96 protein-coding genes (2 of these 96 only partly in view) are annotated in these 115,343 nt (G+C 65.9%); 41 read left to right on the top strand and 55 right to left on the bottom strand.

Annotated features, from left to right (window positions below; translation table 11 throughout):
- From NDI89_RS16650 to rio1, 6 genes are all read right to left on the bottom strand, one after another.
- Positions 1-162: the beginning of an ornithine cyclodeaminase family protein gene (locus NDI89_RS16650; RefSeq protein ID WP_277523079.1), read on the bottom strand. It extends 834 nt beyond the left edge of the window; the window shows 162 of its 996 coding nt (coding positions 1-162); the start codon lies at positions 160-162; its stop codon lies beyond the left edge, outside the window.
- 68 nt (positions 163-230) lie between these two features.
- A complete protein-coding gene (locus NDI89_RS16655) occupies positions 231-1,004 on the bottom strand; it encodes a class I SAM-dependent methyltransferase (protein ID WP_277523080.1) in 774 nt (257 codons plus the stop codon).
- A 344-nt stretch (positions 1,005-1,348) separates the two neighbouring features.
- The gene (gene thsA / locus NDI89_RS16660; RefSeq protein WP_277523374.1) at positions 1,349-3,013 is read right to left on the bottom strand and encodes a thermosome subunit alpha; all 1,665 of its coding nucleotides are present in this window, start codon (positions 3,011-3,013) and stop codon (positions 1,349-1,351) included.
- A 267-nt stretch (positions 3,014-3,280) separates the two neighbouring features.
- Positions 3,281-3,829: a KH domain-containing protein gene (locus NDI89_RS16665; protein WP_277523081.1), complete on the bottom strand. Its 549-nt coding sequence runs from the start codon at positions 3,827-3,829 to the stop codon at positions 3,281-3,283.
- A 103-nt stretch (positions 3,830-3,932) separates the two neighbouring features.
- Entirely contained in the window at positions 3,933-4,433 is a 501-nt protein-coding gene (locus NDI89_RS16670) for a metallophosphoesterase (RefSeq protein ID WP_277523082.1), read from the bottom strand.
- 59 nt (positions 4,434-4,492) lie between these two features.
- The gene (gene rio1, locus NDI89_RS16675; protein ID WP_277523083.1) at positions 4,493-5,368 is read right to left on the bottom strand and encodes a serine/threonine-protein kinase Rio1; all 876 of its coding nucleotides are present in this window, start codon (positions 5,366-5,368) and stop codon (positions 4,493-4,495) included.
- Between the two features lie 129 nt (positions 5,369-5,497).
- Between rio1 and NDI89_RS16680 the strand changes: the two genes are divergently transcribed.
- The 4 genes from NDI89_RS16680 to ligA all read left to right on the top strand — a co-directional run bounded on the left by NDI89_RS16680 (position 5,498) and on the right by ligA (position 9,923).
- A complete protein-coding gene (locus NDI89_RS16680; protein WP_277523084.1) occupies positions 5,498-5,887 on the top strand; it encodes a 2Fe-2S iron-sulfur cluster-binding protein in 390 nt (129 codons plus the stop codon).
- Positions 5,888-5,954: 67 nt separating this feature from the next.
- Entirely contained in the window at positions 5,955-7,352 is a 1,398-nt protein-coding gene (locus NDI89_RS16685) for a selenium-binding protein SBP56-related protein (protein WP_277523085.1), read from the top strand.
- Positions 7,349-7,747: a 2Fe-2S iron-sulfur cluster-binding protein gene (locus tag NDI89_RS16690; RefSeq protein ID WP_277523086.1), complete on the top strand. Its 399-nt coding sequence runs from the start codon at positions 7,349-7,351 to the stop codon at positions 7,745-7,747. Before NDI89_RS16685 ends, NDI89_RS16690 begins: the two co-directional genes overlap by 4 nt.
- 94 nt (positions 7,748-7,841) lie before the next feature.
- Positions 7,842-9,923, top strand: a complete 2,082-nt coding sequence (gene ligA, locus NDI89_RS16695; RefSeq protein ID WP_277523087.1) for an NAD-dependent DNA ligase LigA — start codon at positions 7,842-7,844, stop codon at positions 9,921-9,923.
- A gap of 405 nt (positions 9,924-10,328) precedes the next feature.
- Here the strand turns inward: ligA and NDI89_RS16700 are convergent, their stop codons facing one another.
- The 6 genes from NDI89_RS16700 to NDI89_RS16725 all read right to left on the bottom strand — a co-directional run bounded on the left by NDI89_RS16700 (position 10,329) and on the right by NDI89_RS16725 (position 14,348).
- Positions 10,329-10,517 carry a multidrug transporter gene (locus NDI89_RS16700; RefSeq protein WP_277523088.1) on the bottom strand — a complete coding sequence of 63 codons (189 nt, stop codon included), beginning with the start codon at positions 10,515-10,517 and terminating at the stop codon, positions 10,329-10,331.
- Between the two features lie 62 nt (positions 10,518-10,579).
- The gene (locus tag NDI89_RS16705) at positions 10,580-11,566 is read right to left on the bottom strand and encodes an ArsA family ATPase (RefSeq protein WP_277523089.1); all 987 of its coding nucleotides are present in this window, start codon (positions 11,564-11,566) and stop codon (positions 10,580-10,582) included.
- 93 nt (positions 11,567-11,659) lie between these two features.
- A complete protein-coding gene (locus NDI89_RS16710; RefSeq protein WP_277523090.1) occupies positions 11,660-12,628 on the bottom strand; it encodes an ABC transporter permease in 969 nt (322 codons plus the stop codon).
- Positions 12,625-13,551: an ABC transporter ATP-binding protein gene (locus NDI89_RS16715; RefSeq protein ID WP_277523091.1), complete on the bottom strand. Its 927-nt coding sequence runs from the start codon at positions 13,549-13,551 to the stop codon at positions 12,625-12,627. Before NDI89_RS16715 ends, NDI89_RS16710 begins: the two co-directional genes overlap by 4 nt.
- A 130-nt stretch (positions 13,552-13,681) precedes the next feature.
- A complete protein-coding gene (locus NDI89_RS16720) occupies positions 13,682-13,951 on the bottom strand; it encodes a DUF7967 family protein (protein WP_277523092.1) in 270 nt (89 codons plus the stop codon).
- Positions 13,952-14,078: 127 nt separating this feature from the next.
- The gene (locus NDI89_RS16725) at positions 14,079-14,348 is read right to left on the bottom strand and encodes a hypothetical protein (protein ID WP_277523093.1); all 270 of its coding nucleotides are present in this window, start codon (positions 14,346-14,348) and stop codon (positions 14,079-14,081) included.
- A 310-nt stretch (positions 14,349-14,658) separates the two neighbouring features.
- Between NDI89_RS16725 and NDI89_RS16730 the strand changes: the two genes are divergently transcribed.
- Entirely contained in the window at positions 14,659-15,363 is a 705-nt protein-coding gene (locus NDI89_RS16730; RefSeq protein ID WP_277523094.1) for a hypothetical protein, read from the top strand.
- Between the two features lie 26 nt (positions 15,364-15,389).
- A complete protein-coding gene (locus tag NDI89_RS16735) occupies positions 15,390-17,147 on the top strand; it encodes an excinuclease ABC subunit C (RefSeq protein ID WP_277523095.1) in 1,758 nt (585 codons plus the stop codon).
- 4 nt (positions 17,148-17,151) lie between these two features.
- Here the strand turns inward: NDI89_RS16735 and NDI89_RS16740 are convergent, their stop codons facing one another.
- Entirely contained in the window at positions 17,152-17,871 is a 720-nt protein-coding gene (locus tag NDI89_RS16740; protein WP_277523096.1) for a HalOD1 output domain-containing protein, read from the bottom strand.
- A gap of 223 nt (positions 17,872-18,094) precedes the next feature.
- Here NDI89_RS16740 and NDI89_RS16745 point away from each other — a divergent pair, with 223 nt between their 5' ends.
- The 5 genes from NDI89_RS16745 (at position 18,095) to NDI89_RS16765 (ending at position 22,647) form a co-directional block, all read left to right on the top strand.
- Complete coding sequence (locus tag NDI89_RS16745) at positions 18,095-18,394, top strand: SUI1 family translation initiation factor (RefSeq protein ID WP_277523097.1); 300 nt, start codon at positions 18,095-18,097, stop codon at positions 18,392-18,394.
- 115 nt (positions 18,395-18,509) lie between these two features.
- Positions 18,510-18,986, top strand: coding sequence for a GNAT family N-acetyltransferase (locus NDI89_RS16750; RefSeq protein WP_277523098.1), 477 nt, complete (start codon positions 18,510-18,512; stop codon positions 18,984-18,986).
- 159 nt (positions 18,987-19,145) lie between these two features.
- On the top strand, positions 19,146-19,628 hold the full coding sequence (locus tag NDI89_RS16755; protein WP_277523099.1) for a GNAT family N-acetyltransferase: 483 nt from the start codon (positions 19,146-19,148) through the stop codon (positions 19,626-19,628).
- A gap of 200 nt (positions 19,629-19,828) precedes the next feature.
- Complete coding sequence (gene nrfD, locus NDI89_RS16760) at positions 19,829-21,157, top strand: NrfD/PsrC family molybdoenzyme membrane anchor subunit (protein ID WP_277523100.1); 1,329 nt, start codon at positions 19,829-19,831, stop codon at positions 21,155-21,157.
- Between the two features lie 263 nt (positions 21,158-21,420).
- Positions 21,421-22,647: a putative manganese transporter gene (locus tag NDI89_RS16765; RefSeq protein ID WP_277523101.1), complete on the top strand. Its 1,227-nt coding sequence runs from the start codon at positions 21,421-21,423 to the stop codon at positions 22,645-22,647.
- A 1,305-nt stretch (positions 22,648-23,952) separates the two neighbouring features.
- On the opposite strand, the gene uvrB is transcribed toward NDI89_RS16765, so the two are convergent.
- On the bottom strand, positions 23,953-26,007 hold the full coding sequence (gene uvrB / locus NDI89_RS16770) for an excinuclease ABC subunit UvrB (protein WP_277523102.1): 2,055 nt from the start codon (positions 26,005-26,007) through the stop codon (positions 23,953-23,955).
- Positions 26,008-26,203: 196 nt separating this feature from the next.
- Positions 26,204-26,935: a DUF4397 domain-containing protein gene (locus NDI89_RS16775; protein WP_277523377.1), complete on the bottom strand. Its 732-nt coding sequence runs from the start codon at positions 26,933-26,935 to the stop codon at positions 26,204-26,206.
- A gap of 281 nt (positions 26,936-27,216) precedes the next feature.
- On the opposite strand from NDI89_RS16775, the gene NDI89_RS16780 reads away from it, so the two are divergent.
- Both NDI89_RS16780 and NDI89_RS16785 read left to right on the top strand, forming a co-directional pair.
- Positions 27,217-27,486, top strand: a complete 270-nt coding sequence (locus NDI89_RS16780; protein WP_277523103.1) for a DUF7553 family protein — start codon at positions 27,217-27,219, stop codon at positions 27,484-27,486.
- Between the two features lie 235 nt (positions 27,487-27,721).
- Positions 27,722-29,785: an SLC13 family permease gene (locus NDI89_RS16785; protein ID WP_277523104.1), complete on the top strand. Its 2,064-nt coding sequence runs from the start codon at positions 27,722-27,724 to the stop codon at positions 29,783-29,785.
- A 35-nt stretch (positions 29,786-29,820) separates the two neighbouring features.
- Here NDI89_RS16785 and NDI89_RS16790 read toward each other — a convergent pair whose 3' ends face one another.
- From NDI89_RS16790 to NDI89_RS16800, 3 genes are all read right to left on the bottom strand, one after another.
- Positions 29,821-30,951: an ORC1-type DNA replication protein gene (locus NDI89_RS16790; protein WP_277523105.1), complete on the bottom strand. Its 1,131-nt coding sequence runs from the start codon at positions 30,949-30,951 to the stop codon at positions 29,821-29,823.
- 228 nt (positions 30,952-31,179) lie between these two features.
- A complete protein-coding gene (locus NDI89_RS16795) occupies positions 31,180-31,347 on the bottom strand; it encodes a DUF1059 domain-containing protein (protein WP_277523106.1) in 168 nt (55 codons plus the stop codon).
- Positions 31,348-31,439: 92 nt separating this feature from the next.
- Entirely contained in the window at positions 31,440-33,488 is a 2,049-nt protein-coding gene (locus NDI89_RS16800) for a MutS-related protein (RefSeq protein ID WP_277523107.1), read from the bottom strand.
- Between the two features lie 79 nt (positions 33,489-33,567).
- Between NDI89_RS16800 and NDI89_RS16805 the strand changes: the two genes are divergently transcribed.
- Positions 33,568-35,133, top strand: coding sequence for a SagB/ThcOx family dehydrogenase (locus NDI89_RS16805; RefSeq protein ID WP_277523108.1), 1,566 nt, complete (start codon positions 33,568-33,570; stop codon positions 35,131-35,133).
- 198 nt (positions 35,134-35,331) lie between these two features.
- The gene (locus NDI89_RS16810) at positions 35,332-36,291 is read left to right on the top strand and encodes a DUF368 domain-containing protein (RefSeq protein ID WP_277523110.1); all 960 of its coding nucleotides are present in this window, start codon (positions 35,332-35,334) and stop codon (positions 36,289-36,291) included.
- 275 nt (positions 36,292-36,566) lie between these two features.
- Here NDI89_RS16810 and NDI89_RS16815 read toward each other — a convergent pair whose 3' ends face one another.
- The 3 genes from NDI89_RS16815 to NDI89_RS16825 all read right to left on the bottom strand — a co-directional run bounded on the left by NDI89_RS16815 (position 36,567) and on the right by NDI89_RS16825 (position 38,662).
- A complete protein-coding gene (locus NDI89_RS16815; RefSeq protein ID WP_277523112.1) occupies positions 36,567-36,908 on the bottom strand; it encodes a hypothetical protein in 342 nt (113 codons plus the stop codon).
- Between the two features lie 121 nt (positions 36,909-37,029).
- Positions 37,030-38,019: an aldo/keto reductase gene (locus NDI89_RS16820; RefSeq protein ID WP_277523114.1), complete on the bottom strand. Its 990-nt coding sequence runs from the start codon at positions 38,017-38,019 to the stop codon at positions 37,030-37,032.
- A gap of 73 nt (positions 38,020-38,092) precedes the next feature.
- Positions 38,093-38,662, bottom strand: a complete 570-nt coding sequence (locus NDI89_RS16825) for a DUF6789 family protein (RefSeq protein ID WP_277523116.1) — start codon at positions 38,660-38,662, stop codon at positions 38,093-38,095.
- Positions 38,663-38,842: 180 nt separating this feature from the next.
- Between NDI89_RS16825 and NDI89_RS16830 the strand changes: the two genes are divergently transcribed.
- The 3 genes from NDI89_RS16830 to NDI89_RS16840 all read left to right on the top strand — a co-directional run bounded on the left by NDI89_RS16830 (position 38,843) and on the right by NDI89_RS16840 (position 41,602).
- Complete coding sequence (locus tag NDI89_RS16830) at positions 38,843-39,811, top strand: Gfo/Idh/MocA family protein (protein WP_277523117.1); 969 nt, start codon at positions 38,843-38,845, stop codon at positions 39,809-39,811.
- A gap of 62 nt (positions 39,812-39,873) precedes the next feature.
- Positions 39,874-40,719 (top strand): ATP-dependent sacrificial sulfur transferase LarE, encoded by an 846-nt coding sequence (gene larE, locus NDI89_RS16835; RefSeq protein ID WP_277523119.1) that lies wholly within the window; start codon positions 39,874-39,876, stop codon positions 40,717-40,719.
- Between the two features lie 526 nt (positions 40,720-41,245).
- Positions 41,246-41,602 carry a hypothetical protein gene (locus NDI89_RS16840; RefSeq protein WP_226004686.1) on the top strand — a complete coding sequence of 119 codons (357 nt, stop codon included), beginning with the start codon at positions 41,246-41,248 and terminating at the stop codon, positions 41,600-41,602.
- 63 nt (positions 41,603-41,665) lie between these two features.
- On the opposite strand, the gene NDI89_RS16845 is transcribed toward NDI89_RS16840, so the two are convergent.
- The 5 genes from NDI89_RS16845 to tatC form a co-directional block, all read right to left on the bottom strand.
- Entirely contained in the window at positions 41,666-41,950 is a 285-nt protein-coding gene (locus NDI89_RS16845) for an amphi-Trp domain-containing protein (RefSeq protein WP_277523121.1), read from the bottom strand.
- Between the two features lie 80 nt (positions 41,951-42,030).
- Complete coding sequence (locus NDI89_RS16850; RefSeq protein WP_277523122.1) at positions 42,031-43,800, bottom strand: nitrite/sulfite reductase; 1,770 nt, start codon at positions 43,798-43,800, stop codon at positions 42,031-42,033.
- Positions 43,801-44,204: 404 nt separating this feature from the next.
- Positions 44,205-45,554 (bottom strand): MFS transporter, encoded by a 1,350-nt coding sequence (locus NDI89_RS16855; RefSeq protein WP_277523123.1) that lies wholly within the window; start codon positions 45,552-45,554, stop codon positions 44,205-44,207.
- A 6-nt stretch (positions 45,555-45,560) separates the two neighbouring features.
- Positions 45,561-47,687: an assimilatory nitrate reductase NasA gene (gene nasA, locus NDI89_RS16860; RefSeq protein WP_277523381.1), complete on the bottom strand. Its 2,127-nt coding sequence runs from the start codon at positions 47,685-47,687 to the stop codon at positions 45,561-45,563.
- 354 nt (positions 47,688-48,041) lie between these two features.
- Positions 48,042-49,013, bottom strand: a complete 972-nt coding sequence (tatC, locus tag NDI89_RS16865; RefSeq protein WP_277523124.1) for a twin-arginine translocase subunit TatC — start codon at positions 49,011-49,013, stop codon at positions 48,042-48,044.
- Positions 49,014-49,153: 140 nt separating this feature from the next.
- On the opposite strand from tatC, the gene NDI89_RS16870 reads away from it, so the two are divergent.
- Together NDI89_RS16870 and NDI89_RS16875 are read left to right on the top strand one after the other, a co-directional pair.
- Complete coding sequence (locus tag NDI89_RS16870; RefSeq protein WP_277523125.1) at positions 49,154-51,499, top strand: twin-arginine translocase subunit TatC; 2,346 nt, start codon at positions 49,154-49,156, stop codon at positions 51,497-51,499.
- A gap of 59 nt (positions 51,500-51,558) precedes the next feature.
- Positions 51,559-51,735 (top strand): hypothetical protein, encoded by a 177-nt coding sequence (locus NDI89_RS16875; RefSeq protein WP_007109894.1) that lies wholly within the window; start codon positions 51,559-51,561, stop codon positions 51,733-51,735.
- A gap of 3 nt (positions 51,736-51,738) precedes the next feature.
- Here the strand turns inward: NDI89_RS16875 and NDI89_RS16880 are convergent, their stop codons facing one another.
- A complete protein-coding gene (locus tag NDI89_RS16880; RefSeq protein WP_277523126.1) occupies positions 51,739-52,515 on the bottom strand; it encodes a 23S rRNA (uridine(2552)-2'-O)-methyltransferase in 777 nt (258 codons plus the stop codon).
- 245 nt (positions 52,516-52,760) lie between these two features.
- Between NDI89_RS16880 and NDI89_RS16885 the strand changes: the two genes are divergently transcribed.
- From NDI89_RS16885 to NDI89_RS16900, 4 genes are all read left to right on the top strand, one after another.
- Positions 52,761-53,504 carry a DNA polymerase sliding clamp gene (locus NDI89_RS16885; RefSeq protein ID WP_277523127.1) on the top strand — a complete coding sequence of 248 codons (744 nt, stop codon included), beginning with the start codon at positions 52,761-52,763 and terminating at the stop codon, positions 53,502-53,504.
- A gap of 479 nt (positions 53,505-53,983) precedes the next feature.
- On the top strand, positions 53,984-57,844 hold the full coding sequence (locus NDI89_RS16890) for a S8 family serine peptidase (protein ID WP_277523128.1): 3,861 nt from the start codon (positions 53,984-53,986) through the stop codon (positions 57,842-57,844).
- Between the two features lie 35 nt (positions 57,845-57,879).
- Entirely contained in the window at positions 57,880-59,010 is a 1,131-nt protein-coding gene (locus NDI89_RS16895; RefSeq protein WP_277523129.1) for a CARDB domain-containing protein, read from the top strand.
- A 248-nt stretch (positions 59,011-59,258) separates the two neighbouring features.
- On the top strand, positions 59,259-59,564 hold the full coding sequence (locus NDI89_RS16900) for a HalOD1 output domain-containing protein (RefSeq protein ID WP_277523130.1): 306 nt from the start codon (positions 59,259-59,261) through the stop codon (positions 59,562-59,564).
- Between the two features lie 8 nt (positions 59,565-59,572).
- Here the strand turns inward: NDI89_RS16900 and NDI89_RS16905 are convergent, their stop codons facing one another.
- Positions 59,573-60,442, bottom strand: a complete 870-nt coding sequence (locus tag NDI89_RS16905) for an alpha/beta fold hydrolase (RefSeq protein WP_277523131.1) — start codon at positions 60,440-60,442, stop codon at positions 59,573-59,575.
- 243 nt (positions 60,443-60,685) lie between these two features.
- Here NDI89_RS16905 and priL point away from each other — a divergent pair, with 243 nt between their 5' ends.
- Positions 60,686-61,774, top strand: a complete 1,089-nt coding sequence (gene priL, locus NDI89_RS16910; RefSeq protein WP_277523132.1) for a DNA primase regulatory subunit PriL — start codon at positions 60,686-60,688, stop codon at positions 61,772-61,774.
- A 148-nt stretch (positions 61,775-61,922) separates the two neighbouring features.
- Here priL and NDI89_RS16915 read toward each other — a convergent pair whose 3' ends face one another.
- Complete coding sequence (locus NDI89_RS16915; protein WP_277523133.1) at positions 61,923-62,195, bottom strand: DUF7472 family protein; 273 nt, start codon at positions 62,193-62,195, stop codon at positions 61,923-61,925.
- Between the two features lie 194 nt (positions 62,196-62,389).
- Here NDI89_RS16915 and NDI89_RS16920 point away from each other — a divergent pair, with 194 nt between their 5' ends.
- Positions 62,390-63,013 carry an SWIM zinc finger family protein gene (locus NDI89_RS16920; RefSeq protein WP_277523134.1) on the top strand — a complete coding sequence of 208 codons (624 nt, stop codon included), beginning with the start codon at positions 62,390-62,392 and terminating at the stop codon, positions 63,011-63,013.
- Positions 63,014-63,023: 10 nt separating this feature from the next.
- Here NDI89_RS16920 and hjc read toward each other — a convergent pair whose 3' ends face one another.
- The 3 genes from hjc to NDI89_RS16935 all read right to left on the bottom strand — a co-directional run bounded on the left by hjc (position 63,024) and on the right by NDI89_RS16935 (position 69,788).
- Positions 63,024-63,545: a Holliday junction resolvase Hjc gene (gene hjc, locus NDI89_RS16925; protein ID WP_277523135.1), complete on the bottom strand. Its 522-nt coding sequence runs from the start codon at positions 63,543-63,545 to the stop codon at positions 63,024-63,026.
- Between the two features lie 70 nt (positions 63,546-63,615).
- Complete coding sequence (locus NDI89_RS16930) at positions 63,616-64,428, bottom strand: CPBP family intramembrane glutamic endopeptidase (protein ID WP_277523136.1); 813 nt, start codon at positions 64,426-64,428, stop codon at positions 63,616-63,618.
- 86 nt (positions 64,429-64,514) lie between these two features.
- On the bottom strand, positions 64,515-69,788 hold the full coding sequence (locus tag NDI89_RS16935; RefSeq protein ID WP_277523137.1) for a PAS domain S-box protein: 5,274 nt from the start codon (positions 69,786-69,788) through the stop codon (positions 64,515-64,517).
- 277 nt (positions 69,789-70,065) lie between these two features.
- Between NDI89_RS16935 and ddfA the strand changes: the two genes are divergently transcribed.
- Positions 70,066-70,323 carry a DdfA family disk-determining factor gene (gene ddfA, locus NDI89_RS16940; protein ID WP_277523138.1) on the top strand — a complete coding sequence of 86 codons (258 nt, stop codon included), beginning with the start codon at positions 70,066-70,068 and terminating at the stop codon, positions 70,321-70,323.
- Between the two features lie 45 nt (positions 70,324-70,368).
- Positions 70,369-71,196 (top strand): PAS domain-containing protein, encoded by an 828-nt coding sequence (locus NDI89_RS16945; protein ID WP_277523139.1) that lies wholly within the window; start codon positions 70,369-70,371, stop codon positions 71,194-71,196.
- 260 nt (positions 71,197-71,456) lie between these two features.
- Here NDI89_RS16945 and NDI89_RS16950 read toward each other — a convergent pair whose 3' ends face one another.
- From NDI89_RS16950 to NDI89_RS16960, 3 genes are all read right to left on the bottom strand, one after another.
- Entirely contained in the window at positions 71,457-72,746 is a 1,290-nt protein-coding gene (locus NDI89_RS16950) for an adenosylhomocysteinase (protein ID WP_277523140.1), read from the bottom strand.
- A gap of 279 nt (positions 72,747-73,025) precedes the next feature.
- Positions 73,026-73,670: a hypothetical protein gene (locus tag NDI89_RS16955; RefSeq protein WP_277523141.1), complete on the bottom strand. Its 645-nt coding sequence runs from the start codon at positions 73,668-73,670 to the stop codon at positions 73,026-73,028.
- A gap of 128 nt (positions 73,671-73,798) precedes the next feature.
- Complete coding sequence (locus NDI89_RS16960; protein ID WP_277523142.1) at positions 73,799-75,094, bottom strand: amidohydrolase; 1,296 nt, start codon at positions 75,092-75,094, stop codon at positions 73,799-73,801.
- 101 nt (positions 75,095-75,195) lie between these two features.
- On the opposite strand from NDI89_RS16960, the gene NDI89_RS16965 reads away from it, so the two are divergent.
- Both NDI89_RS16965 and NDI89_RS16970 read left to right on the top strand, forming a co-directional pair.
- Positions 75,196-75,873 carry a stage II sporulation protein M gene (locus NDI89_RS16965; RefSeq protein WP_277523143.1) on the top strand — a complete coding sequence of 226 codons (678 nt, stop codon included), beginning with the start codon at positions 75,196-75,198 and terminating at the stop codon, positions 75,871-75,873.
- Positions 75,874-75,986: 113 nt separating this feature from the next.
- Complete coding sequence (locus NDI89_RS16970; protein WP_277523144.1) at positions 75,987-77,000, top strand: DUF4382 domain-containing protein; 1,014 nt, start codon at positions 75,987-75,989, stop codon at positions 76,998-77,000.
- 83 nt (positions 77,001-77,083) lie between these two features.
- Here NDI89_RS16970 and NDI89_RS16975 read toward each other — a convergent pair whose 3' ends face one another.
- Positions 77,084-79,675, bottom strand: a complete 2,592-nt coding sequence (locus NDI89_RS16975) for a heavy metal translocating P-type ATPase (RefSeq protein WP_277523145.1) — start codon at positions 79,673-79,675, stop codon at positions 77,084-77,086.
- 107 nt (positions 79,676-79,782) lie between these two features.
- Positions 79,783-80,373 (bottom strand): winged helix-turn-helix transcriptional regulator, encoded by a 591-nt coding sequence (locus NDI89_RS16980; protein ID WP_277523146.1) that lies wholly within the window; start codon positions 80,371-80,373, stop codon positions 79,783-79,785.
- A 127-nt stretch (positions 80,374-80,500) separates the two neighbouring features.
- Here NDI89_RS16980 and NDI89_RS16985 point away from each other — a divergent pair, with 127 nt between their 5' ends.
- Positions 80,501-80,698 carry a CopZ family metallochaperone gene (locus NDI89_RS16985; RefSeq protein WP_277523147.1) on the top strand — a complete coding sequence of 66 codons (198 nt, stop codon included), beginning with the start codon at positions 80,501-80,503 and terminating at the stop codon, positions 80,696-80,698.
- Between the two features lie 100 nt (positions 80,699-80,798).
- On the opposite strand, the gene NDI89_RS16990 is transcribed toward NDI89_RS16985, so the two are convergent.
- Entirely contained in the window at positions 80,799-82,196 is a 1,398-nt protein-coding gene (locus NDI89_RS16990; protein ID WP_277523148.1) for a permease, read from the bottom strand.
- Positions 82,197-82,663: 467 nt separating this feature from the next.
- On the opposite strand from NDI89_RS16990, the gene NDI89_RS16995 reads away from it, so the two are divergent.
- Together NDI89_RS16995 and NDI89_RS17000 are read left to right on the top strand one after the other, a co-directional pair.
- Positions 82,664-83,032 carry an SHOCT domain-containing protein gene (locus tag NDI89_RS16995; RefSeq protein WP_277523149.1) on the top strand — a complete coding sequence of 123 codons (369 nt, stop codon included), beginning with the start codon at positions 82,664-82,666 and terminating at the stop codon, positions 83,030-83,032.
- A gap of 40 nt (positions 83,033-83,072) precedes the next feature.
- Positions 83,073-83,738, top strand: coding sequence for a hypothetical protein (locus NDI89_RS17000; RefSeq protein ID WP_277523150.1), 666 nt, complete (start codon positions 83,073-83,075; stop codon positions 83,736-83,738).
- Positions 83,739-83,756: 18 nt separating this feature from the next.
- Here the strand turns inward: NDI89_RS17000 and NDI89_RS17005 are convergent, their stop codons facing one another.
- Positions 83,757-86,024, bottom strand: a complete 2,268-nt coding sequence (locus NDI89_RS17005; protein WP_345781975.1) for a copper-translocating P-type ATPase — start codon at positions 86,022-86,024, stop codon at positions 83,757-83,759.
- A 146-nt stretch (positions 86,025-86,170) separates the two neighbouring features.
- On the opposite strand from NDI89_RS17005, the gene hisG reads away from it, so the two are divergent.
- Positions 86,171-87,031: an ATP phosphoribosyltransferase gene (gene hisG / locus NDI89_RS17010; RefSeq protein ID WP_277523151.1), complete on the top strand. Its 861-nt coding sequence runs from the start codon at positions 86,171-86,173 to the stop codon at positions 87,029-87,031.
- Between the two features lie 43 nt (positions 87,032-87,074).
- Here the strand turns inward: hisG and NDI89_RS17015 are convergent, their stop codons facing one another.
- Both NDI89_RS17015 and NDI89_RS17020 read right to left on the bottom strand, forming a co-directional pair.
- Positions 87,075-87,494: a DUF7344 domain-containing protein gene (locus tag NDI89_RS17015; RefSeq protein ID WP_277523152.1), complete on the bottom strand. Its 420-nt coding sequence runs from the start codon at positions 87,492-87,494 to the stop codon at positions 87,075-87,077.
- A gap of 361 nt (positions 87,495-87,855) precedes the next feature.
- The gene (locus tag NDI89_RS17020) at positions 87,856-88,416 is read right to left on the bottom strand and encodes a TATA-box-binding protein (RefSeq protein WP_007109921.1); all 561 of its coding nucleotides are present in this window, start codon (positions 88,414-88,416) and stop codon (positions 87,856-87,858) included.
- Positions 88,417-88,620: 204 nt separating this feature from the next.
- Here NDI89_RS17020 and NDI89_RS17025 point away from each other — a divergent pair, with 204 nt between their 5' ends.
- From NDI89_RS17025 to NDI89_RS17035, 3 genes are all read left to right on the top strand, one after another.
- On the top strand, positions 88,621-89,724 hold the full coding sequence (locus NDI89_RS17025) for a methyltransferase domain-containing protein (RefSeq protein WP_277523153.1): 1,104 nt from the start codon (positions 88,621-88,623) through the stop codon (positions 89,722-89,724).
- A gap of 289 nt (positions 89,725-90,013) precedes the next feature.
- Entirely contained in the window at positions 90,014-90,268 is a 255-nt protein-coding gene (locus NDI89_RS17030; RefSeq protein ID WP_277523154.1) for an AbrB/MazE/SpoVT family DNA-binding domain-containing protein, read from the top strand.
- 1 nt (position 90,269) lies between these two features.
- A complete protein-coding gene (locus NDI89_RS17035) occupies positions 90,270-90,734 on the top strand; it encodes a type II toxin-antitoxin system VapC family toxin (RefSeq protein ID WP_277523155.1) in 465 nt (154 codons plus the stop codon).
- A 61-nt stretch (positions 90,735-90,795) separates the two neighbouring features.
- Here NDI89_RS17035 and NDI89_RS17040 read toward each other — a convergent pair whose 3' ends face one another.
- Positions 90,796-91,233: an acyl-CoA thioesterase gene (locus NDI89_RS17040; RefSeq protein WP_277523156.1), complete on the bottom strand. Its 438-nt coding sequence runs from the start codon at positions 91,231-91,233 to the stop codon at positions 90,796-90,798.
- A gap of 95 nt (positions 91,234-91,328) precedes the next feature.
- On the opposite strand from NDI89_RS17040, the gene NDI89_RS17045 reads away from it, so the two are divergent.
- Positions 91,329-91,844 (top strand): DUF21 domain-containing protein, encoded by a 516-nt coding sequence (locus tag NDI89_RS17045; protein ID WP_277523157.1) that lies wholly within the window; start codon positions 91,329-91,331, stop codon positions 91,842-91,844.
- A 31-nt stretch (positions 91,845-91,875) separates the two neighbouring features.
- Here the strand turns inward: NDI89_RS17045 and NDI89_RS17050 are convergent, their stop codons facing one another.
- Together NDI89_RS17050 and NDI89_RS17055 are read right to left on the bottom strand one after the other, a co-directional pair.
- Complete coding sequence (locus NDI89_RS17050) at positions 91,876-92,880, bottom strand: AAA family ATPase (protein WP_277523158.1); 1,005 nt, start codon at positions 92,878-92,880, stop codon at positions 91,876-91,878.
- 54 nt (positions 92,881-92,934) lie between these two features.
- Positions 92,935-94,056, bottom strand: a complete 1,122-nt coding sequence (locus tag NDI89_RS17055) for a DUF7282 domain-containing protein (RefSeq protein ID WP_277523159.1) — start codon at positions 94,054-94,056, stop codon at positions 92,935-92,937.
- A gap of 302 nt (positions 94,057-94,358) precedes the next feature.
- On the opposite strand from NDI89_RS17055, the gene rnz reads away from it, so the two are divergent.
- Positions 94,359-95,285: a ribonuclease Z gene (gene rnz, locus NDI89_RS17060; RefSeq protein ID WP_277523160.1), complete on the top strand. Its 927-nt coding sequence runs from the start codon at positions 94,359-94,361 to the stop codon at positions 95,283-95,285.
- Between the two features lie 49 nt (positions 95,286-95,334).
- Here the strand turns inward: rnz and NDI89_RS17065 are convergent, their stop codons facing one another.
- The 8 genes from NDI89_RS17065 to NDI89_RS17100 form a co-directional block, all read right to left on the bottom strand.
- Positions 95,335-96,813 carry a glycoside hydrolase 5 family protein gene (locus NDI89_RS17065; protein ID WP_277523162.1) on the bottom strand — a complete coding sequence of 493 codons (1,479 nt, stop codon included), beginning with the start codon at positions 96,811-96,813 and terminating at the stop codon, positions 95,335-95,337.
- A 234-nt stretch (positions 96,814-97,047) separates the two neighbouring features.
- Positions 97,048-98,550 carry a glycoside hydrolase family 5 protein gene (locus NDI89_RS17070; protein ID WP_277523164.1) on the bottom strand — a complete coding sequence of 501 codons (1,503 nt, stop codon included), beginning with the start codon at positions 98,548-98,550 and terminating at the stop codon, positions 97,048-97,050.
- 158 nt (positions 98,551-98,708) lie between these two features.
- A complete protein-coding gene (locus NDI89_RS17075) occupies positions 98,709-100,181 on the bottom strand; it encodes a glycoside hydrolase family 5 protein (protein WP_277523166.1) in 1,473 nt (490 codons plus the stop codon).
- A 55-nt stretch (positions 100,182-100,236) separates the two neighbouring features.
- A complete protein-coding gene (locus NDI89_RS17080) occupies positions 100,237-102,309 on the bottom strand; it encodes an RICIN domain-containing protein (protein WP_277523168.1) in 2,073 nt (690 codons plus the stop codon).
- 176 nt (positions 102,310-102,485) lie between these two features.
- Positions 102,486-104,558: a cellulase family glycosylhydrolase gene (locus NDI89_RS17085; protein WP_277523170.1), complete on the bottom strand. Its 2,073-nt coding sequence runs from the start codon at positions 104,556-104,558 to the stop codon at positions 102,486-102,488.
- Positions 104,559-104,998: 440 nt separating this feature from the next.
- Positions 104,999-105,715 carry a hypothetical protein gene (locus NDI89_RS17090; protein WP_277523173.1) on the bottom strand — a complete coding sequence of 239 codons (717 nt, stop codon included), beginning with the start codon at positions 105,713-105,715 and terminating at the stop codon, positions 104,999-105,001.
- 175 nt (positions 105,716-105,890) lie between these two features.
- Positions 105,891-108,404, bottom strand: coding sequence for a fibronectin type III domain-containing protein (locus NDI89_RS17095; protein ID WP_277523175.1), 2,514 nt, complete (start codon positions 108,402-108,404; stop codon positions 105,891-105,893).
- A gap of 42 nt (positions 108,405-108,446) precedes the next feature.
- The gene (locus NDI89_RS17100; protein WP_277523177.1) at positions 108,447-110,336 is read right to left on the bottom strand and encodes a cellulase family glycosylhydrolase; all 1,890 of its coding nucleotides are present in this window, start codon (positions 110,334-110,336) and stop codon (positions 108,447-108,449) included.
- 624 nt (positions 110,337-110,960) lie between these two features.
- On the opposite strand from NDI89_RS17100, the gene NDI89_RS17105 reads away from it, so the two are divergent.
- Positions 110,961-112,937 (top strand): DUF460 domain-containing protein, encoded by a 1,977-nt coding sequence (locus NDI89_RS17105; protein WP_277523178.1) that lies wholly within the window; start codon positions 110,961-110,963, stop codon positions 112,935-112,937.
- Positions 112,938-112,943: 6 nt separating this feature from the next.
- Here NDI89_RS17105 and NDI89_RS17110 read toward each other — a convergent pair whose 3' ends face one another.
- Positions 112,944-113,204 carry a DUF8015 family protein gene (locus NDI89_RS17110; RefSeq protein ID WP_226004737.1) on the bottom strand — a complete coding sequence of 87 codons (261 nt, stop codon included), beginning with the start codon at positions 113,202-113,204 and terminating at the stop codon, positions 112,944-112,946.
- Between the two features lie 65 nt (positions 113,205-113,269).
- Complete coding sequence (locus NDI89_RS17115) at positions 113,270-113,449, bottom strand: DUF7470 family protein (protein WP_226004738.1); 180 nt, start codon at positions 113,447-113,449, stop codon at positions 113,270-113,272.
- Between the two features lie 130 nt (positions 113,450-113,579).
- Between NDI89_RS17115 and eif1A the strand changes: the two genes are divergently transcribed.
- On the top strand, positions 113,580-113,870 hold the full coding sequence (eif1A, locus tag NDI89_RS17120) for a translation initiation factor eIF-1A (protein WP_226004739.1): 291 nt from the start codon (positions 113,580-113,582) through the stop codon (positions 113,868-113,870).
- Between the two features lie 365 nt (positions 113,871-114,235).
- Here the strand turns inward: eif1A and NDI89_RS17125 are convergent, their stop codons facing one another.
- Positions 114,236-115,343, bottom strand: partial view of a pyridoxal-phosphate-dependent aminotransferase family protein gene (locus NDI89_RS17125; protein WP_277523180.1) — the 3' portion only. Its footprint extends 5 nt past the window's final position; 1,108 of the gene's 1,113 nt are visible here — the last part of the coding sequence; its start codon lies beyond the right edge, outside the window; it ends in the stop codon at positions 114,236-114,238.

A 115,343-nucleotide genomic window follows, 5' to 3' on the forward strand; every position in this document is an offset into this window, starting at 1 on the left:
CCGGAAGTCGCCGTTATACTGCGGGAGGTCGATGTACGATTTGGCGGGCATCTGGGTGGTTCCGCGCTCGAAGGCCGCGAACGCCTGCTCGACGGCATCGATGACGTCGGCCAGAGTGGCGTGCTCGTCGACGTCGTCGCTATCCAATAGAAGCGTGTTCATAGGCGCGAATATTGCGGGAACCTACTTAATTCGTCACCATTCGATGCCGAGGGTGAGACCGCCAGCCATCAGGCGGTCGCCCGATACAGGACGACGCCCGTCCGATATGACGTCAATCGAGTCTCCTCCCCGCCGAGTTCGTATTGAAAATCGAACGCGTCCTCGAGTTCCGCCGGTGCGTCCGCCAGCAACGACCTGATCCGCTGGCGATCGTCGTCCGGCACGTCCATTCGATCGAGCCAGGCGTCGACCTCGAGTCGCCGGCTCGTCTCGCGGACGTCCTCGGCGGTCAGTCCCGTCTCCGCGAGCCAGTCCAGCCACTGCCGCCGAGAGTAGCTCTCGACGTGACTCGAGTCCCGAAGTCGTTCGAGCCGATTCACGTACTCCGCCAGCCCGGGATCGTCCGGCACGCAGAGATCTTCGAACGCGAGGACGCCGCCCGGCGCGAGCACGCGCTCGACCTCCGCGAGGAACGCCTCGGGGGCGGGAAAGTGGTGGGCCGCGAACCGACAGGTGACCGCGTCGAAGCGGTCCGTCGCGAAGGGGAGTCCCTCGGCGTCGACCACGGCCCCCTCGAGCCCGCCGTACTCCGTCGTCGCCGTCGCGACCATCTCGGGGGAGAGGTCAGCCGCGACGGCCCTCGAGACGCCCGTCTCCGCGAGCGCACCGGCGACGTGTCCCGCACCGGTCGCCACGTCGAGCACACAGCTCGCGTCCCGGCACCAGTCGACGAGCTGCTCGAGGTCCCCGCCTCGTTTGAGCACGTCCCCCTCGAGATAGCCGTCCGCGGCACCACCGAAGGCGGTCGCGACGTCTCGCTTTCTATCGGTGTCGTTCGTCACGACCTCCGATTGTGATTAAACAGACATGAACGTTGCGTAGGGACGGGTCACGAGGGAGCGAAGACGGACTACGAGATGCGAAAATAGCGACGAAACAGCAGATACGATGGGCCGACTCGAGTGGGTGGCTCGAGCGGTGTCGTGCACTACCTCCCACCGCGAGGGCCGAAGGCCCGAGCGGGCCGACGACCGATGTGGAGAGCGCGGCGCGTAGCGCCGCGAATAGGCGAACGGCAACGCCGTGAGCCGAGAGCGCGAAGCGCTCGGAACGGAGGGAGGAGTGCTTTTATACTAAATTTTGCCGAGGGCGCGGCTTCGCCGCGCCCGCAGAGCAAAATTTAGTCTCACATCATGCCGCCCATGCCGCCGCCCATACCGCCCATGCCGCCGCCCATGCCACCGGGGCCACCGGCGGGCATGTCTTCGTCGTCATCGTCGTGGGAGACGGCGAGGTCGCCCGCGGCGATGACGTCGTCGATGCGAAGCAGCATGACGGCCGCCTCGGTGGCGGACTCGATGGCCTGGGTCTTCACGCGGAGCGGCTCGTAGACGCCCTCCTCGGCCATGTCGATGGTGTCACCGGTGTAGGCGTCCAGTCCGGCGGCCGTGTTGCCGCCGTCGTGGGCGCTGCGGAGTTCGACCAGCGAGTCGATGGGATCGAGTCCCGCGTTCTCGGCCAGCGTGCGCGGGATGACCTCGAGCGCGTCCGCGAAGGCCTCGACGGCCAGCTGTTCGCGGCCCCCGACGGAGTCGGCGTAGTCGCGCAGGGCGAGCGAGAGTTCGACCTCGGGCGCGCCGCCGCCGGCGAGCACCTTGCCGTCCTCGATGGTCGTGCGGACGACGCCAAGCGAGTCCTCGACGGCGCGGTCGATCTCGTCGATGACGTGCTCGGTGCCACCGCGGAGGATCAGGGTGACGGCGCGCGCGTCGTCGACGTCCTCGACGAAGATGCGCTGGTCGCCGGCGATCTCCTTCTGGGCGACGCTGCCCGCGGCACCGAGGTCGTCCTCGGTCAGGTCGTCGACGCTCGAGACGGGCGTCGCGCCGGTCGCGCGGGCGAGCTGGGCCTGATCGCTGGACTTGACGCGACGGACGGCGATGATGTCCTCCTGTGCGAGGTAGTGCTGGGCCATGTCGTCGATGCCGCCGTCGACGAAGACGACGTCAGCGCCGACGTCGGCGACTTGCTCGGCCATCTCGCGCAGCTGGGCCTCTTCCTGCTCGAGGAACTGTTCGAGCTGGTCGGGGTCGGTGACGTTGACTTCGGCGTCGATTTCGGTCTCCTTGATCTCGAGGTCGCCGTTGACGATCGCGACGTCGGCGTCCTCGGCGAAGTACGGCATGTTCTCGGAGACGCGCTCCTTGTCGACGATGACGCCTTCGACGAGCTCGGAGTTCTCGACGGAGCCGCCGACGACCTTCTCGACTTTGACGTTGTCCGTGTCGACGCCGTCGTCGTCGGCGACCGCGCGAACGGCCTCGACGATGAGCTCGGAGAGCAGGTCCTTGGCGTTCTCCGCGCCCTTGCCGGTCATCGCCGTCGCGGCGATCTGCTCGAGGATCTCCGTGTCGTCCTCGTCGACGTCGATGGCGATCTCCTCGAGGGCCGCGGTGGCTTCCTCGGCGGCCTCTCGGTACCCCTGTGCGAGGGTGGTCGCGTGGATGTCCTGGTCGAGGAGGTCCTCGGCCTGGCTGAGGAGCTCACCGGCGACGACGACGGCGCTCGTGGTGCCGTCACCGACTTCCTCTTCCTGCGTCTCGGCGACTTCGACGATCATGTCGGCCGCGGGGTGATCGATCTCCATCTCCGAGAGCAGGGTGACGCCGTCGTTCGTGACGATGACGTTGCCCGACGAGTCGACGAGCATCTTGTCCATCCCCTTCGGGCCGAGCGTCGTCCGAACCGACTCGGCGACGGCCTTCCCGGCCTGTACGTTCATCGACTGCGCGTCCTCCCCGGAGGTGCGCTGGCTGTCCTCCGAGAGTACGATAAGGGGCTGGTTGCCCATCTGCTGTTGAGCCATAGTCAAGAGAACGATTGATTGTTATTCTATATAAGCGTTTCGCTTATTGTCCACTCGACCCCCGTTCCGTACGGGAGTTTTTCACATGGCGTCGACTCCGAACCGGGCGCTGCCGTGACCGCCGTCGGCCGCAGATCTCCTCCAGCAGTGGGCCTCGCGATCGCACGGACGAAGGGAGAATCCGAACGTCGATCGAGAACAGGTCGCCGTTCGCAAACGGTTGTGGGGAGTGATCGATGTCGGGGGTCGCGATCAGCCGGAGAACCGGTGGTACTCCATCCCCTTGTGTTTCATCTCGTTGTGTTTCTCCTCGAGGAAGGAGTAGACCGCGCCGTGTGGCGCGCCGTCGAGGAGCATTTCGGCGGCGCTGCGGACCGCGTCGACCTCCTGTGGTGCGCCGATGATGCCGAGCGTCGAGCCGTAGATGACGACGTCGGCGCCGGTCAGCTCCTCCATCAGTTCGCGGGTCCGGCCGCCCTCGCCGATGAGCCGGCCCTTCTTGCGTTTCATGTCGTTCTTGTTCCGCGCGGCGGCGTCGATGTCGACGACGTCGAACAACATCATGTCGTCCTCGAGCAGCCGCAGGGCGTCCTCGGGCGCGAATCCGCGGCCGATGGCGCGAACGATCTCGGGGCCTTTGAGCCCGAGCACGGGATCGCCGACGGTGTCGACGGCGACGGAGCCGTTCTCCGAGTCGATGTCGAGTCGTACCTCGGCTTCCGCCTCGATCTCGCGCATCGTCTCGCCGCCTTCGCCGATGAGAACGCCGATGCGGTCCTGCGGAATCTTCACGTGCTGCATACAGTCAGGTACTGGCTGGGCGAGGTTAAGCGCTTGGTCCGCGAGTACCGGGTGGGTCGTGGCACCCACGCACGCGGTCGTTCGCCGCCGGTCGACGCCGTCGCTACTCGAGAACCGAGCGAAACTGGACCGACTCCGTGCGCGTATCGACGACGGCGACCGTACGGTCCTCGTCGGCCGCCAGCACGTGCGCGCCGGGGTTGAGCACCGTCGTTCGTCCCTCCTCCGACAGTTCCCGCTCGTGGTGGTGGCCGTAGCAGACGAAATCGTAGGTCTCGCCGGCCGCGATCGCCTCGACCTCCTCGAGATGCTCGCCGTGGAGCACCGCGAACGAGAGGCCGTCGAACTCGAGGCTTGCGAACCGGCCGTGGAGTTCGCTCTCGCCGCCGAGCGAGTCGAACGCGGCCCGGAGATTCGCCACGTCGCCGTCGTTGTTCCCGAGGACGCCGTGGAGTTCGAACTCGTCGAAGTAGTCGACCATCAGCGGGGCGACGAAGTCGCCGCAGTGGACGACGAGCTCGACGCCCTCCTCGGCGAAGATCTCGGTCGCCCGCTCGATCGCCGCGACGTTGTCGTGCGTGTCGGAGATAATGCCGATGTTCATACGCGTTCCCGCGATGGCGATCCACTAAGGCGTTCGGGACGGGGTCCGTACCGCGACAATCAGTTCCGCGAGGGATCCGGCTCCGGACTCGTGACGAACTCGAGGAGGTCGTCCGCCGTCACTTCGAGTCCCTGCCGCGAAAAGAACCCCGCGACGTTCCGGCAGTCCCGCTCGAGGAACTCGCGGCTATTGGGGTGGTGGACCGTCACGGCCTGGCCGAGGTCGATGAGCACGAGTTGGCCCTCGTTCTCGTCGAAGACGACGTTGTACTCGCTCAAGTCGCCGTGAATGAGGCCCGCCGAGTAGAGCCGGCGCATGTACTCGCGCATGACCTCGTAGGCGGTTTGGGGGTTCTCGATCTGGACCTCGCCGAGGCGCTTCGCGCGGCCGTCCTCGTTCCCGATGTACTCCATGACCAGCACGTTACGCTCGGTCGCGATCGGCTCCGGGACTCGCACGCCGGCGGCTTTCGCCCGCCGGAGGTTCGCCAGTTCCTTTTTGGTCCACGCGAGGACGACGTCTTTCTTCTTGCCGCCCAGGCCCTCGAATCGGGGGTCGCCCTCGAGGTAGTCGCGCATCTGGTTGAAGTTCGAGGCGTTGATCCGGTAGATCTTGACCGCGACCTCGCGGTCGTCGCCCAGCGCGTGGTAGACGTTGGCCTCCTTGCCCGTCGAGAGCGGCCCGCCGAAGGCCTCGACGTGGCCGTCCTGGACGAGCTTGTACAGCGCCGCGAAGGTCGCGTCGTCGAACACCGACTGCTCGACCTTGAACTGGTCGGCGTCCTTGATGCGCTCCTCGAACTGCTCGAACTCGCGGTCGCGCTTGCGCGCGATCCGATCCGCTTCGGTGTCCGAGACGTCGATCTCCTCCCACTCGTCGCCCGGCGTCTCCGCTTCCTCGAGGTCGACCAGTCCGAACTCCGTTCCCTGTCCCATCTGTTCGACGCTACGGGTCGCGCGTGGGTAAAGACTGGGACTCGCTCGAGCGGCCACACTTTTTGCGCCGTCCGCGGTAGTACCCCTCGTGAGTAACTCGACCGAGCGCCGCCCCGCGGGGATCGAGCGATGACGAGCTACGACGTGACGCTCGAGCGGACCGACGGCCCGAATCGGACGATCGAGGTCGCCGACGACGAGACGGTGCTCGACGCGGCCCAGCGGGCCGGCATCCGGTTGCCCTACGACTGCCGAAAGGGGACCTGTATCACCTGCGTCGGTCGGTTGCTGGGGCTCGAGGACGACAGTGGCGAGAGCGACGAGTCCGCCGACGCCGAGTCGAATCGATCGCTCGACGCCGCCGACGCGGTCGCCTACCGTCGGGAGCCACGGGCGCTGACCGACGACGAACGAGCGGACGGCTACGTTCTGCTGTGTATCGCGCACCCGCGAACCGACTGCCGCATCGAGGTCGGTCCGCGGGTCCGCGCCGAAGTCGGCGACAGTCCCTGGTCGTAGCTCCCGTCCGGCCCTCCGTCACGGTCCCCGGATAGACTTATTTACGTGTTCGTGGTCGGGAACTCCCATGAGTGATGCGAGCACGGGCGGCGACGTCGAACCGGACCACGACCACGAACACCACCACGAGGGACCCGGCTACGCGACGCCACAGGCCGCCATCGAGGAGGGCGAACGAGAGAAACTGGCCTACGTGATGAGCCTCTACGTCGGGACGGACGTCGACGCACCCGACTTCGTCGCGGTCGTCGACCTCGATCCCGACTCGGACACCTACTGCGAGATCGTCGACCGGATCGAGATGCCCGAACGCGGCGACGAACTCCACCACTTCGGGTGGAACGCCTGCTCGTCGTCGTGTCACGTGGAGGGCTTGGAGCGGCGACACCTGATCGTCCCCGGCCAGCGCTCGTCGCGGCTCCACGTGATCGACGCGAAAGACCGGCGGAACCCCGAACTCGAGACGGTGATCGAACCCGAGGAGGTCTTCGAGTACGACCTCTCGGCACCGCACACCGTCCACTGCATCCCGGACGGCGAGATCCTGATCAGCATGCTGGGCGACGCCGACGGCGAGCTGCCGGGCGGGTTCCTCGAGCTGAACGACGACTTCGAGATCGAAGGCCGGTGGGAGCCGCCGGGCGAGATCGAGATGAACTACGACTACTGGTACCAGCCCCGCCAGAACGTGATGGTGTCAAGCGAGTGGGCCGCCCCCAAAACGTACTATCCGGGGTTCGACCTCGACGACGTCGAGGCGGGCAACTACGGCCGGAAGCTCCACTTCTGGGACTGGGAGAACGGAACCGTGGAGCAGACGATCGACCTCGGCGAGGAAGGGCAGATCCCGCTCGAGGTGCGATTCCTCCACACCCCCGAATCGACCCACGGGTTCGTCGGGACCGCGCTCTCGTCGAACATCTTCCACTTCTGGCGCGACGACACGGGCGAGTACCGCGCCGAGAAGGCCATCGACTTCGAGAGCCGCGACCACGAGGACTGGGACATGCCCGTCCCGGGTCTGACGACCGACATCCTGATCTCGATGGACGATCGGTACCTGTTCGGCTCGAACTGGCTCCACGGCGAGGTCTGGATGTACGACGTCTCGGACCCGTCGAACCCGCGGCGGGCCGACTCGCTGTCGGTCGGCGGGACCTTCGGCGACGTCCAGGAAGTCCAGGGCCGTGAACTGAACGCCGGCCCGCAGATGATTCAACTCTCGCTCGACGGCGAGCGCCTCTACTGGACGACGTCGCTGTTCTCCTCGTGGGACGAGCAGTTCTACCCCGAGGAGGGCGAACGGGGATCGGTGATGCTGAAAGCCGACGTCGACCCCCGGAACGGCACCCTCGAGCTCGACGAGGATTTCCTCGTCGACTGGGGGGAGTGTCCCGAGGGACCGGCCCGCGCCCACGAGATCCGGTGGCCCGACGGCGACTGCACGAGCGACGTCTGGCAGTGAGCGGCGGATCGAACGGCCGTTCGCGGGCCTACGACGCCACCCTCGAGTGGCCCGACGGCCGGACGCGGACGCTCGCAGTTCGCGACGACGAGACGGTCCTCGAGGCCGCCGAGCGGGCCGGCATCGCGCTGCCCTACGGCTGTCTGACCGGTGCCTGCGGGACCTGTACGGGTCGGCTGCTCGCGGCCGACGAAGGAGGGACGGACGGTGATGAGGAACCGGAAGCGCTCGAGGTCGACGACGCGTTCTCGTACCGCCGTCGACCGCTGGCCCTGAAGGATCGCCACCGGGCGGACGGCTACGTGTTGCTGTGCATCGCCTCGCCGCGGGTCGACTGCCGGATCGCGGTCGGCTCGAGCGTGCAGTCGGAACTGGTCGAGAACCCGTGGAAATAGCGCGTCTCGAGCCGATTCGAACCGAGAACGGCGCGAGGCGATCGAACCACAGTCAGTAACGTTTACTGGTGCGAACGGCTACCCTCGAGCAAGAATGCCAGTCGCCGACGAAGACGCGGACGAGGACAACCCGTATCTCCGGAATCCGCCGACTGATTTCGAGCCTGTCGAAGCCCTCACGGAGGCCGAGGCCGAGCGACAGGTCGACCAGCTGCGCGCGGCCGTCCGCGAGCACGACCGCCGGTACTACGTCGAGAGCGAGCCCGTCATCGCCGACCGGACCTACGACGCGCTCTTCGCCCGGCTGCGCGACCTCGAGGAGGAATTCGATCTCTCCCATCCGGATAGCCCCACGCGGAGCGTCGGCGGCGAGCCGATCGAAGAGTTCGAGACGGTCGAACACGTCGCGCCGATGCTCTCGATCGATCAGAGCGGCGATGTCGAGGACGTCCGCGAATTCGCCGGCCGCGTGCAGCGAGAAGTCGGCGACGTCCGGTACGTCTGCGAACCCAAGTTCGACGGCGTCTCCATGGAGTTCGTCTACGACGAGGGCAGCTTAGAGCGCGCGGTCACCCGCGGGGACGGCCGCGAGGGCGACGACGTGACGCGCAACGCGCGCACGATCGGGTCCGTCCCGCAGCACCTCCACGGCGATCACCCGGACTTCCTCGCGGTGCGGGGCGAGGTCTACATGCCCAAAGACGCCTTTCAGGAACACAACCGCGAGCGCATCGAGCGCGGCGAGGATCCCTTCGCCAATCCGCGGAACGCGACAGCCGGGACCATCCGTCAGCTCGACCCCTCGATCGTGGCCGACCGCCCGCTCGCCGTCTTCTACTTCGACGTCCTCGAGGCCAGCGAACTCGAAGACACCCACCGGGAGGAGCTCGAGCGCTTCCCCGAGTTCGGGCTTCGGGTGAACGATCGCGTTGAGGTCGTCGACGATATCGACGACGCGATCGACTACCGCGACCGCCTGCTCGAGGCCCGCGACGATCTGGACTACGAGATCGACGGCGTCGTGATCAAGGTCGACGACCGCGACGCGCGCGAGGAACTCGGGCAGACGGCGCGCCACGACCGCTGGGCGTTCGCCTACAAGTTCCCCGCCCGCGCGGAGGTGACCCCGATCGCCGACGTCGCGGTGCAGGTCGGCCGGACGGGGCGATTGACGCCCGTCGCCCTGCTCGAGCCGGTCGACGTCGGCGGCGTCACCGTCTCGCGGGCGAGCCTGCACAATCCCGAGGAGATCGCGGCGAAGAACGTCAATATCGGCGACACGGTCCGCGTCCAGCGCGCGGGCGACGTGATCCCCTACGTCGAGGAGGTCGTCGAGAAGGGCAGCGAAGGCCACTACGAGATGCCCGACACGTGCCCCGTCTGCGACAGTCCCGTCGAGCGCGACGGCCCGATGGCCTTCTGCACCGGCGGGCTGGGCTGTGACGCCCAGCTCCGGCGGTCGATCGAGTACTACGCGGGCGACGACGGCCTCGATCTCGAGGGGCTGGGCGAGAAGAGCGTCCGCCAGCTCGTCGACGCCGGTCTGCTCGACTCCGTCGCCGACCTCTACGAACTCGCGTACGAGGACCTCACCGAGCTCGATGGGTGGGGGGAGACCAGCGCCGAGAACCTGCTCGCGGAGATCGAGGCGAGTCGCGAGCCGCCCCTGCCCGATTTCGTCTCCGCACTGGGGATCCCCCGGGTCGGTCCGACGACCGCCCGGGAACTCGCCCGCGAGTTCGGCACCTTCGAGGCGCTCCGCGAGGCCGCCGAAGACGACCCCGACCGACTCGAGGGCGTCGACGACGTCGGCGACACCGTGGCCGAGACGATTCACGAGTTCTTCACGAGCGAGGCCAACGCCGAGGTAGTCGACGACGTGCTCGAACACGTCTCACCGCAGGCCGTCGAGATCGACACCGGCGACGAACTCGCGGGGCTCACCTTCGTCTTCACCGGCTCGCTCGAAGGAATGACTAGAGGCGAGGCACAGGACCTCGTCGAGACCCGCGGCGCGAACGCGACGGGTAGCGTCTCGGGCAACACGGACTACCTCGTCGCCGGCGAGAATCCCGGCCGGACGAAACGCGACGATGCGGAAGCCGACGACGTGCCGATCCTCGACGAGGACGAGTTCCGGGCGCTGCTCGAGGAGCGAGGGATCGACCTCGAGTAATCGGTGCCGTTCCAGTCGCCGGAATCGAACGCCGAATCGGACCGGGCGAAGTCAGTTATTTAATTCGAACGAGTCGCTCGTTCCAACATTCCCGACAGGTCGTATTGCTGGTCTCGTACGTACACCCGCAGTTCGAACACTGGTAGATTCGCTGCTCAGGTTTCGGCCGATACAACCGTCTCAGGTACTTCTCGAGGAGTTTCACGTGGATCAGTAGCGTGCCAGCTACAGCGTCCAGCAGTCAGTAATCGGGTATAAGCTTCGTGGCTAGTATACGTGATACGACAATAGTTCCGGGACTGTTATCCGGAGCGCTGCTCGAGTGCTATCGAGAGAGCAATGCAAAGCGGTAGCCGAGCTGACGGTCGATCCGAGGAGACGCTCGGGCCGGCTCAACGGCCAGGCTCATTCCCGGCGACTGAGGAACACGAAAACTGCGACGACTGCAGCGACGACGCCGATAATCGTCGGAACGAGCTGACCAGACCCCCACTCCCAGCCGAGGAACTGCGTTCCGACGATCGCCACGAGTGCAACGGTCACTCCGATCGCCGTGACGAGCGGGGACGAGTTTCGACCGAGTGAGAGCGCCATAGAGTAATAGTGCGTTTTCCCACATTTTCAATCTAGTGGTGCCAGCCGCTCGAGCGAGTCCATCACCGGGGGAGCCGCTCGGCGATCGCCGCGAGCGACTCGCGACCCTGTCCCTCGCCCTCGAGGTCGGGCAGCGTCACGACCTCGAGGGTCGGAAACGTCGACCGGACCTCAGCGAGTCGCTCCTCGTGACGGTCCTGCCGAGATTTACAGCGCGGGCAGCCCTCGTGAGGGTCCTCGAGGACCCGGTTCACCACCAGCCGTTCGACCGGGACGCCGGCCTCGCGGAGTCGCTCGACGAGCCGCTCGGTCTCCGCGATCGCCATCGATTCCGGAACGAGTACCACGCGAAACTCGGTCCGCTCCGGGTCGACGAGTACCTCGCGAGCGCGCTCGAGGCGGGCCTGGAACACCGCGAGACTCTCTTCCTCGTCGTCGCCGTTCCCGGTCATCATCGACATCGGCCCGAACACCGCCGTCTTGGCCGCGTTCCCGATGCGCCTCGCCTGCCCGCGGAGCGATTGGGCGGTCTCGAGGGCCATCCCCATCACGTCCGGCATATCGAAGAGCCGCAGGGTGTGGCCCGTCGGCGCGGTGTCGAAGACCACGGTGTCCCACTCGCCCGAGTCGACGTACTCGACCAGCAGATCCAGCGCCGCGATCTCGTCGCTGCCCGCCGGCGCACCCGTCGCGAAGAGCCGTTCGACCTCCTCGTTCGAGAGGCTGACCCCGGCGCTACGGAGGTCCGACGCCAGCGCCTGCGCTAATTTCTCGTAGCGCTCCCGCTGGGTTTCCGGATCGATCTCGACGGCCCACAGATTCCCGTCCTGAGCTGGGCCGTCCGCGAGCGCATCGGCGGACTCCGACGGCTCGATTTCGGTCGGTTCCGGGCCGATATCCGCCTCGAGCGAGTCGGCGAGCGAGTGGGCCGGATCCGTCGAGACGACGAGCGTCTCCCGACCCGAAGCGGCCAGCGAGAGTCCCGTCGCGGCCGCACAGGTCGTCTTGCCGACGCCGCCTTTGCCGCCGTAGAAGATGCAGTCGGTCACGGCCGCGGCTACCACGGCATGCGGTGTAAACGAATCGCCCGGGCGAGAACGAGTCGAACGTGGCGGTGGAACAGGAACGGACGACGGAGGCGATCAGATATCGACGCGATCGAACTGGTAGAGCGCGACGACCATCGGGACGGCGATCCAGAACAGCAGGATCAGGAAGGAAAACCAGTCCTGCAGGAATATCGGGAACTCGCCGCCGAACATCTGTGCGTTGATCGTGGCCTGATTTTCGAGCGCGTCGACGTCGGTAAGCAGAGTCAGACCGTTCGTATAGGCCTGGCCCGGGTCGAGATTCAGCACGAAATAGACCCAGTCCTGGAGCCGCTCCGCCTCGAATTCTTGGCCCTGGACCGTCGCCGTATACGTGACCGTATCGAAGAAGAGGAATTCCCGCTGGGCAAGTAGGCGGAACGCTCCCTCGAGGCCGTTCCAGACGCCGTAGAACATGACGAAGATGCCGGCCATCGCGGCCCCGGCCATCGTCGTCGAGCGCGTGAGTGACGAGAGGGCGACGGCGATGCTCGTGTAGGCGACGCCGTAAACGATCGACATCACGAGCAGCCCGGCGTAGTCGACGACGTCGAAGCCGCCGAGCAACGCGGCGACGACGATGGCGGCGAGTCCGAACCCGACGGTCAGCGACAGCGACAGGACGGCCGAACGGCCGAGCAGCTTACCGAGCAGGACGTCCTTCCGGGAGTTGGGAAGTGAGAGGAGAATTTTGATGCTCCCGGACTCGCGTTCGCCCGCGATCGACTTCCAGCCGAGTACCAGTGCGATCAGCGGGACCACGAGCTTCGTGATCTGACTAACAAACAGCACGAGCATTCCGGTCGTCGCCCCCTGCGCCGCGATATCCTCACCGAAGTACGAGAGGACCCCCGTCACGATGACCAGAAGCGCGAAGAAGAACGCACTCAGTCCCCAGAACAGCCACGATCGGACCGAATCCTGAAAGTCCTTCTTCGCGATCGCGCGGACGCTTTCGGGGTTGACCGAACTCGAGGCCGCGCCGCCCGACCCCGCCGTGGCGGAGCCCGTTTCGGCGCTCATCGCGCGTGCACCTCCGTCTCCGTCGTGTACGAGCGGAAGACGTCGTCGAGCGACGCCTCGCTCGTCGAGAAGTCCTGCACCTCGATGCCGCGGTCCTCGAGCGTCGAGAGGACGGCGGTCTTCGAGCCGTCGACGTCGACGATGAGCGTCGGCGGCGTTCCGTCTTCGACGGTCGCGCTGCCGACGTCGGGGAGCGAGCGGACCGCCTGCAGGGCGTCGTCGTCGATCCGATCGACGGTGACCCGCAGCGTCGTCCCGCCCTCGACGGAGTCGCGAAGGCCCTCGACGGAGTCGACGGCGACCATCTCGCCGTCGCGCAGGATGCCGACGCGGTCACAGACCGCCTCGACCTGCTCCATGATGTGACTCGAGAAGAAGACGGTCGCGCCCCGTTCGTTCTCCTCGCGGACGATGTCGCGCATCTCGCGGGCACCGTTGGGGTCGAGCCCGGTCGAGGGCTCGTCCAGGATGAGGAGGTCGGGTTCGCCGACCAGCGCCATCGCGAGCATGAGCCGCTGGGACATCCCCTTCGAGTAGCCGCCGGCTTTCTTGTCGATCGCGTCGACCAGGCCGACGCGCTCGAGCAGGGCTTCGGGCTCGTCGGTCGCGTTTTTCGACTCGATCGCGAACTCGAGGTGCTGGCGGGCGGTCAGGCGATCGTACGTTTCGACGCCTTCGGGCAGGACGCCGGTCCGCCGCCGGATGTCCCGGCTGTGTTGCTGGGCGTCCATTCCGAGGACGGTGACCTCGCCCGCGGTCGGGCGGGCGAAGTCGAGTACGATATTGATCGTCGTCGACTTGCCGGCACCGTTGGGACCGAGGAAGCCGAACACCTCGCCCTCCTCGACCTGGAAGGAGAGATCGTCGAGTGCGAGGGTCTGACCGAAGGATTTGGTCAGATTGTCGACTGTGATAGCTGGCATGCCTGTGTGCTCGTAGCGTTCCCAAAAAAGGTTTGTGACATCCGTGCTAAAGCTGAAAACATCGATCTCAGCGTTTTGGAGGTGTCGTTCGCCGTTATTTCCCGATTGGGAAGGCTGAAGAAATGCGCGCCTAGATCGGATCGTCGGGATCGTACCGCTCGGCGGTGCGGTCGACCTCGTCGGCGTACCGTTCGCGCGTCTCCTCGTCGGGAACCGGCTCGAGTTCGGCTTCGGGAATATCGGTCGCTGCGGTCACTTCGGGACCCGTTCGCAGGGCCGTCGACGATCGCTGCCGTTGCTGGTAGCGCGAACCGTCCGGCGTCGCGTAGACGAGCGTGACGAAGTCGCGATCGCCGACTTCCCGTTCGACGAGCCAGCACTGTACCGTCGAGTCACTCATACTCGGGCGTTCGAATCCGATCACCGAGAATGTACCGAGTCGACTCTGTCGAGAGGGGCGGTCGATTCGATACGGCGGCCGAACGGTGTCGTGGGTCGTCTGCATCCCCCTTGGTCGAGAATGGTATTTAGCGTCGCCAGAATAGGAGGACGACGCCGACAACGAGACACGTGATCGTTACCGCGTCGATCGCACTGTCCATCGTTCCGGATACCGTCACGAATCGACCCGGAACCAGTTCCGAGAGAACGTAGGCGATGACGACGAGGAAGGCGCCAATGCGTCGGCGATGCGTATCGTTTTTGCCGAGCTCGTCTCTCAGTACGGTCTGGATCACCCCCAGAACCGCCAAGAGACCAGCCACCAAAACGGCGTAGTCGAAGAATAGGTCGAGCATATTTTCGGTTTCGTCGCGGATGACCCGCATTGGCAGCGGTCGATCGTCAGGTTCCCAGTAGTATTCGAATGCTTAAATTCTGACGAGAACTGGTCAGGGCGATCGTACTGGTCACTCCCTCCGCAGATTATCGTCGCGTCTCCCCGTCGAGTACTGTCCCCAGTTCGACCTCGAGCGATCGATTTTCCGGCCACCGCGGAGTCCGTTCGCGACTCCTCGGTCCGTCGAATCGATCGGGAAGGCGACCCCTACCCGCGTGAACGAGCCCCGGCGTACTTGACGGCCGGCGTGGGACCAGTGACGACCACCGATGGCCAGGACCCGGACCGAACGCATCGACCAGTGGCGCGACCACGTCGACGAACTGTGCCACGACGGGGAAACCGTCCGGCACCGCGCCGACCTCGAGGGCGCGACGATCGCCGTCACGAACCAGCGCGTGCTGGCGTTCACGCCCCACCGGGACGAGCCGAAGTTCCGCCACGTCGACCGGCCCGACGTCGGGACCGTGTCCGTCGAGACGGACACGCCGCTGCGGCAGCTCTGTCTGGGAGGCCTCACCGCGGTCGTCGGCGTCGGGCTGCTCGAGCTCGCAAGGGGCAGCGATTTCGCGACGGCGGCTCCGACCGTCGATCTCGAGGGAATCCGGTCGATGCCGGGGGGGACGCAGCTCACGCGCGTCGTCGAGGCGACGCTCGAAGCCATCGAGACGGCCCTCGCGGTGCTCGAGGGGGGGGTGCTCCTGCTCGGTGTCGCCGCTCTCGTCGTCGCCACCGTCTTCGTCGCCGCCGTCCTCCGATCGCGCTCGAGACGACTCGTGATCCGCGTCAGCGGCGGCACCGACATCGAGGTTCCCGTCAGCGACGCCGCCGTCGCGGCCGGAACGGTCGAGGACCTCGAGCGGGCGATTCGGCCGGGATCAGGAACGGGGTCGGCGCCGGCGCTCGAAGAGCGCCGAGACGACGAGGGAGGGCGGCCGACTGGCGAGAACATCGGTGCCGAGGAGTCAGGCTGAAACCTCCTGACTCCGTAGGGCCGCCGATGAACGCCGACGGGGTTCGCGAGCGGGCCGGATCGCTGCCGCGAGAGCCGGGCGTCTATCAGTTCCGCGAGGGGGAGACGACACTCTACGTCGGAAAGGCCGTCGACCTGCGGGATCGAGTGCGGTCCTACGCCGATCCGCGCAGCGCGCGGATCCGCCGAATGGTCGACCGCGCCGACGACATCGAGATCGCGGTCACCGACACCGAGACGCAGGCGCTGTTGCTCGAGGCGAACCTGATCAAGCGCCACCAGCCCCGCTACAACGTCCGGCTCAAGGACGACAAGTCGTATCCGATGGTCCAGCTGACGGCCCACGACGCCCCGCGGATCGAGATCACCCGCGATCCCGCCGAGTCGGCGACCGTCTTCGGACCCTACACCAGCAAGGTCCAGGTCGAGACCGTCGTGAAGGCGCTCCGAGAGACGTACGGCGTCCGGGGCTGCTCGGACCACAAGTACGCGGGCCGCGACCGGCCCTGTCTGGACTACGAGATGGGGCTCTGTACCGCCCCCTGCACCCGCGAGATCGACCTCGAGAGCTATCAGGAGGACGTCACCGCGGTCGAGCGCTTCCTCGAGGGCGAGACCGGGATCCTCGCCGATCCGCTGCGCCGGGAGATGGAGGCCGCCGCACAGGAACAGAATTTCGAGCGCGCGGCGAACCTGCGGGACCGCCTCGAGACCGTCGAGGCGTTCCACGGCGAGGGCGGCGAGGCGGTCCAGTCGGTCGGCGACGAGCAGGGCGTCGACGTCCTCGGCGTCGCCATCGAGGGCGAGGACGCGACCGTCGCGCGCCTGCGCGCAGAGAGCGGCAAACTGGTCGATCGGGATCGGCACACGCTCGAGGCGCCCGGCGCGACCGGAGACGGCGTCGCCGGCGAGACCGACGGCGTCCCCGCCGTCCTCGCCGCCTTCATCGTCCAGTACTACGCCGAGCGCGAACTCCCCGACGCCCTGCTCCTGCCCGAGCGCCACGGCGACGACGAGGTCGCCGCCTGGCTCGAGGCCGCGGGCGTCTCGGTCCGCGTCCCGGGTGCGGGCCGGGAAGCGAAACTCGTCGAACTCGCGCTGAAGAACGCCCGGCGGAACGTGGGCCGGCGCGACGAGTGCGGCATGCTCGCGGACGCCCTCGAGATCGACTCGGCCCGGCGGATCGAGGGGTTCGACGTGAGCCACGCCCAGGGGAAGGCGGCGGTCGGGAGCGACGTCACCTTCGTCGACGGCAGCGCCGAAAAGAGCGACTATCGACGGAAGAAGCTGACCGACCAGAACGACGACTACGATAACATGCGCGCCCTGCTCGAGTGGCGCGCCAGCCGTGCCGTCGAAGGACGAGACGATCGGCCCGACCCGGATTTACTGTTGATCGACGGCGGGGAGGGACAGCTCGAGGCGGCCCGCGACGCGCTCGCGGCGGTCGGCTGGGACGTGCCGGCGGTCGCGCTGGCGAAGGCCGAGGAGCGCGTGGTGACGCCCCACCGGACGTTCTCGTGGCCGAGCGACGCGCCGCACTTGCACCTCCTCCAACGCGTGCGCGACGAGGCCCACCGCTTCGCCGTGCAGTACCACCAGACGGTGCGGGACGAAGTGAAGACGGTGCTCGACGACGTGCAGGGAGTCGGCCCCGAGACCCGAAAGCGGCTGCTCGGTCGCTTCGGCAGCGTCGAGAACGTCCGCGAGGCGAGCCTCGAGGACCTCCGGAGCGTGGAGGGAATCGGCGAGAAGACGGCGGCGACGATCAAATCGCGGCTCTGAGCGATCAGTTCGCGGACGTCGGTGGCGATCGATCGTCCGGCGGCTCGAGGCTGTAGACGGTGACCGTCCCGTGACTGTTCACGCGCACCTCGTACTCGTCCGCGTAGAAGAGCAGTTGCCAGTGGGAATCGTCCTGCGCCTGTAATCCGTCGAAGACCGCCGGGTCGATCGAGTCGTAGAGCGGGCCGAGTTCGTGGGGATCGACGTCCTCGAGCTCCGCCAGCGACTCCACGACCGCCTCGAGGATCGAACTCGGCTCGGCGGGGGTCGTCCAGCTGGTCTCGGCGACGACGCGGGCCCGATCAGCGTCCGCATCGGGCCGGTGACCGGTCCCGGCCGATCGGCCCAGGAAGACGCCGACGGCCAGCCCCCCGCTCAGAACGGTGAGTATCTTGTCCGGCAACACGTCGATCGGCAGGCCGTAGTAGAGGTGCAGTCCCATCCAGAAGGCGCCGATAGCGCCGGACACGAGCGCGCCGGCCCACACGTACGTCACCATCGGATCCGAGCGCTCCGTCGGCCGATTTCGTCGCTGCAGCCGGACGGTATACAGACTGAGGGCGATCGAAATCCCCAGCGGGACGATCACTTCGGGAATCTCGAAGAATTCCGGCCCGGGCGTCGCCGGAACGAAGACCACGCAGACGAGAGCGACGAGACCACTGAGGACGAGCAGGTGACACTCCCCGCAATCGAACCCCGGCCGAGACCCCTCGTAGTTCATTAAATGAGGATTGCGGACAGAGACACATAAGTACGACCCTCCGTGCCGAATCGTCAGTGATCGGGGTGTTAACCGCGTATTCACCGGACGAAGCGTCGACGGCGCAACTTACTCGAGAGTCCGACGGGCCGCGATCGATCGACACCGCGCGCCGGCGTCGCCGGTCGTCGACCGTTGCGACGGCAAGGACAGGGCTATCCCCGATCCCGAACCATGTGACGATATGGCAGACAACGACGACGAGCTCGACGACCTCCTCGACGAACTCGACAGTCAGGGCGACCTCGAGACGTCCCAGCAGCTGCTGTCGATCCGGACCGAGAGCCGTCGCTACGACAAGCCGGTGACGATCATCGAGGGGTTCGATCTCACGAAGTCGGAGATCGAATCGACCGCCTCCGACCTGAAGAGTTCGCTGGGGACGGGCGGAACCGTCGACGACGGTCGCATCGAACTACAGGGCGATCACCGTGATCGCGTCCCGGAGCTCCTTCGCGATCGAGGGTTCGATGTGCGAGAGTAGCACGATCCGGATCGATCGGCCGGCTTCGCGCCCCGACCCGCTCGAGTAGTGTCGCCGGGCGGAGCGCTCGTCTCGTGTCAGCGAGTTATTTAAGTCTCACGTTCGATGATGAGGTATGAACGTCCGAGCCGCGACACCAGGCGATTTCGAGGCGATTACCGCCGTCGCTCGCGATACCTGGCACGACACCTACGACGAACTCGAGCCCGAGATGATAGACCGGACCGTCGACGACTGGTACACCGACGACTCGATGCCGCTCGAGGCCCCCGGGACGGTCGTCCTCGTCGTCGAACGAGACGGCCGACTCGTCGGCTTCACCCACGCGGTCGCCCAGGGCGACAAGGCCGACATCCTCCGGATGTACGTCCACCCGGACCACCAGGGCGACGGGATCGGTTCGACGCTCCACGAGCGACTGATCGCGGAGCTCGAATCGTACGACGTCGACCGAGTACGATCGATCGACTTCGCGTTCAACGAGACCAGCCGCGCGTTCTACGAGGGGCTGGGCTTCGAACAGACCGATACGGGCGAGGTCGAGATCGACGGGGAGTTCTACGACGAAGCGGTCTACACGCTCGAACTGTGACCGGCGCCGCCGGTCGCTCAGGAGGGACCCGTTCCGACGATACGATCAGGACGGACCTTCCGAGAAAAGTAATCCCCGACGGGTTTCGAATCCAGTCCGTCCCCGACACCTAACTGTGAGGGACCAATCACTTTGATACTCCCCGTCGTAGGATGCCACATGGATATCAGACCGGCTACCCTCGACGACCGCGACCGGATCAGGAGCGTCGCCCGCGAAACCTGGCACGAAACGTACGACGAACTCGAGCCCGAGACCATCGACGAGACGATCGACGAGTGGTACGGCGACGAGGCGCTCGAGACGGCGCTCTCGAAGCCCGGAACGGCTTTTCTCGTCGCCGAACGGAACGGCGACGTCGTCGGCTTCACGCACGGCGTCGTCACGGAGGACGAAGGCGACGTCCTTCGGATGTCCGTCCATCCGGACCATCAGGGGGAGGGGATCGGGACGGCACTGTACGAACGTCTCCGAGCGGACCTGCAGGACTTCAATATGGAGCGGATGCGAGCGATCGATCTCGCCTCGAACGACGGCGGCCGGGAGTTCTACGAGGAGCACGGGTTCGAGCCGACCGGCGAGGACGACGTCGAGATCGGCGGCGAAAAGCGACGGGAAGTGGTCTACACGCTCGAACTGTGAGCGGCGCGGAGAACCGTCTCGAGCCGCGATTCGATCCCGACGTCAGCTCCGGTCGCCGATCTCGCCCGTTCGAGGAACCGGGTTCGGCGCGACGAGACCCGTCGGTTCGGTCTCGAGGGCGTACACGGTCGACGATCGCCGACCTTGCAAATTCATAGCACGGACGCAAGTGCGACGCCGGTGAGGTCCACCGTAGCACGATGGCGACGAAAACGCCGAGCGAGCGGGACATCTTGCGGCCGATCGGAAGCGTCTCGACAACGTACTTCGTACTGGTCGGCATTGCGGGGCTGGCGTTCGTCGCCTTCCTGATCGGGTGGGCGTACCAGTTAGAGGAGGGGCTGATCGTCACCGCCCTCGGCGATTGGGGAAGCGGCGGCGGCGTGACGTGGGGTATCTACATCGGCGCGTTCATCTGGTGGGTCGGCATCGCTCACGGCGGTATCATCCTCTCGGCCGCGGTCAGACTCCTCGGGATGGACCGCTACATGCCCGTCGCGCGACTCGCCGAGTTGCTGACCATCGCCGGGCTCTCTGCGGCCGGGTTCTACATCATCGTCCACCTCGGCCGTCCCGACCGAATGGTCACGAGCGTCATCGGCCACTACCACATCACGGTCCACGCCTCACCGCTCGTGTGGGACGTGACCGTCATCACGGCCTACTTCGTGTTGACGGCGACCTACCTCGCGCTCACCCTGCGCTACGACGTCAGCCGCCTCCGCGATCAGCTGCCGGACCGGCTCGATCCGATTTACGCGCTCGTGACGATGGGCTACACCGAGCGGGAAGACGCGGTCGTCCAGCGAATGGTCTGGTGGCTCGCGCTCGCGATCATCATCATGGCCCCGCTCTTGCTCCACGGCGGCGTCATTCCGTGGCTGTTCGCCGTGATCCCGACGATGCCGACCTGGTTCGGCGGCGTCCAGGGACCGCAGTTCCTCACCATCGCGCTCACCTCCGCGATCAGCGGCGTGATCATCCTCGCCTTTTCGTTCCGCCACGCCTACGACTGGGATCACATCTTCACCGACGATATCTTCCGCGGGTTACTCCTCTGGCTCGGCTTCTTCTGTCTCCTCTTCCTCTGGCTGCAGCTCCAACAGAACATCACCGGCCTGTTCCAGGCGCCGGTCGATCTGACCATCGCCGCGCGCGCCAGAGCCACGAATCCGATCTACCTCACCTCGATGTCGCTCGTTTTCCTCACCCTGACCTACATCTTCGCCCAGTCGATCCGACCGACCCTGTTCACCAAGGAGCGGGCCGTCGTCTCCGGCCTCGCCGTCCTCACAGCGACGATCATGGAGAAAGTGCTGTTCGTCGTCGAAGGGTTCCTCCACCCGACGTTCGACATCTACGCGGCCGTTCCGGGCGTCTACGTTCCGAGCCTGATCGAGATCGCGTCGATACTCGGAACGATCGGCATGGTCTCGCTGATATTCCTCACCGTCGCCAAGATCTTCCCCGTCGTCGAACTCCACGCGATCGAACACCTCCGAGACGAGCACGAAGGCGACCGCGAATAGCGACGGCCCGCCGTCGCGACGCGTCCGAGGGCCGACCAACCGATCGAGTCCCGGTCCGTCGGCCGCAGACCCCTCTCATCGGTCCCGGCCAGCTGCCGGCTCGAGGATCGACTGCAGATCCGCTCTCTTCCTCGAGCGGCCAGCGGGCACCCCGACCGGAGCCTTCTACCGCCACCAGCAGGTATTTACCCTACGATGCTAAACCTATTTTTAGAGATGTCTAATCTTTCGCTCGATTCCCCCCGGACCGGCGGTGGGTTCCCGTGAACGAACTCCTGGAGGTCTTCCTCGTGTCGCTTCGTGACGGCTACGTCCAGGTGAGCGCGTTCGTCGCGGCGACGGTGTTAGCGTTCGGACTGCTCCAGTACTGGACCGGCGGGGCCGTGATCAGCGCTGTCGAGGACAACGAGCGACTACAGGTGCTGTTCGGCGGTCTGCTGGGACTGACACCCGGCTGCGGCGGTGCGATCGTCGTGATGCCGCTGTACGTCCGCGGAACCGTCAGTTTCGGCACCGTGGTCGCGACGCTCGGCGCGACCGCGGGCGATTCGGCGTTCGTGATCCTCGCGCTCGCGCCGGAGGCCGCGCTGTACGCCTACGCCATCGCGTTCGTCGCGTCCGTCGCGACCGGCTATCTCGTCGACGAGGTCGGACTGGGCGTCTCTCGCGTCGACGCCGCCGTCGCACAGCTCTCGCCCGCCGCGACGCCCGACGGCGGGACGGTCGTCAACAGTAGCGTCGGCCCGAACCCCGCCCACGACTACGGCGGCCCGGCCCCGACGCACGCACACGAGACCGGCCCCGATCGGCACTCTCGAGTGCTCACTCCGTTCTCCCATTTCGCACACGTCCTGTGGTGGGTCACCGCCGTCGCGGGGCTCGTCTTCGGGACGCTCTACCTGCTCCGGGGCGGCCCCGAGGTCGCGCTGGTCGCCGACCTCGGCTTCGACGGCCTCTTCACCGTCACCGGCATCGCCGGCGCGCTCCTGTCGCTGTACCTCTACCTGGTCGGCCGCCACTACGTCGGCGAGGGGGAGATCGCCCGCGCTCGAGACTCCTTCGGGTCGATCTACGACACGCTCACCCACGCGGCGATGGAGACCAGTTTCGTCACCGTCTGGGTGCTCGTGGCCTTCCTCGCGTACGAATACTTCGTCCTCTTCAGCGGCGCGAACGTCGCAACCCTCGCGGCGACGGCGGGGATCCTCGCCCCGATCGGCGGCGCGGTCGTCGGCCTGATCCCCGGCTGTGGGCCCCAGATTCTGCTGGCGAGCGTCTACGCCGAGGGCGGGCTGCCCTTTTCGGCACTGAGCGCCAACGCGATCGCCCAGGACGGCGACGCCCTGTTCCCGCTGCTGGCCGTCGACGCCAAGGCCGCGATCGTCGCCACGATCTACAACTTCCTGCCCGCCGTCGTCGTCGGCGTCGCGCTCCACTTCCTGTGGGGTCCGGTCTTCGGGATGGCGGAGTTCGGGTTCGGCGTACTGTGACCGCCTGTGAGAAACGGCAGGTCACCGATGTTCTCCGTACTACTCCAGACGAAGGAGCCGGCAAGCGGTGGCGCGCGCTGCCGGCTGGCTGAGCGCCAGCGAAGACAGCCGACGACACTGCGCGAGGGATGAGTGAGCGAACGGGGAGGAACGACCCGGAAGCGAACGAATCGGTTGGGGAGGGTGTGGAAATCCCGCGTTGTCGCGATAGCAGAGCGTTCACCGCAGCTCCCGGAATTTCCCCGATAATGGTTGGCAATATGCTTTCTTTATCTAGAAAATAATGATAAATTTAAACGTTTGATTCGGCAACTGCAGATGCTTACTGACCAGCGACCGTTCTATCAGGTTCGAGTGAGGGACGTTGCATCGTACTGGATACTGGGCGCGAATATATAATATAATATATTTATTATTTGCTATACAATACCATGTACTCTTCTACCAGTGTGAAGAAATTAGCGATGGGGGTTAGTCTGAACTTTCGAACGTGACTCGAGCAATAGGATGCTGGCTCGTACTACCATCAACTTGGGTGACGACGCCATCCCCACATCCCGTAACGACTTCCGTGAACACGGATTCGACACCAGTGTTGAGGTTGCGCCGGGGATTTACGAATAGTCCTGCACCGTGATCATGGCCTTCCTTCCTGATTCGGTAAGAGACAAACTCCTTTTCGGCGCCTCCACGACAGGCGGCGGTTGCTTCTAAAGATATGTTTTCTCGTTCCTCAATGGTGAACGTGGTGCCAACCGACCCGTGTGAGGTAATTCCGGCACCTGCAAGATACCCTGTCCCGCCAGCTCCGTCACCGTCGGCCATAACAGATCCAATTAGGCCGGAGGAACCGAGGGTTCCGCTAATCGCGATTGTTTTTAGCATTGTTCGCCGGTGAAATGGCTGTTTTTCGGGATTCATTGCTTACCTAACTCTCCTGTGGAAGGCGCCTGTGTACTACACCAACCAAATATAAATAGCTATTTTAACCAAAACAAGATAGTGTAAAATAGTATCTAAACATATATTGAACATTCATTCAGATAATGTGAACGAGGACTCTCTTTGTGACGAATGGACACCATTTCTGTAGCCCTCTTTTGGTAGATTCTGGAGAAATCGATAACCACTCTGGAAACAGTTTCATCTATACTTATCAGGTGTTCCACGAAATGTTCTGAAGGAAGAAACTACGATACTATCTACTGCTAACGCGAGCAACTCGAGGTTGGGAGCAACGCCACAGGCCCTAAGTCCCACAGTTACGCGCACCGACTCGACGACCGTCCGCCGACCGATTTTCGTTCAGAACTCCTCGGTCGGCGGCGCGATCCCCTCGTCGCTGCCCTCGAGTTCGAACTCCTCGCGCACCTTCCGGATCCGGTCCCGAATGTCGGCCGCGAGCTCGAACTCGAGGTTGGTCGCGGCCTCCTGCATCTGGTCCTCGAGTTCGTCGATATAGCGGGCGGCGTCGTCCTCGTCCTCGAGCTCCCGGCCGGAGACCTCGCTGGTGTCGGTCTTGCTGCCCGGCAGGTTCGTTTCGCCGATCTCCTTCTGGATCGTCGTGGGCTCGAGGTCGTGTTCCTCGTTGTACGCCTGTTGAATCTCGCGGCGGCGCTGGGTTTCCTCGATGGCGGACTCCATGGCGTTCGAGGGCTCGTCGGCGTAGAGCACGACTTCGCCGTTGACGTTCCGGGCCGCTCGGCCCATCGTCTGGACGAGCGTCGTCTCCGAGCGGAGGAACCCTTCCTGATCCGCGTCCAGAATCGCTACCAGCGAGACTTCGGGGATGTCCAGGCCCTCCCGCAGGAGGTTGATTCCGACGAGGACGTCGATCTCGCCCAGCCGGAGCGAGCGGATGATCTCGTGGCGTTCCAAGGTGTCCGTCTCGTCGTGCATGTAGGCGACGTCGACGCCGGCCTCCTCGAGGTACTCGGTCAGGTCCTCCGCCATGCGCTTCGTGAGCGTGGTGACGAGGGTGCGCTCCTCGCGCTCGATCCGCTTGTCGATGCGATCGAGGAGGTCGTCGACCTGACCTGTGGCGTCGGACACCTCGATCGCCGGGTCGACGAGGTGGGTCGGCCGAACGATCTGTTCGACGATTTGACCGCTCTCCTCGCGCTCGTAATCGCTCGGCGTGGCGCTGACGTACAGCGTCTGGTCGGTCTTCTCCTCGAACTCCTCGAAGGTGAGCGGCCGGTTGTCGTAGGCGGTCGGCAGTCGGAACCCGTTCTCGACCAGCGAGTCCTTCCGGGACTTGTCGCCGGCGTACTGGCCGCGGATCTGGGGCAACGTGACGTGGGACTCGTCGACCACGGTCAGGAAGTCGTCGGGGAAGTAGTCCAGCAGGGTGTAGGGCGCTTCGCCCGACTCGCGATCCGAGAGGTAGACCGAGTAGTTCTCGATCCCCGAACAGTAGCCCGTCTCCTGCATCATCTCGAGGTCGAACGTGGTCCGCTCCTCGATGCGCTGCGCGGCGATCATGTCGCCCTGCCGCTCGAAGTACGAGATTCGGGAGTCCAGATCGTCGCGGATCTCGTCCATCGCGTTCTCGAGGGTGTTCTCCGGGATCGAGTAGTGCTCCGCGGGGTGGACGAGTACCGCCTGCTGGTCGCCCTGCGTCGTGCCCTCGAGCGGGTCGACCTTGACCATGCGGTCGATCTCGTCGCCCCAGAGCTCGACCCGGACGGCGTAGCGGCCGTACATCGGGTAGATCTCGACGGTGTCGCCGCGGACGCGGAAGGTGCCCTGCGTGAAGTCGACGTCGTTGCGCTCGTAGTTCAGGTCCACGAGTTGCGCGAGCAGTTCGTCGCGACCGATCTCCTCGCCGACCTCGAGCCGCAGCGACATGTCGATGTAGTTGCGCGGGTCGCCCAGCCCGTAGATCGCGGAGACGGAAGCGACGACGATCACGTCCTCGCGGGTCAGCAGCGACCGCGTGGCCGAGTGGCGCAGGCGGTCGATCTCGTCGTTGACCGAGGCGTCCTTGTCGATGTAGGTGTCGCTCTGTTCGACGTAGGCCTCGGGCTGGTAGTAGTCGTAGTAGGAGACGAAGTACTCGACGGCGTTGTCCGGGAAGAGGGTCCGGAACTCCTCGTAGAGCTGGGCCGCCAGCGTCTTGTTGTGGGCGATGACCAGCGTCGGCTTCTGGATCTCCTCGGCGACCCACGAGACGGTGTTGGTCTTCCCCGACCCGGTCACGCCGAGCAGGGTCTGCTTGTCCATCCCCGACCGGAAGCCGTCGACTAACTGTTCGATCGCCTCGGGCTGGTCGCCCGCGGGTTCGAAGGGGGCGTCGACCCGAAACGGACGGTCGACGTCCGGGCGGTCCGGTTGGAGGGGGCCTTGCGCGTCACTCATTATCGGAGTCAGGGGTTCGAGCCACTTTACGCGCTCGCATACGGACCGCGACGTCGAGGCGCCGGACGGACCGTCCGATAGGGGTCGCAACCGACTCCGTCGACGCGTCACTCGGACCGGCGGCCCCCGAAATAGCCACTGAAGATCATTGCACACCTGCTCGCCCGACCGTGTCGCGAGCAGTGTGTCCCTCGTTTCAGTGACTACCGTGTTCGCCGCCGTCGTCGGCCATCGGGCCGTCGACGGTCACCTCGACGGTGAACTCGCGGTCCGTCGCGTCCGTCGGCGGCTCGAGGTAGCCGATCGCGTACCCGGTGTAGGCGGTACCTCGCTCGAGCGTCGCGTCGAACGACGCCACGGCCTCCGTCCCGCCGGCCGGCCTGACCGAGAGGGTGTACTGGCCGGCCGGAACCGGGACGTAGTCGGTCGAATCGGTGAACGAGACGTCCTCGAAGAGCAGGGTGTCGTCGGCGTAGACGTCCACGGCGGGCGCGTCGGGTGCGGCGTGGACGAGGCGGGCGAGCGCCGATCCGGCGTCCACCAGCACCGCCGGCTGGAACGTCTCGGCACCGAGCTCGCCGATCGCTGCGACGGTGTAGAACGCGGCGCCGAACGTGACGTCGCCCTCGAACGCGACCGTCTCCGGATCGCCGGCGGCCGTGATCGTCACCGCGTACGTCCCCGGTTCGATCTCGAGGTACGGCGTGACGTCGCCGTAGGCGACATCCGCGAGCACTCGATTATCGTCGACGTAGACGTCGACGTTCGGTGCGTCCGGAGAGAAGTGCGCGACCCGGACGGCCGCCCCTGAGACGGCCGAGTCCCCGTCGGCCGACTTCTCGTCTTCGGTCGGTCGCTCGTCGTGTTCGTGTTCGCCGCCGGCGAGAACGGTTCCGCTCGCCGCGGTCAGTCCGCTCGCGATACCCATCGTCTTCAGCGCACGTCGTCGTGATACTGGCATGATGCACCCGAGTCGGAGGACCATGCTCGAAAAAAGGCGGCAGTTCGTCTCGGGAGTACCGCCGACGTTTCCGGGTCACGACGCTGACGTATCCATTACCTGTCACCGGAAGGGGGAGCGTATTTCGGCGTGAGCAGGCCGTAGCGTCGGCCTACACCCATCGACCAGCAATGGCACGTCGATTCACCGCGACGGACGTGGCCACTGCTCGCCCAACCGTTATGCACCGACCCGTGGTCGACCGGAGTATGACGGAGCAACTCCAGCAGGCCCGAGACGACCTCGAGGAAGCGGTGAAGTCGGCCGACAGCGACGACGTCCGGGAGGACATCCGCGAAACCACGGACGCGTTCGCCGACTACGTAATGAGCGACACTGAGCCGGATCACGCCGTTCTCGACGAGCGGCTCAACACGCTCCGACAGGTCCGAGAACAGGCCGACGGCACCACGAAAGACAAGGTCGAGTCGGCCCTCGAGACGACCGAAGACTACCGCGAGACACTCGAGCAGGCCTGAGAGAGGGCGGGCGAGCGGAACGACGAGGGAAACGCGACGGTCAGTATTCTCCGGATGCTCGATCCGCCACGTGACCACCGCGTCCGTCTCCGCGAGCGGTTCGTCGACGCCGTCGTGCTCGAACCGGTCCACGACCGCCGCACGGGTCCTCGTCGACCGCCTCTCGAAACATAGATTTAGCAATAGCTCACAGACACGAGGGTATGACTGGTGACGGGAGCCCGGACGGCACACGATGACCGGTGCGGAGCTATCGACGGGTGCGCTGGTAGTGTTCGGTCTCATCGCCGTCGCACTCGTCCTGTTCGTTTCGGAGCTCATTCCCAACGACGTGACGGCGATCGGCATCATCGTCTCGCTTGCGGCACTCGAGCCGCTGACCGGCGTGGGTCACCGGGCGGCGATTTCCGGCTTCGCAAACACCGCGACGGTGACGATCGTGGCGATGTACATGCTCAGCGCGGGGATCCAGCGAACCGGCGTGGTCCAGCGGCTCGGCCTCTCGCTGGCGGCGTTCACGAACGGTGACGAAACCCGAGCGCTGGCGGCGACGGTCGCCACGACGGGACCGATCGCGGGATTCATCAACAACACGCCGGTCGTCGCGATCTTCATCCCGATGATCTCCGATCTCGCCGAGAAGACCGGGGTGTCGCCCTCGAAGCTCCTCTTGCCGCTCTCGTACGCGGCGATCCTCGGCGGCACGCTGACGCTCGTCGGCACCTCGACGAACCTGCTGGCGAGCGAGTTCGCCGCCACCCTGCTCGAGCGAGGACCGATCGGTATGTTCGAGTTCTCGGTGCTCGGGCTCGCGATTCTGGTTGTCGGACTCGCCTACCTCATGACCGTCGGTCGGTGGCTGACGCCTGCGCGGATCCCCGCCGACGCCGACCTCGTCGAGGAGTTCGACCTCGAGGACCACCTCACGCAGGTCCGCGTCGATGCGGACTCGGCACCGGTCGGCCTCACGGTCGACGAACTCGAGGAGCGGATCGAAGCGAACGTGCGCGTGCTTCAGCACCGTCGAGACGGGACACGCGACGGTCGACCTGCCGCGAACGAGCGCGTACTCGAGTACGACGGCACCGGCGAACCCGCGTCCGATAGCGACGCCGAACCCGAGCGCGCCGACGACATCGGTTCGGAGACACGCGTCGACGGGTCGGACCGCGACGTGCAGGGTCATCGCGATGGAGCCGTCGAAATCCGATCCGATGCAAAGGAGGACGGTCAGCAGCGCGACGGAAACGGCGACGCAACCGAAGTGCTCGAAGCCGGCCGGCACATCCGGGAAGGCGACGTGCTCACGATACACGGTACCCTGCAGGCGGTCAACCGGTTCGTCGAGAACCAGACGCTCCGTCAGCTCCATCGAGAATCGGTCACCGAGGAGACGTTCGACGAATCCACGGCCGACGAGCGGCTCGCGAAGACGATCGTCCCGGTCGACTCGCCGTTCGTCGGGAAGACGCTCTCCGAGACGCACCTCAGGGAGGTCTACCAGCTGACCGTACTGGCGATCCGTCGCGACGGCGAATTGCTCCGGACCGACCTCGAAGAACGGACGCTCGAGGCGGGCGACCTCCTTCTGGTGCAGGCCCTTCCCAGCACGCTCGATTTCGTCACTGAAACGGGCGATCTCGTCGTCGTCGAGGAGGACGTTTACGACCGACTGATCGAAGAGGGAGCGGACGAGATCGCACCGCTGTCGCCGAAAACCCCGATCGCGCTCGCCATCATGGCCGGCGTGGTCGGCACCGCCGCGCTCGGTCTCGTCTCCATCGTCATCGCGGCGTTCGCCGGAGTCTTCCTCATGATCGTGACCGGCTGTCTGTCGACGAACGACGCGTACGATGCCGTCTCGTGGAACATCGTATTCCTGCTGGCGGGCGTGATCCCCCTCGGCGCCGCCCTCGAGGCGACCAACGGCTCGCAGTTTATCGCCGGCGGTCTGGTCGCCACTGCGGAGTTCCTCCCGCTCATCGCCGTCCTGTTGCTGTTTACCGTCGTCACGGGACTGCTCGCCAACGTCATCACGCCGGTCGCGACGGTCGTTCTGATGATCCCCATTGCGGTCGACGCCGCGGAGAGTCTGGGCGCCGCACAGTTCTCCTTCCTCCTCGCGGTGATGTTCGCCTCCGCGACCTCCTTCATGACGCCGGTGGGGTACCAGACGAACCTGATGGTCTACGGTCCCGGCGGGTACAAATTCACCGACTTTCTGCGAGTCGGCGGCCCGCTACAGCTGCTGCTCGCGGTCGTGACGACGGTCGGTATCGCCGCTATCTGGGGCATCTGAGATGTGAGTACTCCGGAATAGTCTTCGGCGAAAAATCACTCGAGCCGGTCTAACACCGCCTCTTTCTCGTAGGACAGCGAGAGCGACCGCGAGCGGCCGCGGCCGTCGACCTCCGCGTAGTCGGCGTCGATCAGCCCGAGCTGGTCGAGCTTGTTGACGATCTCGGAGTAGCGCGTGTAGCCCAGATCGGTCCGCTCGTGGAATCCCTCGTAGACCTCGCCGGCCTGCTCGCCGTCGTGTTCGGCGATCACCTCGAGCAACGCTCGCTCGGTGTCGGTCAGCCCCGAGAGCGACCGCGAGAGGTTGATGTACTTGGACTTCTCGTAGGCGTCCTCGACGTCCTGGCGCTCGACGGTGCGGCTGGCCCGCATCTCGGCGTTGAGTCCCGCCCGGCGCAACAGGTCGATGCCGACCCGGAGGTCGCCGCTCTCGGCGGTGAGTTCGGCGACGTACTCGAGTGTCTCCCGACCGATCACGCCCTCGTGGAAGCCGCGTGTGACCCGTTCCTCGAGGATGTCGACGATCTCGGGCTGGTCGTAGACCGGGAAGTAGACGTCCTCCGGGCGGAAGACGCTCTGGACTCTCGAGTCGAGTTCGTCGATCACGTCCAGTGCGGGATCCGAGGAGACGACGACGACGCCGATCTTCGCGCCGGGGTACTCCTCGTGGGCCCGCAGCAGCGAGTAGAGCGTGTCCGAGGCCTCGTTCTCGTAGAAGAGGTAGTTGATATCGTCGAGCGCGACGACGAGGACCTTGTCCTCCTCGACGAGTTTCTCGGCGATCTGGCCGAACAGCTTCTTGAACGAGATGCCGGAGGACGGGGGCTCGTAGTCGAACGTCCCCTCGAAGAGCCGCGAGAACACCGAGTACCGGGTCGCGTTGACCTGGCAGTTGACCCGGATCGTCCGGACCTCGCTCGTCTGGGCCCCCACCTCGTCGAACAGCTTCTGGATCGCGGTCGTCTTGCCGGTGCCCGGCGGCCCTCGGACCACGACGTTCAGCGGTCGCGACCCCCGCACCGCCGGGCGCAGCGCGTACGTCAGGCTCTGGGTCTGGCCCTCGCGGTGCTTGAACGTCTCGGGAATATAGTCGATTTCGAAGACGTGCTCGTCTCTAAAGACGGATTCGTCCCACGACAACATCCCCTCGTCGGGGTCGTCTCCCATCACTTTCACCCTGCTTCCGCAGCGTCTTAATGGTTCGGTGGCCGAATCCGCGGTTCGACCGCGGTATCGCATACTACTATATCACTCATCCAGAAGAATCGGTGTCCGATCCGTCCGTCTGAGTGAGAGCACTGACGCCAGGGGCGAAACGGAAGCGTGGGAAACAGAGATACTGGGGAACTACGGCGGCTCTCTGAGGAGAGAGACTCGGAATGCCGTCGAGTCGGTTCAAGCGGCCTCGATCCGCTCGAGCCACCGGTTGAGATCCGCCGGAGCGATTCGACTGCGGTGTGAGACGCGAGCGTGGGCTCGCGCGAGCCGCGCCGCCTCCTGATCGGCATCGCAGCGCAGTTCGAAGGAACACCCCTCCCTGGGACACTGGAACTGATATGGCATACCGTAACACAACCGTCCTGCGGTGGTAGGCCTTGGACTTGCATACCCCAGTGCAGTATGGCGACGCTCGGCTCCCCTCGGCGACCGAGCGGTCACTCGAACTTCTCGAGCAGCCGATCGTAGAAGATTGGATCCGAGTCTCCCTCGCCGCCGCTCGGCGCACCGCCGTTGGCCGCGACCGCTTCGTCTCGAGCCTCGTCGGCCAGCTTCTCGACGATCAGCTCCGGCGTCGACCGCGCGAGATGGTCTTTGACCGGCGAGCGGTTCACCTCGAGTTCGCCGTCGACGAGCCCGACGGCTTCGATCCCGTCGACGGTGACGGCGAACGCGGCCATTTCGCGTATCTCGTCGGCCAGGTGCGAGACGAACACCGCCGTCGCGCCGTTCTCCGAGAGGGCCTCGAGGATGCCCGCGATGATCTTCGCCGACGCACCGGGCTCCGTGATGCTCTCGAGTTCGTCGACCAGCACCAGCGATCCCTCACCGCCCTGTGCGAGATCCGCGAACTCCCGGACGGTTGACTCGAAGGCCCCCGCGTCCAGCGTGCCCTGCGTCTTGGCGTGGTAGTGGAGGTCGTCGAACCGCCGCAGGCGAACCCGCTCGGCGGGGACGGGGAGCCCCATGTGCGCCAGAATCACCACGCTCGCGACCAGATCCAGCGTGGAGGTCTTCCCGCCGCTGTTGACCCCAGAGAGGAGGGCCACGCCCGAGACGTCGTAATCGACGGGGTCGATCGCCTCGAGGGGTTCGTCCAGCAGGGGAGACCGACCGCCCTCGATCGCGAACCCGACCTCGCCCGCGGCGTCGTCGGTACCGAACTCCGGCATCACGCAGTCGTACTCCCGGGCGAACCGGGCGATGGCGAGCTCGACGTCGAGCTCGAGGGCGTCGCGAACCAGCTGACGGGCCCCCTCGCGCTGGTCGGCGAGGTCCGCCGCGAGCTCGCGTTTGAGCCGGCCTGCACGCCGCTCCTTGGCCGCTGTCAGCTCCTCGCGCAATCGACTAATGACATCCTCGTCGCGTTCGACCGGGAACGTCGGCTCGTCGCTGAACGCGCGGCGGGCGATCTCCGCCTCGCCCTGGTCGAGATCGAGCGCGTCGACGAGGTGATCGCGGGACGCGTCGACGGCCGCGGCGTACTCGTCCGCGAGTTCTCGAGACAGCAGCGAGTCGACGCCGGCCCCGCGCTCGACCAGCGAGAGCAGGTCCGAGCCCTCGATCGTCACATCCTGCTCGCGGATCGCCTGCCGGAGGTGATCGTTGGCGACGCTCTCGGCCGCGCCCGCCGCCGCGTCGAGGTCGTCGACCGCCGTCGTCAACCGATCGAGTTCGTCGTCGCCCGCGACCGTCCCGTCTTCCTCGAGCCGCGAGAGGCCGTCCTCGAGCGCAGCGAGATCGCAGGGCGGCTCGAGATCGGCGGCCCGGTGGACCTCGATGGCCGCCTGGAGTCGACCCCGATTGCGCGCGAAGAAGGCCAGCGGGCGCTCGGGAACGACGTCCGCCGGATTGTCGAGCGCGTCGGGACGGACCTGCACGTCGCCCTCGAGGGTCACGCCGGCGAACGACTCGTCGAGTGCGATGACGGTCGAGTACCCCCGGGCGAGCTCGGCCAGCCCCTGTGCGTCCTCGACGACCTCGACGGAGAGTTCCGGAATGGCCTCGCGCGCCTCGGAGTAGCGCTCGGCGTCCGTCGTCGCCAGACACCGCTCGCGGACCTGCACGTCGCCCGGTTCCCGGAGGGGCTCGACTCCCTCGAGCGCCTCGAGCACGGCGGGATCGGGCTCGCGCTCGAGCGCGTCGGCCGCGAACGCCTGCACCTCCTCGATTCGCGAGCGCCGCGGGCTCGGATAGAGCGTCTCGAGTCGCCGGGCCGCGTAGTCGGTGACCGTCCGTTCCTCGAGCAGCTCGAGGACCGCGCGGTAGACCTCTCGAGCGCGATCGGTCGCCAGAAATCCGCCGGGATCGTCGTGCTCGAGCCGGATCGCGCCGCGCGCGATGCGGGCGGCTCGCCCCTGGGAGATCCCCGGCGCGGCCGCGATCGCTTCCACGTCACCCGTCCGCAGCGCGCGCTCGGGATCGTCGAGCTCGGCCAGCGCACGGGCCGTCTTCTCGCCGACGCCCGGAATCGACTCGAGGTCCATGTTCTCGAGATGCGTATCAAACCGGAATGAGAAAAAGTTCCCGCCCGGGCTTTTCGGTCCCGGCGTGGTAGCTCGAACTATGCCGATCGGCGCGCTCGACTATCACGACCGGACGACACACTCGCCCAGAAGCGTCCGCGAGGCCGGACCCGGGCTCGATTTCGACAACAAGCCGCGGCCGTACAAGGAGTACGTGGACCGCGCGACGGTACCATTGACCGATCGAATTCGACCGCCCCAGCAACCCGCGCTGGCGGCGATCGCGGAGGCGACACCCGAGGGGACCCCGACCCCGGATCGGCACCCCGACCGCGAGACGGTCACGACCCTCTGTTACTACGCCGCGGGTATCACGAAGCGAATAACCAAGCGCGAGGGCACCCTGCTGTTTCGCGCCGCCGCGACGACCGGCGCGCTCTACCACGTGGACCTCTACGTCGTCTGCAGCGATCTCGAGGGGGCCGACGATTCGGGGACTCCGACGACCGATCTCGAGGCCGGCGTCTACCACTTCGATCCCCGAACGCTGTCGCTCGACGTGCTCCGGGAGGGAGACTACCGCGGCGTGCTCGCCAGCGCGAGCGCAGACGAGGGCGTCGCCGACGCACCGCTGTCGATCGTCGCGACCTCGACGTGGTGGCGCAACGCCTGGAAGTACGGCGACCGGACGTTTCGCCACGCGTTCTGGGACTCCGGCACGACGCTCGCGAACCTGCTCGCGGTCGCCCACGCGCTCGACTACCGTGCCGAAGTCGTTACCGGCTTCGCCGATCAGCCCGTCGCCGACCTGCTCGGCCTCGAGCCCGACCGCGAAGCGCCGCTGGAACTCGTTCCGATCGGCGCGGGCGATAGTGTTCCCGAGTCCGACCGTGACGACTTCGAGTCGATCGACCCCGCCACCGAGCCCCTTTCACCGACCGAGAAATCGTTCCCGACGATCCGCGATGCGTGGTCGGCCGGCACCCTCGAGAGCGGCGCTGCAGCGAGATCCTGGCGAACCGAGCGACCGGCGGGGTCGATCGGCACCAGGGAATCCGGTGACGGCGACCGGATCGCACTCGAGCCAGTCGATGGCGAGACGGCCTCGAGACGGCCGCTCCACGAGACGATCCGTCGCCGCGGCTCCTGTCGCGAGTACGAGCGCGACCCGATCAGCGTCCGGAAGCTCTCGACGGTCCTCGACCGCGCCGTTCGCGGTGTGCCGATGGATATCCGACAGGGAGGGGATCCGCCCCTCTCGTTCGTCGACCCCTATCTCGTCGTCAACGGCGTCGAGGGGCTCGAGTCGGGCACGTATCGCTATCACCCGGCTGCGGACGAGCTCGAGCGGCTCCGGGTCGGTGAATTCCGCAGCGAAGCGGGCCACCTCGCGCTCGATCAGCGGCTGGCCGCCGACGCCGCGGTCTGCATCTTCTTCCTGACCGATCTCGAGGACGTCGTCGACGCGCTCGGGGATCGCGGGTATCGGGTGGCGCAGCTCGAGGCGTCGCTGACGGCCGGCCGGCTGTATCTGGGAACCTACGCCCACCGCGATCTCGGCGGGACCGGGCTGACGTTCTACGACGACGTCGTCTCCGACTTCTTCGCGCCGCGTGCCGCGGGACAGACGCCGATGTTCCTGTATACGATGGGGCGGCCCGCCTGAACCCGTCTCGTCGACGTCGAATCAGAGTCAGGCAGAGAGAGGATAGCACGCACTGACGGGGTTGTCGCACTTTTATACGGCAGCGCGTCGCTCCATCGAGCATGCAGCCGAACCGGCGGCCCGAGCGCTCGGGCTCGAGGCAGTGGCGTCGACCGCCGTCGAGTCAGCGTCCGATTCGGGGACGACAGGAGCCAACGCATGGAGTATGAACGCACCGACGTCGCCGTCGATCGACTCGAACTGCTCCGGGCCTACGGCTACGGGCTCTGTATGGGCGCGGCCGACGCGCTCCCGGGCGTCTCCGGCGGCACGGTGGCGCTCTTGCTCGGGTTCTACGGCCGGCTGATCGCCGCCATCACTGCGTTTACCCCCCGCCGAGCGATCGCCGTCCTCCGGGGCTACCACCCCGAACGGCGAGCGCGCGCTCGAGAGTCGCTGCTCGAGCTTGACCTGCAGTTCCTGATCCCGCTCGGCGTCGGCATGGTCACCGCGGTCGTCCTCATCGCGGACGTCGTCTCGTCGCTCGCGGAAACCCATCCGATCGCCATCTTCGGATTTTTTACGGGGTTGATCGCCGCCTCAGCGATCACGCTGGGTCGGAGCCTCGAGCTGTCCTCGCCGACCCACGTCGGGGCTGCGGTAGCGGGTGCGACCCTCGCGTTGCTGGTCGCCGCCGATATCCTCCAGCTCCCCGGCGGCGGTCCGCTCGTGATCGTCTTCGCCGGTGCGATCGCGATCAGCGCGATGATCCTCCCGGGGATCTCCGGCTCGCTGATCCTGATCCTGCTCGGCCAGTACGTCTTCCTCTCCGGCGAACTGAGTGCGTTCGTCCGCGCCGGCCTGGGCCTGCTCGACGGCGGATCGCTCGCGGCGGTCACCGACCCGGGAACGACCGTCGCGCTGTTCATGGTCGGCGGAATCGTCGGCCTCGTCACGATCGCTCGCGTCGTACGTGCCGCGCTGGCCCGCAATCGCGGCCTGACCCTCGTCTTCCTGGTGAGCCTCATCGCCGGCTCGGTCCCCGCCCCGCTGCACAACATCGCCGACGCACACGCGTGGACGACTGAGACGATCGCACTGACGGCCGCGTGGGCGGCGATCGGAGCGATCGCCCTGTTCGCGCTCGAGTCCCTCGTCGGCGGGTTCGACCCGGAGTGAGCGGAGCGAGCCGACGCCGTCGTTCGGTACAAACCCGCTTGCGCCCGCCGGTATCGCCGTTATTTCCTCGGGAACGCTAAGACGACTATGCCGGTCACGGCGCTCACAGGGCGGAAACCGATACGAACGCTGTCTATCCGTACGCTCCTCGTGGCGGCGACGCGGGAGTTCGACCGCGGAAACTGGGAGCGCGGACTCTTGCTGCTCGGCCTGATCGTTCTCGTCCGATCGGGAGCGGTTATAGACGCGGTCCACGGTGATCGGCCGACGTCCGGTTAGTCGCCGAAGTCGGCGTCCTCGAAGTGCTCGTTCGCGAGGTCGTCGATCACGTCCTCGACCTCGTCCTGCGTCTCCTCGTCGAGGTCCTCGATCGCGCCGACGCCGTGGCCGCCGCTTTTCGCCGTCTGCAGGGCGTTCCTGTTGAGGTTCCCGTCGGGATCGACCACCGGAAGCTTCAGGTCCGTGAAGTTCTCCGGCGGGAATCCCGAGGCCGAGAGAATGAAGTGCTCCCCGACCTCGCTCAGGTCGTCGGTATCGAAGTCCTCGAGTTCGGGTTCGTCCCATTCATCGGTCGTCGTGCCCGAAAAGTCGGGTTCGTGCATGTCGTAGTCGGTCACGCGCGTAGCTACGCCACGCCGGAAAATCGGCGTCCCGCTTGCGTTCTCAGCGGTTTCGAGTGGGCCTCGAAAACGACGCGTCGATCTCGTCCGGTGGCGGGTGCTGAGAGAGCCGCCAACACTACCAGCGGTGGTGAACGTGCTCGAAGACGTACTCCTCGTAGACGTCCCGAACGACCCCGTGAACCCGATTCGAGAGCGGCGGGAGCTCCGAGACGACGGCGTTGCCGTGGACGTGTTCTGGCGAGGTCGTTCCCGGAATGACCGTCGAGACCGCCTCGTGGTCCAGGATCCACCGGAGCGTGAGTTCGGCCAGCGACAGGTCGTCGGGGACGTGGGCCTCGAGCGCGTCGACGGCGTCGTGTCCCGTCTCGTAGGGGACGCCCGCAAAGGTCTCCCCGACGTCGAAGGCCTCGCCCTCGCGGTTGTAGTTGCGGTGGTCGTCCTCGGGGAACGTCTGGTCGCGCTCGAGCGCGCCGGTCAGCAGCCCCGAGGCGTACGGGACCCGGACGATCACGCCGATATCTTCGGCCCGGGCGCGTTCGAAGAACAGCTCCGCGGGCCGCTGGCGGAACGGGTTGAAGACGAGCTGGACGGTCTCGACGACGTCGTACTCGACCGCCTTGAGGGCTTCCTCGACTTTTTCGACGCTCACGCCCGCGTGAGCGATCTTTCCCTCGTCGGCGAGTCGTTCCAGCGCGTCGAACGTCGACGGCCGGTAGTACGCCGCCGTCGGCGGGCAGTGCAACTGGAGGAGGTCGAGGGTCTCCTCGCCGAGGTTCTCGCGGCTCCGGTCGACGAACGTAGAGAGGTGGTCGTAGTCGTAGCCGTCGGCCTCGTGGGGCTCGAGGCGTCGTCCCGCCTTCGTCGCGACGAACACGTCGTCGTGGGCCTCCCGCTCGTCGAGGACGCGACCGATGTGGCGTTCGCTGCGGCCGTCGCCGTACACGTCCGCGGTGTCGACGAAGTCGATCCCCGCATCGAGGGCAGCGCGGACGACATCGCGGCCGGTCTCGTCGGCCACGTCGCCCCAGTCGCCGCCGATGTTCCACGTCCCGAGGCCGACCTCGGAGACGCCGCGTCCGGTCGAACCGAGTCGTCGATAGTTCACGTGTGGTCGTGTTCCGGAATCGGCCTATGACTTGGCCTGCCGGCAACCGCCACCACGGGAGCCGACGACGGAGTCAGTTCCCGTCGTCGTACTCGTACTCCCGCTCCGGGTCCTCGACGCCCTCGGTTCGGGACCCGACCCAGGCCCCGAGCGCCAGTCCGTAGACGAGGTGGCCGGCGTGAAAGAGCGCGAGCTCGTCGGCCTCGAGCCGGATATCGAGCAGTTCCTGGAGCACGACCTGGACGCCGAACGCAGACAGGACCATGCCGTAGACCGCGCCCCAGACGAGCCCGCGCTGTTCGGGCTCGATGGACCGACCGGCGGTGTACAGGGAAAACAGCGCTCCGAAGAGCGCACCCGAGCTGACTCCATAGAGGAGGTGGAGCGCGAGGCCGGCGATCCGGTGGTCGCCGGGCTCGCCGCCGGCGACGTACTGCGACCAGAAGTTCGCCGACGGCGGCAGCGATCGCAGGAGCGGGAGCCGAAACGCGGTCATAATGAGCGTTGCGACGACTCCCCCTTGCATCCCGCGGGCGACCGCGTCCGCGATGTGTTCCTCGCGGGAGTGTTCGTCGGCCTCGCTCGTGTGGCCCTCGGTGTCGATAACCGAACGGAGTCGACCCAGTCGATTTGAGATCGCCATGGTGATCGGGATAGCGATCCTACCAGAGACACCGTCTTAATCGTCCGGCGCGCTGTGTACTGGTTCCCCCAGCGCGGCCGCAACCGGGGTAGCTCGGCAGCGGTGGGTCCGGTGGTCCCGACGCTCACCGCTCGTCGGAGACTGCTGGAATACTTATACGGGTCGGCGGAACACACGGGCATGGATTTCGGCGTTCTCAGCACGGCGGGCATCGCACAGAAGGCGTTCCTCCCGGGAATCGAGGCCAGCGACCACGACGTGACGGCGATCGCGTCTCGCGACGAAGCCGACGCGCGCGCCGTCGCGGCGGAGTACGATATCGAGGCGTCCTACGGCGGCTACGACGAACTCATCGCGAACGCCGACGTCGACGCCCTCTACGTCCCGTTGCCGAACGCCCTCCACGCGGAGTGGACGAAACGCGCGGCCGACGCCGGACTCGACGTCCTCTGCGAGAAGCCCCTCGCAGTCGATGCGGCCGAGGCGCGTGAGGTCGTCGACCACTGCGCGGACAGGGATGTGACCCTGATGGAGGCGTTCATGTACCGATATCACCCGCGGACCGAGCGCGCGTTCGCCCTGGCGCGCGAGGAACTCGAGGACGTCCGCTCGGTGACTGCGACGTTCAAATTCCGGCTCGACCGGACGGGAGACATCCGCCTCTCGCCCGAGCTGGCGGGCGGGAGCCTGATGGACGTCGGCTGCTACCCCGTCTCCGTGGTCCGTCAGGTCCTCGGCGAACCGGATCGGGCGTACGCGTCCGCGGTCGACACCCGCAATGCCGGTGTCGATTCGGAGCTGACCGGGCTCCTCGAGTACGCCGACGGGGCGACCGGCCGCGTCTCGTCGAGTTTCGACACGGAGACCGTCCAGCGCTATCGGATCGAGGGGTCCAACGGCTGGATCGAGGTCCAGAACGCGTTCGACGTGCCCGACGGCAGGCTCGAACTCGAGTACCGGATCGACGGCCGCCGCGGCGTCGAGACGTTCGATCCGGTCGACCAGTTCCGGCTCGAGATCGAGCACTTCGCCGACTGCGTCGCCACAGATCGGACCCCGCGAACGGACGGCGACGAGGCGATCGCCAACATGCGGGTGCTCGACGCGCTGTCGGAAAGCGCAGAGCGCGGCCGTTCCGTCGAGATCTGACGAACCCCGCGTGAGCCGCGGACGACAACGTCCTTTTGCCCGTCGGGTTCGAACGACGGTCTATGACAACGGTCGAGCCGAAACTCCGGGCCGCCCGCGACGACCTCGCGGCTCGCGACGGCGTCGTCGTCGCCTTCTCCGGCGGCGTCGACTCGAGCGTGGTGGCCGCACTCGCCCACGACGCGCTCGGCGAGGACGCGGTCGCCTGCACCGCGAAGAGCGAGACGCTCCCCGAGGCCGAACTCGAGGACGCGAGACGAGTCGCGAGCGAGATCGGCATCCGCCACGAGATCGTCTCCTTCTCCGAGCTCGAGAGCGACGCGTTCGTCGAGAACGACGACGATCGCTGCTATCACTGTCGAACGATGCGACTCGGCGAGATGCTCGAGACCGCCCGGGAACTCGGCGCGGGAACGGTCTGCGACGGGACGAACGCCGACGATCCCGGCGCGGGCCACCGGCCCGGGCTGCAGGCGGTCGAGGAACTGGACGTTCACTCGCCGCTGCTCGCCCACGACATTTCGAAGACCGAGGTCCGCGAAATCGCCGACCGCTACGACCTCTCCGTCGCCGAGAAACCCTCGATGGCCTGTCTCTCCTCCCGGATTCCGACCGGCCTCGAGGTCACCGAAGACCGGCTCACGCGGATCGAGCGGGCCGAGGCGCTGCTCCGACAGTGGGGGTTCGACCAGTTCCGCGTCCGCGACCACGACGGCCTCGCACGCATCGAGGTCGCGCCCGACGAACTCGAGCGCGCCCTGAATCGAGAGTTCGTCGAGACGGTCCGCGCGGAGCTGTCGAATCTGGGCTTCGATCACGTCACGCTCGACCTCCACGGCTACCGGACCGGCAGCGTCAGCCCCGAAACCGAGGACGAATCGGCCGTCGAATCCTCGAGCGGCGACTAACAGCGAAATTTTGCCGAGGCGAGCCGTAGGCGAGCCCGCAGAGCAAAATTTCGATCAAAAGCACTCACACTGACCTTTTTTCCGCTCGGGTTCACTGCGTTCACCCCTCGCGCAAAAAATCTCGACCAAAAAAGCCGCTCGCTCACTTCGTTCGCTCGCGGTCAGTAGCTGGGCAAGGGCCTGCCCTCCCCCGGGTCGTGCGGCTCTCGCGTCTGCTCGAGCCGCGCTCCCGGCCGAAGCCGTATTTCGTTGCGTTCGATAGCGAGAGACTGGCTTCGAATCCACAACTGACGACAGCTATCGGCTGAGAACCGGCAGCCGAGTACGGAAGTGATGAGAGAACCGATCGAAATGGCGAGAGTAGATTCGTCGATCAGTCAGTTACAATCGGTTTAGGTAAACATAACTCCAGAATATAACCACATTTCGCGCAGAGAACCCGCCATTGTTGTAGGTTCTGGACTATCGTTCGATAATATTGCTCGTTGCGATACGAACGTAGCGCTTGCGTTGGTATCAGTGACTGATGGAAGCCGACGTGCCGCTCGAGTGGACGACCGAAGAGTGTCGGACCTACACCCCGGCCGACACGGACCGGGAAATGCAGTATCGGACGTATCTCCACGAATCAGGTGATTTGCGGCTGAAGGTTGCACCCGCGTCGCTCGACGGCGAAGACCATCCCGGCTACGCGCTGACGGCGACGAGTTATCCGGGGCTCGACCTCTCCGAGACGATGCGGGTCAGGACCGTGTTGACGTTCGAGCGGTGCAACCGGATCGCGGGCGAGTTCATGGACCTCTTCTCGGCCAGCTACGACGGCCCCGGCTCGCTCGAGGACGCACTCGAGTACGCCTACGAGCGAACCCGAGGCCATCGCTGATCGGCTGGTGGAAGCGACCACGTGCCGTCGCCCGACTCTCCCGGGGCGAGTCCGAGCGTAGCGTTACTCGATCTCTAACGGTCCGCTATCGCCGTCCTCGCCGTCGGTCTCGTCCCACTCGAGTTCGAATTCGACGCTCAACTCGCCGGGCGCGTCGGCCGGCCCCTCGCGTTCGGCCTTGACTTCGAAGGTGGGGCGAGCGGGGGGTTCGAGCGTCAGCGATTCGGAGCCGGATTTGAGCGTGATCGGTTCGCCGTCCTCCAGGTTGTCCGCGACGCGGCGGAGCAGCGACGCGATTTGGGCTCGCTCCTGAGCGCTTTCGGATTTGAAGAGTACTTCTTCGGGCATACGCCACTATACGGTCCGGGAGTTGATAAATACGTACTCTCGAGGTCAGTTCGGTACCGCCGAGAAAGCGAGATTTCGTCTCAGTCGTCGGACGGCGCTGCGGACTCGTCGCCCGCCGCAGCCGCCGCGGACTCGCTCTCCGCGAAGGGGTACCACGACTGCTTGGCGTCGGCCATGTACGGCGCTTCGAAGTCCGTCTCCTCGGGCTCGCAGAACTCCACGAGCTGTGCCTCGGCCGTCGCCTCGACCCACTGGCGGAACGTCTGTCCCTCGGTTCGGTGGGCCGCGTAGGCCTCGAGCAGGTTGCGGATCGCGCCGGGAGCCTCGTCGGCCGGGACGCGCTGCTGAACCCAGTCGATGAACGAGGGGTCCTCGCCGATACCGCCGCCGACGCCGATGTCGAAGGCCTCGACCATCTCGTCGTCCTTGCGGGCGCGCATCCCCTGCAGGCCGATATCGGCGGTCATCGCCTGCCCGCAGTCGGCCGTACAGCCGGAGTAGTGCATCTTGATCTTCCCCACGTCCTCGGGCAGGTCGACGTTCGCGTTGAACCAGCGCAGCATGCGGGCCATCCGACCCTTCGTCTCGGTCAGCGCGATCGAACAGAACTCGGTTCCGGTGCAGGCCATCGCGCCGCGCTCGAAGGGGCTCGGCTCGGCGGGATACTCGGACAGCAGCGGTTCCGCGAGCAGCGCATCCAGATCCTCGTCAGCGACGTCGACGATGACGGGGTTCTGGCGGCGGGTGAGCCGAATCTCGCCGGAGCCGTACTCGTCGGCGAGATCGGCCAGTTCGATGGCGTCCTCGGCCGGCAGGCGACCGACGGGCACGCTCAATCCGACGTAGTTCCGACCGTCTTTCTGATCGCCGACGCCGACGTGGTCGTGCTGGCCCTCCTCGACCGGTTGCCCGGCGTTGTACGTGTACTCCTCGCGGAAGTCCTCGCCAGCGGTGTGCATCTCGAACTCGAGGTACTCCTCCTGGAGCGTCTCGCGGATCTTCGCCATGCCCCAGTCCTCGGCGAAGAACCGGGCGCGGTTCTTCGAGCGGTTCTGTCTGTCGCCGTAGTCGTGGTAGAGTTCGACGAAGCCGCGGCCGACCTCGTAGGCGTTCTCTGGCCGGACGAAGACGTCCAGCGGCGTCGCGGCGCGCGGCTGACGACCGCCGAGCCCGCCGCCGATACGGACGTTGAATCCCTTCACTGTCTCCCCGTCTATCTCCTTCGTCGCCGGCTCGAACCCGATGTCGTTGATCGAGTCCTGTGCGCAGCCGACCGTACAGCCCGACGCGCTGATGTTGAACTTCCGGGGCATGTTCGCGAGCGCGTCGTCTTTGCGAAGCTCCTCCTCGAAGCGCTCGAGCAGGGGCCCGGCTTCGACGAACTCCTCGGCCTTTCCGTGGAGCGGACAGCCCGAGATGTTTCGCATCGTGTCACCGCCCGCAGAGCGGGAGTGGACGCCGACCGACTCGAGTTTCTCCCAGATCTCCGGGACGTCCTCGAGCTCGAGCCAGTGCAGTTGGATCGACTGCCGCGTCGTCAGGTCGATCCAGCCGTTGCCGAACTCGGGGTTCTCGACGGGGCCCGTCGCGTAGTCGCGAGCGACCTCGCCGATCGTCCGCAGCTGGTCGGGCTCGAGAATTCCGCTGGCGTTGGTCAGCCGCATCATGAAGTACGATTCCTGGCCCGAACGCTGGTGGAACAGCCCCCAGAATTTGAAGCGGGTGAACCACTTCTCGCGTTCGTCCTCCGGAATCGCCTCGTAGCCGCCGTTATCGGCGAAGTCGAGTATGTGTTCGCGGACCTCGTCCCCGTAACAGCCCTCTTTGAGTTCCTCTTTCTTATGCGACATCTGGGACCACCTCACCGACCGAACGATCGGACGCGAAATCGCGAAGTTCTTCACCAAACATGTCGTAATTCACGTTTTAGCAACATGGTACTAAACCTTATAACGGTAATCGTTTACAAACATCTGCTTTTGATTCGTATTCGGAGCCGGACGTGGCATCTCCAATGGAATATGGTCTGTATAAGGACGTATATCGCGAGTGACCGGGGTGGAGAATCGGCGATTACAAACGCGATCCCAGCAGTTCGATCTCGGTCGCACGCGAACGCGGGGGTGATATCCGATTCGGGCAGTCCGGTTCCGCGCGCGACGTTCAAAACAGTACAAACCGTTGTGGCGAGAGCGATCGCTGACGGATCAAACCCCGACGAATGGGTAGAACGGTGCGCGAAACGCGAACGAACTCAATCGTCGGCCGGAACCGGCCCGTCCGGGGCGGGCTCCACTCGAGTCCGGTACAGCCCGCCGGAGAGGCCGATCGACGCGACTGCGAGGACGAGGACGACGACGAAACCGTTCGCGTACCCGGCGGTCCCCTGCAGATCGACGAACAGCCCCAGCACGGGCGGGATAACGAACCCGCCGAACGCGCCGAGCCCGCCGACCAGCCCCGACGCGCCCCCGACGGCCTCCGGGACGTATTTCGGGACGAGACCGAACACCGCCGCGTTGGCGACGCCGATCCCGATGCCGAGCAGCACCGTCGCGCCGATCGCGAGCGGGACGGTTCGAGCGACGACCAGAATCGCCGCGGCGATGCCGACGACGACGAAGCTCGCTATCGCGGTCCGTTCGCCGCCGACGCGGTCGCTCACGACGCCACCCGGCACGCGGACGAGCGCCGCGAGGAGCGTGAACGCCACCGCCGTGAGGGTCCCGGCACCCTGCAAGTCGAGGTCGTGGACAGCTGTCCAGTACGACGGGAACCAGGTCGTGAGCGCGAGGAAGCCCCCGAAGGACGCGAAGAACAGGCCGACGAGCACCCAGGTTCTCGGAATCCCGGCCGCCTCGCGGATCGAGGCCGTCGCGTCGCCGCTGGGGAACAGATCTTGCCCCCGCGCTTCGGCCGCCCGCCTCGCATCGTCGGCCTCGAGTCCCCGCTTCCGGAGCTGAAAGAACGGGGCGTCGACGGCGACGACGGCGTAGACGACGGTTCCGAGGACGAGGAACCCGAACCACGCGAGGTACGCGCCCGTCAGGCCGAGGGCGGCGAGCGCGACGGGAACGACGAGCGTGAAAATACCCGGCGAGCTGTTGCCGAGCCCTGCGTACACTGCGAGCATCGTCCCCTGTCGGTCCTCGGGCGACCAGTAGGACGTCTGGGCCGCGCCGACCGAGAACGTCGCGATCCCGCAGCCGCTCAGCGCGCCGAACAGGAACACCAGCGGATAGTGGGCCATCGTCAGGCCGTCCGTGCCGACGGTCACGAGAATCGTCGAGAGGCCGGCCATTCCCACGACGGCACAGCCCAGCAGGACCAGAAACGGCTTCGCCGCCCCGACGTCCTCGACCCACGCGCCGAACGGAATCCGGAGCAGCGAGCCGGTCAGCTGCGGCGCGGCGACCAGCAATCCGAGGGCGAGTCCGGACAGCCCCATCGCGCCCTCGAGTTCGGTCGCGACGGGACCGTAGAGGACGACGCCGGCGAACCCGACGAAGAAGCCGAGGGTCGCCGACGCGACGCCGCGTCGCGGATCTCCCCGGATATCGCGTGTGCCGTCGCTCGTCGGTTCGGGGGTCGATTTCGCGGTCATGAACGGTCAGGCGCTCGCTTCCGCGACCGCCCTGACATCCCGTTCCCGCGGCGGCTCGAGACGAACCGCGCACTGCTTGAAGTTCGGCTCGTTCGAGCGCGGGTCGACGTCGGGGAGCGTGAGATCGTTGACGTCAGGATGGTGAATCGGCAGCCAGACGACCCCGTCCGGGATCGCCTCGTCCGTCTCCACGCTGACCGTCACCGACGCTCGGCGGGAGACGACGCGGGCGAACCGCTCGTCTTCCTCGTCGGCCTCGTTCCCCTCGGCCGTGGTTTCGATTTCGTCCGCGAAGGCGGCGGCCGTCGCCGGGCTGACCCGGGCCGTCGGCGGTTCGTCCTCGCGGGTTCGAACCCCGGTGTTGTACGCGCCGGGGCGACGGGCAGTCGTCAGCGTGAACGGATACGATTCGTCCGTCGGTTCCGGGAGCGCTCGAGCCTCGCTCATCGAGAACCGGGCGCGGCCGGACTGCGTGTAGAACGACCAGGATTCGCCGCTCGAGTCGGCGGCGGAATCGGTCACATCGTCCGACTCTCCGGCGGTCTCGTAGTACCGGTACCCGCCCGCTACGTCCGGTGCCGGTGCCGGCCAGCGGACCGCGCGTTCGGCCTCGAGGCGGTCGTAGCTGATCCCCGAGAGATCCGCCGGAGTTCCGGCCGTCAGCGAGGCGAACTCGTCGAAGACGGCTTCCGGCTCGGGTCGGCCGTCGAACAGATCCGGGACGAGTCGGTCGGCGAGCTGGCCGATCAGCGCGAGATCCGTTCGGACGCCCGAGGGCGTCTCCGTCGCCGCCCGAACCCGGGAGACGGTCCGTTCCATGTTTGTCGTCGTCCCCTCCGACTCGCCCCAGGTCGCCGCGGGCAGGACGACGTCGGCGTATTCGATCGTCTCGCTGCGGAAGGCGTCCTGCACGACGAGGAACGAGTCCGCGAGTTTCTCGCGGACGCGGGTGGTATCGGGCATGCCCGCGACGGGGTTGGTCGCGACCGCGTAGACCGTATCGACGTCGTCGCCGATCGCGTCGACGATGCCGACGGGTCCCGGTCCGGGGTCGTCGGGGAACCGCGAGACGGGCACGTCCCACGTCTCGGCGACCTGCCGTCGGTGGTCCGGATCGGCAAACGGTCGGTGGCCGGGCCAGGACCCCTTCGAGGAACAGACGCGGGTCCCCATCGAGTTGGCCTGCCCGGTCAGCGAGAACGGTCCCGAACCCGGCCGGAGGTTGCCCGTCGCGAGACACAGGTCGATCAGCGCGCCCGCGGCCGCGGTCCCGTTGACGCTCTGGTTGATTCCCATCCCCCAGTACAGCAGGGACGGATCCTCGAGCGCCGCCGCGAGGCGGTCGACGTCGGCCATCGAAACGCCCGCCGTCTCGGCGGCGTCGGCCGCGTCGGGGAGGTCCGCACGGAGTTCCTCGAATCCGGTCGTCGCCTCGTCGACGAACGCCTCGTCGATGCGGTCCGTCTCGACGACGCGGGCGAGGACGGCTCGAGCGAGTGCGAGGTCACCGCCCGGCTCGAGGGGCACGTGGTGGTCGGCGACCTCGGCGGTCTCGCTGTGGACGGGATCGACGACGATCAGCTCGGAGTCGTCCTCGTCCGCGGACTGCCGAATCCAGCGGAACATGACCGGATGAGCGGCCGCCGGGTTCGCACCCCAGACCACGTGCGTGTCGGCCTCGGGGATGTCGTCGTAGGTCGGCGGCGGCGCGTCGCTGCCGAACGCGTCGTAGTACGCCGTGACGGCCGAGGCCATACACAGCGTCGTGTTGGCGTCGTAGTACCGGGTTCCGAAGCCGCCGCGGGCGAGCTTGCCCAGCGCGTAGGCGGCCTCGTTGGTCTGCTGGCCGCTCCCCAGAACGGCGACGCTGTCGCCGCCGTCCTCGAGCGCGGTCCCCAGCCCTTCCGCCGCGCGCTGGAGGGCGGATTCCCACGTCGTCGGCACGAGGTCGCCGTCCGCCCGCACGAGCGGCCGCGTCAGCCACTCCCCGCCCGGATCGGCGGTCTCGCTGACGCCGCGCTGACACGCGAGTCCCTGATTGACCGGGTGACTGGGGTCGCCGCGGACGGTCTCGAGGCCGTACCCCCGTTCCGGGGTCTGCTGGACGTGGCCGCACCCGACCGCACACCGCATACACGTGGTCGGGACGAGATCGGTCACGATACCCACCTCGCTGCGGTACCGGAGCGAGCGGGACTGTGTGATTTACAATCACACCCATCCAATGGAGATTCGCGTGATATCATGCAGAGTTTCACAGATTAGGGAAACATACGGAGTTACTAAACGGTGATCGTTTACAAACTGTTTATTTTGGCTCGGAAACGGCCAAGAGTCCGGAATATGCGGACGGATAGGGAGAATATAAGGGCATTATACGCGGAGAATTCCGAGTCGCGAGCGACCGAACGTCCACGAACCGACGACAGGCGTGACTACCCGAGTGAGAGCCGTCGTGTCGAAAACGGGGACCGACTCGAGCGCGAGCTACTCGCGCCCGACCCACTTGAGGATGAACAGCGTCCCCTCGAACAGCAGGATCATCGTCACGGCGACGAGGATGGGTGCCATCCCCGTCGGGTCGAGCGTGAACGCGAAGGCGAGCGCCGCGAAGGCCGCCCAGAAGTACAGCCGCTTCTGGGCGAGCCAGCGGCGGGTCGTCACGCCCAGCATGATCGCCAGCATGATGAACAGCGGAATCTGGAAGACGATCGCGAGGAAGCCGGTCAACGTGATGATCAGGTTGAACGTGTCGCCGAGCGCGTACTGGATATCCGCACTCGCCTCCGCGTAGTACGTGAAGTACTCGAACAGGATCGGCAACACGAGCAGGTAGGAGAAGACCATCCCGAGCGCTCCGAGGATGACGCTCGTCGGCACCGCCGCGAGGTAGTACTTGCGCTCGTTGGGGTACAGTCCCGGCCGCATGAACAGGTAACACTCGTAGATGAACGCCGGCAACGCGACCATGATCCCGAGCAGCGACGAAATCTTGATCCGGGTCAGCCACAGCTCGAGCGGATTGTACACGTGCGGCGGCGGCGCGTCGCCGCCGGCGGGGAAGACGTTGAACCAGACGAACTGGATCGCGTCGGAGGCCCACAGCAGGCCGATCGCCGTCCCGCCCGCCCCGAACAGGAGGACGACCGCCAGCCGGAGGACCATCTCCTCGATGTGATCGGCCAGCGGCATCTCCTCGTCGTCCGGCGGCGTCGAGATGCCGCCGATATCGTCGTCGGGGTCGGGATAGGTCGGTTCGGGGTTGTGACGGTCGCTGACGACCCCTTCGCCGTCGGTCTCGAGGTTCGGGTCGTCCGCATCCCCATCTTCGGACGGCTCGGCGTCGCTCTCGGACGCCGGTTCGGACGCGTCGGCCGCGGACGGCCGGTGCTCGTCGGGGTCCTCCCGCGGCTCTGCCGGGCCCTCGACATCGCGGTCGTCCGCCGGCTCGTCCGACATCTACAGGATATTGATAGGCCACCGGTTATAGGCCTTTTTCTTACGAAGACCCCTCGAGGGTGAGAAGGCCGGCCGATCGCCCCACGAACCGCGTACCCACTCGAAAGGTTGATAACTGGATGTCAGTTACCACCTACCCAATGAGTTCTGCCGTCGACGAGGACACTGCCAAGGCCATCAACAGCGGCCGGGAGACGATCGGCGCGTTACTCTCGGGTGCCCAACAGCACCTCCAGAAAGTGTTTATCGTCTTTCTCGTCGGCTTCGTCGGCGCCTTCTACGCGCTTCGGATGGTCGTCTGGGACTTCCTCGAGGCGACCGCGACGGGCCAGATGAACGAGGAGATCGAGGCCTCGACCGACATCATCACACGGACGCCGTTCGAAGTGATCCTGTTACAGGCCAAGATCGGGATGGTCGTCGGAGCGCTCTTCGCACTCCCCGCCCTGCTCTTTTTCTCTCGGAAAGCGCTTCGCCGTCGCGGCTACACCAGCGTCGTCCCGATTTCGAAGGGGTACATCGCCGGATTCGCTGTCATGGCGCTGTCCCTGTTCGCGGCGGGCGTCGTCTACGCGTACACGATCTTCTTCCCGTACGCGTTCGGCTTCCTCGCGACCAACGCCGTCAGTGCCGGCGTCAAGCCCAGTTACGGCATTACCGAGTTCACCGAGTTCATGGCGCTTCTGACGCTCTCCTTCGGCCTCGCCGCCCAGTTGCCGCTGTTGATGGGCGCGCTTTCCTACACCGAGATCATTCCTTTCGAAACGTTCCGGGACAAGTGGCGATACGCAGTCATCGGAATCGTGATCTTCGGGGCCCTGTTCTCGCCGCCGGACCCGTTCACGCAGGTCATGTGGGCGATGCCGATGATCGTCCTCTACGTCTTCAGTCTCGGGCTGGCCAAGGTCGTCACCAACGTGCGACGGCGCGGCGCGGCGACCTCCGGCGGGACGGGGACGGCCCACATCAAGCGCCGACTGCTCCAGTTCGGCGGCGCGCTCGGCGTCGCCGCCCTCGCGATCACCGTCGCCGTCGATCAGGGTGCCTTCGGGTACCTCCACGAGTCGGTCTTCCCCGCGTTCCCGTCGGCGGTGCGGCCCAGTAGACCGACCGGACTCGAGACGACGGCGATCGAACACGGACTGCTCGGCGAGGTCGCGGTCGGCCTCCTCCTCGCCGCCGCCGTCGGGGCACTCGTCCTCCTCGCCTACACGATTTACGTGCTGCAGGAGCCGGTCTATCCGCGACCGGACGACATCCGACGGGCCGACTCTCACGAGGACGTCGACTTCGACACGCTCGAGGTGGACGACATCGAGGACCTCTCGGCGCAGGTCTTCCGGACGATGAGCGAGGAGCAGGCGCTGGAGTACTCCCGGCAGGCGATGTACGACGACGACCGATCGAAGGCCGAGGCGATCCTCGACCGCTTCGATACGATTCAGGAGATGCAGGCCGAGGACGGAGACGCAAGCACAGGAGCCACAGCGAGCGCCGGCGGGGCCCCAGCGGGTGAGGACGAGGGCGGCCTCTTCGCGAACACCGCCGCCGGCATGCTCGACCCCTTCACCGAGGACGAGACCACCGAAGACGACATCGGCGGCTACGCCTACGACATCGCCTTCGTCCTCAACAGCCTCGCCTCGCGGATGTTCATCATCGTCGGTATGTTCATGGCCGTCATGGGCGCGACCTTCTTCTGGCTCTACTCGGGCGGCCTCGGGAACGTGCTGTTGCTCTTCCTCGACCGGATTCCCCGAGACGTGCTCGCCGAGGTCGTCGGCGAAGACGTCAATCTGAGCGAGTTGAACGAGACGCAGTTCCTCCAGCAGATCATCGAGGAACTGGACATCGTCGTCGCCCTCCACCCCGTCGAGGTGCTCATCTTCGAGGCGAAGGTGAGCGCACTCGCCGGCCTCGTCGCCGTGTTGCCGGTGGTGCTGTACTTCGCCTGGCCGGCCGCCAAGGAGCGCGGACTGGTCTACGGCGACCGGCGCACGTTCATCGTCTGGGGCGGCGGCCTGCTGGCCGGCTTCGCCGTCGGGACTTACTTCGGGTTCTTCTGGGTCGCCCCGTCGATCATCTCGTATCTGGTCTCGGACGCCCTCGCGAACCAGGTGGTCGTCTCCTACCGGATCAAGAGCTTCTTCTGGCTCGTGATCTTCACCACCGTCGGGATCGGCTTCCTGCTGAACATCATCGTCACGATGGCGCTGTTCCACGTCGGCGGCATCGTCAGCTACCGCTCGATGCTCGAGCGCTGGCGGCCGGTCGTCGTCGGGATCTTCGTCCTCGCGGCCTTCTTCAGCCCGAAGGGGATCCTCATGATGCTGATCTTCTCGATCCCGATCGCGCTCACGTACCTGATCGGGCTCGCCGTCCTCTACGTCCTCACCGCCGGCGGGCGGCTGTTCGACGGCGGCGGTGGCGGATCGGCGACCGATTCGAACGCCGACGGCGACACCGGGGCCACCGTCGTCGACTGACGGCTCGGTGCCGCGAGCCGACGGCTTAAGTCGCGGGCTTGCGAACGGCTAGGCAACTGATGCCCAAGATCAGCGTCGAAATCCCACAGGAGCTCCTCGACGACCTGGACGACCACGTCGGCGACGACGGCAAGTTCGTCAACCGCAGCGACGCCATCCGATCCTCGATCCGCAAGAACCTGGATATTTTAGACGAGATCGACAAACGCCACGACCGCCTCGAGGACCAGGAATAGAGCCTACTCCTCGTCGATCCGCTGGGCGAAGCCGAAGTTCGGCTTCACGTCTTCGACCCGGACGGTGACCGTTTCGCCTTCGTCGGTGTCCGACACGAACAGCCGGTAGCCCTCGACCGAGGCGATGCCGTCGCCCTCGCTGCCGACGCTCTCGATCTCGACCTCGAGCTCGTCGCCCGACCGAACCGGTGCGGTGAGACGGCCCTTCCCGATGAAGTAGACCTCGGAGGACTCGTCGCGGCTGGCCTCCGGTGACGTCGCGCGGACGTATTGGAACTCCTCCTCGACGTCGGCCCGGAAGTCGTCGACGTCCGGCCCCTCGAAGACCTTCACGACGAAGTCGCCGCCGCTGTCGAGGAGTTCGAGGGCGGTCTCGAAGGCCTGCCGCGCGAGGTGCAGCGAGCGGGCCTGATCCAGCGAGTACTCGCCGGACATGTTGGGTGCCATGTCCGAAACGACCACGTCGACGGGGCCGCCGGCGGCGTCGACGACGCGGTCGCGAGTCTTGTCCTCGGTCATGTCCCCGCGGAGCGTCTCGACGTTATCGTGGTCGTCGAAGTCCTTGATCCGCTGGAAATCGACACCGATGACGTTCCCGTTCGGGCCGACCGCCTCGGCGGCGACCTCGAGCCAGCCGCCGGGGGCCGCACCCAGGTCGACGACGGTGTCGCCGCCGTCGATGACGTTCTCGAGCTGGTCGAGCTGTTTGAGCTTGTAGGCCGCTCGAGAGCGGTACCCTTCCTGCTTCGCTTTGTTATAGTAGTGGTCTTTTCCTGCCATCGCGATGTCGCTCAGTTACCGTCCCTAGGCGGTCGATACGGATAGGTGACGCGACTCGTCGGTCGCGGCTCTCGAAGGTAGGTCCGCTGTCACCGCGATCGTGATCGACCGCGGTCTGCGGTAAGAACCGATTCCGCCGGCGCGAAACTATCCGGCCGCTCGGCGGCCCGTCAAGAGCCGTCGACTCGATCCCGCCCGCGCGTAAAGGGTGCCTTTTTATGTCGACCGTCCGTACGGCGACCTATATGTTCAAGGCCATCGTGAGCGCCGAAACGCTCACCAGCGCGCTCGATTCGGTGAGCGTGCTGGTCGACGAGTGCAAGATCCACCTCGAGGAAGACGGACTGGAGATCCGGGCCGTCGACCCCGCGAACGTCGGGATGGTCGACCTCTCGCTCGATGCGTCTGCGTTCGAGTCCTACGAAGCGGACGGCGGACTGATCGGCGTCGACCTCTCGCGGCTCGAGGACATCGCTGGGATGGCCGAGTCCGGCCAGCTCATCCAGCTCGAACTCGACGAGGAGACCCGAAAGCTCCACATCCAGATCGACGGGCTCGAGTACACGCTCGCGCTCATCGATCCCGATTCGATCCGCCAGGAGCCGGACATTCCGGATCTCGATCTGCCCGCCGAGGTCGTCCTCGAGGGGAAGGACGTCAACCGCTCGGTGACCGCCGCCGACATGGTCTCCGATCACATCGCGCTCGGCGTCGACGAGACGGAGGAGTACTTCTACGTCGACGCGGAGGGCGACACCGACGACGTCCACCTCGAGCTCACGCAGGCGGATCTGATCGATCTGCAGGTCGGCCCCGCTCACTCGCTGTTCTCGCTGGATTACCTCAAGGACATGAACAAGGCGATCCCCAAGGACACCGAGGTCACGCTCGATCTCGGCGAGGAGTTCCCCGTCAAGATCTACTTCGGCTTCGGGGAGGGGAAGGGGCAGGTCACGTACATGCTCGCGCCGCGGATCCAGAGCGACTGACGGCCGCGCCGCTCGAGCAGTCGAACCGATCTTTTCGGGATGATCGCTTTCTCGAGCGATAGCTATCCGGATCCTCGGGAGTGACGACCTCGGTTTGCACGTCCCGGACGTTCGAGACGTGACAGTGACGGCCGGATCGAAGGTATTCGCCACCGTTCGAGGCGGTCCCCGCGGTAGCGTCAGATGGGTCTCCGGATCTCGGTGCTCCGTCGGTCGTCCCCGAATTCGACCGAATCAACCGGAAATTCACGGGCGAGCCCTCCACTCTATGCTTCAACTATACAATAACTGTATTATTCAAGGCGTCCATTCCTATACGCAATCCGGATAGCTGTTAGCAATGTGTATTCTCCGGATTGCATAATTTTATTGTATTGAACAATATTTTAGATCTAGTTGTGGCAATGACATATGGATCAAGCCGAGCAACCGTATTCGTAGTGCTCGTCGCGTTGTTGCTGGTGACGTCTCCGGTCGCCATGGCAACGGGGAGCCTCACGGATGCGGATAGCGGTGCAGATGGAGAATCGCTCACGGTTTCAGACGTACAGACGCAGTCGGGAGACGACGTTCGGATCGAGTCCGAACTCGAGCAGTCAGCGGCGTCGACGGACACGGTCGAAGTGTTCGTGCGCATGGACGCCGAGGCGTCGCAGTTCGCGACCGCAACCGACGCCGAGAGCGCGACCGCGCTCAAACGGGAGGCGGAAGCGACACAGCGGGGCCTCGAGACGTACGCCGACGACGTCGACGGCGTCGAGATCGTCACGGAGTTCTGGCTCACCAACGCGGCCCTCGTCGAAGTCGACACGACGCAGGTCGATCTCGAGGAGCTCGCGCGGATCGACGGAGTCACGGAGCTCCACCCGAACTACGAGGTCGAACTCGTCGAACCGGACGCGAACGACGGGGCAGCGAACGACTCTCAGGTCACCTACGGCCTCGAGCAGGTGAACGCGCCCGAGGTGTGGGAGGAGTTCGACGCGACCGGTGAGGGCGTCTCGGTCGCCGTCGTCGACACCGGACTCGCGGCCTCGCACGAGCAGTTCGCGGATCGCGACGAGGTCCGGGATAACTGGGCGGAGTTCGACTTCGACGGGAGCGAAATCGAGAGCGAGCCCTACGATCGGAACGGACACGGAACCCACGTCGCCGGGACGATTCTGGGCGGTGAAGCCGACGGGCAGCGGATCGGCGTCGCACCCGACGCGGAGTTGATCCCGATCGGCGTCTTCCCGGGGATGCCCGAGCGACAGTCCACGACGCTCGCGGCGATCGTCGCCGGATTGCAGGAAGCGGTCGAGCAGGACGCCGACGTGGCGAACTTCAGCCTCGGTGGCGGCGGATTCGCCGCGATCTACGTCGACGTGATCCGGAACGCCCAGACGGCGGGGACGCTCGTCGTCAGTTCGTCGGGGAACGACGGCCCGGGGTCCGAAGGAACGCCGGCGAACGTCTACGACTCGCTGGCGATCGGCGCGACGAATTCCGACGAGCAGGTGGCTGAGTTCTCGACCGGTGCGACGGTGAACACCGACGCGGACTGGGGGCCCGTCGCACCGAACGACTGGCCCGAATCGTACGCGACGCCCGACGTCTCCGCACCCGGTGTCGACGTTCGGAGTTCCTACCTCGGCGGCAACGACACCTACGCGGAACTCTCCGGGACCAGCATGGCCGCGCCACACACCAGCGGCGTGGCCGCGCTCCTGGCCGCCCAGGGTGTCGAAGACCCCTACGAGATGAAAGCGCTCCTCGAGGAGACGGCGACGAAGCCGGCTCCCGACGAGATCGGCCAGCGGGTCGGTGCGGAAGCGCGGGAAGTGAGCGACGCACAGTACGAGAACCTCTACGACGACGGCGAACGCGACGTCCGGTACGGGTACGGTATCGTCGACGCGTACGCGGCGTCGGCAGCGCTGGCGAACGAAAGCCGGATCGAGGGGACCGTCGTCGACGGCGACGGTGACCCGATCACGGACCGTTCGGAGGGCCTCCCGGACGGAAGCGGCCCCACGGTCACGATCGACGACGCAGATCGGTCCCAGTACGCCGGCGACGGGAGTTTCGCGTTCGACGTCACGAACGGGCAACACGACGTGACCGTCTCCGACGCGTTCGGCTACGCCGAGACGACGGAGACGATCGACGCGAGCGAGCCGGTCGAGCGAGACATCGTCCTCGAGGAGCAGTTCGCCCTCGAGCTCGTTCGGGGACAACCACGCGAACTCGAAGCGGGGAGTACGGCCGAAGTCGCGGTCGACGTGGCACACCTCGAGGAACTCACCGTCGAACTGGCGAACGAATCGACGGTCGACGAATCGAACGTGACCGTCGACCTCGCCGGCGTCGAATCGGACGTGCTCGGTGACACTGTCGCGTTCGACGAGCCGCTGACCGCGACGCCCGCGACGCTCGAGATCACCGTCGACGGAGCGAACGCGGGCGAGAGGATCGCGCTCGAGCACACGTTCACCGGGAGCGACGGGACGACCGAGACGGTCACCACCGGGCCGACCACGGTCGTCACCGAGGTTTCCGAGACAGCTCCCCTCCGAATCGTCGAGACGGACATCGTCGAGGAGGCCCTCGCCAGCGAGCAGATCGCACCGGGTCCGGTCGTCGTCGAGAACCCGGACGACGAAGTCACCCAGAACGGCACCGTGGTCTGGAAGACGCCGATCGGGGACTTCTCCTCCGAGGAGTACGAGCTCGAGCCGGGCGAGACCGCGACGTACAATCGCACGCTCTCCTTCGGTGACGGCTCGCCGGCACCGTGGTCGTACATCGCAGGTACCGGGGAGACCGTCGACCACCGGTTCGTGCTGGTCAACGAAACGCTGTCTCCGATCCAGGAGGAGCGGTTCACCACCGACATCGTCGGCGGGGAACTCAACGGAACGGTGACCGACGCGGACACGGGCGAGCCGCTGCCCGGCATCGAGGTCACGGCGACGAACGGCGACGCCGAGTTCAGTACCCTGACCGACAGTTCCGGGGCGTACGGTATCGTCGTCGACTCGCCGGGCGAGTGGACGGTCACCGCGGACGCGGCCAGCTACGGACCGACGAGCGCGACGGTCCGGTTCGACGACGATCTCGATCCGATCGAACGAAATCTCACGGTCGGCAGCGATCCGACGTTCGAGCTCTCGATGGAGGGCGGGAAGACCTACTCCGTCGGGCTGCCGGGTCCGGTCGAGGGCGGGACCGTCGGTGACGTCGTCCCCGAGGAGACCAACGCCACGGTCCTCACGTACAACGAAACGACGAACCGCTGGGTACAGCCGAGCCCGGACGACGAGCTCGAGCCGCTCGATGCGCTCCTCGTGACGCCGTTCGAGGACACGACGGTGACCGTCGAGTTCGCCGGGACGCCCGGCACCGGCGACGGCGTGACGGACCCCCGTGAGATCGAGAGCGGCTGGAACTTCGTCGCACCGGCCGCCTACGACGACCCCGAGTCGGCGTTCGAGCACGATTCGGACGCCACCCTCGGCGTGTTCCGGATCCAGCGGGCACCCGACTCGAAGATGGTTCCCGAGAGCGGGTTCGGCGGCGTCGGGATCTTCGAAGAAGCCCACAACGCGGTCAATCCGTTCACCGGCTACTTCGTGTTCGCGTCGGCAGACGCCGAACTCGAAACCACCGTGGACGAGGGAACGACGCTCGGCTCGGCCTACGAGGCCCTCGAGATCGACGCCGAGCGACGGACGGGGACCGTCGAACGGAGCGTCGACGGCGCGCCCGTCGCGAACGCGACGGTTCGCGTCCCGGGAACCTCGGTCTCGACGACGACGAGCGCCGACGGCTCGTTCACGCTCCCGGCGCTCCCGACCGACGTCGACCAGGAGGTCACCGTCACCGCCGACGGCTTCGAAAACAGGACCGTGCGTCTCGACGAGAGCGAGACCGTCGAACTCGAGCAGACGGTCTTCTTCGACGTCACGGACCTCGCCGTGAACGAGACGAGCCTCGGCGCGGGTGAGGAGTACACGGTCGAGTACGAACTCGAGAACAGGGGCACCGAACGGGCGTCAGATATCGTCGAGATCGAGTTCGGTCCGGGTCTCGACGACGGCCAGCGAGCCCGGCTGAGCGAGGACGTCGTCGCGATCAACAGCACGGTCGTCGAACTCGCACCCGGCGACACGACGACGCTCGAGATTCGCTCGGAAGTGATCGACGAACAGGTCACCGGCGAAAGTCAGATCGGCGTCTTCACTCCGGACGACCGCGAAGTCGTGAACGTCACCGTCACCGACGAGAGCGCTACGTCGAGTGAGACCGCGGCCGGTGCGAGTGACCGAAGTGCTTCGTTGAGGCCGATCGCCGCGTAATACTCGTCGTTTCGTTTTTCTCAGAGATGGATACAATGCCACGCGATAGAACAGCAGGAATTCGATCGGCAGGGACGTCGCGGACGTGGGGTATCGTACTCGTAGTCGTGCTAACAGGGACGCTCACCGCGATCGCCGTCGGTGGCGGTGTCGCAACTGCACTGCAGAATGACGGGCCCGATTCCGCTCCCAATTACTCCGACACGTATATTGGTACCGTCGAAATCGACGGCGAACCCGCACCCGTGGGAACGACCGTCACCGCCGAAATCGACGGGGAGCGACGCGGCTCGATCACCGTCGAGGAAGCCGGCGAATTCGGGTCCATGGATGACAGATTGTCGGTCTCGGGGACGGCCAACGAGACCGGAACACCCGTCACCTTTCTGGTCGACGGCGAGGAAGCCACTGCGGATCCGTCCGTCACCTTCGGTAGCGGTGGGGTGGTAAGCCTCACCGTCGGGGAGGGCTCGACACCGACATCAGGCACGGGGTCGACCGCCGATCCCGACCCCGATCCGGATGCGCCGGGTCCCGACGTCGAGGTGGTCGCCGGCGAACTGAGTGTCGATACCGTCCGCATCGGCGAGCAGGTCGACGTGACGGCGACCGTCGAGAACGCTGGCGGAAACGGGACCGTACCGGTCGAGCTGCTCGTCGACGGTGCCGTCGACACCGAACGGAAAGTAACGCTCGAGGACGGCGCCACGGAGAATGTGACCTTCGAGCGACCGTTTAACGAGACCGGGACCGTCGATATCGCAGTCGGCGATCTCGAGCTCGGAACGGTCACCGTCCGGGATCGAGCGCCCGCGGCGTTCGAGGTCGCTACCGTACGGGCGAGCGCGGCCGAGCTCGAGGCCGGCGAGACCGTCGACGTGACGGCGACAGTCAGGAACGTCGGAGAGACGTCGGAGACGGACACGGTCCGGCTGGTCACTGACGGATCGGTCGCTGCGGAGCGAAACGTGACCCTCGACGGGAACGAGTCGGAGACGGTGTCGTTCACCGAGTCCTTCGAGAGCCCCGGCGAGCACGAAATCGCCGTCGGCGAATCCGACGCGAGAACGGTCACGGTCACCGACGAGGACGCCGTTTCCGGATTCGGCGTCGCAACTGCGATCCCCGCGCTGATTGGTGCGTCCGTCCTCATTCGACGCCGATAACGGGGTTTCAGACCGACAGAAGCCGCTTCCCGCGGCCACGTTCCGCGCGTTCCGCGGTGCCGGCCGAACCGCTCGCACCCGAGTCGGGGCCGCCTCGCGAGCGTATCGCGTTCGGGCCGTCCGGGCCCGAGGGCACTCCACGCACGGTGGCTCGAGCCCCCGATCGAACGACGAGGCGAACCCGTCGTGACTTAATGAGGGGATATGGGAAGGACTGCGGCTACGAGTGTCGTCTCCGTACCTGAGCTATGCCCTCCAGAGACGACGACCCCGCTCGACGCGACGCCGACTACGTCACGACGTTCGATCCGGCCGACGACCGTGCGAGCGAAGCCATCGTACACGCGGTCGCTGCCGTCGGCGGGGCGGCACCGAGCGAGCTCTCCCCGCTCTACGACGTCGTCGAGCCGGACGCGCTCGACTCGTTCATCGACCACGCTCGGCGAGTCGGCGACGCCGGCACCCACCAGGTGTGGTTCACCTACGAGGGGTTCGACGTGGGCGTTCGAAGCGACGGCGAGCTCCGCCTCCGAGATGCCGCGACCACGAACTGACTGCGCCGCTACGTCTGTTCCTCGAGGAACGACAGCACCGTCTCGTTGACCTCGTCGGCGTCCTCGATGAAGAAGAGGTGGGAACCGCCCTCGACGAGTTCGACGCGGCTATCGGCGATCTTCTCCTCGAGCAGGCGCGCGTTTTCGACGGGCACGACCCGGTCGTCCGTCCCGTGGAGGATCAGGGTCGGAATCCGAAGCGCGTCCAGGCGGTCGCTGACGTCGAAATTCAGGACGGCGGCGGCCTGGGCCTCGCGAGCCGGGTCGTCGGCGTCCTGTTCGAGTCGCCACTCGAGGATCCGATCCATCAGGTGGGGGTTCCGGTTGGTGAACCGGTCGTTGAACGCGGGTCGCATCCGGTGGCGCAGCGTCTCCCGCTCGCTCGCGCCGTCGGGCGTGTCGAACATGTGTTCCTGGGTCTCCTCCGGAACCGGTGCCGCGTCGACCCCGCCGTGGGTCGTACAGCACAGCGTCAGCGACTTCGCCCGGGAGTACTCGAGCGCGTAGCGCTGGGCGATCATCCCGCCCATGCTCGCGCCGACGATGTGGGCGTCGTAGATCCCCGCGTCGTCGAGGACGGCCTCGAGATCCGCGGCCAGCCCGCCGATCGAGTAGCCGGCCAGCTTGAACAACACGAGGGCCCGGAGCTTGCCGGGCAGACGCGGGACCAGCGGCGGGAGGCCGACGTCCGAGCGGCCGGTGCCCCGGTTGTCGGGGGCGACGACGTCGTAGTCGTCGGCGACGGCCTCGCGTTGCCAGCGCCACATCCACCGCCCGAATCCGAGTCCCTGGACGAACACGACCGGCGCTCGACCGTCTCCGTCGCTCCGATCGTGCTCGTAGTAAATCGACACGCCGTCTCTCGTCGCCTGTGGCATATCCGGGACGACGTGGCCGACGCTCTTGAAATCGATCCTCGAGCGCGGGACGCCGACGGCTGTCCGCCGGGTGACCGGAGCCGGGTGCCGGTAATACGAGTATACTGCCACCGTGATCGGTGAGTGGCAGCAGCGCCGGGGATGGTCGAATCGGCGTCGCATACCGTCCGCGCTGGCAGTCTTGATAAAGAACGATTGTGGTAATCAGCGCGCTTATCCCGTCGGAGTAATATCGTGTTACCGATGCAGCGACTCCACGCCCGGTACCCGTTTCTCGAGGCGGCCCGCGAGTCGGTCGCGACGGAGGCGGTCGATTTAGCGACCGTGGTCGAACAGGACCGGGCGGTCGTCGACCGCGCGCGCCAACGCGTGATTACCGCGCTCGAGGGCGGGGAGACGGGAGACCAACACCGCGACGCCCGCGTCGAGTTGCTCTCCTACCCGGTCGCGCGAGTGCTCGTCTCGATGGTCGACGAACGCGTGCTCGTGCGCAAGTACGCCCGCGCCGAGGCCGCGACGGCCTACGAGCGGTTCACCGCGGACATGGCCGATACGACCGAACTGAAGAGCGTCGAATCGACGGGGCTGGAACTCGCGGACCTGCTCGCCGAGTTCGACCTGCGGGAGGCCATCCGCGCGGGAGCGGACGGCGAGGGCTACCGGATCGACGTCGGGACCTACCTGCCGCTGGCGGAGGACCTGTGGGACGACGAGTGGCGACTCGTCAATCAGCCGCTGGACGCCGGCGAGGTGCCCGTCGACGAGGACGAACTCCTCACGCTCGTACGGGAGGCGATCCGGGGGCGTATCGAGGACGGGCTCCCCTTCGAGGTGCCCGACGCCATCGCGGCCGGGCTCGAGGACGACGTCGCCGAGATCCGCGAGGTGCTGGCGGACCTCGAGTTGACACAGGACATCGACACCGTCGTGCCGGACCTCTTCCCGCCGTGTATGAAGGCGCTGCTCGATCAGATCCAGAAGGGCGAGCACCTGCCCCACCACTCCCGCTTCGCGATCACCGCGTTCCTGACGAGCATCGGGATGAACACCGACCAGATCGTCGAGCTCTACCGCGTCAACTCCTCCTTCGGCGAGGAGATGACCCGCTATCAGACCGATCACATCCGCGGGGACAGTTCGCCCACGGAGTACTCCGCCCCCTCCTGTGCGACGATGCAGTCCTACGGCGACTGCGTGAACAAGGACGACCTCTGCGAACGGATCCCGCATCCGATGGCCTACTACGAGGAGCGGATCGACGAGGCCGACGACGAGGAGCTCGAGGACTGGCGGGAGAGCGAGGACGACGGGCAGTCGGCGAGCGGCGACTGACCGATCCCGGGGTTCGGATCCGGGAGGCGAACATCGACCGCGTCGGCCGGTCGGTCACTCACGAGTGTCGGACCGTTTCTCGGACAGTGAATCGTGAAGACGCGCTACGGCCGTTTCGAATCGACAGCGAAAAACAGTTGAGCCGCCCTCAGAACGTCCCCTTGGCGTCTCCGTTGTCGTCATCGTCGTTGGTCTCGAGGCCGTCCTCGGGATCGTTCAGGGTGTAGGCCAGGCCGATGCCGACCGCGGCCATCAGGAGGATGAAGCCGACGATGACACCGATGAGCATCTGGCCGCCCTCGGGCGAGAGCGTGCTGTTTTCGGTTCCGTAGGTAGAGCCGATGGCGATCATCGCCGCCAGCATTAAGAAGACAGCACCGACCGAGACGACGATTTCGATGAGCTGCTCGCGTTCGACCATTGCCCGATCGGTTTCGCCGGGCCGGTGAAAAGCGCTTCGAAGGGGGCTGCGGCGGGACGGGTCGATCGCGATGGTCGAGGCCGCGTCATCGTATAAACGTCGACCGTGGGTATGCAAGCGTGTCCGTTATTCGACTGCAGCCCCTATCACTGTCGAATAGCCAGCCGACCAGCGATTCCCACTTCGACGCACTCATGAAAACAACAGCGTCACCGAAAGCACCGCTTCCGGTACCGTCTCCCGACCACCTCACCGAGCGATCGCGCCGGGCGCGCACCGAACCCATGTCGGTCTTACCCCTCGGCGACGGTCTCTTCGAGGTCGAGTCCGCGAGCGATCACACCTACCTCGTCGACCTCGAGGCCGGCCGCTGTACCTGTCCGGATCACGTCTTCCGCGGAGCCCGCTGCAAACACGTCCGGCGGGTCGCGATCGAGATCACTGAGGGTCGGACCCCACCGCCGGGCGAGATCGCCGTCGACTGTCACGACTGCGGCGAGACGATCTTCGTCGACGAGGAGACGCCCGCGCCGTTCTACTGCGATCGTCACGCGATCTCCCCGGGCGACACCGTCGTCGACCGCGAGACCGGCGACCGCCTCACCGTCGTCGACGTCTCCGAGCTCCGGGCCGACGCCGTCGAAATCGGGGCGGCCGACTGCACCGTCGCCGAGTACGGGACGAACGAGGAATACGACCCCGATGTCCCCGTCGTCGGCGCGGTGTATCCCCACGCGACCGTGGCGACCAACGGCGTCGTCCCGTCCTCGCTGAAGGTCTACGTCTTCCCGCGAACCCGCCTCGAAGCGGCCACGTAGGAAGGAAGTCTCACTCGAGCAACTCGGCGGCCTCGTCGACGTCCATGATCCCCTGCTCGACCGCGTTCAGTACGCGGACGATCTCCTCGTCCGGTCCGTCGGGCCCCTCGTCGCCGACCTCCTCGAGCGTGACTTTTTCGGACTGACCGGTGAACTCGGGGAAGTCCGTCCCCTCCGCGAGGGCGGTTTCCTTCTTGACGCGGTAGTTCCCGCCGTCGGTGACGTGGAGGTCGCCGGGGTGGAAGAAGTACCAGTCCTCGCGGTCGAACCGGACGCCGATACGCGGTTTCGCGCCGAAGTTCCGGGCGAAGAAGGTCAGCGCCTCGACCTCCTCGCCGGTGAGGTAGATCGGATCGCCCGAGCTCGACTTCGCTTCGATCGCGTAGAACTGTTCGCCGTCGCCGGCGAGCACGTCGGGGAGTTCGCGCTCGGTCGCGGAGCCGCTGGCGGGCGCGCGCATCACCGCGAAGCCGGCCCCGTCGAGTTCGTTGACGAGTTCCCGCTCGCGGCGGTCGCCCTTCGCCTGAGACATACCACTCCCTCACTCGCGGCCGCTAATAATAGGACCGGACGGCGCGGCGGACGTGGTCGGCCGCCGACGGTTACAGCGCAACGGCCGTCGCGACGTCGACCAGCAGCGACGACGTCGGGTCTGCCGTCTCGAGGTCGTACTCGAGGGCGAGGTAGAGGAGCCCGAACTGGAACCCGTTGAACACGGCGTGGGCGGCGATCGGAACGAGGAGGTTGTCGGTCTTCGCGTAGAGGTAGCCGAAGATGGCCGCGCCGCCGACGACGACGGTGACCGGGACGGCGGTCGCGAGCAGCGACTCCGAGAGGGCGGCGTAGACCGGGAAGTGAATCAGACCGAAGATGACGCTGGCGATGGCGACGGCCTGCAGGCGAGAGAACGCATCGTAGAGCCGTTTCTGGACGATGTTCCGGTAGAGGAACTCCTCGGCGGGCGCGTTGAAGAGGAAGACGATGACGATCATGACGAGCACCATCGTCTGATCGCCGCCGATGTAAGTCGAGACCTGGTTCTCGGCGGCCGGCAGCGAGAGCAACTGGACGGTCACGCTGACGAGGACGTAAAAGGCGATGCCGCCGAGAACGCCGGCGAGGACGTACCCCCACTCCCGCCGCGTCGGCATTCGAAGGTCGACGTACGCCCAGCCCCGGCCGGTGACGGCGAGATAGACGGCCCCCGCGAGGGCGAACCCGACGAAGTTCAGGATCAACAGGATCGCCCGACTGGCGATCGACGTCTCCGTCGGCGCGGTAAAGAGCGCCGGATCGAGCAACAGCGCCGGCAGCGTCGTAAACTGCGCCGCGAACAGGCCGGATATCGCGAGTCCGGCGGCGATGAGCGTCGACCAGAGCGGACCGTCGGTCCAGCGGCGTGAAGACGTTGCCATGTGGACCGGTAGGGTCACCGGGCCCTTGGGCGTTCCTCTCCTCGTCGAGACCGCCGGTCTCGCGTGGTCGAAACCGGAGCCCGCGCTCACGCCGCGGGAAGCGGAACCTCGTCCTCGAACAGCTGTGCCAACAGCCGCTGCTGACCGACCCGCAGGTGCCGATTGACCGTCGGCTGGGTCACGTCGAGCATGTCGGCGATCTCCTCGCCGGTGCTCTCGCGGGGCCACTCGAAGAAGCCGGCGAAGTACGCGGTCCGCAGCACCTCGAGTTGCCGGTCGGTCAGGCCGTCGAACAGGGACGTGACGAGTTCGCCTCGCGACCCCATGGAGCGCTCGACGTGGCGGCGGGCCTGCAAGTCGACGGTCGCGTACTGGTCCCGGAGCATCTCGACGAACTCGCGAACGTCGGTTCCCGTGGGGACGTCCACGGTGACCTCCATGCCGTCCCCGGCAGCGGTCATCGAGCGCGGGCTGCCGCCGTGTCGGACCAGCCGCGAGGCGACGATATCGCCCGTGACGGTCGCCTCGAACCGGCACTCGTCGTCCGTCTCGCTGATCAGTCGATACGCGGTGACCGAGACGAGGTCGTCGAGGGCCGCCCGGACCTCGTCGGCCGGGACGCCGCTGGTTTCGAAGAACAGCACCGTCTCGTCGGTGGAGTGAGCCCCGAGACCCTCGTACTCGACGGCGGCCCCCGTCGTCGTCTCGATCCGGGAGAGGGGATCGTCGGAGCCCTCGATCTCGAGCGTGAGCTCGAGCAGCGTTTCGGCGTGGAGCGCCTCTCGCGTCTTGGCCGCGGTGATGGCGTTCGCGATGCCCTCCCCGAGTTCCGTCAGCACCGTCCGCTCGAGGTCGCCGAACGCGTCCGGCTCGTCGGCGTAGACCGTGAGGACGCCGTACGTGTACTCGGCGTAGGAGACGGGGACGCTGATGACCGACTGGTAGCCGCGGTTGAGGGCCTCTCGCCGCCACTCCTCGTCCTGGAGTCCGTCGACGACGTTCGAAACGACCGTCGGCGTTTCGCTCCGGGCAGTCCGGACGGACGGCTCGGTCGCCCCGTCGTACTCGAGCGGGACGTCGTCCAGATACTCCTGCCCGGGGCCGGCCCAGGCCCGGGGCTCGAGTCGCGTACCCCCGGCGTCGAGCGCGCCGATCCACCCGAACGCGACGTCGTCGGCCTCGAGCAGTCGGTCGGTGACGGTGCGTTCGATCTCCTCCCGACCGTCGGCCCCGATGAGCGACTGGTCGATGCGCCGGATGAGTTCGGTGATCGAGATCTGTCGGTTGAGCCGTCGGTTCCGGTCCTCGAGTTCGGCCTCCCGCTCGCGGAGGCTGGCCTCGCTCTCGAGGCGGTCGAACGCGGCCTCGGTGGTGGCGACGAGCGTCTCGATCAGCTGTCGGGCCCCGGTGTCGATCGGCTCGCCGCTCGACGCGACCGCGAAGACGCCGTGATCGCCGACCGGGACGACGACGCCGCGTTCGACGTCCGGACCGAACACCTGCGATCGATCGAACGACGCCGGATCGTCGACGACGGTTCCGGCCTCGGTCACGTAGGCGTTCCAGAGAACGGAGTCGGGGTCGCCGACGGCGACCGGTGGCGGCCCCGCACAGAGCGTCGCGAACTCGTCAGTGTACGCGACCGGCTCGAGCCGGTTCACCTCGGAGTCGAGGTGATAGACGGCCACGCCCGACGCGTCGAGGATTTCCGCGGCCGTCTCGACGACCAGCTCCGCGACTTCCGCTTCGGAATCGGTCCCGAGCAAGTCGCGGGCGGCGGCGTGAAGCGACTCGAGCGCGAGTTCGTGCTCCTTGCGCGGCGTGATATCGTTGTTGATTCCGACCATCCGCGTGCCACCGTCCTCCGTTTTCACGACCCGAGCGCGTGCCCCGACCCAGATCCAGGTCCCGTCCTCGTGGCGTAACCTGAACTCCGTCTGGAACAGCTCGTCGTTCGCGATCGCCCGTTCGACCGCCGTCTCGATCCGCGGGAGATCGTCCGGATGGACGTAGTCTTTGAAGGCGTCGAACGTTCCCCCGAACGATCCCGGTTCGAGTCCGACGATCCGCTCGAGCGTCTCGTTCCACGAGACCGCATCGGTATCCAGATCCCACTCCCAGACGCCCGTGTTCGTCCCCTCCAGTGCGAGTTCGAGACGGCGTTTCGTCTCGCGGAGATCCCGCTCGCGTGTCTTTCGTTCCGACACGTCCCGACTAATCGCCATGAATCGGTTTTCGTTGTCGATATCGATACAGATCAGGTGGACTTCGACGGGGAACGTCGAGCCGTCGCGACGCTGGTACTCCGACTCGAACTTCCGCCGTTCGCCGATCGACAGGTCCTCGAGGAAGGTCACGACGTGGTCCGAGTCGAACGCGGAATCGTGTTCCCAGATGTTCGTTCCGACCAGCTCCCGCTCGGCGTAGCCCAGTTCGTCTGCGAGCCGACGGTTCGCGTCGACGATCGTCCCCTCGGTATCGAGGACGTTGATCATGTCGGGGGAGTTCTCGAACAGCGCCTCGAGCCGCGCGCTCGTCGTTTCCAGTCGGCGCTCGCGCTCCTTGCGTTCGGTGATATCGCGGACGACGCCCGCGGTGCCGGCGAACTCGCCGTCCCCCATCGGTAACAGTGCGATGTGGTTTTCCACGTCGATCAGGTCCCCGTCGGCGGTCTCGAGGGCGATCTCGACCGTCCGGGAGGGGTCGTCGGATCGGAGCAGTTCCCGGATCATCTCCTGGGCGTTCTCGACGTCCGCCGCCGGGATCACGGTCGCCGCGGGCTCGCCGATCAGCTCCTCCGGCTCGTACCCGAGGATCGGCGTGGCGGCATCGTTCAGGAAGGTGAATCGGCCCTCCTCGTCCAGCGTGTACACCAGTTCGTCGAGCGCCTGAACGATCGTCTCGAAGCGCTCGAGTTCGCGTTCGCGCTCCTTGCGCTCGGTGATGTCCTGTATCGACCCGCGAATGGCGACGACCTCGTCGCCCTCGGTGACTGGTTCGCCGATAACCCGAACCCACCGCTCGGATCCGTTGCCGGAAAACAGTCGCACCTCGAGATCGTAACTCTCGCCGGTCGTGATCGCGGCCCGTATCGCTTCCCTGACTTCGGGGCGGTCCTCGGGGTGATAGAACTCCAGGGAGTCCGCCGGACCGACGTCCATCCCGGGAGGGACATCGAACAGTTGATACAACCCGTCCGTGACCGCCAACTCGTTCTCGTCGGGGCGAACGTCGAGCTCCCAGCCGGCGAACCCCGCGATCCGCTGGGCCTGTTCGAGCAGCTCCGTCGTCCGCTCGAGCTCGCGTTCGCGTTCCTTGCGCTCGGTGATGTCCTGGACGGAGCCCTGAATTTTGACGACTTCCCCGTCCTCGTACACGGGCTCGCCGATCGACCGAATCCAGCGGTGATCGCCGTCCGCCGTGATCAGCCGCAACTCGTGGTCGTAGCTCTCCCCGTCTTCGAGCGCCCCCTCGATTGCGGCCTCGATACTGGGGCGGTCGTCGGGATGGTAGAACTCGATGCCGCGATCCACATCGATCGGGTCGTCGATCGGAACGTCGTGGATCCGGTACACCTCGTCGCTCCACTCCAGTTCGGGCGGGTCGGCGGTCGCGTCGAGTTCCCACCCGCCGACGTTCGCCAGCCGCTGGGCCTGCGAGAGCAGCCGCCTCGTCCGCTCGAGCGTTCGTTCTCGCTCCTTTCGGTCGGAAATGTCGCGGCCGATGCCGGCTTCGACCGGGGTTCCGTCGGGATCCTCGAGCACCGACGCGACGAACTCGTAGGGGACTCGCTCGCCCGATTTCGTTTCGAGTGCCGCTTCGACGTGCGTCTCTCCCGTCTCGAAGGCTTCCGCGATCGAGTCTCGGATTATCCGCCGATTCGTCTCGTCGAAGAAGTCCAAGGCGTGCATCTCCGCGATCTCGTCGTCCGCGTAGCCCGTCACCTCGCCCAGCGACTCGTTCCATCGCCGGAGGTCGCCGTCCTCGTCGAGGAGGTAGAAGACGTCGTCGACGGCGTCCAGCATGTCGTCGGTGAACTCGCGGGCGCGCTCGAGGCGCCGTTCCTTGGTCGCGCGCTCGCTGACGTCGCGACCGATGCCGGCGATGACCCGGTTTCCCGCCGGATCCTCGAGCGCCGAGGCCGAGAATTCGTACGGGATCGTCTCGCCCGACTTCGTCTCGATCATCGATTCGACCCGGGTTCGACCGGTCTCGAGGGCCTCTTCGATCGCGTTCGCGACCGTTTCGCAGTTCGATTCGTCGAAGAAGTCCAGCGCGTGCATCGCCGCGATCTCGTCGTCCGCGTACCCCGTCACTTCGGTCAGCGACTCGTTCCAGCGCTGCAACTCGCCGTCCTCGTCGAGCAGATAGACGACGTCGTCGACGGCGTCCAGCATGTCGTCGGTGAACTCGCGGGCGCGCTCGAGTCGTTCTTCTCGTTCCCGAATCCGTCGAACGTATCGTCGGCGTTCGAACGCGTGACTGAGCCAGCGGGTCATCAGGTCGATAAACGACTTTTCGGCCGGCGTAAACGGTCGATCTCGAGGTTCGGCGTTCAGAAAGCACAGCGTCCCGTAGAGATCGTCTTCCACCGTGATCTCCCCGCCGACGTAGCAACTGATGTCCAGCCGGTCGGCGATCGGATGGTCCGCCCGCCCCGTCGCCGCGGCGTCGTAAATCCCCAGAATATCGTCCGACTCGATCGTCTCCTGACAGTAAGTCGTGGAGAGGTCCAGTACCATTCCCTCCCGGTCGCCCTCGCGTCCGACGGCCGTCTCGATCTCGTACCGGTCGCTCGACTCGTCGATCCGAGCGATGAGACCCGTCTCGACGCCCAACCGCTCACAGCCGAGCTCGAGCAGTCGGCGAACCTTCGTCTCACCCCGACAGCTGGGGTCCGACGTGATCCGATAGAGGTCCTGCCGATAGCGTTCGCTCTCGGCACGCCGTCGTTCGCGATCGCGTACCGCTCCCGCCAGGTCGTCGACGGCCGCCGAAAGCCGGCCGATATCGTCGTCCCGGTCGATCGTAAAGTCGATCGGACGATCCGCGTCGACGGGTCCGTCACCGGTCTCCTCGGTGAACGCCGCGGTCCGTTCACCCTCGATGCGAGCGACGAACTGTCGGAGTTGGTCGGTCAGGCGTTCGATGTCGGACTGCCGGTCCGATCCGCTTCGAGCGGCGAGACCCAAAACGAACACTCCCGGACCCGGTACCGATCCGATTCCCAGCGTTGCGGGCTCCGAAAGCGCTAGCCCCGCCCCGACGCCGATCGCGATACCGATCACGCCGAGAATCCCACCTAACGGCCGTCGCGACCCGGCCGCGAGTATCCTGGCGGAAACCGCAGTAACGATCATAGACCTCGTATGCGACGCTTGACAAAGATACGCGCGGTTGGTTCCGCGTTCGACACGTATAGTTCATCAGGGATCGGTTGCGACGATAAGTTCCGCGAGAACGAAACTCGAACCGTAGCCGAACGATAGCACCCGCGGCCTCGGTCGGTCAGGTCTCGGAACCCGATCGCAGTCGGGCGGTTTCTCCGACACGCTATACACGTAGTGTCGCCACCGCGAGAAAATTACGTGTATAACGAGCAAGCAGAACCCGTCCAGTGTCGTCCGTCTAGCCAAGATGCCCGGGACTACACTGGATTACCACAACGACTCGATCAGTCTGCGGGTGGTCGAAGCACTCGCGGACGCGACCGACACCGACGCACACGAACTCGAGCCGCTGTACAACGTCGTCGATCCCGAAGCGCTCGATACCCTCTTCGAGCGCGACTCGAGCGTTCCGATTCGCGTCGAGTTCGAGTACGACGATTCGTCGGTCGAAGTTCGAAGCGACGGGACCGTCACGGTCGACGGAACGGTCCATGACAGTCGGTGAGCAGCGACGACTCCATCGAACGTCGACGCGACACGGGTGGTGTCAATGCTAACCCCGCCAACCGAAACAACCGATTCGAGCGATCGAAACCGCCAATCAGACCCGTCTCTCCTGGTCGTCGACGACGACCGGATAGCCGCGGCCGTCGAGCGGTCGTTCGACGGGGACGGAGCCGACGTCGTCGTCGAAACCGTGGCGACGCTCGAGGACGCCTGGAACCGAGTCGACGACGTCGATTGCCTCGTCATCGCGTCGGCGGCAACCGCAGAGCCGGGCGCCGACGAGGCGACCCGCGACGACGCGCCCGAGATCGACGTCGCAGAACTGGACGACCGGCTCGAGGCGATCGGGACCAACGCGCCCGAGCTACCGACTGTCGTCCTCGTGCCGGAGCGAACCGCCGAAATCGCGCGCACGGTTCGATCGCACGACTGGACCGCCGTTCTCGAGGAGTCCGAGATTAGCGATCGGTTCGCCGACCGCGTCCACGGCCTCCTCGAGCGGGGTCGGCTGGCCGCGCTGTCGCGGCGGTCGCTGGCGAGCATCGAGTTCGCCGGGGCCGCCATCGCAGTCGTCGACCCCAGCGGCGACGTCCAATTCGCGAGTCGGTCCTTCGCGATGCAGTTCGGCGACGATACCGACGCCATCGCCGGCACGCCGTGGCGGGAGTTGTTCACCGACGCCGCCGTCGATCACCTCGAATCGGCGGCGATTCCGATGGTCGCGAACGGATGGCAGTGGACCGGTACCTGCACCGGCCGCCGACGGACGGGTGAGACGTTCCCGGTCCGCGTTCGCCTCGGAAGCCTCGAGGACGGCAGTCTGGTAGTCGTGCTCGACGGGGGCGAGCGTCGCGACGGGCTCGAGGACTGATTCGTCGACGCTCGTGCGTTGCCGTTCGCGTCCCGACACGCAACGGGTGTCGTAGCCACCGAAAGCCAGTGCAACCGAATCGGAGGATCGCGTTGTGAGTCGTGTATAAATCGGTTCAGTGGCGACGGTAGCGAGTGCCCCCGTCGCGCTCGCTCGTTCGCCGAAAGACAGCCGTCAGAACGGGGCCGAGACTTCCCCTCCGCGGATCGATCAGCCGAAGAGACGCCGCGTGATTCGACGGGAGAGCGGTCAGGGCGGGCCTACGTCCCGTGGTCCCAGCTGTCCATGTACTCGCGCTGGGTGTCGGTCAGCGAATCGAATGCGACGCCCTCGGCCTCGAGTTTGATCTCGGCGATCTCTCTGTCGAGTTCGTCGGGCACGTCGTGGACGCCGGCGTCGTAGGCGTCGCCGTTCTCGAGCATTTCCCGCACGCAGACTGCCTGAATACCGAACGACTGGTCCATGACCTCGACGGGGTGGCCCAGCGAGACGGGCGCGGCGAGGTTGACGAGTCGTCCCTCGGCGATGACGTTCAGTTTGCGGCCGTCGGCCATCTCGTAGGCCTCGACGCCGTCTCGCGCTTCGTAGCGATCGACCGCGAGGTCGTCGAGGGCGTCGAGGTCGATCTCGATGTCGAAGTGACCCGCGTTGGCCAGCAAGACGCCGTCCTGCATCCGCTCGAAGTGCTCTTCGACGATGACGTCCCGGTTACCGGTCGTCGTCAGGAAGACGTCGCCCACGTCGGCGGCCTCGGCCATCGGCATGACCTCGTAGCCCTCCATGTGTGCCTCGAGGGCGCGCCGTGGCTCGACCTCGGTGACGATCACATTCGCGTTCTGGCCCGACGCCTTCTGGGCGACGCCCTTGCCGCAGTAGCCGTAGCCCGCGACGACGACGTTCTTGCCGGCCCACGAGAGGTTCGTGGTCATGGCGATCGACGCCAGCGAGGATTCGCCGGTGCCGTGGACGTTGTCGAACAGGCGTTTCATCGGGGTGTCGTTGACCGCGAAGACGGGATAGTCGAGCGCCCCGTCCGCGTCCATCGCGCGCAGTCGGTGGACGCCGGTGGTCGTCTCCTCGGCACCGCCGACGATGCCGTCGATCAGCTCGGGGTAGTCCTCGTGGATCGCGGCGACGAGGTCCATCCCGTCGTCGACGGTGATCGTCGGTTCGTGGGCGATGACGGCCTCGATGGCGGCGTAGTACTCCTCGTCGTCGACGCCGCGTTTGGCGTAGCTCGTGATGTTGTCGTGGGTATCGAGCGCCGCCGAGACGTCGTCGTGCGTCGAGAGCGGATTACAGCCGGTGACGGCGACCTCCGCGCCGCCCTCCGCGAGCGTCTCGACGAGCATCGCCGTCTTCGCCTCGACGTGCATCGCCATGCCGATGCGCTCGCCCTCGAAGGGCCGGTCGGCGACGAACTCCTCGCGGACGTGCTCGAGGATCGGCATGTGTTGGGCGGCCCAGTCCATCTTCCGGCGTCCCTCCTCGCGAGCGGACTCGAGGTCGTCCAGCTGCTCGCTGATCGGGGGATACTCGGTGTCGGTCATGGGTCGACTGAGTGGGAGTAGGGCCAAAACGCTACCGAACCGTGCCGACGAGCGGGGGTCGCATCGGTTTCGGGAGCGGAGACGTGTCCGTAACGGGTTCGAAAACGATCGGCGAAGGTGGTGGGTGATCCGCAATCGCTACGTGCCGTTTCGATCGGGGCGGTCGGTATCGACCGCGACCGCCGCGATCGGGTACTAACACCGGCGACGGCCGCTTTGGTGGGCAGCGCCGTCGACCGGCATCAGTCGTTCGAACGCGGTGTGAATCGCGATCCGTCGTTAGTTGCCGGCGTTACTCGGCGGGCCGCCGCCGTTTCCGCCGTTTCCGCCGTTATTGCCGGACGGGCCGGCGTCGCTCGGCGGGCCGCGCTTGTCGTCCTCGTCGTCACCGTCGTCCTGACCGGACTGGCCGACGTCGCTCGGTGGGCCTCGCTTGTCATCGTCTTCGCCCGGCGGGCCGGGGTCGCTCGGCGGGCCGGCGTGGGCAGGTGCGTTACCCGGGTTGTTCTCGACGACGAAGCTCGCGACCGACAGACCGATCGAGTCGTTGGAGTCGTTCGATTCGTTCTGCAGTTCCTCGACGTAATCGGAGACGAGCGATCCGAAGTTCGTTTCGTTGTCCTCGGTCTCGTTTTCCGTCTCGTTTCCGTCTAACTCATCCTCGGTCTCGTTGTCGTCGGTATCGTTCTCGAGAGTTTCGTTGTCGTCGGTGTCGTTCTCGAGAGTATCGTTGTCGTCGGTGTCGTTCTCGAGAGTATCGTTGTCGTCAGTCGTGGTGTTATTCTCTGCGAGCGCGAACGTCGCATCGCTATCGACGGATGCCGCATCGGCACCGGCCGTATTCGCCGCTGCGGCCATCGGTGCGAAGACGGACGCGACCATCGCGACCGCCAGTACGAGTGCAAAGAGTCGTTTTTGTCTCATCCGAGTCGAACATTCAGCGATTCCTGAATAAACCCCTCCGGCAGTTCGATCAGTTCGAAGACTCGTCTCGAGCGGTGAGAACCGTTTATACCGTTTATAGACTTTTTTGAGAGTTCAACTCGCGATCATCACTCGACCCGGCCGGCCAGCGCGTCGGCCGCCTCGAGCGCTCGCTCCCGAACGCCCGCTTCGTCGAGCGTCAGCACCTCGCGGTCGCGCATGAGCACGTTTCCGTCGCAGACGGTGTGGCGCACGTCGGCCGCCGCGGCAGCGTACGCGAGGTGGCTCACGAGGTCGTGACGCGGCGTCAGGTGGGGCGCCTCGAGGTCGAGCACCGCGAGATCGGCCGGTGCACCGGCCTCGAGGCGGCCGGATTCGAGGCCGATCGCGTCGGCGCTGCCCCGCGTCAGCATGTCGACGACGGCCTCGGCAGGGACCGCGCTGGCGTCGTCGGCGGCGAGTTTGCCGAGCATGGCCGCGTCGCGGGCCTCGTCGAGCATCGAGAGGTCGTTGTTCGAGGCCGCACCGTCCGTCCCGAGACCGACGGTGACGCCCGCCTCGCGCATGCGTTCGACCGGTGCCATCCCGCTGGCCAGTTTCATGTTCGAGGCCGGACAGTGGATCACGCCGGTGCCCGCCTCGGCGAGCAGCTCGATCTCCCGGTCGTCGACGTGAACGCCGTGCGCGACGAAGTCCTCGGGCTCGAGGAGGCCGTGCTCAGCGGCGTACTCGAGTGGGCGCTGGCCGTGTTCGTCGACGATCGGCGCGACTTCGTCCGCGGTCTCGTTCGCGTGATAGTGGATCGGCACGCCAGCGTCGCGCGCTTCGGGAACGAACTCCGCGAGGTACTCGCCGCCGACGGTCGTCAGCGAGTGGGGCATGAAGGCCGTCGAAATCCGCCCGTCGGCCGATCCGTCGTACTCGCGAGCGATTTCGAGGCTCGTTTTCGCGTCTTCGCGAGCCGCCTCGCCGTCCTTCCCGACGGTGACGATCCCGTGCCCGAGGCGGGCCCGGACGCCGGCCGTCTCGACCGCGTCGGCGACCTCCGGGACGTGGAAGTACATGTCCGCAAAGGCGGTCGTCCCGGATTTGATCAGCTCGAGCAGGCCCAGCTCCGCACCCGCGCGGACGTCCTCGGGCGTCAGTTCCCCCTCGGCCGGCCAGATGTCTTCCCGGAGCCACGCCTCGAGCGGTTTGTCGTCGGCGTACCCCCGCAGGAGCGTCATCGCGACGTGGCAGTGCCCGTTGACGAATCCCGGCGTCACGAGCGAGTCCGCGGCGTCGAGGGTTTCGTCGGCCTCGCCCGCGAGGTCGGGACCGATCTCGAGAATCTCGCCGGCGGCTCGGTCGATCAGTACGTCCGCGGCCGCAACCGTCAGATCGGGTCGGAGGACCCGCCCGTCGGTAATCGCAAGCGTCGTCATTGAGTCAGGGTTCTCGTCGGGCCGCCTTATACTGTCGATTCAGTGGGCAGTGTCCCGGCTCCGGTCGCCGGGTTTATGGTTTCTTTCGATGACGTGTCCGTATGGATTCAGGGATGCGACACGGCGACGAGCGCCGCGAGGACGGATATCCGCCCGGCGAGGCGCTCGCGGACGCCTGGGACGAGCACAGCCGCTACGTGGGCTTCGCAGCCGGCCTGTTCGGACTCGGCGTCCTCATCGGCGTCGTCCTCTTCGCGGCCGGCTACAACCTGCTCGAGATCATCGAGAACCTCCTCGGCGAGGGGCTCTTTCCGGACGGTATCGGAGAGATGGGCGGGCTCGAACTGGCCCGGTTCCTGCTGGTGAACAACACGCAGGCGTTCCTGCTGTCGATCGCCGGCGCGCTCACGCTGGGCGTCCTGACGGCCTGGGCGATGGTGTTCAACGGTATCATCGTCGGGAACGTCGCCGCAATCGTCACGGACAACGTCGGATTCGACTACATCCTCGTCGGACTGCTCCCCCACGGCGTCTTCGAACTTCCCGCGCTCTTCATCGCCGCCGGCGTCGGCTTCCGGCTGCTTTACCGGTTCGGCGAGCGGATTTACGGCACGCGAGACGCGATCATCACGAAACGCTACCTCTACCGAACCGGTCTCCTCGTCCTGGTCGGCTGGTTGCTGCTCGTCGTGGCAGCCTTCGTCGAGGCCTTCGTCACGCCCGCACTGCTCGAGGCCCTGTTCGCCGAGCGCCTCGAGGGGATGAGCGCTGGGCCGTAGCGACCACTTTCCCCCATTCAACGACTCTTTCGGCGGATTTCGCGGGCCTGAACGGTCGTGAACGGATCCAATGGTCGCCCCCCTTTTTCTCCGCGAGGTGACTGTGTCCCGGTGTGAACAGACGCGCAATCCAACTGGTACTCGTCGCAGCACTCGTCGCGATCGCCGGGTGCGCCGGCGGTATGGGCGGGGACCTGACGAACGATTCGACGACCGATGACTCCTCCGTGACGGACTCGAGCGACGGCGGCGCGGGAACGGCCGCGTTCTACGTCAGCGACGAGCCGAACGTGATCGACGACTTCGAACACCTCAATGTGACGATCACGAAGGTCGGATTCAAGCAGGCCGGCGACGGTGACTCGAACGAGACCGACGGAGACGACACGAACGAGTCCGAGGACGACTCGACTACCGAAACCGACGAAGCGGCGGATGACGACGAATCGACCAACGAGACGGCCGACGACGGCGAATCGGTAAACGAAACCGACGAAGAGACGGACGACAACGAAACGGATGAGGAAGAAGCCGAAGAGGCAGACGGCAACGAAGAGGAAGAAGAAGAGAAACAGTCGGACGACGATGACGGCGACGAGAGCGACGGCGGATGGGTCGAACACGACGTCGACAATCGGACGGTCGACCTCACCGAGCTGAAAGGCGCGAACGCGTCCATGATCGACGAGTTCGACTTACCGGCCGGCGACTACGAGAAGGTTTTCATCTACGTCAGCGACACCGAAGGGATCCTGACCGACGGAAGCGAGACGAACGTGAAACTGCCGAGCAACAAGCTCCAGATCAACTCGAAGTTCACCATCGGTGACGGCGAGCGGGTCGACTTCGTCTACGACATCGCACCACACAAGGCCGGCAACAGCGGGAAGTACATCCTCAAGCCGGTGATCAGCCAGAGCGGAACGGGCGACAAGGTCGAGATCAACGATATCGATAAGGACGACGAGGCGGCGGACGAGAGCGAAGACGAGACCGACGAGGAAAGTGAGGAAGAAGCGGACGAGGAAGAAACGGGCGACGAAGAAGAGACGCAAGCGGACGACGAACAGCAGGCCAACGAGACTGACGGGAACGAAACGACTGCGGAGATGGCGCTGCTCCGATAGAATCGGTTCCCGAAATTCGACACCGCACGGAAACGCTATTTTTCGAACGGACGACGATCGTTGAGTCCTACCGATACCTCCGATCAGCGCCGGAGCCGACCGAGCAGTTCGTAGTCGCGATCCGGCGTGTACCGGCGGAACAGCAGGCTGTTCGAGAGCACCGACACCGACGACAGCGCCATCGCACCGGCGGCGAGGACCGGCTGAAGCAAGCCCAAGGAGGCCAGCGGAATCAGCGTCGTGTTGTACCCCAGCGCCCAGACCAGGTTCTGCTTGATCTTCTGCAGCGTCGCCTCCGAGATCCGGATCGCCTTCACCACGTCGAGGGGATCGTCGCGCATCAGCGTCACGTCCGCCGCCTCGATGGCCACGTCGGTCCCGGAACCGATGGCGGTCCCGACGTAGGCGACGGCGAGCGCCGGCGCGTCGTTGACCCCGTCGCCGACCATCATCGCCTTTCGACCGTCGGACTGGATGTCTTCGACGGCGTCGGCCTTGTCCTCCGGGAGGACGCCCGCCCGGACGTTGTCCGGATCGATTCCGACCCGTTCGGCGACGGCGCGGGCCGTCCGCTCGTTGTCGCCGGTGATCATCATCACGTCGAGATCGCGTTCCTGCAGGGTGGCGACCGCCTCGGTCGAACTCTCCTTGACCGAGTCGGCGTCCGCGACCACGCCAACGGTCTCGCCGTCGGCCGCGACCAGCATCGCGGTCTTGCCCTCCCGCTCGAGCCGCTCCATCTCGTCGCCCGCGGGTGACGGATCCACGCCGTGCTCCTCGAGCAGCCGCCGGTTGCCGACCAGGACCTCGCGACCGTCGACGGTCGCCCGAACGCCCTGTCCGGGGACGTTCTCGAACGCGTCGGGGTCGGCTAGCTCGAGGCCCCGTTCCTCGGCGCCCGCGACGATCGCCTGCGCGAGCGGGTGTTCGCTGTCGCGCTCGGCGCTGGCGGCGAGGCGGAGCACCGCGTCCTCGTCGAGGGATTCGCGAGTCGCCAGCGCGCCGCCATCAGTGGCCGCGTCGCCGCCGTCCGCGGCGGCCGGCTCTCCCTCGAGCGCGACCACGTCGGTCAGCGTCATCTCGCCGGTCGTCAGCGTCCCGGTCTTGTCGAAGACGACCGTGTCGACGTCCTTCGCGCGCTCTAAGATGTCACCGCCCTTGAACAGGACGCCGTTTTGTGCGCCGAGGGTGCTGCCGACCATCGTCGCCGCGGGAGTCGCCAATCCGAGCGCACAGGGACAGGCGATCAGCACCGCGGAGGCGAAGACGACGACCGCGAACTCGAACGTCGAGAGGGCGGCCGGGCCGCCGCCGACGAGGTCCAACACCGGCACCGCGCCGCCGATAGCTGCCAGCGTCTCGGGGAATGCAAACCAGAGGAGCCCCCAGAAAATCGCGTTGAGGATGACCGCGGGGACGAAGTACGCCGAAATCCGGTCCGCCAGATTCTGGATCTCCGGCTGGCGCGACTGGGCCTCCTTGACCGTCTGGACGATTCCCTGCAGCGCGGTGTCCTCGCCGACCTTCGTCGCCTCGACGACCAGCACGCCGTTCTCGTTGATCGTCGAGCCGATCACCTCGTCGCCGTCTTCCTTCTCGACGGGCACGGACTCGCCGGTCACCATCGACTCGTCGACGGCGGACTGGCCATCCACGACGACGCCGTCGGTCGGAATCTTCTCGCCCGGCCGGACTTTCATCCGGTCACCGACTGCCACGTCCTCGAGCGGGACCTCCTCCTCGGACCCGTCCTCGTCGACCAGCGTGGCGGTCTCGGCCTCCATCTCGAGGAGTTTCCGCAGCGCGTCGCCGGCCTGCCCCTTCGAGCGGGCCTCGAGGTAGTTGCCCAGCGTGATGAACACGAGGATCAGGACGGCGGTGTCGAAGTAGAGGTTCCCCGCGAGCAGGTCGAGCAGGACGACGAGGCTGTAGACGTACGCCGTCGAAGCGCCCAGCGCGATCAACACGTCCATGTTGGCGGTCCGGTTTTTCACCAGGGCCGTGTACGAGTTCGCGAGGAACTCGCGGCCGAGCACGACGTAGACGGGCGTCGCAAGCAGGAACTCGACCCAGCCGAATTCGACGCCGAAGACCGTCTCCGGTACGTACGCGCCCCCGAGCAGGAATTTGTCGGCGAGGAAGAACAGGAACGGGACCGACAGGATAGCCCCGAACAGCGTCAACCGGAGCTGCTTGCGGATCTCCGCCTGTCGGGCCGCGTCGCGGCGGTCCTGGTCCGAGTCCTCGCCGCCGTCGTCGCGGACGGGCGTGTAGCCGGCGTTTTCGATCGCCTCGTAGAGCGCCTCGAGCGAGACGTCGGCGGGGTTGTACTCGACGGTGGCCTCGTCGGTCGCGTAATTGACCTCCGCGTCGATGACGCCGGGCACGGACTCCAGTGCCGACTCGTTCGTCTCGGCGCAGTTCGCGCAGGTCATGTCCGTGATCCCGATCGACCGGCTCGAGCGCTCGGCCTCGTAGCCGGCGTCCTCGATGGCCGCGTAGATCTCGGCGAGCGATACCTCCTCGGGGTCGTACTCGACGCTTCCCTCGTCGGTGGCGAAGTTCGCGTTCGCCGCCGTCACGCCGTCGAGGGACTCCAGGGCACTACCGATCGTCTGCGAACAGTTCGCGCAGCTCATGCCCCGAATGTCCAACTGTGCGGTTCGGGTATTCATTACTGAGTACTAGGGGATCCCGTCTTACCCCCTTTACTGATCAGAAGTCAAAGAGAATCGGGACGGGTTCTTTGGAATCGAAACTCAGAAACCGTCCTCGGGTCGCATCAGACGCCTTCCTCGAGCCGATCGTATCGACCCTCGAAGCGACTCTGACAGGACGGACAACAGAAGTGGTACACCTCGCCGTCGATGCGGGCCGATTCCCCCTCGTCGTCGACGGTGTTGCCACACTCCGCGCAGGTGAGCGCGAACGCCGTGCCCTCGAGCGAGGGCGTCCACTCCGCGTCGTCTATCAGCGTCACGTCGTACTCGATGCCGTCCGCATCGGGGAGCAGCCCCTCGAGCCACTCGTGGACCCGCTGGACCTGCGCGCGGGCGTAAAACCAGACGTCGCCGTCGGCAGTGGCGAAGACGTGTTCGACCGCGTCGGCCTCCGCGACCGTCGCTTTGCAGTCGTCGACAGCGCCCGTGGGAACGGACGCCCGCACGAACACCGGGACGCCGGCCCGGAGCTGTGACTGATCGACGTCGACGGTGAAGCGTTCGATGATTCCGGCCTCCTCGAGGCGCTCGACGCGGTCGGAGACCGCCGGCCCGGAGAGGTCGACCGCCTCGGCGATGTCGCTGTAGGGTCGTCGCGCGTCGTCGCCCAGCAACCGCAGGATCTCCATGTCGGTCTCGTCGAGGTCGCGCATAGCTCACCGTTGTATCCACCGATCAAAGAAGGTGGCGGCGTTTACTTTAGATCACAAAGTATCTCTCGTCATCGCGCTAGCATCGAAAGCAGTAACGCACAAAGAAGAGCCGCCCCTATGATCTCGTATGAGTCAGACAATTACGGTCGAAGGCATGTCCTGTGAACACTGCGAACAGACCGTCGAAGACGCGCTCGAGGGCGTCGCGGGCGTCGAGTCGGCCGACGTCGATCGCGAAGCGGAACGAGCAACCGTCGACGGAGACGTGGACTCTCAGAAGCTCGTTACCGCGGTCGACGACGCCGGCTACGACGCGAGCGCGTGATCGAGCGCCGCGCGTTTCGAGCCGTTCTATTCGCCTCACCCGAGATCCGCGCCCCGATCCGTCGGATCCCCCCGTTTTCGGCGATGAATTGGCAGCGGCGTCAGTGATGGTCGTGCGACGAGTCAGCGCCCGAAATCCGCGGCGGGTGCTCCGCGAAGTCGTCCGGCGCGTCCTCGAACGTCCGCTTGCACGTACTCGAGCAGAAGTGATAGGTCTCGCCGTCGTGCGTCGCCGCCGGGCCGTCGTCATCGGTCCGCATCCCACAGACCGGATCGCGGTACCGGCCGGGGGCACCGAGGCCGCGACGGTACACGTAGAGGAGGAACCCGGAGAGAGCAAACGCGACGAGGTTGAGGTAGAAGGTATAGTTCACCGCGAAGTACTGCCGCTCGGTCGCCGTCTCGCCGCCGGCCAGGTTCGGAACGATTCCGAGCGCGTCGAACAGCAGTTCCATGAGAAAGCCCGTGAAGGCCATCGTCACGAAGAAGACGCTGAGGATGTACAGCATGACCGACCAGCCGTAGTACTTCCGGTAGACGTTCAACACCGGAATCGTGATGAGGTCGGCGTAGACGAACGCGATAACGCCGGCGAAACTGACCCCACCGCCCCAGAGGGCGACCGCGAAGGGGACGTTTCCCATGCTCCCGACGAAGCTGATGACCGCGATCGCGACGCCCATGACCGCGTTCTCGGCCGTCACGATCAGGCCGTCGCCCTGGAGGAACAGCGCGTTCCAGACCCACTGCGGGACGAAGACGATGACGAATCCCGAAATGAGAAACCCCGCGACGACGTCCGTCCAGATCATCGACCACTCCTTGCGATACTGGTTGCCGAGTTTGTACCAGCCGCCCCAGGAGCGGAGTTCGTCGTGCCACTCGCCGCTGCTCGCCGTCTGCTGCCGATAGGTCTCCAGACACCCCTCCGAGCAGAATTTCAGCGTCTCGCCGCCGTCGGTCACGATGGCGTGCTCGTCCGTCCCCTCCATACCGCAGGTCGGGTCCGTCATATCGCCGTGATCGCGGTCCTGACGCTCGAGTTCCGTTCGAACCTCGTCGAACAGCGTCTCCGGGAGCGTCACGCGGACGATGACGGCCATGACCGCGATGAGGACGAGTCCGCCGAGGAGTTCCGCGACGAGGAACTCCCAGCCCAGCAGAAGCAGGATCATCAATCCGAGTTCGACGATGAGGTTCGTCGAGGCGAACATGAACGCGAGGAAATTCACCGCGTGCGCGCCCTTCGCGAACAGTCCCTTGCCGATGGCGACGGCCCCGAAGCTACAGCCGCTGCTCGCCGCGCCGAACGCCGTCGCCTTCGCGAGACTCGAGACGTCGTTTTCACCGAGCACGCGGGCCATTCGTTCCTTCGAGACGTACACCTGAACGAGACTCGTGATCGCGAGTCCCATGATTATCGCCCACGCCGCCGTCCAGAGGAACCCGACGCCGATCCGGAGCGACTCGAGGACCCCCTCGACGAGTGTCGCTTCCATACGTACTACGTCGGACGGATCGGCTATTGCAGTTGTTCTTCGAAAAATAATGGTTTGCCCGTACCGAACGACGTCTTCGAAGGTGGCTGGCGAGAATCGCTTTGAATGTCGTCGTCGCTAATCGTCACTGCACACCGATCGTCCGATATCATCACGAGCAGTGGGTAACTCGGTTCAGAAGCACGAATACCGACCGCCGCCATCCAGGCGTTCCTCACGGGGTTCTCGAGGGAGCCGTCGGCCGTCGGAACGTGGCTGCAAGCGACCGCGAGTCCCTTCTCGAGACCGCTATCGAACAGCGCTGGTCCCCCGAACATTGATTCGATGAACCGACAGTCGAGCGATACTGAACGATGGATATCGAAGATCGATCGGGTTCGGACATTGGATTCGAAGGGGGAATCGCATTGAGTGGGGAGACCGTCTCTAGAGATAGAGACGGACGAATCCGTCACTGGTGAATTCACATGGCAACGGACACGCGCGATACGCGACTCGTCACGATCGTCCTCGTTACCCTCGGTGCCCTCGTGGTCCTGCCGATGCTCTTCATGGGCGTTGGACTGATTGGGTTCGGCCCGATGATGGGCGGAATGTGGGGGCACGGAGCGTGGGATGGCGGAACGGCACCCGGCTGGATGCCCCTCGTCGCCGTCCTGATGCAGCTCCTGTTCGTCGCCGCCGTCGTCGGTGGCGGATACTTCCTCTACCGTTCGGTCACGGGGGCGGACGACAGCGATCGAGCGCTCGAGGAGCTTCGCCTCGCGTACGCCCGCGGCGACTTGGACGACGACGAGTACGAACAGCGGCGAAACACGCTCGAGCGGGACAGGTGAGGAAGACCGCAACGAAAGTGAGCACGGAGGTGACGACCGAATGTCGAGCACGAATGCGGCGGAAACGAGTTTCAGTCGACGCGCGGCTTCGCAGTGGCTCGAGCGGTACACGACGTACGGTCGCTACGGACTCCTCGTCGGGACGGGTCTCTGTCTCGTGGCGCTGTTCACGAACCCGGTTCCCGATCCGTCGTTCCCGGGGATGACGCTCCCGGCGTCGCTCCGTCTTCCGGTCCGACAGCCCCGGATCGAACACTGGCCGGTCACGTACACGATCGGGATCTGGCTGTGGGTTGCCGGGTTCCCAGCGCTGTTTCTGGCGGGATACAGGCGGTACGGGTCGCGGTTCCGGGTCGGTTCCGAACTGTGGCTCACCGGTCTCCCGACGCTCGCGATGATCGGGTGGACGACTTACTGCCGGTTCTTCTGGCCGAAGCTGCAGCCGCCGACGTGGAACGCCCCCTCCTACACGCTCGTCTGCTGGCTGTACTGTTCCTCGTACGATCCCCTTTGGAGTAACGCCGCCTACGCCGTCGCAGCGCTGGGAGTCGTCGCAACGCTGCTCGCGATCCGTCAGCGCCGAACGCGAGTGACGACGTCCCTGCTCGCCGGCTTCGGCGTGCTCGCGTTTCCGCTCGGCCTTCCGGCAATCTACGCCGCAGTGCGACGCGTCCGGACGGTGGCTGACGACCACGCCACCGGCTGAGCCGAGTCGGACACCGGTTCAGTCCGCCGGCTGTGGCTCCCGCGGTGCGGAGACCCCCGGAAGACTCGGCACCGATAGGTCGACGCGCCGGAGGAACTGCGCGTTGATCGCGACGATCACCGTACTGAGCGACATGAGCAGCGCGCCGACGGCCGGCGAGAGCAGGATTCCGATCGGCGCGAGGACGCCCGCAGCGAGCGGGAGCGCGAAGACGTTGTACCCCGCGGCCCAGACGAGGTTCTGCTGCATCTTCCGGTAGCTCGCGCGGCTCAGTTTCACGAGGCGGACCACGTCCATCGGGTTGTTCTGGACGAGGATGACGTCCGCCGACTGGACGGCGACGTCCGTCCCGCTGCCGATCGCGATACCGATGTCGGCCCGCGTGAGCGCCGGGGCGTCGTTGACCCCGTCGCCGACCATCGCGACCGACTTGCCCTGCTCCTGTAGTTCAGTGATCTTCTCGTCCTTGTCTTCGGGCAGCACCTCCGCGAAGACGGTATCGATCCCGAGCTCGGCCGCGACCGCGCGGGCCACGTCTTCCGAATCGCCGGTCAACATCGCCACCTCGAGCCCGAGTTCGTGGAGCGCGTCGACGACGCGGTCGCTCTCCTCGCGGACCACGTCCGCCAGAGCGAAGGCGGCGACGGGTTCGCCATCGCGGATCAGGTAGACCACAGTCCGGGCGTTCTCGCCGGCTCGATCGGCGAAGCGTTCGAGCTCCGGCGGGACGTCGCCCTCGAGTTCCGAGAGCAGATTCGGGCCGCCGACGTGAACTCGCTCCCCGTCTACTGTCGCGCGAACGCCTCGGCCTTTCAGCGCCTCGAAATCGGTCGCAGTCTCCCTCGAGACGCCGCGCTCGTCGGCCGCTTCGCGAACCGCTCGAGCGATCATGTGTTCGGAGTCGCCTTCGACGGTCGCGGCGAGCCGCAGGGCGTCTTCCTCGGAGACGCCGTCGACGGTCGCGATGTCCACCACGCCCTGCTCGCCCTCGGTGAGCGTTCCGGTCTTGTCGAAGACGACGGTGTCGAGAGTGCGAGCCCGCTCCATCGCGATTCGATCCCGGACGAGCATCCCGTTTCGGGCGGCCAGTGAGGTGTTGATCGCGACGACCAGCGGGATCGCCAGCCCGAGGGCGTGCGGACAGGCGATGACGAGGACGGTGACGACCCGTTCGATCACCGTCGACTCGAACCCGGTCGCGATCGTCCACGCGACGGCCGTGACGACGGCCGCGCCGAGGGCGACGTAGAAGAGCCACCCCGCGGCGCGGTCCGCGAGCGCCTGCGTTCTCGACTCGCTCGACTGGGCCTCTTCGACCAGACGCATGATCCCCGCCAGCGTCGTCTCCTCGCCCGTCGCGCTGATTCGGACCCGGAGACTGCCGTCGCCGTTCACCGTCCCGCCGATCACCTCGTCGCCGGGCTCCTTCCCGACGGGCGTCGACTCGCCGGTGATCATCGACTCGTCGACGTCCGAATCGCCCTCCTCGACGACGCCGTCGGCGGGCACGCTCGCGCCGGGACGGACGAGGACAAGGTCCCCCTCCTCGAGTTCGCTCGCCGGTATCTCTTCCGTCTCACCGTCGTCGGTGATCCGCTCGGCCGTGTCCGGCATGAGCTGTGCCAGCTCGTCGAGCGCGCTCGAGGCCCGGCGGACGCTCCGCATCTCGATCCAGTGGCCCAGCAGCATGATGTCGATCAGCGTGACGAGTTCCCAGAAGAACGCCGACTGGGTGGGGAAGACGACGCTCGCGAGGCTGTAGACGAACGCGACGGTGATCGCCATCGAGATGAGCGTCATCATCCCCGGCGTCCGATCGCGTAGTTCCGGACCCGCCATCCGGAGGAAGGGGACGCCACCGTAGGCGAAGACGATCACCGCGAAGACGGGGGTGAGCCACTCGCTACCGGGGAACGCCGGCACCGAAAAGCCGAGCCACTCCTGGAGCGTCTCGCTGTAGAGGAGGACGGGAATCGAGAGCAGCGTCGAGACGAAAAACCGTCGCCGGAACATCGTTTCGTGACCGGCGTGCATGCCGCCGTCGCCGTGGTCGCCGCCGTGATCGTGGTCACCGCCGGCCTCGTGGCCGCCGTGATCCTGAGCACCCGCTTCGGCGTGGTCTCCGCCGTGCTCCTGCCGGTCGCGAATCTCGTCTCGACCCCGTTCGGCGCCGTCGGCCTCGTCCTCGAGCAGCGATTCCTCGACCCGGTCCGACCGGTCACCGTCGCCTCCAGTAGTATCCGCCGGCTCCGGATCGTCTTCGGTTCGGCGGTCGTGGTCGTCCATCGGTCGGTTCTCGTCAGACGATACCCGATCGAACACCAAGATAGTGAGGCAGGCCACTCCCGAGCGAGCATCGAATTCGGACCCCTCGAGACGACCGTTCGCCGGGATGAAAAGACAATTCCCCGCCGATGCCGAAGACTGTCCATATGCGAATCGCCGTTCCCAACAAGGGCCGCCTGCACGAGCCGACGATCGACCTCTTAGAGCGGGCGGGGCTCCACCTCGAGAACGGTGCCGACCGGAAGCTCTACGCGGATACCGTCGATCCCGACGTGACCGTGCTGTTCGCCCGCGCGGCAGACATCCCGGAGTACGTCGCCGACGGCGCGGCCGATCTCGGGATTACGGGATTCGATCAGGTGCAGGAGGCGAGAGTCGACAACGTCTCGGAGCTGCTCGACCTCGAGTTCGGCCGGTGCCGACTCGTGCTGGCGGCACCCGAAGACGGCGACATCGACGGGGTCGAGGACCTCGCGGGCAAAACCGTCGCCACCGAGTTCCCGACCATCACCGCGGACTTCTTCGCGGACACCGGCGTCGAGCCCGATATCGTCGAGGTTTCGGGCGCGACCGAGCTCACGCCCCACGTCGAGATGGCCGACGCCATCGTCGACATCACGAGCACCGGGACAACGCTGAAGATGAACCGGCTGGCCGTCGTCGAGGAGGTGCTCTCGAGTTCGGTCCGGCTCTTCGGTCGGGACGACGTCCTCGACGACCCGAAAGTCGGCGAGGTTCGAACCGCGCTCTCCTCCGTGAAGAGCGCCGAGGGGAAGCGCTACCTGATGATGAACGTTCCCCGGGACCGACTCGAGGACGTGCGCGACGTGATTCCCGGGCTCGGCGGGCCGACGATCATGGACATCGCAGACGACGAGGAAGACGGAGCGATGGTCGCCGTCCACGCCGTGGTCAACGAACGGGACGTCTTCGAGACGATCACCGAGGTCAAGGGTGCCGGTGCGAGCGATATTCTGGTCACCGAAATCGAGCGACTGGTCGAGTGATCCGGCCGAAAAGAGGGATTACTCGACGCGGTCGACCCGAATGTTACTCGAGTCGGCCGGCGATCGGTCGCTCGAGCGATTCGAACTCGAGGAGCGATTCGAACGCGGCACAGTTCGCCGCCGACGCGACGAGGTTTCGCACCCGATCGTAGCGGACGATATCGTGGTCCTCGAGGAGGGGAAGGTGAGTTTCGCGCAGCGAGGTGTGGATGCGCTGTCGCAACTGGTGGATCGTCGTTCCGACCGTCGGATCGTGTTCCGCGTCGGCGAGTCGCCCGACGAGCGTTCGCAACGCGATCGGATCGTCCGCGGCGAGTACGCAGCGGATCACCTCGCGTCGACGGTCGCTGTCGACCACGTGGCGGACCGTCTCTCGCGGGAGCGGGCGACGTCCCATCGCGCCGTCGCTACCGAGGCGGAATCGATCCGAACCGGCCGTCGTTCGATCTGGGTGGATCGTCATGGGCACGTGAGAGTCAGGGGCGGGATGCCGGATAAACGCGAACGGTCGTTTCATCGAATCAGGCTCGATTCAGACGATTCAGGCCTGCTCGCACGGGATTAAACGGTCGACAATCCGGTGTAACGGAATAGAGTGGGGCGAACGGATACCGGAACTGGCGGCCGTTCGACGAACACGTCAGTACTCTAGAGGGGTAACACGGTATTACCGACGGCTACGCCCCGGGGACGGTCGAACCGAAAGGGTTCCGGGGCGACAAAAGCGGGCGACCGGTCCCGTTCCGACGACGTCTCTGCGACGGACGGCACGCTGGTGGCGCGGCATCGCTCGAGTCGGTCGCGGCGACCGACCGCTGACGGCGTTACTCGAGCAGGCCCAGGTCCTCGAGTCGGGAGACGATCTTGTCGACGGCGTGTTCGGCGTCGACCGGCTTCTTCCCGCCGGTGATGACGAGCTTCCCGGAACCGAAGAGCAGTGCGACGACTTCCGGTTCGTCGAGTCGATAGACGAGGCCGGGGAACTGCTCGGGCTCGTACTCGATGTTCTCCAGGCCCAGCCCGATGGCGATCGCGTTCAGGTTGAGGTTCCGGCCCAGATCGGCCGAGGTGACGATGTTCTGGACGACGATCTCGGGGTCCTCGTTGACCTGAATCTGGAGTTCGCGGAGCTTGTCGAAGACGATGCGCAGGCTCTCGTGGACGTCGTCGGTGCTCTTCGCGCCGGTACAGACGATCTTCCCCGAGCGGAAGATCAGGGCGGCGGATTTGGGATTCTGCGTTCGGTAGACGAGACCGGGGAACTGCTCGGGGTCGTAGTCGGCCCCCTCGAGGTCCATCGCGACGCTCTGAAGGTCGAGTTCCTGGCCGATACCGGTCGACGCCACCACGTTTTCGATGTTGATGGTATCCTTCGGATCCGTCATTAGTCGCTTAAAAAGACGTATTTAAGATTTATAAAGGTTAGTACCGCCACCTGATATATCCGGTTTATACGGTCGGCGGTCATTCCGGGGACGGCCGATTTTCGGTTAGTAGACGGGTAAACGGAGTGATATTTGCCGCCGCGTTCGATCGGTCGGTCGGCGGAAAGCGGTAGGCTCATGGCCGATCCGGAGCGATCATCCGCCGTGTATCTGCTCGAGCTCGGCGGCGAAGACGACGCGTTCGCGGCCCGCGAAGCGGCCAGCGCAGCGACCGGACTCCGTCGGATCGCACCCGGGCTCGCCGTTGCGGGCGGTATCGTCCCCGAGCGCGTCCGCGGCCTCGCGTACACCCACCGCGCGAGCGAACTCCTCGGCCGGGGCGACGCCGACCTCGCGAGCGCCCGGGCCGTCCTCGAGGCCGCGTCGATCGACCGATCGGGGTCGGTCGCGGTCCGGGCGACGGACGTCCACGGCTCGAGCGGCGTGCGGACGGACCGGGTCGAACGCGAACTCGGTCAGGTGCTCGTCGATCGCGGGTTTTCCGTCGACCTCGACGAGCCCGACCACCTCCTGCGAGTCGTCTTTTCGGAGGGGGTTTTCGAGGCCGGTGCGGGAGGGAACGCCCTCGAGCGCGTCGGTGGCGAGGAGGACGGCGACGGTGCGGAGCCGACCGGCGAGCGCGTCTCCGTCTGTGCGCTCGGCTGGCTCGCGGCCGAGAGCGTCCGCGATTTCGGGACGCGCGCGCCGACGGACAAACCGTTCTTCCAGCCCGGGAGCATGGATCCCCTGCTCGCTCGTGCGGTCGCGAACATCGCGGGCGCTCGAGCCGGCGCGACGGTTCTGGACCCGATGTGTGGCACGGGCGGCGTGCTCGTGGAGGCCGGGCTGGTCGGAGCGGACGTGATCGGGACCGACGCGCAGGCGAAGATGACTCGCGGGGCGCGAGAGAACCTGCGGCACTTCCTCGAGCGCGACGAGACCTCCCCGACCGGCCTCGAGCGGGGGTCGTGGCACGTCGGTCGGGGTGACGCGATGCGGCTCCCGCTGGCAGACGACGCCGTCGACGGCGTGGTGTTCGACGCGCCCTACGGCCGCCAGTCGAAGATCGACACCCACCGGCTCGAGGACCTCGTCTCGGGCGCGCTCGCCGAGGCCCATCGGGTCGCGCCGCGTGCGGTCGTCATCGCCGATCGCTCGTGGGCCGGCGAGGCGCGTGCGGCCGGGTGGGAACTCGAGGCATCGTTCGAACGGCGCGTGCATCAGTCGCTGACGCGGTATGTGATGGTGCTCGAGCGGCGATCGCCGTAGTTTCCGTTCGCGGTTTCAGTGGTACTGGACAGTTGACGCGACGAGTTCGCCCCTATCGTGGCAACACGGAATCGCCACGCCCTCCCCAACCGATTCGTTCGTTCACTTCGTTCACTCACTCATCCCTCGCGATATCGCGTCGCGGTTCGTCGTCGACGAACCGCGACCCAGCGCGCCAGCATCGGAATCGGACAGTGAGACGCCCAATAGCAATGATTCATGATACTGACCCATATCGGTCCCGCATTTTATGGTGATCGATATCGTCTGATTAGATAGTGGTGATATAATGAGTGGGACGGAAGATACTGCGAGCGAGGAGTATGGTACAGCACGAATCAACCACCGGGGTCGATTGACGATCCCGAAGGAACTCCGCGACGAACTCAACCTCGAGGACGGGACCGAGTTCCGAGTCGTTCGTGACGGTGGCGATATCCGTCTCGTCAGGGAGCTTCCCGAACTCGAGACGCTCACGCGGGGAGAAGAGTGGGGTGACGAAGCGTTCCGAGATGCAGGTGACGCGACCTTCGGTGGGCGGTGAGATGAGTTCGAAACGCGTCCTTCCTGATCTCAATGCATTATCGATTCAGTTGGTCGACGACCATCCGGGGCATCCCTACGTTGCAGAGGAGCTCGTTCCAGCGCTCACAGGTAGCGATTCGCTGATCGTCTTCGGTTACCTCCCGCTCAGGATTCAGTGGGTGCTTGAGGATCTCGGTTTCGAAACGTACGAAGCACGAAATGCCGTTTCGTCGCTACTCCAGTATCCGCTGGAATTTATCGACGTAGACAGTCAGACCGTTCTCGATGCCTACGAGATCAGTGCCGAGAAGAATCACGACGTCTACGACTGTTTCTATCTCGCCCTCGCCAGACGAGCCGATGCTGACGTGCTCGTGACCACCGATCGCGACTTCGAACGTCTCTGCGACGACGAACCGTTCGAGTACGTCAATCCCGTTCCCGAGGAAGTGCTCCAACGCTTTCACAACGTCGGAGAGTCGTGACAGGGAGGTTGCTCTGCTGGTGAGAAACGAAGACGGGACCAAACACGCTGCGTAGCGCAGGTCAGTCCTCGATCTCGTGGACGCGATCCCGAAGCCGCTTCCCTTCCTCGGACTCGACGGACAGGTCCGGAACGGGGACTTTCTCGCCGTTTTCGTCGATCGCGACGAACGTGAACGTGGACTCGGTGGTCTTCTCGGTCTCGCCGCTGCGGGGTTCCTCGCGCCACGCGCGCAGGGCGACGTGGACGCTCGTCCGGCCGGCGTCGTAGACGTAGGCCTCGACCAGCGCCGTGTCGCCGATCTGAATCGGCCGCTCGAAGTCGAGTTCGTTCACGCGGGCGGTGACGCAGGTCTCGCCGGCGAAGCGCATCGCCGACATCGCGCTCACCTCGTCGAGCCACTTCATCAGGTTCCCGCCGTGGAGCGTGTCGTTGTTGTTCGCGTGATTCGGCTGGACGCGAAAGCGATTCTGAATGTGCGTCTCGAGAAGCGTCGGCATACCCGCCTTTCGCGCGGCGGTCGGATAACGGTCCGCGTCTGGGGGGCGGTCGGTGAATCCCCCGCCTTCTTGACCGCCCTGTCCGAACCGGAGGCATGGTCGACCTCACGCTGGCGTGGTTCGGACTCGGTGCCACCGTCGTCTTGCTGTGTTGTAGCGCCTTCTTCTCGAGCGCGGAAACCGCGATCTTCACGCTGCCGACGGCGTGGATCGACGAGCGGGCGGCGACCGACGACCCGCGAGCGGGCGTTCTCAAGGGGTTGCGGGACGACCCACACCGGTTGCTAGTGACGGTTCTGGTCGGCAACAACGTCGTCAACGTCGCGCTCTCGAGCATCGTGACGGTCGTCTTCGCCACCTACCTGCCGACCGGCATCGCGGTGACCGCCGCGACGGTGGCCGTCAGCGTCGTCATCCTCGTCTTCGGCGAGATCGTCCCCAAGTCCTACGGGCTGGGCAACGCCCAGGGGTGGGCGATGCGGGTCGCCCGCCCGGTCTCGCTGGTCGAACGCGCCCTGTCGCCGCTGGTGACCGTCTTCGACGTCGTGACGGGCTGGATCAGCGACCGCCTCGGCGGCACGACCGATCTCGAGAAACCCTACGTCGACTGAGGGAAACGAGCCGGACAGGTATCAGGAACGGTCAGGCGTCCCGACCGAGTTCCGCCAGCAGGTGCGAGACGTGAACCCGGTCGCTCGTGCCTTCGTGCATCTCGAAATCGATGTCCGCGGCCAGCCGGTGGATCTCGGCGAGCCGGTCGCCCTGATACCGCTTGCGAGCGATGCGGAGGATCGCCTCGAGCACCTCGTTGCCGTCTAGCCCTTCGTCGACGAGCAGGTCGTCGAGGGTCGACCGGGCGTCCGTGAACTCGCCGGCTTCGGCGTCGTCGAGCATCGACTCGATCTCCTCGTCCAGGCCGACCTCGCCGATCGTCTCGTAGGCCGCGCTCATCGTGAGTTCGCCCTCGTCCTCGACGGTCGTCTGGGCCGCCAGGATCGCCTGCCGGAGGTTGCCGTTGGCGTAGCCCGCGACGAACTCGAGGCCGTCGTCGTCGTACTCGACGCCCTCGGCCTCGACGATGCGCTCGAGGACGGTGACGATCTCCTCGCTGGTCGGCGAGGGGACGGAGACGGGGAAACACCGCGAGCGGATCGGCGGGATGAGCTTGGTGGGCTGGCGCGTCGCGACGATGAACTGCGTCGTCCGGTGGTGTTGCTCCATGATCCGGCGCAGCGCCTGCTGGAAGTCCTCGCGGACGTCCTCGGCGTTGTCCAGGAGGACCGTCGTGTAGCCCCCCGAGACGGGTGCGTAACTCGCGGACTCCTTGAGGACGTGGTTGATCATGTCCCGCTTGGACATCGAGGAGCGACCGACGAGGAAGTGCGCGAAGCGGGGGTCGTTCTTGATCTCGGTCTTGGTCCGGCCGAAGAAGTCGGCGACGTTGATCTCGACGAAGTCGTTGTCCGGGTCGTCGTGCGCCTCGCGGGCCAGTGCGCGCGCCGCCGCGGTCTTCCCGCTCCCGGGCGGCCCCTGCAGGAGGAGGTTGATCGGCTCTGCGACCGCTCGCTGGAGGTACTCGCGAGCGTCGTCCTGTGGCAACTCGGCCAGCTCCGGGGCGTGGGTTTCGGTCCACAGCGGCGCGTCCATCGCCAGCGAATAGGGCCGGTGCGGGTAAGAATCGGTCGGTTGTCGATCGCTCCGCTATCCGCCGGTCGACTCGTTCCCGGTACTGCCGTTGCTCGAGTCGTCGCCCGCGTCAGCGAGCGTGAACGTCGTACTGACCGGCTCGCCATCGCGTTCGATCGGCGGCGCGGAGTCGACGTCGTCCGGCGCGCCGGCGTAGAGCGTCGCGGTCAGTTCGTCGTTCTCGGCGACCGAGGCGTTCTCCGAGAGCTCGACGGTGACGTTCTCGTGTTCGCCCGGCTCGAGTTCGCCGCTCGTTCCCAGGACCGTGCCGTTCCCTTCGACGGCGACGAACCCCGTCTCGGGGATCGCGGCGGCGACCGTCACGCTCTCGTTGCTCGCGTCGTCGACGGAGACGCTCGGCTCGGTGTGGAACTCGAGTTCGATCGGCGCGATCGCGCCGTCAGCGTCGGTGTAGACGCCGACCGTCCGGTTTCCGGGGGCTGCACCGCTCGTGTCCGTCTCGAACGTCACCGTTCGCGATTCGCCGCCCTCGAGTTCGAGCACCTGCCGCTCGAAGACCGTCCCGTCGATGCGAACCGTGACGGCCTGTTGGGTCTGGAACTCGGTCGGGTTGCGGATCTCGGCACTGAGTTCGATGGTCTCGTTCGTCGTCGCGTTCGCGGGCGCGTCGATCGATTCCACGACGAAGGAGTCGGTCCCGACGGTTTCCTCGGTCGTCGTCACTGTTGCAGTGTCGCTCACCGGGAACCCGTCCTCGAGGTAGGGCCGGTCCTCCTCGCCGTCGGTCGCCTCGTACGCGTAGCCGTCCCGCTGCGAGGTGTCCCGGTGGACCGTCGCCGTGAGCTGGCCGACGAGTTCGCGGGGCGCCTCGTCGTCGCGTTCGACGGTGACGTTCTCGTGGCTGCCGGCCTCGAGGCGGTCGGAGACGGCGAGCGTCTCACCGCCGCTGCCGGTGATGACGACGTAGCCGCCCTCCGACAGGGAGACGGACTGAACCGTGACGTTGGTCCCGTCGCCCTGTTGATCCTCGAACGTGATCGAGGCCTCGGGATCCTGCTCGACGCCGAAGATGGCGGGCGCCTGGCCGACGACGATACCGGCCGCGAGCACGACCGCGATCGCGATCAGGATACCGATGATCCGCTTGAGCGTCCCGAACGTCAATCTCGAACTCATTGGGTGTCGTCGAATGCAGTTTCGTACCGGACGAAGGTAAAATGCGCCGTCCGTTCGCAGTGCGGTGGCTCGGTCCGCGACGGGTCGCGCGAATAGGCGCCAGTTACGACAGTTCAGCCGGCCCGTTCGTCGTCGGAGTCGACCCTGCGACGGAGAGGAGATTCCAACGCTCGAGACGGTAGCGGAGGCCGACTCGAGCCCGATCGACCGCGATTCTCAGGTGCTGAGACCGGTGGGAGAAACCAGCTGGTCGCTCGAGCGATCCGAAGCCGGTTTAATCGCGGCCCGCGGAGCGTGTACCGATGCCACTGCGCGTGACGTTTCTGGGGACGGCCGGGGCGATTCCGACGACCGAGCGGAATCCGAGTAGCGTCTTCGTCGCCCGGGACGGCGAGGGGTTGTTGTTCGACGCCGGAGAGGGGACCCAGCGCCAGATGATGCGGTTCGGGACGGGGTTTTCGGTCTCGCACCTGTTCGTCACGCACCTCCACGGCGATCACGTGCTCGGGATTCCGGGTCTGCTCCAGACGATGGCCTTCAACGATCGCGAGGAACCGCTCGCGATCCACACGCCCCACGGCACGCGCGGCCAGCTGAAATCGCTCGTGAACGCGCTCGGGAACCGACCCTCGTTTCCCGTGCGGATCAGCGAGGTCGGCGGCGGCGACGTCGCGTACCGTGCCGACGAGTACGAGGTCCGCGCGTTCGACACCGACCACGACACCCGCTCGGTCGGCTACGCGCTCGTCGAAGACGACCGCAAGGGCCGGTTCGACCGCGAGCGCGCCGAAGAGCTCGGCGTCCCGGTCGGCCCCAAGTTCTCGCGGCTTCACGAGGGCGAGTCCGTCGAACTCGAGGACGGCACCGTCGTCGACCCCGAGCAGGTGGTCGGCGAGCCCCGCCCCGGCCGCTCGATCGTGTACACCGGCGACACCCGCCCCGCGGAGGCGACGATCGAGGTCGCCGACGAGCCCGACCTGCTGATTCACGACGCGACCTTCGCCGACGACCGCGCCGAGCGGGCGACCGATACGGCCCACTCGACGGCTCGACAGGCCGCCGAGATCGGGAATCGGTCCGGCGCTGATCGACTCGCACTGATGCATCTCTCCTCGCGGTACGCGGGCGACACCGACGATCACGAACGGGAGGCCCGCGAGGTATTCGAGGGAACGGCGTTCGTCCCCGACGACGGTGAGAAACTCGAACTGCCGTACCTCGACGACTGATCGCCGCGGTTTCGGCTTGCCCTTCTGCCACTTCGATGACGATTCGACCTCAGAGCTCCTCGAGCAGTGCGAGGATGTCCGAGAAGCCGAAACGGCCGTTCCCGTCGAAGTCGAACTGCTCCGGGTTGTTCCGGATGCCGTCGGCGTCGCGGTGCTCGAAGAGGGCGTTGACGTCGCCGTGGGTCGTCTCGTTGTCACCGTTGACGTCCTCGTAGAGCCCGTCGTCGTCGAGATCCCGGGCCTCGTACTCGCCGACCGGGATCGTCTCGGGATCGGACCCGCCGCTCTTCTCGTCGACGACCGCCGCGTACTCCTCGATGAGGTGGCCGGATTCGCTCGCGTAAAGCTGGAACCCGTCGTGGTCCTGCGTCTCCTCGAGGACGACCTGCCACGGGAGGACGGCGTTGCAATCGTACTCGTCGGCGACGTCGTACCACGACGCGAGCGTCTCGTTTTTCGTCTCGAGGTCGTGTGTGGTGTCGTCGACATTGAACTCGCCGAGGTAAGCGGGCTTGCCGATCTCCTCGTGGGCGTCGACGACGCGGTTTCGGATGTACTCGGCCCCCTCCTCGAGCGGGACGTTCCAGTGGTCGGGATACAGGTGGAACGAACAGGCGTCGATCGTCTCGATCGAGTGGTGAGCGACGTAGTCCTGCCCGTCCCAGTTGCCGTCCGGGTACTCGTCCTCCCAGGTGCCGTAGTAGTGGCCCTCCGATCCCGTCGAGACGAGGTGATTCCCGTCGAGCGCTTTGACGTACGCGGACATGTCTTCGAACCAGGTCCCGAGAATCTCGCGGTGTTCGGGCGGCTCGAGGGAGTCCATGTCCGCGGGCACGTCGTCCTGCTCGAGGCGCGGTTCGTTGGCCAGTTCCCACAGCATAATCGTCGGATCCTCGCGCCACTCGATCCCGCTGATCGAGTTCTCCCGCGTGAGGATGGTTTCGACGTGGGTACGATACATCTCTCGGGTTTCGTCCATCGTGTAGAACTCGTAGCGCGACTCGCCACCGGCCCACTCGGCGTACTGGAGCATGCCGCCCTCGTGGTCCCAGTTATCCACGAGCGTCGCGATGAGCCTGATGCCGCGCTCCCTGGCCGCCTCGATCAGGTAATCGAGGTTCTGGAGGGCCTCCTCGTTGTACTCGCCGGGTTCGGGCTGGAGTGCGAGGGGGCCGTCTTTGCCTTCGCCGTGGGCCCAGAATCGGACGAGATCGATCCCCAGCTCCCGGTAGAGATCCAAGACGTCGTCGATGCGTTGCCTGGTTCCCTCGTACTCGTGGGTGATCCAGAAGTTGTTCGCCCCGTTGAAATAGACCGGTTCGCCGCCGGCGACGAACTCGGTTCCGTCGGTCTCGACGAACGCGAGGTCATCGGGGTCGGTCGTCGGCTCCGCGGCCGCCGCTGCGGTGCCGACACCCGTCGAGGCGATCGCCGCACCGGCGCCGATCACTTTGACGACGCGGCGACGGGTGTGCTGTGCTGTTCGATCAGTCGTGCGACCGTCCGCAATCGGTTCGTTCCTGGTCATGTGTATCGGGATTCGTCTCCACAGGATGCTCGCTGTGGATCGCCGGCCAGACGCACGCGTGCAGAGCGATCGGCCGGTGGTCGACGTTCGAAGCCGGTACCGGCGATTCCGTCTCGGCTCCCGTTCTCGGTCCGACTACACTCGCTCTACTCCATATTTGTACAAGTATTTTTACTAGGAAATAATTTGTTTTCCATAGCCACATGTGATTCTTCTGTCTACTCGAGATTCGGCTCAGAGTTCCTCGAGCAACGCGAGGATGTCCGAGAAGCCGAAGCGGCCGTTCCCGTCGAAGTCGAACTGCTCCGGGTTGTTCTGGACGCCGTCGGCGTCGCGGTGCTCGAAGAGGGTGTTGACGTCGCCGTGGGTCGTCTCGTTGTCACCGTTGACGTCCTCGTAGAGCCCGTCGCCGTCCCGGTCGTAGGCCCTGTGTTCCCCGAGATCGATCCAGTCGGAGTCGTCGCCGACGAACGTGTCGTCTTTCGTGTCCTCGAGCCACTCCCGGACGAACCAGCCCATCTGTTCGGTGTTGTCTTTCAGTTCCCACGGTTCGGCGGCCCCCTCGCCGGGCGAGTCGAAGAAGGTCGGAGCCCACGTGTCGTCGAAACACCAGGCGAGCCAGCCCATGTTCTCGTAGGATTCCATCCACTCGCGAACGGGTTCTCCCCAGTCGCTCGTCGTGCCGGAGTCGACGTTTTCTTCGAATTCCTCGGCGGGATCCCACCCGAATTCGGTGACGACCACTGGGACGTCATCGGCCGGCGCACCGTACTCCGGATCGAACGGGCCGACCTCCTCGGTGTCGCCTTCCGACCCCCGTTCGACCGTCTCGTAGGGGAGTCCGTTGGCCGGATAGATGTGGGCGGCGTAGATCAGGTTCTCGCCCTCGAAGGGATACTCGGCGGCGAACCTGGTCCGAGAGGTCCAGTCGGGCGAGCCGATGACGATCGGTGTCTCGGGGGCGTCGGTCCGAATCAGGTCGATCCACGACTGCGCGGTATCGCGCCAGAGCAGCCACTCGTCTTCCGCCGTCGTGACCGCTGGCCCGTGCTCCCCGTACGACGACCACGTGACTGGGAGCGTCGGTTCGTTGTACAGTTCGAAGAGGACGTTCTCGTCGTCGGCAAAGGCCGGGGCGACCGCGCTCCAGAACTCCGTCAACAGATCGTCGGTGTCGACGTGAGGATCGAAGCCGAGGCCGTCGAGGCTGTCCGCCCAGCCGTCTCCGACCATGCCCTCCCCGTGAGCCATCGCCTCCACGTACGGCCGAATGAGGTGGAAGTCGATCATCGCGTAGACGCCCCGGTCGGCCAGCAGGTCGACGGCCGGCCGCAGGAGTTCGTCGACGACGTAGTCCAGTCCCCGCTCGTGGACCGCGTCCTCCCCGATCGGGAGCCTGACGACGTTCGGATGCCACCGCTCCCCGTCGGTCGCGTGCTCGAGTATCTCCCGCTGACTCTTCGGGAACCACGACGCGTCGATGTAATCCAGCGACGCCGGCGAGAGGCCGCGGAGTTTCACCCGCCGTCCATCCTCGGTGACGATCCACTTGCCGTCGGTGCCCAGTCGCGGCGTCGGATCGTCGACGGCCGCTGCCGATCCCGACAGCCTACCGAGTGCGAGGCCGGCCGTGCCGACGCCGGCCGCTTTCACGACCGCCCGTCGCGTCGGTCGCAGGGATCCCCGGTCACCTCGTTCGGTTTCCCTCTTCTCACCAGTAGTGCTACGGTCTACCATATACAAAATCTCACACAAATCGCGATCAAATATATCTTACTCAATCGTGGAATAAAATCCGGTCGATCGCAGATACCGGGTGGCAGCGACGCCGTCGGAGCGGTCGATCGTCGAGACCCACCGACGGGTCGTCCGCTATCGGTCCGAGCCGATCGACCCTATAATCGCTCGAGCAACTCGAGGATGTCCGAGAAGCCGAAGCGACCGTTCCCGTCGAAGTCGAACTTCTCTGGGTTGTTCTGGACGCCGTCGGCGTTCCGATTCTCGAACAGCGCGTTGACGTCGCCGTGGGTCGTCTCGTTGTCACCGTTGACGTCCTCGTACAGGCCGTCGCCGTCGATATCCCGGGCCTCGTACTCGCCGACCGAGATCGTCTCCGAACCGCCGCCCGTCTGGGGGAGGTCGTCGGTGCGTCGCTCGGCGAGGAACGTCTGCCACCACTCGCCCTGATAGTCCTCGCCGCCGAGGAGGGTCCACTCGTCGGGCGCGTCGCCGTCGAACATGTACGGCTTCCAGGACCGGTCGAAGCACCAGATCTGGGGGTGGACGGTATCGTATTCGTCGAAGAACGACTCGAACGCCGCGCCGTCTTCGGACGTCGTGCCCGACAGCGGGCTTCCGGCGTCGCGCTGGTAGCCGAACTCCGTGAGGAAGACCGGGACCTCCTCCGACGGTTCGCCGAAGTAATCTCCGAGCGGTCGAAGCCCGTCGTGGCCGGCGTAGACGTGCCCCGAGTAGGCGAGGTTCTCGCCCTCGAACTCGTGGCGCGGTGCCCAGTAGGTGTACTGGCTCCACCGAGGCGAGCCGATGATGACCACGTTGCGCTCGGCGTGGGATCGAATCGTGTCGACCCACGGCTGGGCGGTCTCGCGCCACTCGAGCCAGGCCTGCTCGGCGTCGTCTCCCCGAATCCTGTAGTCTTCGCCCGGATCCTGCCCGGCGTAGGGGCCGATCGGCTCGTTGTACAGTTCATAGAGGACGTGGGACTCGTCGGCGAACTCGGGGGCGACGACGTCCCAGAACATACGAACCTCCTCGTCGAGGGCCGGATCGGTGTACTCGAGGCTCGTATCGGCGTGACGGTGGTAGTCGACGATGCAGTAGACGCCGATCTCCGCGCAGTGGTCGACGACCGGTCGGAGGTGGTGTTCGATGTAGGCCTCGAGTTGTTCCTGAGTAATCGTTCCCGGATCGACCTCGTTCTGGGGGTCGCCGCTCACGCTGCCGTCGGCCGGGTCGACGGTAACGATATCGCCGGTCTGGACCGGGATGCGGATGATCCGCGCGTGCCAGCTCCTGTCGGGGTCGGTCGCGTGATCGATCGTCTCGGAGAGCGGCCGCCGCCACGATCGCGCCGTGCGGGCGGGATCGATCACGTTGACGCCGCGAAGCACCACCTCGTTGCCGGCCGGGTCGCGGAGGACGTTCCCGTCGCGCTCGAGCCACGGCGTCTCGATGCCGCGATCAGTCGTATCGACGTCGGCACGGACGGGGTCGGCAAACGCGCCGGCGGCCACCCCGGTCGTGCCGACGCCGGTCATCGCGAGAAACGCCCGCCTGGAGTGATCCGTGGGAGTCGTGATTTCGTCGCTGTTCCGGTCTCGTCGTGTCTCGTGTTCGTTCGTGGTCATGGTCTCTCGTTCGATGTGATCGCCGTCTCAGTCGCTCGTCGTCGCTCGTTCGCCGTCATATTCGTTCCAGCAGTTCGAGGACGTCCGAGAAGCCGACTCGCCCGTTGCCGTCGAAGTCGAACTTCTCGGGGTTGTTCTGAACCCCGTCGGACTCGAGGTGCCGGAACAGGGCGTTGACGTCACCGTGGGACGTCTCCCCGTCGCCGGTAACGTCCTCGTAGAGCCCGTCGTCGTCGATGTCCCGGGCTTCGTACTCGCCGACCGAGATCCGGTTGCTGGGAGTCTCGTCCACAGCTGAAATCGTCCAGCGCTGATTGGCGCCTCCCACCCAGGGCCACTGCACGATCGGTGCGCCCGGGTCGGTAGACCGCTCGAAAACGTCGAGTACCTGATCGCTATGGACGGCCGCGATGACGAGACCGCCGTCGCCGTCCTCGGCTTTGCCGACCAGAAAGCGCTGGTTGTCACGACCTGTCCACTCCCACTGGATGACGTCCGTCCCGTTCTCGTCCGACGCCTCGAGGACGTCCAGTGCGGAGCCGCTGTGTTCGTTCTCGATCCGGTGGACACCGTCGCCGAGGTGCTCGAACCGCCAGTACTGATCCGGATCGCCGCTGGCGGGCCGCTGGACGACGCGGGCACCGTCCTCGGCGGAGCCGTCCTCGATCGACACCACCTGTCCGCTGTGACGGCTCTCGATTCGGTACCGCCCGTCCAGTTCGACCGGCTCGAGCGGCGGCAGCTCCGGCTCCGAATCCGGTGGCTCCTCGCCTGTCAGGACGTTGCCTTCGACGGTCGTACTCGAGGCGAAGACCTCGAGGTCGGCGACGGTCCCGGCGTTCCGGAGGTCGTTATCGATGATGGCGTTCTCCCCCGTTCCCGGGCCGGTCTCGTAGATCCCGTACCGCTGTCGTGGCTCCGACCGATCGTCGACCACGCGGAGGTTCCGTACCGTCACGTTCGTCGCGGGCTCGTGGGTATCGTCGTCTCGGGAGTCGATCCGGACGGCCTCGTTGTCGTTGTTTCGCACCCTCCCGCCGTTGATCTCGAAATCCTGGCAGTCCTGGACGAGAATCCCGTGGGACCCCGTCCCCTCGATGTCGACGCGATCGATCGCGACCCCGCGGCTGCCCGAGACGCCGAACACGCCCCGCGCGCCGCCGCGGACGACGACCTCGTTGACGCTGATCTCCGGTCCCGCGCCGTTCGCGACACGGAACCCGGCGTACCCGCCGCCGACGTCGGGATTCGTCGCGTCGACCCGATCGACGGTCGCGTTCGACGTGTCGTTCAATAGCAGGCCACAGCCGCCCGTATCGGCGGTCTCGACCGTTCCGACCTCGAGGTCGTCGACGCCGTAGGTCTCGACGGCGTGGTGTTCCGATCCCTCGACGACCGCCGACTCGAGCGTGACGTTCCGGGACCGACCGCCGTCGGCGTCGTCGATCCGAACGCCGAGACCGACGTCTTCGGTTTCGTGGAGCGATAGCTCGAGGTCGCCGAGGCGGACGTCGGTACAGCTCTGGATCCACACGCCGTATCGGGGGTTGCCCGCGATGGAGAGCCGTGGAATCTCGATCGATTCGACGCTCTGTGCGCGGATCGGCACGACGAGGTCCTCGCCGGTGTCCTCGACGGTGAGCGTCCCGCGAACGTCGAGGACGGTGTAGCTCGGGAGGTCGACGGCCGCGACGTCGCCGTCCCACTCGTGGGGGCCGATCGTCCCCGAGTCGTGAACGACGACGGTCTCCTTCGTCGTCCGGCCACGCGTGAGGCTGTCGACGGCCGCCTGGATCGCCACGAGCGTGTCGGTGCCGCGATAGACCGTCTCGCCGCCGTTCCTCGCGTGCCAGGTGTCGCCGTCCCTCCGAACGTCGGCGTCGGACCCGGAGTCCGCCGCGACGCTCTGTGAGGTGACCCCCGCGACGAAACTGGTCCCCAGGGCAGCCAGCGCTCGCCGGCGCGTCAGCCCCCGGCGAGCGTCGACGGTACTACCGGTATCCGTTCTCGCTGGTGTCGAATCCGCTTTGCGCCCTCGCGCTCGAGTATCCGACCGCCTGGTCAGTGCCGCTCCTGTTCCCCCTGTCGTCGACTCGTCGCTCGAGTCAGTCGATGACTCCCCATTCATGATTTCTCGGAGACCGCATACTGCGGTGCTGTGACCATAGAGTTAGACATAAACTAATAAAATTTTGTATTGTTTTCCCTAATTTATACTCAGTAGCGCTTCTCGATCAGGAATCGTAGCGACGGGCCGTCGAGCGGCCGTCAGCGATTTCCGACTGGAAAGGCGCTGCGCTGTGATTAGATCTTCTCGAGCAACTCGAGGATGTCCGAGAAGCCGAAGCGGCCGTTGCCGTCGAAATCGAACTTCTCGGGGTTGTTCCGGACGCCGTCGGCGTTCCGGTTCTGGAAGAGAGCGTTGACGTCCCCGTGGGTCGTCTCGTTGTCCCCGGTGACGTCCTCGTAGCGGCCGTCGTCGTCGAGATCCCGCGCCTCGTACTCGCCCACCGAGATCGTCTCGTTGCCGTCGCCGCCGTCGTCCCCGTCACCGATGGTCCGCGTGTCGAAGGGGACCGTGTCGTCTTTGTGCTCCTCGAGCATCTGCTTGATGTAGACGCCGCTGTCCTCGCCCCCGATCAGGTCCCACTCGCAGGGCAGCTCGTCGCAGCCGACCGGGATGTCCTCGAAGGGCGTGTCGTAGAAGTTGTCGTTGACGAGGTCGAGTTCGCCCTCTTCCAGCGCGTTCGGATTGTCGAACATCTTCGGCAGCCAGCGGACGTCGGCGCACCAGCCGACCCAGCTGATCCGGTCGTCCCCCTCGACCTGGTCGAGGAACGGGACGCCGTACTCGGGGAGCGTCCCCTGCCCGGTGGTCGTCCCGCGCAGCCAGTGGGAGACGTCCGCGTCGTTGATCCAGCCGAACTCGGTGATCGCGACGGGATGGTGGTCCATCGCGTTCTGCAGGCCCGCCGCCTCGTAGGCCTCCCAGCCGTAACACTCCTGCTCGTAGGGGTCGTCCTCCACCGGGAGATAGGGGCTCTCGAGGTCCTCGCCGGTCTCGGCCTCGACCGCGTCGGGGCTCTGGTAGTTCGTATCGTTGAACCAGTTGTTCATCTGGCTGACGTCGTGGCCCGCGTAGTTGTGCCAGGTGACGGCGATATTGTCGTAGCCCGCGTCGTTGAAGTTCCGCCAGTGAAGCGCCTGCACCGACTGACACCAGCCGGGGACGCCGACCAGCAGGACGCGATCGGACTGGTACTCCCTGATCTTCTCGATGATCGGCCCCATGAACTCGTCGAGGAACGTGTCCCAGAGGGGCTTCTGCTTGAACGCCCCGCAGCCCTCGACGGGACCCCAGATCCCCGGCGCGGTCGGTTCGTTGTACGGCTCGAAGAGCACGTGGTCCATCTCGCCGTAGCGCTCGGCCACCACGTCCCAGAACATGAGGACTTCGTCGAGCAGCTCCTGATTGACCGTCCAGTTCTCGTACGCGTACGGCGTGCCCTCGAGGTTGCCCTCGCTAATTCCTTCGACGTAGTCGTCGCCGGGCGTTTCCTCGATGTATTTCTGGTCGACGTATCCCCACGATCCCGGCGCGTCCTCGCCGAACATCTCGTGGCTGTTGTACGCCCAGTAGTTCGTGTACTCGCTGTCGTAGGGCAGGTGGTTCTCGGCGTAGGCGGGTTCCTCGATGCCCGGCGGCTGTTCGTGCCAGTGGCGGTGGTAGTCGACGATGCAGTAGACCCCGCGCTCCTTGCAGCGCTCGACGATCGGGTCGTAGTAATTCTCGAGGTACTCCTCGAGTTCCTCCCGCGTGAACGCCTGTGGTTGTGCCGGGCGCTGCTTCCGGCGATCGTCGTCGACCGCCTGCGGCGACTCGAGTTCGCCGAACTCGTACTCGGGTCCGGTGTGCCCCATCGGGTGGTGTGACCCGTCGTCCCTCGTCCCGATGTCCTGTGGCTGTGCGGGAACCCGGATGACCCGCGGGTGCCAGCCCGCCTCGTTATTCGTGACCGTATCGACGAGCTGTGTCGGCGTCTTCCCGCGGAGGTTCCGCGTCCGGTGGAGTCGCTTCGGATCGGGGATGCTGAGCCCCCGCATCTTGAACGTCTCGCCGTCCTCGTTGACGATCCGATTGTCGTCGCTGACCGTCAGGTTCTGGAACTCGTCGAGCCCGCCGGCCGCCGCGCTGCCGGCGAATCCCGCGCCCATCCCGAGACCGGCGACGCCCGCGGCGGCGGTCGTTCGCATCACGTTACGTCGAGTGAGGTTGATGGGCGACGTCGCGTCGTCCTCCGTCCGCTTCAGTACACTCCGTCGCGTGCTCTCGGTCGTCGGTTCATCCGTCTGCTGCGTATTGTCAGTCCGTTTCATTGTCATCTCGTCGCTCGGATCCGCGTGCGTCCGTCACGGGTCGCCCGCGATAGCTGCGAAGATCCACCCACAAGTCCCCGTTCTACCACATTAAAATTAACTACAGAAGTAAAAGAAATTATTGTTACGCGCCTTGTTGTAACATTCCACACATGTGATCCGCGGCCGTTCTCCTCGAAGGGCAGCGCCGAGCCCGTACCCGCGATCTCACATCTCGACGACCGCGATCGCGTTCTAGAACGGCCTTCGGCCCGCGTCTGGACGACGATCTCGAGAGCGTCGGTCCGATGAGCGTCGCTGTATTCGTCGGCCGCCCGTTCCTCGCCGGGCCGAACGGTGCCGACACCGATCGGTTCAGCGCCCCCACGCCCGCCCTCGCGGTGCCGATCGAACCGGCCGCCGGTTCGTACTCCCAGTGCAGCCGACGCCTCGGTCGAGTCTCACTCCGACCGTCCGGACCGATCGCCACGTTTCCCGAGCGCGTACGCGATCCACCCTGCAGCGCCGATCACCGCGGCCGAGGGACCGAAGCCCGGAATACCGTCGTCGGACCCGGCAGTCGTCTCGGATCCACCGTCGGCCGGGTCGCCGTCTCCGACGGTGAGCGTCGCCGATTCGACCGACGATTCGACGACGGTACCGTCGCCGTCCTCGAGCCGGACGATCTCGATCTCGGCTGTGGTTTCACCGGCTTCCACCCCCTCGATCTCCACGTAACCGACATCGAGGTCGGTGGCACCGTCACCGATGGACTTTGCCGCGGCGAGACGCGCCGTCCCGTCTGCCGTCTCGACGTCCTGAACCAGGGCGTCGGCGAACGCCTCCCCGAGCCCGGCGTCGACGACGCGAGCGACGGCCGTCTCGACGGTGACCTCGAGATCGAACCCCGAGAGTCCGTCGGGGGCCTTAGTCAGGCCGACATCGACGGTCGTTGTCCCGCCCGGGTCGATCGCCGCCTCCGCCGGCGTCACCGTTACCGTCGGTGCTTCACTCGTCTGGGCGGCCGGTCCGGCCTTCCCGGCGACCGGGCCGGCCGCTACGCCCGCACCGACGAGGCCGGCGGCCGCCAGGAACCCCCGCCGGCCGATCGCGTCGTCGGTCGGTGTCGCGCACTGACTCGCCCCTTCCACCTGTTCCGTTTCCGTCGTTTCGTACATTGGTATACAGCTCCGTCAGAGCCACCGCCGCGTACCGCGGATCGTCGCTCGACGACCGGGCCGGCGGTGGCAACGGACGGCACTCGTTCGAATCGACTCGCTCCCGTCGTTCGTCTCGGCGTCTCTGTCTCCCGTCGAACCCCGCGTCGAAACGGCGGTCCGCCGGCGATCGGGATTACGAGACCGTAATCTCGACCTCGTGGGTCGTCTGCCGGCCGCGCTGGTCCGTCACGGTGAGCGTCACCGTGTAGGTGCCAGCGGACCCGTAGGAGTGTCCGGCGTACCAGCCGCTCGCGGACGTTCCGTCGCCGAGGTCCCACTCGAGCCCGGTGATCCAGACGTCGTTGGGCGTCGTCTCCCGAACGCGGAAGTCGATGCGCTCGTCGGTCTCGACGTCCGTGGCGCTCGGGTTGATCTTCGCGAGGTGGTCGACCTCGAGGGGGATCTCGCCGTCGACCGGTTCCCAGGCGTACATCTCCTCGTATTTGGGCTTCTCGCCCCGGTTGGTCCACTGTGCTTCCCAGTCCTCGCCGTTCCAGTGGACGCGTTCGCCCTTCTGGTAGAGGGTGTCAGCGTCCCACTCGGGATACTCGCTGTCGCCGCCGTCTTCGTTGTCGCCGTCGTCTCCGCCCGCGGTCGTGGCGGAAACCGTCGCGGGATCGGTCTCCGTCCCCTCCTCACCGACCGCGCTGACGCCGATCTCGTAGGTCGTCTCGGACTCGAGGTCGGTGACTGTGGCGCTGGTCGAGCTCGTGGTCGTTTCCTCGGTGCCGTCGACGGAGACGACGTACTCGACGGCGTTCGGGTCGGAGTCCCACGCGACCTCGACCGACGTCTCGGTCTCGGCGACGACCTCGAGGCCCTCGGGCGTGCTCGGCGGCACGTGGGGCTCCGCAGTCGTGGCGGAGACCGTCGCGGGGTCGGTCTCCGTCCCTTCCTCGCCGACCGCGCTGACGTTGATGTCGTAGGTGGTTCCCGACTCGAGATCGGGGACCGTAATGCTGGTCGAGCTCGTGGTGAGCGTCTCCTCCCCGCTGGCCCAGACGTCGTACTCGACGGCGTTCGGGTCGGAGTCCCACGCGACCTCGACCGACGTCTCGGTCTCGGCGACGACCTCGAGGCCCTCGGGCGTGCTCGGCGGCGTGTGGGCCTCCGCGGTCGTCGCGGTAACCGTCGCGGGGTCGGTCTCGGTATCCTCCCCGCCGATGGCGGTGACGCCGATCTGGTAGGTCGTGCCCGACTCGAGGTCGGTGACGGTCGCGCCGGTCGCGGTCGTGGTCGTGGTCGTTTCCCGCTCGCCGTCGACGTACACGGCGTACTCGTCGGCGTTCGGATCGGTCGCCCACGCGACCTCGATCGAGGTCTCGGTCTCGTCGACCACTTCGAGGTCCTCGGGAACGCTCGGCGGCTTCTCGTCCGGTTCGCCGTCGCCGACGGTCAGCATCGCCTCCTCGAATTTCGGTTCGATGAGTTTCGCGCCGTCGTTACCGGGGAGCGTTTCCATCGGGGTCGTCCCCTCCGCGACGTCGACGACCGTCTCGCCGTCGGCGACGCCCTCGAGTTCGACGGTTGCGAGGTCGAGGTCGGTTGTTCCTTCGCTGATCCGTTTCCCCGCCGCTGCGACGGTCGCGAACCCGTCGGTCACGTCGATCTCGGGCGGGAACAGGGAATCGGCGAACGTCTCGCCGATCCCGGCGTCGACGATGATCGCGGCCTCGGCGTTGACGTCGATGTCGATCTCGAACCCGGACAGCCCGTTGGGGACCGCCGTCATGCCGATATCGACGGTCGTCGTCTGGCCCGGATCGATCTGCGCGTCGGCGAGATCGACGGTCACCGTGGGCGTCTCCGGCTCCGACCCCGCGACGGTCGTGGCCTGCACCGTCGCCATCCCGGAGGCGGTCTCGCCCTCACCGACGGCACTGACGCCGATATCGTAGGTCGTCTCGGCCTCGAGCCCCGTGATTGTCGCGCTGCTCGAGGTCGTCGTCGTCTCCCGCTCGCCGTCGACGGAGACCGCGTACTCGAGGGCGTCCGGCACCGGACTCCACTCGACTTCGACCGAGGTCTCGCTCTCGTCGACGACCGCGAGATCCGCCGGCATATCGGGCACGCTGGGGTCGTCGCCGACCCTGAGCGTCGGCGTCTCGTAGTCCACCGCGACCGCTTCGTCCTCGGCGTCGGTCAGCAGGAAGTCCGACAGTTCGACGTCGGTCGTCCCGTCTTCCCGTGCCTCGAGGACGAAGGTGGCGAACTCGTACCCGCTCGTTCCGACGTCCATGACCCCGCCGTCCTGCCTGAACGCGGCGTAGTCCGCCCTGAACGAGTCGGTCGGTTCGTCGACGCTGTTTCGATCGTCCCAGTTCGACGGCCACTCGTCGCCGAGGGAGACCCCGACGATCTCCGCGACCGCGGAATCGACCGCGGCCTCGAGGCCCCAGCCCATCACTCCCGTGGGTCCGTTCGAAATCGAGAACGTCACCGTCGTGGTCTCGCCGGCCTCGATCCGTTCGTCAGCGAGGTCGGCGGAAAGCGTGACGTGGTCGTCGGCCGCGACGGTCGACGTCCCGACCGCGATCGCGCCCGCACTGGCCCCGGCGGCCTGCATGAAGGTGCGTCGCGACGCGGAGGAGTCCGCCTGCTGATCGGTGAGCTGTGCGTCGTCGTACGTGTCGTTGTCGTTCGTCATTGGATTTGTAGTGTCGTATTTACGGTGTGTCTTCGACTCTCGCTAGATCTCCTCGAGCAGCTCGAGGATATCCGAGAAGCCGAAGCGGCCGTTGCCGTCGAAGTCGAACTTCTCGGGGTTGTTCCGGACGCCGTCGGCGTTCCGATTCTCGAAGAGGGCGTTGACGTCCCCGTGGGTCGTCTCGTTGTCCCCGTTGACGTCCTCGTAGCGGCCGTCACCGTCGGGATCTCGAGCCTCGTACTCGCCGACCGGGACCGTCTCGTTGCCGTCGCCGCCGTCGTCGGGGTAGGGATCACCGGTGATGTCACCCGGACCGATGTGGAGGTCGTTCTCGCCGTTGTCGGCGTCCGGATACGGGTCGTCGCCGGGCGCGAAGTCGTCGTAGTCGTCGGCCATCTCCTGGTTCAGTTCGTGCCACCAGACGCCGGGCGTCTCGTCGTTCAGGTGATTCATCCAGTCGTCGGCGCCCTTCGCCCCGTCGTTCAGACCGGGGGTGCCGTGTTCGAACATATTCGGCTCGTAGGTGTGGTCGAAACACCACGCCAGCGGGTGGACGTCGTAGTTCGCGATGAACTCCTCGTACTCCCGGATGTACGGCTGACAGTCGCCGTCGTGCTTACCGCTACAGTCCATCCAGGGCGTGTCGACGTGCATCCCGCCGCCTTCGATCCAGCCGAACTCGCTGAAGAAGATCGGCACGTACTCGGAGGGCTGACCGAAGTACTTCGAGAGGGGGCGCAGCCCGTCCTGCGTGTAGACGTGGGCCGTGTAGCACATGTTCTCGGCGTCGAACTCGTTGTGGGGGGCCCAGTAGGTGTACTGACTCCACCGCGGACTCCCGATCGTGATCAGCTGTCCGTCCGCGTTCTCCTCGACCGTGTCGACCCACGGCTGAGCGCGATCGACCCACAGGTCGTACCAGGCTTTCATGTCCTCGTGGGAAACGTCGTAATTGGACGCGTCCCCATCGCCGGGGGCCTCCGCCGGCGCGGAGAGTTCGCCCGCCTGCCGCTGCGGGCCGCCCCAGTCGCCGCCGTAGGGCCCGGTCGGCTCGTTGTACACGTCGAAGATCACGTGATCGTCGCCCGCGTATCGGCTGGCGACGATCTCCCAGAACATGTGCAACTCCTCGTCGAGCGCGTTCGAGATCTCCGGCGGCTCGAGGTAGATATCGTCTTCCTCGAGGTCGTACGCCTCGAGGATGTTCTGCTCGTGGATCAGGTCCCAGATCTCGTCGACCTGGTCCTCGCCGTGCCAGAGCACGCCGCGCTCGCCACAGACCTCCGGATGGCGCCAGTCCTCGCCGCCGTCGCTCGAGCACTGCCAGACGTTGGGATCGACGCCGTGGTTCTTGTGGTCCTCCTGGTGGAAGACCGGGTAGTGGCGGTGGTAGTCGATCATCACGTAGGCGCCGCGCTGGGCACCGAGCTCGACGAGTTCGTCGAGGAAGGTCCGACAGTACCACTTGACGTCGTCCCTGTCGAACTGTCCCGGCAGGGCCGGACCCCAGTCGTCGCCGTGGGGCATTTCGCTCGGTTTCGCGTTCTTCGTCCCGGCCGCGAGGAACGACGGCATTACCGGTACCCGGACGACGTTGGTGTACCATCCCTCGGCCTCGTTCGTCGCTAGCTCGAACGTCTCTGGCGCGGTCTGTCCCCGCCATGTTCGGCTCTGTTCGCCGGGATCTGCGATGTTCACGCCGCGCAGGCGGACTTCTTCACCGCTCGGGTCGACGATCTCGTTTCCGTCCCGTGCCAGCGGCGGGAGATCGATCTCTTGAGCCACTGCAGAGCTCGTGACGCTGCCGAGACCGCCGAGCGCGACCACGCTCGTTCCGGTCGCCTTCAGTATCGTTCGTCGCGACGTCGAGACGCCGCGGCCGCCCCTATTCGACTGAGCCGCCGAGTCCGTTTGATCCGTGTTTTTTGACATGGTGTGATGGGTGCCCGCGAACGAGATGTGCGATTCGTTCGCTGGGAATGCGGAGGCGTTTCGGATCCTCCTCGAGACATAATTTTAGTCTATAGTAATGAAATTTTTGATTATTGTGATAAACATTACGTTTGAGTAACTCAAAAATAATTGATCTAATATGTCCGCCGGAGGACCGTTACGGTCGGAGAGCGGACGAGTAACGGGAATCCCAAATAAGCAGGCTCAGGCCAGAGACCGGACATAACTGAACACATTCCGGTTTGTGGAATAGGGATGGTCAGTCTCCGCTTCCGATCTCCGTATACAATTTCCGACGGAAATGAAATTTAGTTGCTACATTCGGGACCTATTGTGAGCTGTATTACATTTTGCGGAGCGCTTCTCGAATCAGCGACGGTCAGACGGCACTCGAACTCGCCGCCATCGACTATCGGTCCGTTGCCGTCCGCGAGACGACGCTCACTCACCGACGACGTCGGGAATCAACCGCGGAAAACCGACACCGGACCCCCACTTCTAACCGGCGACCGGTACGTCCTCTCGAGGGCATCACTGCCACAGTCGACTCGACCGCTGAAACCCCGCGCCGGATTTATAGCTACCTCGTTCCTACGGTCCCCTGTGAGTACGCGAACGAGTGCGCTCGATGCGGTCGTCTTCGGTGTCGACATCCAGAGCGGTGACGTGCGCGGCGACGCCCCGTCGTACGCACTCGCGATCTACGACGGCGAGGACGTCGGCCGGGACGTCGTCAGCCACCGGAAACTCAGACGACTGATCGACGACGAGGAGCCGGCGATCGTCGCGACCGATAACATGTACGAGCTGGCCGCCGATAAGGACCAGCTCATCCACTTCCTCGGCTCGCTGCCCGCCGAGACCATGCTCGTACAGGTGACGGGTGCCGAACAGCCCGAGCCGCTCTCCCGCGTCGCGAAACGCCACAACGTCCCCTACGGCAAGGACCCCATGCAAGAGGCCGAAGCCGCCGCCCGACTGGCCGCCCACAACGTCGGCCACGAGGTATCGGCCTTCACCGACACGACGGAGGTCAAGGTCGCCCGCGGCCGCTCGACCGGCAGCGGCGGCTGGAGCGAGGACCGCTACACCCGCCGCATCCACGGCTCCGTCAGGAAACGGGCCCGGGAAGTCGAGTCCGAACTCGAGGACGCGAACCTCGAGTACGAGCGAGAGGTCCGAGAGGCCTACGGCGGCTTCGCCAACGCCGTCTTCACCGTGGAAGCGCGGCCCAGCGACATCCCCGTCTCTCGGAATCGCTCGGGCGACGTTCGCGTCGAAATCGAGCGGGAGCGCCGCGACGGCATCGAGTTCGAGCCGCTGGTCAAGCGGCGCGATCACGTCGTCGTCGGCATCGATCCGGGAACGACGACCGCCGTCGCCATCGCCGACCTCGAGGGCGACGTCCTCGACGTCTGGAGTTCGCGAACCAGCGACACCGCCGACGTGATCGAATGGATCGTCGAGCGCGGCCGTCCGATCGTCGTCGCGGCCGACGTGACGCCGATGCCCGAAACCGTCGAGAAGTTCCGCCGGAGTTTCGACGCCGCGGGCTGGGCCCCCGAGAGCGACCTCCCCGTCGACGAGAAACAACACCGCACGCGCGAACATCCGTACGACGACGACCACCAGCGCGACGCCATGGCCGCCGCGCTGTACGCGATCGACGCCCACGAGGATCAGTTCGAGCGGATCGCCGACAAGCTCCCGCCGGGCGTCGACCGCGGCGAGGTCACCGCCCGCGTCGTCGCCGGCGAAGAGAGCGTCGAAGCCGTCCTGACCGATCTCGACGACGACGAGAACGGGGACGAGGAGGACTCGACCGAACACGAGCCCCGCGAACTGACCGAGGACGAAAAACGAATCAAGGACCTCGAGCGACAGGTCGAGCGACTCCAGTCACACGTCGACCGCCTCGAGGGCCGCGTCGCCGACCGCGACGAGCGGATCGACGAACTCGAGACCGAACTCGGCGTCGCCCGCCGCGAGGAACGCAAGGAAGTCCGTCGGGACCGGGAAGTGAGTCGCCTCGAGCGCAAGGCGAACCGGCTCGAGCGCGAGCGCGACGAAGCGCAGGAGGAAGTCGAGGCGCTCGAGGGGAAAGTCGAGCGAATGAAGGCCCTCTGGAAGCTCGATCACTCCAATTTCAGCGACGTCTCCGCGGAGAAGGAGGGGCTGGTCCCGGTCAAAGTCATCGAGAAGTTCACGAAGGGCGCGATCCGCGAGGCCGACGACCAGTACGGCATCGCGAGCGGCGACGTCGTCTACGTTCGCGACGCGAGCGGTGCGGGCCGGTCGACCGCCGAACTGCTCGCGGAGTTCGACCCCCGCGTCGTCCTCAAGGACGGCGGCCTCTCGGAGATCGCCGACGAAATCCTCTTCGAGGCCGAAATCCCGGTCGGCCCCGCCGACGACGTCGCCATGCAGGAGGTCGACGAACTGGCCGTCGCCCGCGAGGACGACGTCGAAGCCGCGATCGACGACTGGCACGACCGTGCGGAAGAACGCAAGCGCGACCGCAAGGCGTCGATGGTCGACCAGCTCATCAGCGAACACCGAGCCGGCGACAACGAAGTCTGAGCGGGCCTACGTTTCCGGTCCCGACTCCATCGGCGACAGTACCCGCGGGACCTCCTCGAGTTCGACCTCCTCGGTCAGATCCTCGGTACTGTCGACCGGTCCGTTGACGAACAGCGCGTGAGCGATGAATCCGATCGCGACGATGCCGAGCGCCATGACGGCGGCCGTAAACGGGACCGCCGTCGCGTAGCCGACGATCGCTCCGGTGCCGAGACTCGCCGCGATAGAGAGCAACACGAGATCATAATAGTGTAGCGAGTATCCCATACGAGAACGACGGGATACAGAGACAAAACGTTTGATCCCGAGGGTCCGGGACTCCTCGAGACGGGTCAGAACATCCCGAAGTTCTGGAGCATCCCCGAAATCAGCGATTTGACGACCAGTCCGAGGCCGGCGACGATGAGTGCCATCCCGGCGGCGATCAGCAGGTTCTGCGACGCGATCAGGCCGATACCGGCGAGGAGAATCACGATTCCCGCGATGCCGAGCGCGCCGAGGTTCCGTAACATACCCACGGATGGAGAGCCGAGCGGAATAAACGGCGTGGTTCCCCGATCGGGTGGAAGAGACGCTCGCGTCCGGTGATCGGGCGAAAAGGAACAATAAAGGGTTAAACCCCTCGAACGCAAAGCCGCGGCCATGAGCGACGACGGAGACGGCGGTCGGAACAACCTCCGGATGCCCGAGGATGACGAGGTCTTCGCGACCGTTACGGACATGCTCGGGGCGAATCGGGTCAAGGTACGCTGTGCCGACGGGACGGAACGCACCGCTCGCATCCCCGGCAAGATGCAAAAGCGCATCTGGATCCGCGAGGACGACGTCGTGCTCGTCGAACCCTGGGACTGGCAGGACGAGAAGGCCGACATCACCTGGCGCTACGAAAAGAGCGAGGCCGACCAGCTCCGTGAGGAAGGCCACATCCAATAAGAACGACTTTTTGCGCTGCGTGCGGTCGCGAAGCGACCGCACTCGGCAAAAACTCGACTAAAACCACTCCTCCTTCCTCTCCACTCACTCCGTTCGTTCCGAATCAGTCGTCGGCCCGCTCGCGCCTGTGGCGCGAGCGGTGAACGGCGTCGCTCACGGGTCACTGCGTTCCCCGTTCGATCTCCGCGGTTCTCACTCGCTTCGCTCGTTCCGAACCGCGCACCGCTCGGGTTCTTCGAACCGCTCGCTCGCCGAGACTGCGCCGATAACTCGCTCCGATAGCCGATACACGCTAGCTCCTGTACCGGCTTCGTGCTGCACATTTTCCAGAGAATATCCGGATTAGACCGCCCTCGAGCGGCAGGTTAGAGATCTGCGACGTCTTCGATCGCGTCGGTCAGTTCCTTGATGCTCTCGAGGTCGTGTTCGCCCATGTGGCCGATTCGGAACGTCTCCTCGCCGAGTTGCGAGCCGTAGCCGTTCGAGAAGACCATGTCGTACTCGTCGCTGACGGCCTCGATGGTCGCGGCGACGTCGATCCCCTGCGTGTTCTCGATGCAGCTCACCGTCTGCGATTCGTACCCCTCCTCGGGGAACATGTCGAAGTGCTCGCGGGCCCACTCGCGGGTGTACTCGGCCATCTCCCGGTGGCGCTGATCGCGCGCGTCGTGGCCCTCCTCGAGCATGTGCTTCATCTGTTTCCGGTAGGCCAGCATGATCGGAATCGCGGGCGTGGAGTGGGTCTGCCCCTTCCGCTCGTAGTAGTCGATCGTGCGCTGGAAGCCGCCGTACCACGACGCCGACTCCTTCTCGAGTTCGCGCTCGTACGCGTCGTCGCTGACGACGCAGACGGCGAGCCCCGGCGGCATGGCGAACGCCTTCTGGCTCGAGGCGAAGATGACGTCGATATTGTGTTCGTCGATATCGACGATGTCCCCGCCCAGCGCGGAGACCGCGTCGACGACGAAGTACGTGTCGGGGTACTCCGCGACGACGTCGCCGATCTCCTCGATGGGGTTGCGGACGCCCGTCGAGGACTCGTTCATGACGGTGGCGACGACGTCGTAGTGCTTGTCGCTCGATTCGAGGGTCTCGCGGATGTCTTCGGGCTTGATCGCCTGCCCCCACTCGTACTCGAGCCTGTCGACGTCCTTGCCCAGTCGCTCGGCCACGTTGGCGTGGCGCTCGCTGAAGCTGCCACAGGTCGGGACGAGGATGTTCTCGTCGACGAGGTTGAGCGTCGAGGCCTCCCAGAACTCCGTGCCCGACCCCGTCAAGATGACGACCTCGTTGTCGGTGCCGAGGAATTCCTTCGTGTCCTCGACGATGGTCGTGTACAGGTCCGTCATCCGGTCCATGCGGTGGCCGAACATCGGCTCGCACATCGCCTCGATGACGTCGTCGCGCACTTCCGTCGGACCCGGGATATACAGCGTCTTGTCGGGATAGTCGTCGTTGTATTCGCGTTTCTTA

Origin of the sequence: Natrinema salsiterrestre (genome assembly GCF_029502005.1) — an archaeon.
In the GTDB taxonomy this organism is placed as follows: Archaea; Halobacteriota; Halobacteria; order Halobacteriales; family Natrialbaceae; genus Natrinema; species Natrinema salsiterrestre.

Excerpts from the sequence above, each read along its gene's own strand:
- thsA (WP_277523374.1), bottom strand. The coding sequence starts at position 3,013 with ATGGGCAACCAGCCCCTTATCGTACTCTCGGAGGACAGCCAGCGCACC.
- NDI89_RS16665 (WP_277523081.1), bottom strand. The coding sequence starts at position 3,829 with ATGCAGCACGTGAAGATTCCGCAGGACCGCATCGGCGTTCTCATCGGC.
- NDI89_RS16670 (WP_277523082.1), bottom strand. The coding sequence starts at position 4,433 with ATGAACATCGGCATTATCTCCGACACGCACGACAACGTCGCGGCGATC.
- rio1 (WP_277523083.1), bottom strand. The coding sequence starts at position 5,368 with ATGGGACAGGGAACGGAGTTCGGACTGGTCGACCTCGAGGAAGCGGAG.
- NDI89_RS16680 (WP_277523084.1), top strand. The coding sequence starts at position 5,498 with ATGACGAGCTACGACGTGACGCTCGAGCGGACCGACGGCCCGAATCGG.
- NDI89_RS16685 (WP_277523085.1), top strand. The coding sequence starts at position 5,955 with ATGAGTGATGCGAGCACGGGCGGCGACGTCGAACCGGACCACGACCAC.
- ligA (WP_277523087.1), top strand. The coding sequence starts at position 7,842 with ATGCCAGTCGCCGACGAAGACGCGGACGAGGACAACCCGTATCTCCGG.
- NDI89_RS16700 (WP_277523088.1), bottom strand. The coding sequence starts at position 10,517 with ATGGCGCTCTCACTCGGTCGAAACTCGTCCCCGCTCGTCACGGCGATC.
- NDI89_RS16710 (WP_277523090.1), bottom strand. The coding sequence starts at position 12,628 with ATGAGCGCCGAAACGGGCTCCGCCACGGCGGGGTCGGGCGGCGCGGCC.
- NDI89_RS16715 (WP_277523091.1), bottom strand. The coding sequence starts at position 13,551 with ATGCCAGCTATCACAGTCGACAATCTGACCAAATCCTTCGGTCAGACC.
- NDI89_RS16720 (WP_277523092.1), bottom strand. The coding sequence starts at position 13,951 with ATGAGTGACTCGACGGTACAGTGCTGGCTCGTCGAACGGGAAGTCGGC.
- NDI89_RS16725 (WP_277523093.1), bottom strand. The coding sequence starts at position 14,348 with ATGCTCGACCTATTCTTCGACTACGCCGTTTTGGTGGCTGGTCTCTTG.
- NDI89_RS16730 (WP_277523094.1), top strand. The coding sequence starts at position 14,659 with ATGGCCAGGACCCGGACCGAACGCATCGACCAGTGGCGCGACCACGTC.
- NDI89_RS16735 (WP_277523095.1), top strand. The coding sequence starts at position 15,390 with ATGAACGCCGACGGGGTTCGCGAGCGGGCCGGATCGCTGCCGCGAGAG.
- NDI89_RS16740 (WP_277523096.1), bottom strand. The coding sequence starts at position 17,871 with ATGAACTACGAGGGGTCTCGGCCGGGGTTCGATTGCGGGGAGTGTCAC.
- NDI89_RS16745 (WP_277523097.1), top strand. The coding sequence starts at position 18,095 with ATGGCAGACAACGACGACGAGCTCGACGACCTCCTCGACGAACTCGAC.
- NDI89_RS16750 (WP_277523098.1), top strand. The coding sequence starts at position 18,510 with ATGAACGTCCGAGCCGCGACACCAGGCGATTTCGAGGCGATTACCGCC.
- NDI89_RS16755 (WP_277523099.1), top strand. The coding sequence starts at position 19,146 with ATGGATATCAGACCGGCTACCCTCGACGACCGCGACCGGATCAGGAGC.
- nrfD (WP_277523100.1), top strand. The coding sequence starts at position 19,829 with ATGGCGACGAAAACGCCGAGCGAGCGGGACATCTTGCGGCCGATCGGA.
- uvrB (WP_277523102.1), bottom strand. The coding sequence starts at position 26,007 with ATGAGTGACGCGCAAGGCCCCCTCCAACCGGACCGCCCGGACGTCGAC.
- NDI89_RS16775 (WP_277523377.1), bottom strand. The coding sequence starts at position 26,935 with ATGGGTATCGCGAGCGGACTGACCGCGGCGAGCGGAACCGTTCTCGCC.
- NDI89_RS16780 (WP_277523103.1), top strand. The coding sequence starts at position 27,217 with ATGACGGAGCAACTCCAGCAGGCCCGAGACGACCTCGAGGAAGCGGTG.
- NDI89_RS16785 (WP_277523104.1), top strand. The coding sequence starts at position 27,722 with ATGACCGGTGCGGAGCTATCGACGGGTGCGCTGGTAGTGTTCGGTCTC.
- NDI89_RS16790 (WP_277523105.1), bottom strand. The coding sequence starts at position 30,951 with ATGGGAGACGACCCCGACGAGGGGATGTTGTCGTGGGACGAATCCGTC.
- NDI89_RS16795 (WP_277523106.1), bottom strand. The coding sequence starts at position 31,347 with ATGCCATATCAGTTCCAGTGTCCCAGGGAGGGGTGTTCCTTCGAACTG.
- NDI89_RS16800 (WP_277523107.1), bottom strand. The coding sequence starts at position 33,488 with ATGGACCTCGAGTCGATTCCGGGCGTCGGCGAGAAGACGGCCCGTGCG.
- NDI89_RS16805 (WP_277523108.1), top strand. The coding sequence starts at position 33,568 with ATGCCGATCGGCGCGCTCGACTATCACGACCGGACGACACACTCGCCC.
- NDI89_RS16810 (WP_277523110.1), top strand. The coding sequence starts at position 35,332 with ATGGAGTATGAACGCACCGACGTCGCCGTCGATCGACTCGAACTGCTC.
- NDI89_RS16825 (WP_277523116.1), bottom strand. The coding sequence starts at position 38,662 with ATGGCGATCTCAAATCGACTGGGTCGACTCCGTTCGGTTATCGACACC.
- NDI89_RS16830 (WP_277523117.1), top strand. The coding sequence starts at position 38,843 with ATGGATTTCGGCGTTCTCAGCACGGCGGGCATCGCACAGAAGGCGTTC.
- larE (WP_277523119.1), top strand. The coding sequence starts at position 39,874 with ATGACAACGGTCGAGCCGAAACTCCGGGCCGCCCGCGACGACCTCGCG.
- NDI89_RS16840 (WP_226004686.1), top strand. The coding sequence starts at position 41,246 with ATGGAAGCCGACGTGCCGCTCGAGTGGACGACCGAAGAGTGTCGGACC.
- NDI89_RS16845 (WP_277523121.1), bottom strand. The coding sequence starts at position 41,950 with ATGCCCGAAGAAGTACTCTTCAAATCCGAAAGCGCTCAGGAGCGAGCC.
- NDI89_RS16850 (WP_277523122.1), bottom strand. The coding sequence starts at position 43,800 with ATGTCGCATAAGAAAGAGGAACTCAAAGAGGGCTGTTACGGGGACGAG.
- NDI89_RS16855 (WP_277523123.1), bottom strand. The coding sequence starts at position 45,554 with ATGACCGCGAAATCGACCCCCGAACCGACGAGCGACGGCACACGCGAT.
- nasA (WP_277523381.1), bottom strand. The coding sequence starts at position 47,687 with ATGCGGTGTGCGGTCGGGTGCGGCCACGTCCAGCAGACCCCGGAACGG.
- tatC (WP_277523124.1), bottom strand. The coding sequence starts at position 49,013 with ATGTCGGACGAGCCGGCGGACGACCGCGATGTCGAGGGCCCGGCAGAG.
- NDI89_RS16870 (WP_277523125.1), top strand. The coding sequence starts at position 49,154 with ATGAGTTCTGCCGTCGACGAGGACACTGCCAAGGCCATCAACAGCGGC.
- NDI89_RS16875 (WP_007109894.1), top strand. The coding sequence starts at position 51,559 with ATGCCCAAGATCAGCGTCGAAATCCCACAGGAGCTCCTCGACGACCTG.
- NDI89_RS16880 (WP_277523126.1), bottom strand. The coding sequence starts at position 52,515 with ATGGCAGGAAAAGACCACTACTATAACAAAGCGAAGCAGGAAGGGTAC.
- NDI89_RS16885 (WP_277523127.1), top strand. The coding sequence starts at position 52,761 with ATGTTCAAGGCCATCGTGAGCGCCGAAACGCTCACCAGCGCGCTCGAT.
- NDI89_RS16890 (WP_277523128.1), top strand. The coding sequence starts at position 53,984 with ATGGCAACGGGGAGCCTCACGGATGCGGATAGCGGTGCAGATGGAGAA.
- NDI89_RS16895 (WP_277523129.1), top strand. The coding sequence starts at position 57,880 with ATGCCACGCGATAGAACAGCAGGAATTCGATCGGCAGGGACGTCGCGG.
- NDI89_RS16900 (WP_277523130.1), top strand. The coding sequence starts at position 59,259 with ATGCCCTCCAGAGACGACGACCCCGCTCGACGCGACGCCGACTACGTC.
- NDI89_RS16905 (WP_277523131.1), bottom strand. The coding sequence starts at position 60,442 with ATGCCACAGGCGACGAGAGACGGCGTGTCGATTTACTACGAGCACGAT.
- priL (WP_277523132.1), top strand. The coding sequence starts at position 60,686 with ATGCAGCGACTCCACGCCCGGTACCCGTTTCTCGAGGCGGCCCGCGAG.
- NDI89_RS16915 (WP_277523133.1), bottom strand. The coding sequence starts at position 62,195 with ATGGTCGAACGCGAGCAGCTCATCGAAATCGTCGTCTCGGTCGGTGCT.
- NDI89_RS16920 (WP_277523134.1), top strand. The coding sequence starts at position 62,390 with ATGAAAACAACAGCGTCACCGAAAGCACCGCTTCCGGTACCGTCTCCC.
- hjc (WP_277523135.1), bottom strand. The coding sequence starts at position 63,545 with ATGTCTCAGGCGAAGGGCGACCGCCGCGAGCGGGAACTCGTCAACGAA.
- NDI89_RS16930 (WP_277523136.1), bottom strand. The coding sequence starts at position 64,428 with ATGGCAACGTCTTCACGCCGCTGGACCGACGGTCCGCTCTGGTCGACG.
- NDI89_RS16935 (WP_277523137.1), bottom strand. The coding sequence starts at position 69,788 with ATGATCGTTACTGCGGTTTCCGCCAGGATACTCGCGGCCGGGTCGCGA.
- ddfA (WP_277523138.1), top strand. The coding sequence starts at position 70,066 with ATGCCCGGGACTACACTGGATTACCACAACGACTCGATCAGTCTGCGG.
- NDI89_RS16945 (WP_277523139.1), top strand. The coding sequence starts at position 70,369 with ATGCTAACCCCGCCAACCGAAACAACCGATTCGAGCGATCGAAACCGC.
- NDI89_RS16950 (WP_277523140.1), bottom strand. The coding sequence starts at position 72,746 with ATGACCGACACCGAGTATCCCCCGATCAGCGAGCAGCTGGACGACCTC.
- NDI89_RS16955 (WP_277523141.1), bottom strand. The coding sequence starts at position 73,670 with ATGAGACAAAAACGACTCTTTGCACTCGTACTGGCGGTCGCGATGGTC.
- NDI89_RS16960 (WP_277523142.1), bottom strand. The coding sequence starts at position 75,094 with ATGACGACGCTTGCGATTACCGACGGGCGGGTCCTCCGACCCGATCTG.
- NDI89_RS16965 (WP_277523143.1), top strand. The coding sequence starts at position 75,196 with ATGGATTCAGGGATGCGACACGGCGACGAGCGCCGCGAGGACGGATAT.
- NDI89_RS16975 (WP_277523145.1), bottom strand. The coding sequence starts at position 79,675 with ATGAATACCCGAACCGCACAGTTGGACATTCGGGGCATGAGCTGCGCG.
- NDI89_RS16980 (WP_277523146.1), bottom strand. The coding sequence starts at position 80,373 with ATGCGCGACCTCGACGAGACCGACATGGAGATCCTGCGGTTGCTGGGC.
- NDI89_RS16985 (WP_277523147.1), top strand. The coding sequence starts at position 80,501 with ATGAGTCAGACAATTACGGTCGAAGGCATGTCCTGTGAACACTGCGAA.
- NDI89_RS16990 (WP_277523148.1), bottom strand. The coding sequence starts at position 82,196 with ATGGAAGCGACACTCGTCGAGGGGGTCCTCGAGTCGCTCCGGATCGGC.
- NDI89_RS16995 (WP_277523149.1), top strand. The coding sequence starts at position 82,664 with ATGGCAACGGACACGCGCGATACGCGACTCGTCACGATCGTCCTCGTT.
- NDI89_RS17000 (WP_277523150.1), top strand. The coding sequence starts at position 83,073 with ATGTCGAGCACGAATGCGGCGGAAACGAGTTTCAGTCGACGCGCGGCT.
- NDI89_RS17005 (WP_345781975.1), bottom strand. The coding sequence starts at position 86,024 with ATGGACGACCACGACCGCCGAACCGAAGACGATCCGGAGCCGGCGGAT.
- hisG (WP_277523151.1), top strand. The coding sequence starts at position 86,171 with ATGCGAATCGCCGTTCCCAACAAGGGCCGCCTGCACGAGCCGACGATC.
- NDI89_RS17015 (WP_277523152.1), bottom strand. The coding sequence starts at position 87,494 with ATGACGATCCACCCAGATCGAACGACGGCCGGTTCGGATCGATTCCGC.
- NDI89_RS17020 (WP_007109921.1), bottom strand. The coding sequence starts at position 88,416 with ATGACGGATCCGAAGGATACCATCAACATCGAAAACGTGGTGGCGTCG.
- NDI89_RS17030 (WP_277523154.1), top strand. The coding sequence starts at position 90,014 with ATGAGTGGGACGGAAGATACTGCGAGCGAGGAGTATGGTACAGCACGA.
- NDI89_RS17035 (WP_277523155.1), top strand. The coding sequence starts at position 90,270 with ATGAGTTCGAAACGCGTCCTTCCTGATCTCAATGCATTATCGATTCAG.
- NDI89_RS17040 (WP_277523156.1), bottom strand. The coding sequence starts at position 91,233 with ATGCCGACGCTTCTCGAGACGCACATTCAGAATCGCTTTCGCGTCCAG.
- NDI89_RS17045 (WP_277523157.1), top strand. The coding sequence starts at position 91,329 with ATGGTCGACCTCACGCTGGCGTGGTTCGGACTCGGTGCCACCGTCGTC.
- NDI89_RS17050 (WP_277523158.1), bottom strand. The coding sequence starts at position 92,880 with ATGGACGCGCCGCTGTGGACCGAAACCCACGCCCCGGAGCTGGCCGAG.
- NDI89_RS17055 (WP_277523159.1), bottom strand. The coding sequence starts at position 94,056 with ATGAGTTCGAGATTGACGTTCGGGACGCTCAAGCGGATCATCGGTATC.
- rnz (WP_277523160.1), top strand. The coding sequence starts at position 94,359 with ATGCCACTGCGCGTGACGTTTCTGGGGACGGCCGGGGCGATTCCGACG.
- NDI89_RS17065 (WP_277523162.1), bottom strand. The coding sequence starts at position 96,813 with ATGACCAGGAACGAACCGATTGCGGACGGTCGCACGACTGATCGAACA.
- NDI89_RS17070 (WP_277523164.1), bottom strand. The coding sequence starts at position 98,550 with ATGGTAGACCGTAGCACTACTGGTGAGAAGAGGGAAACCGAACGAGGT.
- NDI89_RS17075 (WP_277523166.1), bottom strand. The coding sequence starts at position 100,181 with ATGACCACGAACGAACACGAGACACGACGAGACCGGAACAGCGACGAA.
- NDI89_RS17080 (WP_277523168.1), bottom strand. The coding sequence starts at position 102,309 with ATGAATGGGGAGTCATCGACTGACTCGAGCGACGAGTCGACGACAGGG.
- NDI89_RS17085 (WP_277523170.1), bottom strand. The coding sequence starts at position 104,558 with ATGAAACGGACTGACAATACGCAGCAGACGGATGAACCGACGACCGAG.
- NDI89_RS17090 (WP_277523173.1), bottom strand. The coding sequence starts at position 105,715 with ATGTACGAAACGACGGAAACGGAACAGGTGGAAGGGGCGAGTCAGTGC.
- NDI89_RS17095 (WP_277523175.1), bottom strand. The coding sequence starts at position 108,404 with ATGACGAACGACAACGACACGTACGACGACGCACAGCTCACCGATCAG.
- NDI89_RS17100 (WP_277523177.1), bottom strand. The coding sequence starts at position 110,336 with ATGTCAAAAAACACGGATCAAACGGACTCGGCGGCTCAGTCGAATAGG.
- NDI89_RS17110 (WP_226004737.1), bottom strand. The coding sequence starts at position 113,204 with ATGGGATACTCGCTACACTATTATGATCTCGTGTTGCTCTCTATCGCG.
- NDI89_RS17115 (WP_226004738.1), bottom strand. The coding sequence starts at position 113,449 with ATGTTACGGAACCTCGGCGCGCTCGGCATCGCGGGAATCGTGATTCTC.
- eif1A (WP_226004739.1), top strand. The coding sequence starts at position 113,580 with ATGAGCGACGACGGAGACGGCGGTCGGAACAACCTCCGGATGCCCGAG.